This window comes from Lactobacillus sp. B4026, from assembly GCF_026535825.1.
In the GTDB taxonomy this organism is placed as follows: Bacteria; Bacillota; Bacilli; order Lactobacillales; family Lactobacillaceae; genus Lactobacillus; species Lactobacillus panisapium.
Genome location: NZ_JAFNPD010000002.1, coordinates 115,343 through 230,685 on the forward strand (window position 1 = coordinate 115,343; position 115,343 = coordinate 230,685).

Sequence of the window (115,343 nt, forward strand, 5' to 3'; positions counted from 1 at the left end):
TTTCCGGTGACTATCAGCCTGTTGCTCATAATTTTATTCGGGTTATGTTTGGCCCAGGCAATTCATATCGTGCTGGTACTATTGCTACTGTGGCTGATAAAACGGCCTATGGCTATGCTAAGCATTACGATGAAGAAAAAGAACTTAATTTAAGAAAAGCCGAGCTAGATCGGTTGGCCGCTGGCGTCAGTGGAGTAAAAAGAACGACGGGCCAGCACCCAGCGGGAATCGTCGTTGTTCCTGACGACATGGACATTTACGATTTCACGCCTGTTCAATATCCAGCTGATGATGTTGACGCTGCTTGGAAAACCACGCACTTTGACTTCCATTCAATTCATGATAATATCTTAAAATTTGATATTTTAGGACACGATGACCCGACGATGATCAGAATGCTGCAAGATTTGTCTGGAGTTGATCCACTGACTATTCCACCAGATGATCCAGGTGTCATGTCACTCTTCTCAAGTCCAAAAATATTAGGAGTAACTCCTGAACAAATTCAGTCAAAAACTGGAACGCTAGGGGTGCCAGAATTTGGAACTAGATTTGTTCGTGGAATGCTAGAAGAAACCAAGCCAACCACATTTTCTGAATTGTTACAGATTTCTGGACTTTCTCATGGTACTGATGTTTGGCTAGGCAACGCCGAAGAACTTATCAATGATGGAACTTGCAAGTTGAAAGATGTAATTGGGTGTCGGGATAACATCATGATGGACTTGATTCACTGGGGGGTAAAACCAGAGGTTGCATTTTCCACGATGGAATCTGTTCGTCATGGTCGTGGTATTAGTGATGATGACATGGCAGTTTTGAAGAAAAATGATAAAATACCTGACTGGTATATTGAATCTTGTCTAAAGATTAAATATATGTTCCCGAAGGCCCACGCGACTGCTTATATTCTAATGGCTTTGCGGATTGCTTGGTTTAAAGTATATTACCCTGAAATATACTACACTGCTTACTTTTCTGTGCGGGCTGACCTCTTCGACTTAGTAGCAATGAGTCATGGTAAAAATACTGTCAAAAAAGCAATGGCGGATATTCAAGAAAAGGGTAATGATGCCTCAGCAAAGGATAAAAGCTTATTAACTGTTTTAGAAATTGCAAATGAGTGTCTTGAGCGGGGAATTAAGATTAAAATGGTTGATATCAATAATTCGGAAGCAACTAATTTTAAGATTATTGATAAGCACACTATTTTGGCTCCGTTTAACGCTGTTCCCGGTCTAGGAAATAATGCCGCAAAGCAAATCGTGGCTGCTCGGACCGAGCAAGAATTTCTCTCCAAAGAAGACTTATCTAAGAGAGGAAAAGTTTCGCAAACAATTATGGATTATTTAGAAGAAAATGAAGTTTTGGAAGGGATGCCTGACCAAAATCAACTTTCACTCTTTTAAATTTTGCAGTATTAATATAATTATGGTATACTTCTTAAAGAAGTTCGAATAAATGATTCGGAGTGAGCAAGTTTTGCTCACTCTTTTTATTACGGAGGAAAGTACTTGGCGAAAGTTAAAGATTCTGTACTTGCAGAGATCAAACCAATCATTGAACAACGCAATGATGAATTTGTAGATATTGAATACGTAAAAGAAAAAGGTCAAAATTATTTAAGAATATATGTTGACCGCGAAAATGGAATTGATATGGACGAAATAGCTGGACTTAGCGAATTAATTTCCGCCAAGTTAGATGAAATCGAGCCTGATCCATTCCCTGATCCTTACGTTTTAGAATTATCTTCTCCTGGTATCGAACGACCTTTAAAATCTGAGAAGGATTGGCAAAAAGCACTGAATAATTACGTTCACGTTGGCCTTTACCAAAAAGTTCTCGGTGAAAAAGAATACGAAGGTACGTTAAAGTCATTTAATACTGATGAAATCGAATTAGAAGTAAAGATAAAAACAAGGCGGAAACAATTAACTATTCCCCGTAAGTTAATTGCAAATATACGTTTTGCAATTGAATTTTAGAAAGGCTGATTAAAACTTATGTCTAAAGAAATGCTAGAGGCGTTTGCTACTTTAGAAAAAACAAAGGGTATCAAACAAGATGTGATTGTTGAAGCTATCGAGGCAGCGCTTGTTGCGGCATATAAAAAGAATTATAATCAGGCAACCAATGTTGTTGTTGAATTTGATGAACGCCGAGGCGATTTCAAATTAATGACTGAGAAAGTTGTTGTTGAAGAAGTTCACGATGACAGACTGGAGATCAGTTTGAAAGATGCCTTAGCCATTAATAAAGCATACGAATTGGGCGATAAAATCAGATTTGAAGTTGCACCTAAGAACTTTGGTCGAATTGCTGCACAAACAGCTAAACAAGTTATTATGCAACATTTGCGGGAAGCTGAAAGAAACCATATCATTAACGAATATTCACAATATGAAGATGAATTGATTACGGGTACAGTTGAACGGCGCGACAACCGCTTTGTTTATGTTAAAATTGGTAATGTTGAAGCTGTTATGCCTAGAAACGACCAGATGCCTAACGAAACTTATAACCCTCAAGACCAAATTCGGGTACTTGTCACTCATGTTGGTTCTGATACCAAGGGCGCACAAATTACTGTTTCACGGACAGCCCCTGATATGGTTAAGCGTCTTTTTGAACAAGAAGTTCCTGAGATTTACGATGGGACAGTAGAAATTGTTTCGATTGCGCGTGAAGCGGGAGACAGAACTAAGATTGCCGTTAAGTCTAACGATCCAAACATTGATCCTGTTGGTACTTGTGTCGGTCAACGCGGTGCCCGAGTTCAAAACGTAGTTAATGAACTAGGTGGCGAGAATATTGACGTCGTTAAGTATGAAGAAGATCCGTCTGATTTTATTGCCAATGCATTGAACCCTGCAGAAGTTATTGCGGTTCAATTTGGCGATGAAGAAGATGAAAAAAGTGCATTGGTAATTGTTCCGGATTACCAGTTATCGCTTGCCATTGGTAAAAAGGGTCAGAATGTTCGTTTAGCTGCTCGGCTAACGGGCTACAAGATTGACATCAGGCCAGAATCAGAAGTTGAGTTTGTCGATGAAAGCTCAAACGAAGCCAATCAGGAAAATGAAGATGCCGCTTTAAACGATGTAGTAGATGAAGCCGCTGAAGATATTGCTGATTCCGTTTCAGCTGACGATGATTCTTCAGTTGATGATGAAGATGAGAATGCCGCTACTTCTACTCAAGAAGATGAAGAAACAGAGCAAGATGCTGAACTAACTTCTATTGAAAGTGAAGATACTGTCGACGAATAAGGCAGGGGGTGAACTCTTTTGAAAAAAAGAAAAATTCCGATGCGGAAAGATTTATTAACCAATACCATGCAACCGAAAAAAGAGTTAGTTCGGATTGTAATTGATAAGGAAAAAAACATTTCTGTTGATCCTACAGGGAAAAAGCCAGGACGTGGTGCATATGTATCGCTTGATCCTGATAAAATTGAGCAAGCAAAAGAAAAAGGAGTTCTTGAGCGAAGCTTAGGTGTTAAAATCGCCGCTTCATTTTATGAAGAATTATATTCCTATGTTGATCATCAAAAAGCAAGAAAAGAATTGTTTGGTGATGATTAAAGTTGCAAAATAGACAAAAGGCATTGAATTTGCTAGGGCTTGCTGAGCGAGCTGGTAAGCTTGTTTCCGGTTTGGAAATCGTATCAGTTGGCTTAAAGGCAAAAAAAGTTAAAATAGTAATTTTGGCTAATGATAGTCACGCGGATACAAGCGAAAAGCTTACTCGAATTGCTAAGCAAAATGATGTTACTGTCATTTCTGAATTCAGCAGTAGCGAGATATCGCATGCAATAGGTAAAAACCGTAAGGTATTGGGGATTACTGATACAGGTTTTTGCAAAGCGTTAATACAAAAGATAAATGAAGGAGTGTGATTTGATGGCTAAGAAAAGAATCTATGAAATTGCAAAAGATTTAGGCATCGATAATAAAGATGTGGTCAATAAGGCGAAAGACCTTGGCTTTGATGTAAAAAATCATATGTCATCACTAGAGGATTCACAAGTGAATCAGTTAAAGGGTAGTTTTCGTAACCCCGCTCCCGCCAAAAAGCAAGAAAAAGCTGCTAAAAAGAGTAGCAAGATTAAGATTTCTGTTACTTCCATCCGTAAAAATGAGAAAAACCATGAAGACGGTAAAAGTAATAAGAACAATCGGCACAATAATAATCACCGTTCAAACAACCGCAATCGCAAAGAGCAAGATCATTCACAGCAACGTTCTAACCGAGAACAATCCACAAGAACACAGAAACCCGCTGCACAAGATCTTTTGAAGCAATTAAAACAAAAACAGAGAGTTGAAGAGAGTACGCTGAATCGTCAAACTGAAAAGGCTCGTGAGTCTTATAAGAATAATACAAGTAAACCACAAGAAACTAAGGAAGAAACCAGTGCCAAGAAGCAAGAAGTTGTTAAAGTAAAGAAAGTTGAAACTTCTGCTCCTAAAGTGACCGGTCCTAAAATTATTAAGCCTTCGCCAGCTAGAATGAAGCAAAACCAAACTGCTACTTCAGAGCGGCCAAAGGCTATCGACAATAATTCTGTTCCAGAGCCTGCCAAAGAAGAAAAGCGTCGTGGTAATGGCCATAATTCACGTAATAATGGTAAACCAGGTCGCAAAGGAAAGAATCAAGCATTTGGCAATAACAACAATACTTATTCTAAGCACCAAGAGAAGCGTAAGCGCAAGAATAAGAAACGACAATATGAACAAATGCCGAAAAAGCAGCCAACTCAAAGAAAAGAGCGTCCATTACCAGAAACTTTAGTTTATGAAGTTGGGATGAATGCACAAGATTTGGGTAAAATTCTTCACCGTGAACCAGCAGAAATTGTTAAAAAGTTATTCATGCTTGGGGTAATGACTAATCAAAATCAATCTTTGGATAAGGACGCAATTGAACTAGTAGCGGCTGAATACGGAATTAATGCTGAAGAAAAAGTTCATGAGGACATGTCTGATATTGATAACTTATACAATAAGAGAATGGAAGCCTCTAAGGAATCTAAGCATCAGATTAAGCGTCCACCTGTAGTAACAATCATGGGTCACGTCGACCACGGAAAGACGACTTTACTTGATCGTTTACGTCATACTCATGTTACCGACCATGAAGCTGGCGGTATTACGCAAAAGATTGGTGCATATCAGGTCAGAATTGATAATCATTTGATTACCTTCTTGGATACTCCTGGACACGCGGCCTTTTCAAATATGCGTGAACGTGGTGCAGAGATTACTGATATTGTTGTTTTGGTCGTAGCTGCTGATGACGGTGTAATGCCACAAACAATTGAAGCGATTGATCATGCTAAAAGCGCTAAAGTTCCAATCATTGTTGCAATCAATAAAATGGATGCTCCAGGCGCCAACCCACAACATGTTACTGAGCAATTGATGAAGTATAATCTTATTCCAGAAGATTACGGTGGCGATACCATCTTTGTTAATATTTCTGCCAAAACTGGTGAAAATGTTGATGAATTATTGCAAATGATTTTACTTCAAGCTGATGTGATGGAATTAAAGGCTGATCCAAAACAAAAAGCTATCGGTACGGTTATTGAAGCTCGCTTGTCTCGTGGACGTGGTCCAGTTGCCGACTTGTTAGTTCAACAAGGTACTCTTCATACTGGTGATCCAATTGTTGTTGGTAACCGGTTTGGTCGTGTTCGGGTAATGACCAATGATCGTGGTCGGCAGGTTGAAAAGGCAACACCTTCAATGCCAGTTGAAATTACTGGTTTGAATGATGTTCCTGAATCAGCCGATAAGATCGTTGTCTTTGATGATGAAAAGACTGCTCGAAGTGTTGGTGAGCAAAGAGCTCAACAAGCATTACAACAATCACGTGAAAATGTTACTCATGTTACTCTTGATAATTTGTTTGACACAATGAAGAAAGAGAATATGAAGGAAGTCGATGTTGTCTTAAAGGCAGATGTTCAAGGTTCGACAGAAGCTTTGCAACAATCTCTAGAAAAGATTGAGGTAGAGGGCGTTCGCGTTAACATTATTCACGCAGGCGTAGGTGCCGTTAATGAATCTGATGTCACATTGGCTGGTGCTTCCAATGCCTTCATCATCGGCTTTAATGTTCGACCAACGGCAACTGCTAAGTCACAAGCTGAGGCTGATGGTGTCGATATTCGCTTATACAGTATTATTTACAAGGCGATTGATGATGTTAAGGCGGCTATGCAAGGAATGCTTGAGCCAACATACGAGGACAAGGTTGTCGGCAACTTAACAGTTCGTGAAACTTGGAAAGTTTCTAAAGTCGGAACTATTGCTGGTGCTTTTGTTGACTCGGGTTACATCACACGCGATTCTGATGTCAACTTAATTCGTGACGGTGTGGTCATTTATAACGGTAAAGTTGCTTCACTTAAGCGATTTAAGGATGATGCTAAAATTGTTAAGCAAGGTTTTGACTGTGGTTTGACAATTGAAGGCTATAATGACATTAAAATTGGTGATGAATTAGAAGCAGTTGAACAGCAAGAAGTTAAGCCTAACTAGTTTGACGGGGAGGAAAACATGAAACACAGAGTAGGTCGTGTTGAAGGAGAGATCCTCCGTGAATTAACCAAAATTCTGCGGAAAAATATTCGTGATCCACGCGTAAGCGATGTTACAATTACTGCAGTTGAATGTACTAATGATTTGTCGTATGCAACTGTTTACTACAGCATTCTTTCTGAAAATCCAAAAAAGGAAGAAGAAGCTGCTGCAGGACTTGAAAAAGCAAAGGGCATGATGCGTCATTTGCTTGGTCAAATTTTAACAGTTTATAAGGTGCCTGAATTAATTTTCAAGCGAGACAATTCAGTAAAATATGGTAGTAAAATTGATCGACTAATTGCTGAAGTTAAAAAGCAAGATGAAGATCGAAATAATTAACCAAAAAGCGCTGTTGGGCGCTTTTTTAGTGGGTAAGGTAAAATGATAAATGGAATTTTAGTGGTAGATAAAGACAAAGGCATGACCAGTGCTGACGTCGTCTACCATTTACGCAAAGCCCTTCATATTAGGAAAATCGGTCATGCTGGTACTTTGGATCCCGATGTAACTGGTGTTTTGCCAATAGCGATTGGTCAGGCTACCAAGTTAATTGAACTAATGCATACGCAAAATAAGAAATATGTGGGGACAGCTATTTTAGGCTATGCTACTGATAGCTATGATATAAGTGGTAAGGTTCTCAAAAGTCAGAAGTTGACTGATCCGATTGCAAAAGAAGAAATTGAACAGCAAATGCAAAAATTCGTTGGCCAAATTGAACAGGTACCACCAATTTATTCAGCTGTCCGGGTTAATGGTAAGCATTTATATGAATACGCTCGTGAGGGTATCGAAGTAGAACGGCCAAAAAGGCAAGTGCAAATTTTTGCCTATGATACTATGTCTGAACCGGTATTTGATTCAAAAACCAGTTTTCAAGAATTTGATTTTCAAATTGAATGTAGTAAAGGTACATATGTAAGATCCCTTGTTAATGACTTAGGCACCCGGCTCGGGGTTCCAGCCGTGATGAAAACATTACGCCGGACTGCAAGTTCTGGTTTTACCATTGATCAAGCGGTTAAACTTGATCAAATTATTGCTCATCCTGATGAAGTGACCAACTTTATTCAACCAATTGATGCCTTTTTTAAGGACTATGAAACTTGCGATTTAACTAGTGGTCAATGGCTAAAAGTAAAAAATGGCAATTCAATTCCTTTGAAAACGAATGCAAAAAAGGTTGCATTAAGGTACAATAATAGCGTTAAAGCAATCTATCAAAAGGATGATGCTGTTTATCGCCCTGATTTGATGCTGTTACAAAACGAATAGGTGAAATGAAGGTTATTTATCGTGCACATTATCCATTTAACTTACCCCATCGGCGAAAAGCTATTTCCAACTAATATTATCTTAGCGCTTGGTTTTTTTGATGGCGTCCATCTCGGACACCAACAGTTAATTAAAATTGCCAAAAAAAAGGCAGACGACAAGCACTTGCCCTTGGTTGTAATGACCTTTGACCGTCATCCTAAAGAGGTTTACCAAAATTCACAAGTTACCTATATAGATAATTTAGGTGAAAAAGCCTATAAAATGCAAAAACTTGGTGTCGACTATTTATTGGTCATGCATTTTAATGAGCAATTTTGCCAGTTAACTGCACAAGAATTTGTTGATAACATTGTCGTCAAACTGGGTGCTGACACGGTAGTGGCTGGCTTTGATTATACTTATGGTCCCAAAGATATTGCTAATATGAAAAATTTCCCTAAATTTGCTAGAGGCAGATTTGAAATAATTGATGTTCCGAAACAATCTTATGATGGTCAAAAGATTGGCTCGACGGAAATTAAAAAGGCAATTACTGCTGGTCAGATGGACTTAGCAAAAAAACTTTTGGGTGCGCCATATGTTATGTCTGGGACAGTAGGTCATGGTCTGCGTAATGGACATAAATTGGGCTTTCCTACAGCTAATCTAGTATGGGATACTAACAAAGTGGTGCCAAAGGTTGGCGTGTATGCAACCCGAACTAAAATTAAGGGTCAATGGTATGACTCAATGACTAGTGTTGGCTATAATGTAACTATTAATGATAATAAGAAGATTTTTATTGAATCTAATTTATTTGGGTTTAATGAAGAAGCTTATGACGAGGACATGGTTATAAAATGGTACAAGTATACACGTGGTGAGATTAAGTTTGCTAACTTGAACGAGCTAAAAATGCAGATGAAACAAGATGAAGCTGAAATAAAGGCTTATTTTGCCCAGAGAAACTAATAAATTCTTCCGGTTAATTAGAAAACTGCATTTTGTCATAAAAAAGTTTAGCACTCGACTTGACATTCTGCTAAAAACTAGTATCATAATAATTGTTAGCACCTGATAAGTATGAGTGCTAAAAGTGAGGGCGATTTTTATGTTGACCGAACGTCAAGAATTAATTTTAAAGACAATTATTAATGATTTTACGCAAACGCATGAACCGGTTGGATCTAAAACGGTCATGAATCAGTTGCCAATTAAAGTTTCTAGTGCAACTATTCGTAATGAAATGGCTGCTTTGGAAGACAAGGGATTACTTGAGAAAACACACCTTTCAAGTGGACGCGTACCGTCTACAGAAGGGTATCGGTATTACTTAGATAATTTACTTGAACCTCTTCAAATCCCGTCGTCTGTTTACCAGAAAATTGTTAGTCAATTAGATCAGCCTTTTCACCAAGTCAACGAGATTGTACAGGAAGCTGCCAAAATTCTTTCTGACTTGACTAATTACACTGCTTTTGCAGAGGGACCCGAAAATAGTGATTTAACTATCACTGGCTTTCGAATCGTACCGTTATTTAATCGCCAAATTATGGCAATCTTGGTAACTAGTGATGGTAACGTCCATAGCCAAGTTTACAGCTTACCTTATAATGTTCACGGTGATGAAGTAGAAAAAGCTGTGCGGATGATTAACGATGAACTCGTAGGAAAAGCTTTAAGTGAGATAACTCCTACCTTGCTTAATCAGACCTTGGGTAAAAAGCTAACGAGTAATCATGTAAGTGAACTAATTGATTTAGTTGAAGATGTTATTAACGATGCTGCTAGTGAGCAGATGTACGTTGATGGTCAAATCAACTTATTGAATAATAGTTCGTTTGATGATGTTTCTAGCTTGCGTTCACTATATGAATTGATTGATCACAATGATTTGATTTCTAATTTTGTTGATGACAAGACTAATTCAGATGGTGGTAAATATCCGGTACGTGTAAGTTTGGGTTCTGAATTGTCAAATGATTTGTTAAGAGATTATAGTCTGCTTACGGCAGAGTATAGCGTTGGCTCCCATGGCAAGGGCATAATTGCTTTACTTGGCCCGAATAATATGCCATATTCACAAGTTATTGGCCTTTTGGAATACTTTAGAAATGAATTGGCTAAGAAACTACTTGAATATTATGGTAGGTTTAAATAAAGGAGGTTAGCCGTGAGTAAGGAAAAATATGTTAGCGAAAAAGATTTGGCCAAAGATAAAAGTCAAACAGAAAAAGCTACAAAAGATGAAAAAAGCAAAGTAAATACTAAGGCTGACGAACACGAAGATCAAAAATCCGCAGAAAAAAAGCTTGCGGAAAATTTAGCCAAAGCTCAAGAAGAAAAGAAAGACTTGGAGGACAAATTCCTTCGTAGTCAAGCGGAAATGCAAAATATGCAAAATCGCTACAATAATGAGCGTGCACAATTAATCAAGTATGAATCACAATCTTTAGCAAAGGATGTTCTACCAGCAATGGATAACCTTGAACGTGCCTTGAATACTAAAGTAGATGATGAAGCTTCTAAACAACTTAAAAAGGGTGTCCAAATGACTTTGGATTCTTTGATTAAGGCGATGAAGGATCATGGTATCAGTGAAATTGAAGCTGAGGGAGCTAAATTTGATCCTAACTTACATCAAGCAGTACAAACTGTAGAAGCTGAAAATGATGAACAAAAAGATCACGTTGTTCAAGTTTTACAAAAAGGATATTCATATAAAGATCGTACACTAAGACCAGCAATGGTTGTTGTTGCACAATAATTGAAAGGAAGATTATTAATGTCAAAAGTTATCGGTATTGACCTCGGAACCACTAACTCAGCAGTAGCAGTTTTAGAGGGTAAAGAACCAAAGATTATTACTAACCCAGAAGGTAACCGTACCACTCCATCCGTTGTCGCATTTAAAGATGGTGAAATTCAAGTAGGTGAAGTTGCTAAGAGACAAGCAATCACTAACCCTAACACAATTTCATCAATTAAGCGTCATATGGGTGAGACTGATTACAAAGTAAAAATTGGCGATAAGTCTTATACTCCACAAGAAATTTCTGCCATGATTTTACAATACATCAAGAAGTTTTCTGAAGATTATTTAGGTGAAAAAGTTACGGAAGCAGTTATCACCGTACCTGCATACTTCAACGATGCACAACGTCAAGCTACTAAGGACGCTGGTAAGATTGCCGGTTTAGAAGTTAAACGGATCATCAATGAGCCTACTGCATCATCACTTGCTTACGGTCTTGATAAAGATGCCGAAGACGAGAAAGTATTAGTTTACGACCTTGGTGGTGGTACATTTGATGTTTCTGTATTGCAACTAGGTGACGGCGTCTTCCAAGTTCTTTCGACTAACGGTGATACTCACCTTGGTGGGGATGACTTTGATAATAAGATTATTGACTGGCTTATCAAGAACTTTAAAGATGAAAATGGCGTTGACCTTTCTAAAGACAAGATGGCTTTACAACGGTTAAAGGATGCTGCTGAAAAAGCTAAGAAAGATTTATCAGGTGTATCATCAACTCATATTTCTCTTCCGTTCATTTCTGCTGGTGAGTCTGGTCCTCTTCACCTTGAAGCTGACTTAACTCGTGCTAAGTTTGATGAATTGACTGCTGATTTAGTTGATCGTACCAAGATCCCATTTGATAATGCGTTGAAGGATGCCGATTTAACTGTTGGCGATATTGATAAAGTTATTTTAAACGGTGGTTCAACTCGTATACCTGCTGTTCAAGAAGCAGTTAAAAAGTGGGCTGGTAAGGAACCTGACCATTCAATCAACCCGGATGAAGCTGTAGCTTTAGGTGCTGCTATTCAAGGTGGGGTTATCTCTGGTGACGTTAAAGATGTCGTATTACTTGATGTTACACCACTTTCATTAGGGATTGAAACAATGGGTGGCGTCTTCACTAAATTAATTGAGAAGAACACCACAATTCCAACTTCAAAGAGCCAAATTTTCTCAACTGCAGCTGATAATCAACCAGCAGTAGATGTCCATGTTTTACAAGGTGAACGGCCAATGGCAGCTGATGACAAGACTTTGGGTCGCTTTGAGTTAACTGACATTCCTGCTGCTCCTCGTGGTGTACCACAAATCCAAGTTACATTTGACATCGATAAGAATGGTATCGTTAATGTATCTGCTAAGGATATGGGTACTGGAAAAGAACAAAAGATTACTATTAAGAGTTCTTCCGGCTTATCTGATGAAGAAATTCAAAAGATGCAAAAAGAAGCTGAAGAACATGCTGAAGAGGATAAAAAGAAGAAGGAAGAAGTCGATCTTCGCAATGAGGTTGACCAATTAATCTTCTCAACTGAAAAGACCTTAGATGAAGTCAAAGACAAGGTATCAGATGACGATACTAAGAAGGTTAAAGATGCACTTGAGGCTTTAAAGAAGGCACAAAAAGATAATAACTTGGATGAAATGAAGACCAAGAAGGATGAATTATCAAAAGTTGCTCAAGATTTAGCCGTAAAATTATACCAAGCTAACGGTGGAGCTCAAGGTGCCCAAGGTCAAGCTGGTCCGCAGGCAGGCCCACAAAACCCAGGTTCACAAGATGGCGGCTCTGATAATGGCTCTGCTGGCGATGGTGAATTTCATAAGGTAGACCCAGATAAATAAAGGGTTTATAATTGAATAAATTAGAAAAGAACTGCCGCATAAGTAGTTCTTTTCTTTTGTAAAGTAAGGAGCTTTTAGATGGCACAAGAAGATTACTATGATGTGCTAGGCGTTGATCGGAATGCCAGTGATAAAGAAATTAACTCTGCTTACCGTAAACTAGCTAAAAAGTATCATCCAGATATCAATCATGAACCTGGTGCAGAAGAAAAATATAAAAAAATTAACGAAGCATATGAAGTTTTACATGACCAGCAAAAGCGGGCACAATATGACCAATTTGGTTCTGCTGGCGTAAATGGTCAGGGCGGCTTTGGCGGTGGAGCCGGCCAAGGATATGGCGACTTCGGTGGCTTTGGCGATTTCGGCGATATTTTTAATGATTTCTTTGGTGGTGCTGGGGCTTCGTCACGTCATGTTGATCCGAAAGCACCAACTCGTGGAGAAGATCTTGATTATACGTTAACAATTGACTTTATGGATGCGATTAATGGCAAGAAAACACAAGTTTCTTATACTCGCAGTGAAACTTGTCCAACTTGCAAGGGTAACGGTGCTGAAAAGGGTACTCAACCTGTTACCTGTGACAAATGTGGTGGTACGGGAATAATGACCGTTAGCCAAAAGTCAATGATTGGTGTAATTCGGCGGCAAACTACCTGTGATAAATGTCATGGTCGGGGTGTCATCATTGAGCATCCATGTAAGACTTGTCATGGTAATGGCGTTGTAGACGGTAAAAATACCATTGAGGTTAATATTCCAGCCGGAATTGATAATGGTCAACAACTCCGTTATGAAGGTCAAGGTGAAGCAGGTAAAAATGGTGGACCTTATGGTGATTTGTACATAAGCTACCGAATTAAGCCATCTAAAGAATTTGAGCGTAGTGGGAACACAATTTATACTACCGTACCAATCTCATTTGCTCAGGCTACTCTTGGTGATGAAATTACGGTTAAGACGGTCCATGGTGATAAGAAGTTAAAGATACCAGCAGGAACACAACCGAATAAGAAATTCACTATCCGTGGTGAAGGTGTTCCTTACCTTCGCGGTAATGGCAATGGTGATCAGGTTACTACTATTCAAGTCCAGATTCCAAAAACGATCAACGAAAAGCAAAAGCAAGCTTTAGTGGACTTTGTTAAAGCTGGTGGCGGCTCAATCACTCCCCAAGAAAAAGGCTTTTTTGAAAGACTAAAAGAGAAATTGCAATAATAACAAAAAGACATTAAGTTCTGAACTTAATGTCTTTTTTGTGGGTAAAAATAATGTTTTACCAAAAATTTTATCCCTAACGGTGAATTTGCTATAATAATAAAGATAGAAAAAAGGGTGCAAATAACATATGGATATTAAAAAACTACAAGATTATCAAAAACATATTCGTAACTTTTCAATTGTAGCGCATATTGACCATGGTAAATCCACAATTGCCGATCGGATTTTAGAATTGACGGATACTGTTTCAGAACGCCAATTAAAAAACCAAATGCTTGATGACATGCCACTTGAGCGTCAGCGGGGAATTACCATTAAAATGAACTCTGTTGAAATAAAATATCATGCTCAGGATGGAGAAGATTACATTTTTCATCTAATCGATACACCAGGACACGTGGACTTTTCGTATGAAGTTTCTCGTTCGCTTGCAGCTTGCGAAGGAGCCTTGTTGGTTGTTGATGCGTCCCAAGGTGTTCAGGCTCAAACTTTGGCTAACACCTATTTGGCTATTGACGATGACCTTGAAATTCTACCAGTCATTAATAAAATTGATTTACCTTCAGCCAATCCTGACCAAGCAAAAGAAGAAATTACTGAGATGCTTGGAATTGATGCAAGCAATGCAGCCGAAGTATCTGGAAAAACTGGCCAAGGTATTGCCAATTTACTTGAACAAATAGTTCAAGATATTCCGGCACCAGATGGTTCTCTGACTAATCCACTTAAAGCGCTTATTTTCGATTCAAAATATGATGATTATCGTGGTGTAGTATTATCTGTGCGGATTAAAGAGGGAACGGTCAAGCCTGGTGATCACATCAAAATTATGAACACAGGTAAAGAATACGAGGTTACTGAAGTCGGTGTTTCGAGTCCTCACCCTGTGAAGAAGGATATTTTAATTGCGGGAGATGTCGGTTATTTAACCGCTAATATTAAATCTGTCCGTGAGACTCGAGTAGGTGATACAATCACTTCTGCTGAAAAGCCAACGGCTGAACCATTACCTGGTTATCGCCAGATTCCACCAATGGTATATTCAGGAATGTACCCAGTTGATAATTCTAAATATGATGATTTAAAAGAAGCATTACAAAAGCTGCAGTTAAATGATGCTGCGTTGGAATTTGAACCTGAAACTTCTACGGCATTGGGATTCGGTTTCCGTTGTGGTTTCTTAGGTCTTTTACATATGGACGTTGTCCAGGAGCGACTTGAGCAAGAATTTAACCTTGATTTAATTATGACTGCTCCTTCGGTTGATTATCATGCAATTATGAATGATGGTTCGACTAAGGTAATTGATAATCCATCTGATCTTCCTTCAGCCGGTGAATATAAAGAAGTTCAAGAGCCTTATGTCAAAGCCGAGGTCATGGTTCCAAATGACTTTGTCGGTCCGGTCATGGAACTGTGTCAGCGTAAACGCGGCGACTTTGTAACCATGGATTATCTAGATAAATACCGCGTTAACGTGATTTATAATATGCCGCTTGCGGAAATTATCTATGACTTTTTTGATGATTTGAAGTCGTCAACTAAAGGATATGCTTCACTTGATTATGAAATAACTGGGTATCGCGCTACTGATTTAGTTAAAATTGATATTTTGCTGAATAAACAAGTGATTGATGCATTGAGCTTTATTGCACATCGCGATGAAGCACAAAATCGTGCTAGACAAATGACTTCTTTATTGAAGAAGTTAATTCCGCGGCAAAACTTTGAAGTTGATATTCAAGGAGCGATTGGTGCAAAAATCATTTCTCGAGCTACAGTCAAGCCATACCGGAAGGATGTTACCTGGAAAATCCATACTGGTGACCCAGACCGCCGGGCTAAATTACTTGAAAAGCAAAAACGTGGTAAAAAACGGATGAAAGCAGTTGGTCGTGTTGAAGTACCACAAGATGCTTTCATGGCAGTTCTCCGTATGAACGATGATGATTTGAAATAACTTTTGTCAGGCGGTTAATTAAACTGCCTGATTTTCTTCTGATTGGAAAAAGGCTAATTATTTAAATGATAGATTGGAAACAGCGCTCTAGTAAAGAGTTAGCTCCCGAATTAATTGAAAAATATCAACTTAGTGAGATTGAGGCAAAATTACTTGCTCAGCGTAATCTTAATACTGATGAGCAGTTGGACTTTTGGTTTAATGCGACTGAAGAGGACTTAGCAGAGCCAACTTTAATGCATGACATGACTAAGTCTGTCGAAAGAATTAATCTGGCGATTGATAATGGTGAAAAAATAACTATTTATGGCGACTACGATGCAGATGGAATAACTGCAACTAGTATTATGATGGAAACTTTGACAATTCTGGGGGCAGATGTTCATTTTTATATTCCCGACCGTTTTCGGGATGGTTATGGCCCAAATATGGCAGCCTACCAGAAGATTGTTGCTGATGGTACCAAACTGATTATTACGGTTGACAATGGTATAACTGGTGTAAATGAAGTGGCTTATGCCAAAGAACACGGGGTTGATACAATTATTACCGATCACCATAAAATTCAGGAAGAAGTGCCGGATAGCTATGCCATCGTTCACTGTAATTATCCTGGACAGTCTTATCCTTTTGATGATTATTGCGGTGCAGGTGTTGCATACACTATTTGCCGTGAGTTAATGCAGGATTCAATGACTGAACTGCTAGATTTGGCGATGATTGGAACAATTGGTGATATGGTTAAGGTTTCCGGTGAAGGCCATATCATTGTTAAGCAGGGATTAAGGGTAATTAATCAGACCGAAAGACTCGGTTTGCGCTGTTTAATCAAAAATGCTGGACTTAGTTTTGGCCAAATTAATGAAACCGATATTGGCTTTAATATTGCACCACGTTTAAATGCCGTTGGACGGCTTGACAATGCCGAGTTAGCAGTTGATTTACTTTTGAGTGAAAGTGAAGAAGAAGCCCAAGAAATTGCCGATCGAGTTGAGAAATTAAATGATCAACGAAAGGAATTAACTGAACAAGTATTTAAGAGCTGTTTAGAGCAAATTAAAACTAACAGTTGGCAAACTAAAAAAACACTAGTTATTTATGATCCCAACTTTCATGAGGGTGTTCTTGGGTTAGTTGCCAACAAAATTGTGGAGCATGTTCGCAAGCCAACAATTGTCTTAACAAAGAATGATGCTGGCATTGTCAAAGGCTCGGGTAGATCGATTGCGGGTTTTAATCTCTTTGAAGCACTTGACCCCATGAAAAAAGAACTATTTCTAAAATTTGGTGGACATGATTTTGCTTGCGGTCTTTCGATGGAAGAAAGTAAAGTCGATGATTTACGACAGTCTTTTGAAAAAAGCTATCAAACACCGGCAAGCTCAATGACTGAATATTATGATTTTGAATTGCCATTTAGCGGGCTAAGTACAAAGACGATGGCTGAAATCAAAAGGGTTGGACCATTCGGGACAGATAATGAAGAACCAATATTTAGTATTAGCCACCCAGAAATATGCAGTTGTTTCTTCATGGGCAAAGACAAGAATCATATTAAACTAACAGTTGCAAAAGATAACACTAAGCTTGAAGTCGTTGGTTTTAATAAGAAGTACCTTACGAGAACCCTCTTGCCATATATCGATCAGCTCTTCATTCAATTAGGAGAAAATTGCTACCGCAAACAAGTTAAGCTGCAAGGAATAATGAAAGGAATAGTTTTTGCAGCTCCGCAATTAAGTGTGGCTCAAGATGTAGTCGACCTTCGGCAAGAAAAGTATGTTATGGGATTTGCGGATAAATATTTATTGTTTGATGAAAAAAATAAAGCAGTAGCAGCCAATCGTTATGATCTGGATCCGTCTAAGATTACTTTGGTCAATGAATATGATGATGAGGGTGAAGTAGCTGTATTTTTAGATGTGCCCCATAATCAAAATGAATTTGATTTGGCACTGAATAATCATTTTGGCCAGCTATATTTGCGTTTCTTACTAGATCAATTGCCAGTTGAAAATATTCCGGCTAAAAGTGCATTTGAACAAGTACTGAAGTATGTGTACCAACACCCGGGCTTGGCTGCAGAGGACTACCGGCAAGTAGCCCCATATCTAGGCTTGGATTATAACAGTATTTTATTTATTCTCCGCGTTTTCTTTGAACTAAAGTTTATCAAAATGGATCAAGATAAAATTTACGGCATCAAGAATCCACTCAAGCAGCCGCTTACGGCTTCAAAATATTTTAGTGCAACTCGTTCACAAATTAATTTTGTACAACAGCTTAGAAAAATGGCGAGTTCCAAGCTCTTAATGTACGTGAATGAGCAATTAAAACTACATTAACTTTTAGGGCTTTTAATGCTTTTAATTAGAAAGTCTGCTAGAATAGGAAGGTCAAAAGAAGCTTTAGAAAAGCAAATGAAGTTTTGGAGGTTTTTCTTCTTATGGCAAACATTTTTGAAAAACACATTGCAAGTGTTAAGGACTTTCCTAATGAAGGGATAGTATTTAGGGATATAACTCCTATCTTGCAAGATGGAAAGTTGTTTCAAGAAGCCACACATGAATTAGCAAATTATGCTAAGAAAAGAAGGGCGGACGTAATTGTTGGTCCTGAAGCTCGCGGTTTTATTGTTGGTTGTCCGGTGGCAACTGAATTAGGAATTGGTTTTATTCCCGCTAGAAAGCCTCATAAGCTTCCTCGAGAAGTTGAACGTGCTTCTTATGATTTAGAATATGGCTCAAATAGTCTCGAAATGCATAAGGATGCAATTAAACCAGGTCAACGTGTAGTTATCTGTGATGACCTACTTGCAACTGCTGGGACGCTTCGTGCATGCAAGCAGTTGATTGAAAATCTAGGTGGTGAACTTGTGGGGGCTGCCTTTTACGTTGAATTACCAGATTTAAAGGGAAGAGAGAAACTGCCAGATTTAGATGTTTTCTCACTTGTCCAATATCACGGTGCTTAACCCCATTATTAAAACCAATGCTTTTAGCATTGGTTTTTATTTTAAGTTGCTTATCTTTTATATGCTAATATGAGAATAGAGCCATTTAATTGCTAGATTCAGTAATTAAATGGCTTTTTAGTTTTGAATGAGAAGGCAAATTCTTCCGCTAATAAAATCGGGTACTAGGCTTATAGGTTTTTAGTGTAAAATTCAAACATATTTTTAATTTTTGGCATCATTGATATGTTGATATAACAGGCATTGTGACATAAATAAAGTGGATAAATTAAAAACTTTTTAGCTTTGCAAAATTTCTCCTAAATAGGAGTCAAAATTTTTTACAACTGCAACTTCAATATATATAATGGTGCGGTATTTCAAAAAAGGAGAATAAGAATTTTGCAATTAAGAAAAGCAACAATGGCCGACTTCGACCAAATCATAACTATTTTGAAAGACGGTGCTAATCAGTTAGCAGAACATGGTGTAGATCAATGGCAGGGTGATTATCCTTCGCATGATCAGATTAAGGAAGATATCAAGAATGGCTGGGCATATTTAGCTGTCTCAGATGATCATGAGACAGTTGGTGCAATTGCCATTGTGGATGGGCCTGACCATGTATATGATAATTTAAATGGTAAGTGGCTTTGCGATACAGATAATTATGTTGTTATTCACCGTGTTGCAATTAAATCTGAGCATGCTGGTAAGGGTTATGCGACTCAACTATTGAATTCCGTGATTAACAAGATTAGGCAAAGCGATAAGGTTGATTCGATTCGAATCGATACGCACGAAGATAATAAGGCTATGCAACATTTGATTAATAAAATGGGCTTTACTCAAGTTGGTAAGCTGCATGGTGCATACCGTCCAGACGAAACTTCCTATGTTTATGAGCTGAAGAAATAACTGTTTTTAAAAGGAAAAGATCTCTCTTTTGATCTTTTATTGTTTACAGCATTTATTTAGTGTTATAAAAATTATTTTTTACTCAAACCTTGAGGCTAACTAACCTGAAAGGGGGTGGTGCTATAGTCACCCAGTAAAGACTTTTTGTTTTAAAAATTGACATTCTTGTCAATAGCTCACTATTTTTTATTTATACTTTTTCACAAAAACACCTTAAAAGATATATAACATTGATATTCTTTAAGTAAAACCTGACCCAGAAAATAATTCTGGATCAGGCTTTTTTATTTGAATTCGGCTCTTACATCATTTGGTAATTCGTGAAATTTCTTTTTAAATTTATTATAAAAGAATGTTTTATTACTGATTCCTACTTGCTCGGTTATTTCCGAAATAGGCATTTTAGTTGATATTAGCATATTATAAGCATCAAGCAATCGCTGGTCTGTTAATGCTTCGGAAAAAGACAGGCCAGTAGATTTTTTAAATAGGCTCCCTAAATATGCGCGGTTATAACTAGACTCTTCAGCCAGTTTATTTAAATTGCAATCTCTCGGATTTTTAGTAATTTCCTTAAGCATGTATAAAACTAAGTTGGGAATTTGCTTTTGAATGGTGTCATCAGAATACAGATTGGTATTTCTGGATAAAAGAATAAGGAAAGACCGTAAGTAACTGTCAATCAACATTTTCGAGAACTTTTGTGGATGAAAGTATTCCTCAATAATTGCATCAGCTATCACCTGAACTGGTCCTTTTGTATGATAACTTTGATATATCAAATACTTGTTTAAATGGTCATCCGCTGGTAAAAATTTATAAATAATACTATTATATTGCCCTAATTTCTGAATGCTTGATAAAGAAAACTCAATGTTATTTCTAAAAATAATATTGATCATAATATCATTTGCACTGAGAGCTTCAATTGAGTGGGTTGTTCCCACATCTAAAATTAAGATATTGCCTTGATTTAATTGAATGTCTCTTTTTCCGATATGCTCGATAGCATGTCCAGCCAACATGTAGTTCATTTCAAGAAATGTGTGCGTGTGCGTTGGATATGCCGCAAACCGATTATGCTTGGAAATATAAATATTTTGATTTTTAAAAAAGTCTTCAGTAAAGACAGGTATTTTATAGACTGACTTCTTTTTCAAAATTGATTTTGTATCAAAATCAGAATGAAATTGCTGGTCTTGCAGCTGCTTTTTTTCAATATCACTTAACTTGTAAAACTCTGCTAGAATTGTAGAATCCATGAATACGCCCCCACAATAAGCTACTAGCAATATCAAATTTTTGCTATTCTAATTATATTTTATGATTAAATTTAAGCTCGACGGAAAATCTATCATTTTTAACCTTTTGTATACCTATCAATATGTTACATCAAGTCACAAATTTTGTCATTGTGACCCCTTACATTAGAGTGTATAAATATCAATATCAGGGTTAGGTATGCTAGTTGGCCAAAAAAGTAGGTTGCTAGCTGTCAAAATTCTTACATGTCAGTTTATGGCCATACTGGCAAATCTTGAGTTTATTTAAAGTCATGTTGATAATTAGATATTGGATAGGTGATATTAGTGTTTTTAATTAGTGAAGCAGCGTTTTTAATTTTTGCAGGAATTCTAGCGGGCATTGTCTCGGCCGTGGCTAGCATGGCGTCTTTAGTATCTTATCCTGCTTTGTTAATTGCTGGCTGCTCACCAGTTGCTGCCAATATTACAAATACAGCGGCACTGATTTTTACCGGTCCAGGAGTATTGCTTGCTTCAGCTAAAAAGATGAAGGGACATTGGCTAGAATTTGGCAAATATTGTTTGTTTCTCTTGTCTGGTGCTGTTATTGGTGGCCTGCTATTAATCGCATTTCCCGGTAAAGTCTTTGAAAAAGTTGTTCCTTTTTTAGTTTTATTCTCTTCACTAGGTTTAATGCTTTCAGGTGGTAAAAAAGCTAAAAAGAATAAACATAGGAGAAAAAGCAGGAAGGGAATAGTTGCTGCATATGTGGGTTTGTTTTTAGGTGGGATCTATTCAGGCTATTTTGGTGCAGCAGCGGGCGTTTTACATTTAATATGTATTAATTACTTATCTGACGATGAATTTTTTACCATAAATGCTATGAAAGACATTGTTGGCGCTATAGCCAATTTAGTTGCTCTGCTTGTTTTTATTTTTGGGGCTAGCGTTAATTGGAAAATGGCAATCTTGCTGGCAATAGGGCTTTTTATTGGCGGCTATCTTGGACAATATAGTATTAAGTTTTTATCGCTAAGATTGGTTGCTTGGATTACCTTCGGTTTTTCAATTATTCTAGCTAGTTGGCTATTTTATAGCGCTTATATAGTCTAAAAATGGGTTATTGGTGGTAGGTGCGAATCTTGTTAAATACTATTACTCATCTTTTACCAAATTTACGACCTATCAATATGTTACTAAATCTCCACTTCTATGTTATTGTAAGCGATTACAATAACAAGTATAAATATAGATGTAAGATATGAGTTAAGGATCCTTCTCAATAGCATAATTAGAAATAAGAGGCGTAAATTATGACAAGTAAAAGTAATAGCTCGACTTGGGCAGTGTCTCTGACTAACTTCCTTGATTCAGGAAGTATTGTTGCCGGAGCTAGCGGGCTAACACTTTGGACAAAATATTTGAAATTGAACAGTCTACAAGTAGGCTGGCTTGGAGCACTTAGCGCCAATGCCTTTGGTGCAGCAATTGGAGCATTAATTGGCGGGCACCTATCAGATAAATATGGTAGAAAAATTGTTTATACATATGATATGCTCGTTTACATGCTGGGAACGACTATTATTGCGTGTTCGGTCAATTTTCCAATGTTATTGACTGGTTTTTTAATTAATGGGATAGCTGTAGGTGCTGGTGTTCCAGCATCCTGGACCTACATCTCAGAAACTTCTGCTGATAACAATCGAGCAAAAAATATTGGTATCTCCCAATTTGTCTGGTCACTGGGACCAGTAGTTATTTTTGTTTGTGGTACATTACTTTCACCATTAGGTGTTAATGGTAACCGCATTTTGTTCTTGCTTTTAACAGTCATTGCTTTTATTGCCTGGCTTCTTCAAAAAAGACTGGACGAATCAGAACAATGGCTGGAGCAAAAGAAGCATGAACAAGAAAGTGGTGAAAAACCCCATCCATACAAGGACCTATTTTCAAATAACGTGAGTGTAAAATCAATTCTATTTTTAATCGGGGTTTACCTGTTCTGGAATTTAGTTTCTGGAGCAATGGGCTTCTTTATGCCGTATGTTTATGAAACAGTCGGTAATTTAAGCAATATGCAGGCAAACATTTTACAAGCATTATTATGGGCATTTACTGCTTTATCCGGTTACTTTGGTTTTGTACTTAACGGTGATAAATGGAATCATCGGGTATTCTTCTTTACTGGTGCGGCAATGGCCTTAATTTCCTGGATTATTTTAACTTATATCGGTATGGGCTGGCCGGCACTGATAACCTTTGTTGTTCTCTGGGGTATTTCTGCGGGAATAGGTGCTCAAGCCTGGTACGCTTTGTGGGCTACGGAATTGTTTCCGACTAAATATCGTGCAGGTGCTCAAGGCTTTATGTTCTTTGCTGTTCGTGGCAGTGCTGGCATCTGGTCAATCATTTTTCCGGCTATTCTTACCGGGATGGGATTTAAAGCAGCGGGTAGCTTAATGATTGTATTCCTAATCATTTCTTTAGCGATTGGAACTATTTGGACACCTGCTACTCGCGGAAAATCTTTGGATGAAATTACGAAAGAACGCTACGGTAGTGACGAAAGATAAGAAAAATTTCCTAAGCTAATCAATCAAATAAGAAATTAAGCATGGAGAATCTCACTGATTAGCTTTTAATAAACTTGATCTTGCTAGTTAACAATTCAACGAATAATTTTATAAATACTAAATCGCAAAAAAATTGTTAAAAAGTCAAACTAGGTAAAGGTTACATCTAAAAACTCAGAGATAGGACTAGGCAGACAGTTTGCTTAGTCCTATTTTTATTAGAAATGGAGGCTCATTCAAATGGCGCTTAAAGTAAGTAACCTAACATTAAAGTTCAACCACAAAACTATTTTTAAAAATATCAGTTTCTCTCTTAAAGATGGTTCAACTACTGCTTTAATTGGACCAAATGGGACAGGGAAAACGACGCTAATCAAAATCTTAATGGGAATGCTTCCCCCGACAAGTGGTAAATTTCAGTTTTCGTCGAATGTCAAACTAGGCTATACGCCACAGTTTAGAAACATTGACAAAGAATACCCACTTTCAATTCGCTCTTTTATTGCGTTAAATACCCCTTTTTTTAAAACAGCCAGGGTTAAAAATGCGCTTAACTGGCAAATAGAGCAAATGCATTTACAAGATATTCAGTCAGTTCGAATGGGGGAGGCTTCAGGCGGTCAGAAACAACGAGCATATCTGGCACAAACATTACTAGACCAACCAAATATGATTATTCTAGATGAAGCTACGGCCAGCCTAGATCCGGTCGCCAAAAATGAACTAATGGACTTAATTAAGCACTTAAATGAAAAATATCAAATGACAATTTTATTCGTATCACATGATATTCCCTTAACTAAAAAGTATATGAATAATTATCTCTACCTCAATGACGGTAAGATTACTCAGGGAAAAATGAAGGATTTTAAGGAGACTTTTGAATAATGTTTCAATATGATTTTATGCGCTACGCCTTCTTAGCTAGTACCTTCATTGCAATTACTTGTGGCGTTGTTGGGGTCTATGTAATTGCACGCAGTTATGCTTTTCTCGCTCATACATTGTCAGAAATTGGCTTTGCTGGTGCGGCTTTCGCCATTTATTTGGGGATTGCGCCATTATGGGGGATGCTGTTATTTACAGTTTTGGGCTCGCTATGTGTTGGTGAGTTATCAGTGCACAGTGAACAAAAGGAATCTTCAATTAGTGCTGTTTCGGCGCTTTTTGTCGGGCTAGGTGTTCTATTTTTAGCTATTTCTGGTTCTAATAGCAGTTATGCTACAAATATCTTATTTGGAAATATTATTGGTGTTGATAGGCAAGGCGTAACAGAATTAGTTCTTCTATCGCTGGTTGTTTTACTACTGATCTTATTATTCCAAAAAAATCTAAATTTTGATTCATTTGATCACATTGGTGCACTTGCTCATAATGTTCATACGAGCTTGGTCAATCTCGTTTTCTTGTTTGCACTGGCTATCTCGGTGGCCATCGGTTCACAAATAGTCGGTTCTTTATTGGTTTTTATCTTGCTTACGTTACCACCTGCAACTGCCTGCTATTTAGGAAAAACAATCCCAGCAATGATTATCATTTCCGTTTGCGTCGCCTTAGTTGGTGTGTGGTTGGGGCTCATCTTGGGTTTTATTACTAATTGGCCTGTGACCTTTTTTATTGCAACAATTGAGGTTATGCTTTATCTTTTGACTTATTTAATACATCTTGCTAAAAGAATCTAAGTGTTTTTTTAAAATAAGAGATATTGATTCAATGATAATTAATTAAACCAAAAAACTGGATCCCTAGATGAAGGGATCCAGCTTTAGCAGTATTGTAAAAGCTATCTATTTTTCATAATCGGCTGGTAGAACAAGTCAATTACGATTGCGGCAAGTAGTGCCACGATAAAGACTAACAGTAAATTCATCCAACTAATTTTAGTCATTGCAATTCCGAATATTGCCAAGATGATCGTTAAGATAATATCTCCTAATTGAGTTAGTCCAACCGCTTTAGAAGGATAGTCTTGCCAGAAATAGCGTTTTGTTCTGGTAATCATAATAATAAACATTGCACTTAAAACAAGGTAGACATAGACCATCGTTGAAATTGTTCCGTGGCTCCAACCATGAGTATTAAGGTAAGCAATAGCGATAATACCAACTATCGTCCAGCCAGAAGCTAGCGAAAAGGCTATTTTAGCTAATTTGGCCATGTTCCAATTTTCAGGCTGATAAGTAATATGTGTTCTGTCGGTTCCAATCATCATCGTCACCATATTATTCATGATGGTGTAAATGACCATTGCGTTTAGTGCCATTGGGATATAGTCAAAGAAAAGGTAGCCAAAGGTTAATAGCATTGTTAATTGAGCGGTTCTGGCTAATTTAGTTAATGACCAGGTAGTCATTCTTTGATAAACCCGGTGGCCAGCATCTAAAATTTTGACAATTGAAGTGAGACCATCGTTAAGTAAAACCATCTTACCAGAACGTTTAGCAACATCGGCTGCGTTTGATACAGCGATACCAACTTCTGCTTGACGCAGAGCAGGGGAGTCATTGACACCATCACCAGTCATACCGACAATATAGCCTTTTTGTTGGAAAAATTTCACCATTTTTAACTTATCTTCTGGTAAAACATCCGCAATACCGGCTAATTTGCTAGTATCAGTTTGATCATTGAAGTCGTGGATTGAAATAACTTCTCCTTTAAGGTCGACCTCGCGAGCTACAGCTTCGGCTGTTTTTTGGTTATCACCAGTTAACATAATTGGTAAAACGCCGCGCTTTTTCAATTCTGCCAATGCTTGTTTGGAATCAGACCGTACTTGATCTTGAAGAATAAAAACGCCAGCTAATTTGTCATCAATTAAAAGGGCTACCGAACGACCGGCGCCAAAGTCAATTTCCTTAATCTTGTCATTGGCAGCTTTGTCGATTAGGGACAGCTGCTTAAAAGAACCAAGTTTAACGTTATGGCCATCAATTTCGGCCATTGAATAACCTGTGCCAGATGTAAAGGGAGTAAAATTGTCGCTTGTCCTAATAGTTAAACCTAATTTAGAGACATAATCATCGATTGCATTGTCAATAATTTTTTTATTTCTTTGATCTGTAGCTGCAGAAGCAAGCTCTAAAACGGTTTTATCGTCTAGATTACTAAAATTAGTCCAGTTAGAGACAGCCGTTTTGTTTTCGGTAATTGTTCCCGTTTTATCAAGTAACAATAAGTTCAAATTGGCTGCGTCTTGAATTCCCGTTAAATCAGAAGTTAATACGCCTTCTTTACTCAGCCGAGTTGCTTCAAACGAGTTTGAGAGGGCAAAAGTGGATGGCATTGCCACAGGAATTGATGCAATAAACATCATAGCCAAGAATGGCAACATGTTAATTAAGTTATTCAAATCGCCACCCTTGAAGAAGGAGGCAATGACAATAACTAGTGTTAAGATACCATCTAATATACAAAGATAATAAATAATTTTAGTAAGTAATTGTTGTAAGTGACCGGGGGCAGCAGAATTATTGATCAGGTTAATTGTTTTACCAGAACGGGAATTAGCACCGGTGGCAGTTACGATAGCTAAACCGTTGCCCTCAATCACTGTTGTACCGGCAAAGCCAGTGTCGTCTTGCCCTTTTCTAACAGTTTTAGCTTCACCAGTAATTGAACTCTCGTCAAATGAAACTTGGCCACTAATAATTTTAACGTCAGCTGCTAAAACATCACCAGCCTGAATGCTGATTAAATCACCAGTGACTAAATACTTTGAATCAATATTTTGCCATTTACCATCACGCTCAACTGAAACTTTAGGTGTCAGTTTATGTGAAATATTGTTTAAAACGCGGCGGGATTGCTTTTTCTTAGAAGCACCATTCCATGCTGCAAACAAAAGCATTAACAAAACAAATAATGATTGAATCCATTTACCTAGAATACATTCTAGAATTAAGGCAGCTTCCAAAATCCAGGCTGACAAGTTCCATAGCTTAGATAAAAATTCTTTGAAAAAGTTAAATTGTGGTTCAGGAACTTCATTTAACCCATTTTGTTTGAGGAGCTTATCTGCTTGGGCTTGAGTCAAGCCACTATTTTTTTCAGACATAATTTTCCTTCCTTACCTTTATTAATTCATAGTCTAAATTAGCATAATTACACAGTTATTTCTAGCTAATAAGCTGAGGTAACGTTTCCAATTATTCTAAATAAATTTTGACTTTTTAAAGTTATTTTAAGATAAGGCAATTTGTATTTTAAAAGTAACCGCATACTATTAATCTATATCTAAAGTTATCTTTGTACTGGCTTTTAAAACTGATGAAAAGTTTTTTCCTATTTATTATTTTTTAAACGGTTTAGTGAATAAATACCATTGAGAAGGCAATAGTTTAGACCAGTTTTAATAGTTAACGAATGAGGAGAATAAATATGACAAGTAAAAAATTGAAGATTATCATTGTCACAGCAATTGTCCTTTTGCTGTGTGTGCCGTTTGTTTTTCATAATTCAATTTCCGATAGGTTCAATCCTTTGATTACGGAAACAATCAGCTATGCGGAGGTTCCGCAAAATACGCAAAAATATTATTCTGTCCAATCTTTCAATCCAAAAAATGGGAAATTACTACCTTATAAAATTAAGTACGTTGGCGGATATTCACCTAACGAAAAATACATTGCTATTGATCATAAGGGCCAATACGTGCGCTCAATTGAGTATATTAGTAAAAAAGAATTTTTGGCGGCCAAGAAAAAAGCTGAATAACAATAAAAAAGTCCTGCTGTTAAACTAACGCCATCAAAAGCTGTCTGCTATGGAATTTAGCTTAATAAGCCGGACTCTTTTTTTGCTAGGTTAAAATAGTCTAATGTCGGTTGGTTCTTTTTTGATATTAGCAATATTAGCAAAATGGTGTTCCCACTGATTAGTTTTGTGTTTAATTGCATCTTGCTTTAATAGGAAATTGAGCAAGATTAATTTATCAGGAGCATCCAAAAAGAGGTAACTTTGCGGAATCGCAATTGACGGTAATATTTGTCTTATTTTTGACAATGCAACTTTCTTTATTGAAGTAGTTGCAAGAATAGGGAGGATACAGCCCGTATTTTGGGGAAGGAAGTAATCATAAATCTCATTAAAATCATCATGTTGGATTTTCTGACCAATCTTTGCTAAGACTTGAGCATCGTCACGAATCGCTGGGGCGCAAGTCAAAAATAACTGAATGCCTCCCTGGGGACCAGTTGTGTAAACAAAGGCCTGAAATTTTTCCTTAAAAAATCTTTTGCGGTACTCAATAATTTTAGTTCCTTGTAAGATCTGGTTGACGTATTCTGGATGAATCGACATTAGTAGTGTTGGTAACTGGGGATCATAAAAATCACTTATTTTTTTCATAGATATTAACCATTAAAACTTTTATTTTTATAAATTATAACACTTGCAAAAACAAAATTGGGTACACAAAAAGCCTGCAACATTGCAGGCTTTTTATTGAATTAAAACTAATTAATCCTTGTCAACGCTGTCTGGGAATGTAGCTAAACGTTCACCTTCACCGAGTTCTTCTTCGATTTCAAGTAAACGGTTGTACTTTTCAACACGTTCTGAACGAGCTGGGGCACCAGTCTTAAGTTGACCACCGTTAACAGCAACGGCAAAGTCAGCGATGAATGTGTCACCAGTTTCACCTGAACGGTGAGAAATCATGGTGTTGTAACCATTCTTACGTGAAAGACGGATAGTTTCCAAAGTTTCAGTAACAGTACCGATTTGGTTCAATTTGATTAATGATGCGTTACCTGCACCTTCCTTGATAGCTTTAGTTAAAAGCTTAGGATTAGTACAAATGAAGTCATCTAACACAATTTGAATTCTGTCTTTATGGCTTTGAGTGAATTTGATCATACCATCAACATCGTTTTCATCGTATGGGTCTTCAATTGAAATCAATTCTGGGAACTCATCAAGCAACTTGTCGTAGTATTCTGCTAATTGTTCATCGTCAAATACCTTACCTTCGAAGTGGTACTTGCCGTCTTCTTTGTTGTAGAAGTATGAAGCAGCACAGTCACAAGCAATGGCAATGTCTTCACCAGGCTTGTAACCAGCTTTAACGATAGCATCGTGTAAAGCTTGTAAAGCTTCTTCAGAGTTCTTCATGTTAGGAGCGAAACCACCTTCGTCACCGAGGCCAGTTTCGTAACCCATGTCTTCAAGAACTTTCTTCAAAGTGTGGTAAGTGTTAACAATCTTTTCAAAACCATCACGGAATGAAGTCTTCTTAACTGGGGTAATCATGAATTCTTGTACATCAATACCGTTGTCTGCGTGCTCACCACCGTTAATAACGTTGTGGAAAGTTTGTGGCATTTCAAGGTCAGTACCGCCAAGGTATCTGTACAAAGGTTGGTGACTGTCTTTAGCAGCTGCATCAGCAGTAGCCATTGACACACCTAAAATGGCATTAGCACCAAGTTCAGCCTTGTTTGGTGTACCATCTAATTCGATCATAACACGGTCGATATTAGCTTGGTCGTGTGGGTCTAATCCCTTTAAAGCTTCAGCAATCTTAGTATTAACATTGTTAACTGCTTTAGAAACACCTTTACCACCAACACGGTCGCCGCCATCACGTAATTCAACTGCTTCGTTTTCACCAGTTGAAGCACCTGATGGAACTTCAGCCTTACCTACGACACCGTTTGAAAGAGTAACAAAAGCTTCTACAGTTGGGTTACCACGTGAATCATAGATTTCCAGTGCATGAACATTTTCAATGACTGATTTTAACATCTAAAAACCTCCTAAATAATAAATGCTGTACTAACGTCTAGTACATACATTAAGAGGAGCAAGGGCTCCATCTCTACAGAACAAATTTTAGCCTAACTTTGTGATTATGTAAACATTTGTAAACGATTTCTAGTGTTAAAAAAATTTAAAAAGATTTTGTCGCTTTTTTAAGTAATTTGCTTTATCATTTAGCTATACATTTTTAAGTTTGAATGGTTTATTTTCTATATAAGGATGCTTTTTTATGGAAGAAGTAAAATTAATAATTGATTCTGGCTCTAATGATCGTGCTAGTGAAAAGTTAACAGTTGTTCCTTTAACAGTTACAATTGCAGGTAAAGATTTCCTTGATAATGAAGATCTTGATATGGATGACTTTTTAAGTAGCATGGAAACAAACACAGAAGAAGGAAGAACCTCTTGTCCAAGCATTGATGAATGGCTCAAAGCTCTTGAAGGCAGTAAACGAGCTATTATGTTGACAATTACTAGTGGCTTAAGTGGAAGTTTCTCATCAGCTTACCAGGCAAAACAAATTTATGAAAAAGATAATCCGGGCAGCAAGGTAATCGTGGTTGACTCCCGAACAGCTGGCCCAGAAATTTCAATTATAAGGGAAGAAATTGAGCGTCTAGTTAATAGTAAAACAAGATTTGTAGACATCGAACAAAAAATTTCGCAATATAAAACGCACACTCATCTGCTGGTTATTTTGCAATCATTACATAATCTAGCGTTAAATGGTCGGGTCAATATTGCGGTGGCCAAGGTTGCCAAAATGTTAAATATTGACGTGGTAGGAACAGCCAGTAATGAAGGCAAGCTTGAGCCCATTTCAAAAGTGCGGGGAATGAAACGAGCATTTAAAGAAGTTCTAAAATTAATGGAAGAGCGCAAATACCGTGGTGGACGAATAATTATTGATCAGTGTCGAAATGAGAAGGACGCAGAAACTTTAAAGCAAAAGATCCTTTCTCTTTATCCGCAAGCTGATATTATTATTCGATCGATGCGCGGATTATGTTCCTTTTACGCTGAAGAGGGCAGTCTGATGATTGGCTTTGATGACCTTTAATTATTTTAGTTAAAAAATCGTATTGAACTGATACTTATAAATTACGAATTATTCATTATGAGATTAACTTTTTTGCAGAGTTAATCTCTTTTTTTTGCTGTTTCAGACTTGAATTACACGGTTTGCTGAAATCGATTACAATAAACTGTCAAATCATGTTTAAATCTACTTTTTAACGTGCTAAAATATCGTATGGGTAATAATTTACATTTTAATTCGTTATTTGTCTCTTAGGAAACGGATAATACTTTTTCGTGTATTTTTTTTGAATTTTGAAGGAATTATCTTATTCATTTTTTTGAGTGAGTAAACGGAGGAATTAGAATGGATTTAGTTAAAACAGTTATTGCCCTTATTCCCATAGTTTGGTTAGTCATATCTTTGGGTGTTTTTCATGTACGTGGAGACGTTGCATGTGCAATTGGATTTGTTGGCGCAATTGTGCTTAGCATTTTGGGTTTTAACTTTTCGTTTATAAATAGTATTACTGCTGGTATGGATGGCATTATGATGGCAATTTGGCCTATCATTTATGTAATCATATCGGCTCTTTTTATTTACAATATTAGTAAAAAATCAGGCGGACTTGATACTATCATGTCGATGCTTACTTCGATCACAAAAGATATGAGGATTTTGGTATTGATTCTTGCTTGGGGCTTAGGTGGCTTTTTAGAAGCAGTTGCAGGTTTTGGTACTTCGGTTGCTATTCCAGCAAGTATTTTAATTATTTTGGGAATGAACCCACTTAAAGCTGCAGTTGTGTGTCTAATTGCCAATACGGCTCCAACTGCTTTTGGTGCTGTAGGTTTACCAATTACAACTTTGGCAAAGGTTACGGGGCTTGGATCTACAGAATTATCTTATTTCGTAGCTATCCAATTGTTCTTTTTGATTATGATCATTCCGTTCGTTTTAGTACTGCTTACATCTGGGAAAGGCCTGAAATCTTTTAAAGGAAATGGCGTACTTTTCTCGACGTTTATGGCCGGTTTTACCTTTGCGGTTCCACAAATTTTCATTACTAAATATATGGGGCCAGAATTACCATCAATTGTAGGCGCGATTATTTGTATTTTGTCTTTAGTTTTCATCACTAGACTATATGCTAATAAAAGGCAAGAAGCAACACCACAGCCCGATACTAATACTGACACCGAAACCAAAACAACTGGAGATAAAATTAAAGCTTGGCTACCATTTATTTTGGTATTTGTCTTAATTATTTTTACCTCTTCACTGTTTCCATCAATCAAGGATGCTTTAGCTAATGTCAAAACAAGTTTTCACTTCTACAATGGCCTTGGTGCTAAACCAGTCGATATAGACTGGCTATCATCTCCCGGTACTCTGATTCTATTATCAAGTTTTATTGGTGGCGCAATTCAAGGGTTATCATTAAAGCAAATGTTTTCAGTGCTTTTTGACACGATTAAACAACTGACCAAAACTATTGTAACCGTTTGTGCCATTGTAGGTTTGTCAAAAGTAATGGGTTATAGTGGAATGATTGCTACAATCGCAATCAGCTTGGTTAAATTAACTGGACCTTTTTACCCGGTAATTTCGCCAATCATTGGTGTTCTAGGCATCTTTATTACTGGTAGTGATACTTCTGCCAACGTATTATTCGGAGCTTTGCAAGTACAGGCAGCTAACGCGTTGAGTGTTAACCCTTATTGGCTAGCAGCTGCTAATATGGCTGGTGCAACTGCTGGTAAAATGATTTCACCACAAAGTATTGCTATTGCAACTGGTGCCACTAAGCTTGAAGGTCAAGAAGGCGTACTTTTGAAAAAGGCTCTTCCATATTGTGTAATGTATACATTGGTACTGTGTGTGATTATTTTTGTACTTGGTAAGATACTCTACATGTTATAAAGAAGTTTAATGATATATTGACTTTATTTTGTATAACAGCTATCTGTTATTGCAAGTAAAGAAGGACTAATTTCATTTTGAAATTAGTCCTTTTTGCTTATAAAAACACTGCCTTAATAAAAGCAGTGACTACTTTGTTTTAGTTTAATTAGTTGAATTTCTTAGAGTAGAAAAATAAAAATATGTTGCGACAGGGTAAAGCATAAGACGGCTAAAGAAGTAGCACCGATGACATCAGATGGATAATGCGCTTTTAAACTAATCCTTGATATCACTACCATTATCCAAATGACGGCTAGTGTAATTATTAGGCCATTACCAAATTTTGTTCCAAAAAGTTCCCAAATAATTAAGACCATAATAGTAGTTCCTAAAACATGGCCACTAGGAAAGCTATAGCCGTCTTCAAGACTAGAGTGCATGAGTGGCCTCTTACGGTGCATCCATTTTTTTAATAGTAGCCCGCTTAAATCGGTAAAGCCAAGGGTAAATAAAACCCAAAGTGCGGCTAAATCCTTTTGCTCGTTAATTAAAAAACTAGCCAAAAAAATATCCCAAACTACTAAAAGTTTTGGGTCATTAATAAAAGCGATTATTTGCCAACTAAAACCATCATGTCGCCTAACTAATTTGTGGTGGAGCCAATGGTCAAATAGGTTAAATCGACGTGAATTTCTAATGTTAAAAATAAGTAGCACCAGTATTAGAGCGGACATAATTGCAATCCAGATATTTAAATACAAGATAAATCCCTACCTATCAAACTTTATTCGACTGTATTTTACCAGTTACTAAGGTTTCAATATACTTTAAAGGTCACTCTTGAGTAAAACTTAAGGAAATTGCTAATAATCAATGCTTTTGCTCGTCAACTTGCCATTGATTTAGTTAAAATGCCAAACAATTTACTTTTAAAAATTTTAGCGAACGAATTCTGCATAGCTTAATAAATCAAGTTCTAATGCATGTCTTAGAAACTTAGCTTGAAAAAATATTAGCTTTGATCATAAAATATTACAATCTTACAAGTCTAAATAGGAGAAATTAGAGGATGAAAAAACAAGGAAGTTTAACCATATTACTCGAATTTGTTTTTGTTTAGTTCTTAGAAAAATACGATCGATTCTTATAGTAGTTTGTAAATCAAATGGAGTTATTTCTTTTAATCTACTTGATTTAAGATGGATTTTAGAACTATCCAATACATAGAAGGAACAAAAATGAAGAAAGAAAACGGGATTATAGAAAGCCTAATTGATATCCATCATCATATTTCTAAATGGAAAAAAGAAAGTTTAGATCGATCAGGACTAAAAAATGCTTATTTAAAACTTGATTTTTGCTTATTGTACTGTATTTTAATGCTAGTGCAAGATTTAAATTTTAATTACGATGGTACTGAAGCTGCAAATGTTATGGGTCCACTTTTTGCTTTTGACGTAGTTGCAGAAATATGGACTGGTTTTTACTATCAACATGCTATCATTCAAAAAAATAAGTCTAATAATATTAGTAATTCAATGAAAAGCTGGATTCTAATTAATACTTTTATAAGAATGGGCTTAATTTCCACGACCATTATATTGTTAATTTGTACTTATACCAAAATGAAATTTCGTCTTCGACCGGTACTAATATTTTCAATAATAACTGGTTTAATAGGAGATGCACTTCAAATTTGTTTTTTAATGAAGATATGTCGAAAATCGCAACAAGAATGTTAATAGCAATTGTGTGTCATTGCTTAAATTTTCTTGCATCAAATGATGATTCACTTTTTAAAAAATTTATCAGGCGATTTCTGTACGGCATTATAAATCAAAGTCTAATGCCTGTCTTAGAAACTTAGCTTGAAAAAATATTAGCTTTGATCATAAAATATTACAATCTTACAAGTCTAAATAGGAGAAACTAGAGGATGAAAAAACAAGAAACAGTTCTCGAAGCGTTAAAAGATATTTTTCACCATATAAAAAAATGGGCAGATCCGGATCTTGCTTTAAAGAGAGGAGTTCTGTTACCAGTTGCAATTGTGTTTTTGTGTTTTCCTAATATATTATTTTTTCAAAAAAATGATTTTAAACGTGGCTTGGTAGCAATAATCCTTTTAATCACGGTTTTAATTGATCTTTTTGACTACCAGTATTTACTAAAAAAATGTATTAATAATGGTAAATTTACAACACAAATCGAACATTGTAGTTTAGTTATTTCTGGTTTAAGAGGAATGGTTTTCTTAATAGCGGTAATAGAATTAATCCAGTCTTTAGTCAAAATTAAGCTGAATTTGTGGTTAATAGCTTTGCTTAGTATCGTGGCAATTGCGTTAGGTGTAGTTTTCCAAAAAATATTTATTAGACATTGTTTTAAGTTTAAATAAACAATATGGTAATGCGAATTTTAACAGTCAGATAAATAAGGGACAGCTATAAACTTATGTTAGCAAAGCTTTAAACAAAATTAGTAGTTTTAAAAATCTAACTTAAATCTTGAAGCTTTTGGTAAAAATTAATCACAATTATTGATCCGTTGGTTATAGAAATAATTGTTATTAGTGCACCTAAAAGAATTCCCAAGTTATATGAAGGTGAATTTGAAAAAGAGTTAAATAAGTAGCTGTTGAATATTGTAATTACAGAGTTAAAAATTAAGAAGGCAAAACTAGAAACTAGTAATAAAATTAGTTTCTTTTTTTGCTTAAAGCGAGCCCAATCATTGAATAAAAACAAGTAAATAATAGAAAATGCAATATTGATAATTGATGGATAAAGAATAATAGTTTTAATACCAAAAAATCTCAAATAAGAAAGTAAAGTTAAGATCAACACTATTATGTATATCAATAAACTAATGTAATATTTTGTTTTACTATTTTTGATCTCAGTAATATCTTGATGAAGAAAGTCATCTAAAGTGATATTAAAAATCACACTCAGTCTGGATAAGGTTTCAAGATCTGGTGAACTACGATCATTTTCCCAGCTTGAAATTGTTTTTCTTGATACAAGTAATTTATTGGCTAGTTGTTCCTGAGTGAAACCTTGTTTAGTACGATAAAATTTGATTTGCTTACCTAATTCCATTCTAATGAGCCCTTTTTCTATATAATAATATTATTTAAACATTAATTCTTTTTCAAAACAATTTAATTTTGGAGTAGAGCTTTTTTCATTTGAAATTTAATTAGGTAGCGTTTACGCCGTTATAACGTCGTTTATTAGTTCCACATTTTTTTATTTTTAAATTAAAGCTTGATATGATGGCTTGTTTACCAATGTCTCATAAACTTAGCTTGAGTAAAGAAAGATTTTGGCTATAAAATAATATCATCATTATGAAAAAAATTAAAAATTAAAAAGGCGGTTTGATATGCTAAAAATTGAACATCTTAGTAAAAAGTATGGTGACAAGGTCGCACTAGATGATATTAGTTTTGTAGCTGAACCTAATAAAATTTTAGGTCTAATTGGTCAAAACGGTGCTGGTAAAACTACAACTTTTCATAGTATTTTGAACTTTATTAGCTATGACGGTAAAATTTCATGGAAAAATAAGGAGATAAATGAAGATTGCTTTGATCAGATCGGTTATTTACCTGAAGAGCGCAGTTTAATGCAAAAGTTGACGCTTCAAGAACAAATTGTTTATTATGCTCAACTTAAAGGGATGAAAAAGCAAGATGTGTTAAATAAAATCGATGCTTGGCTTGATCGCTTTGAAGTCAATGGAAATAAATCTGATAAAATAAAGACTTTATCAAAGGGCAATCAGCAAAAAGTTCAATTGATCTGTACTTTAATTCATCAACCAAAATTAATTATCTTGGACGAGCCATTTAGTGGGCTTGATCCAATTAATGCGGAATTACTAAAGACGGCAATTCTGGATGCCAAGAATAATGGAGCTATCATCATTTTTTCAAGTCATGATATGGCAAATGTTGAGGAAATTTGCGATTCACTTTTGATGCTTCGAAAAGGTCAGACTGTTTTAAAGGGTCCGGTTGAAGAAATTCGAAATTCGTTTTCTAAAAATGAAATTCTTGTCAAAACAGTTACACCACTAGCGGAACTAATTAAATTACCACATGTTCAAACTGTCGAGCCGAGGAAAAATAATCGCTATTTATTAAGAATAGATGACGAAAAAAACGGTCCTGCAGTCTTTGCAGCATTGACACAAGGTCAGTATATTGAAGAATATCAGCAGCAGGCACCAACTTTAGATGAAATTTTTCGGATGAAAGCGAGTGAAAAGAATGCGTAAATTTGCGATTGTTGCATGGCACACATTTTGTAAACAAGTAAAATCATGGTCTTTCGTGATGTTAATTTTAGGACCACTTTTAGTCGTAGCTGTTACATTTGGAACTGTTTATTTTCTTAGTAATAGTTTGGGGGCTACGGAAGACACTTATGCTGTTGTCAGCAATAACCCAAACGTAAGTAAACCTTTTGCAAAAGCTAATTCTAAAGATTACGTTGATGACACAATCAAGACGGTTTCAATTGCTAAAAAGAGCTTACAAAACGATGATATCGACGGTTATGTGGATATCGAAGTTAACAATGGTCGGATTCAAGCCGACTACTTTGGTACCAAGAAAATTGATTCAAGTTTCAAAAAGAGGTTAGTAAAATACCTGAAACAACTTCAAAATGAGCGTAGCAAGAAAGATTCTAAACTAAACTTATCTCAGTCTAATCTGGCTCCTGGACTAAGTGAACATTTGCAGAAAATGTCTGCTAGTCTTGGTGAAAATCCTTATCTTTCTTTATCGACTATATTTGTAATTATGTTTGTTATCGTTGGAATTTATACGAATATTGCCGCACAAGAAATTGCTGCTGATAAAGGAACTAAGGTAATTGAGATCATTTTTTCAAGTATTTCTGCCGTTAAATATTTTGCTGGAAAGATTACTGGTATTTTAGGGCTTGCAGTTTTCCAATTATTGATTTGGTTAATCATTGGAGCATCTGGGTTGGCAATAATCAGGCATATACCGCAATTCGCTTCTTTTATGGCGAAAACTAATTTATTAGCTTACGCTAAAGCCATTGTTCAAAGTCTTTTGGGTATTAGACTGGTATATCTTTTATTGGGAATAGTCCTTTTCACTGTTTTAGCTGCTTATTGTGGAGCAGTGGTCAAGCGGACTGAAGATACCTCAAAAGCTACACAACCTGTTAGTTACTTCTTATATTTAGTCCTGTTTATTGGAATAGCATTTAGTGATATCAGTGCACTAAAGAATCCCGGAATGATTGTTTTATCATTCATTCCTGGATTCTCATCATTCATCATGCCTCTACGCTTGATTACTAAAACGGCTACTAATTGGGAGAGTGCCATATCATTGCTTATTTTAATTGGATGCATTGTTTTCTTGGTATTTTCTGTTGGTAAATCATATAAACGTTTAATGTTACAAAATGATAATAGGCCAATTTGGCAAAAACTAAAGAAGTCATAGCTAAAATGGACAACAATTATAAAAACAATTTGAGTAAAATTGTAAAATTAATTTTGCAGTTTTGCCAATATCATGTATAATTATGATTGTTGTGGAGAGTTGGCAGAGTGGTAATGCACCGGACTCGAAATCCGGCGAACCAAGTTTTCCTTGGCGCGCAGGTTCAAATCCTGTACTCTCCTTTAAAATTAAGAAAAAAAGCTTGTAGCATATCTGCTTACAAGCTTTTTTAGTCTTTCTACACGGCAAACGCACGGCATAAAAATTCTATTTGTTTTCCACATATTTTTGATTTATGTCTGCTGACAAGATAAACACCCAACTAAAAAACTAGTTGGCTATTTCTTTTATATAAATTAACTGTATCAGCTAGCATTCTATCTGGGATGCCATATTGCTCAATAAATTGAATTGGCTCATCAAAACTGTCATATTGGTTTGAGGCATATTCAAAAATTAAACTTAGTGAGAAAAGATCTGCACGCCGTTCATTTGGCGTTAAAGGTGTACCACAATAATTGGATAAACCTGGTTCTCCAGCTAAAATATGACCAATTTCGTGACCAATTATGAAGGGTAATTCTTTTTTATTTTTCCAATTAATATTGATAATAATCAAGCGCTTGCTTTTGTCAGACAAAGAACTGTATTCTGGTTTGGTAAATATTTGTAAAACACCAATTTTGTGTTTAAAAGCATAACTATATAGCCAGGCAATCAAATTACTCACGTCGTTTACCTCTTTCAATATCTGAATCCATAAGATTTTTAATAATATTAAGATAATCATCAGGAATGGGTCTGCCACGATAGGATAATATTTCATCATTTTCAATATCAATCGCATGGCGATTCTTGGTATTGATAGGGGAGGGATCATCTGTATTACCAAGTAGATAATCGGTTGAAGTATGTAAAACATTAGCAACTTTTTGCAAGTTATTACTTGTTGGGGTTTGCTTTTTCCAGCGATAAATTGAATTAGTTCCTATACCAGCTAAATCATTTACTTTTGCTAGAGTTAAATGATGCTTTTTGGCTAATTTCTTTATTCTTTCAAATGTGCACATATCAAGGATCTCCCTATCCCTGACAAAAATATTAGCGAATTCACTATTATTATGTTGACTATTTAGCGAAAACGAGTAATAATATATTTGTCAATTAAATCACTTACGGTTTTAAGTAAATAAATGACACTGCAATTGTATGGGGATACTGTTCAATAGCATTTATTTACTATGCCTTCATATTAGCGTTTGCGCTAATATAAGTCAATCTTATTACGCGATTTAATGATGGAATTATTTACGTAGAATGGAGGAAGTGAAGAATATCGATAAATTATGGAGCTAGTAACCTGTAATTATAAAGTGAAGTAAAAGTTGAAAGGGTAGATTATCGCACACTATTAAAAGTTGAGCGAAAATTCTAAATATTAATGGGGTAACGCCAAAATGGTTAGCCCTTATTGAAGCAGGCCCTAATGAATACACATTAGGAATATTTTATTGAATATGAAGTGCAACCAAACAGTTCGACATTTTATAATAAGCAAATCTTGATACACGATTTCGATAGTCAATTGAAGTCGTGTATTTTAATTTGACTTGTAATTGTTGGCCTGCTAGACTACTTTGTCATATGTTTTTCGCGAACGTGCTCTTAAACATCGGCTTTAAGTTCATGTTTAAGTAATATCAACTTGAATGACCGCTCTTTAAAGTCTCTGGCTAGCCAATAACTTTCTTCAGGTCCAGCCCTATAATTTCGTTCCAAGTTGAAGCTTTTGCTTTAACTTACTTAAATAATTTTGCCATCGAAAAACGACCTCCAAAATTGTCCTAATTTTGGGGGTCGTACCACTTTTTTTTAAGTTCTTTGGTGTAATTTTTAAAATATATGTTTAATGACGACTTCAATTCTTTGGTTTTAAATGGTCTGCGTAAGTCCGAATGTTGTTTTGTACAAATTCCTGTGGTTGAATTTGAAAAAGCGAATCTGGAAAGGAATGTTGCATAATGGCTTGACCCAAGTTAAGAAGAATTAAATTATCAATTTCCACTTTCAAGTCAATGTCTTGGGCAATTTCGCCATTATTTTGCATTTGCGCAAATTTTTCTTCTAGAATATTTCTGATTAAATCAAGTAAGCTTTTAATTACTTTTTTTAGTTCAGGTAATTTCTGTGATTCACGAATACCGGTCAAAAATAACGCTAAGTGCTGTTCAATAAAACTTTGGTAGATTACAGAAAAATTCATGATATCTTTTTCAATGTCACCAACAAGCTGGTAATTATCCCCGACTGTTTGAATATCTTGACGATATTCGGCTACAAGTGGCTGCAAAATACTATACTTATCTTTAAAGTGTCTAAATAAGGTACTTTCATTAACTTGTGCGGCTTGAGCAATTTTTTTGGTAGTTGTTCCTTGATATCCATTTTGAATTAATAAACGTGAAAAAGCTGCCAAAATCCTTTGTTCAACATCACCAGCCATGTTGATCACCTGCCTTAACTTAATTCATCAAATTTTAACGTTGGTTGCTTGTGTCTTATTGTAACAATTATCATATTAACTAACAAGATTCCTACTAGGAGTAGCCAAAAGCCGATTTGTTGCTCCGAAGAAAATGTCCCTCCATAGAGGAAATTAAAGTCAGACTGAATCCCGTAGTATACCGGGGATATGTAATGAACAAGATTAAAGAAAGAATTCATTCCAATCAGTGGAATAATTCCGGCTCCTGAAACGACTTGGATCATTGTCAAAATTATATTAATCGGAGTTCCGATTTGTCCTAATAATAGAAGTGCTATTGTGTTGAAATTGTAATAAAGGAAAATTGCCAATGTATGGCCAAACATGATGTTCGAATAATTTGCCATGGATCCTGGTAAAATTTTAAGATCAATCGCACTCACAATTAAACTCGCTAAAAATGCTATTAGTAAATAAGTACATTCCAAATATGCAAATGACTTCCACCGGCCGATTTTAGACGCAAATTTAGCATATACACCATAAAGAAGTAGTGCTCCCATGAGCGTTCCTAAATTAAGTGTGATGTTGATAAAGAAAGGGGCTAGGGCATTGTTTAAACCCTTCGGAACAGAATTGCGGTGCTGAATAGTAAAAGAAGAAGTTTTACTCTGTTGTGCTAGTGCCTTTTGCTTGCTTTGAGAAATAATTTGCTGCTTTTGCTTCAAAGCCTTCTTTACTACTTGTTTTTGTCTTAAAGCAGTTTGCGTTTTTAGCTTTTTAATTAAAGCTGGCTGCATTTGTTTGGGTGCTTGAGCAATTGAGCGTCGAGCAGTATTTATTTCAATTTCTGCTTTTGCCCTTTGCTTATTTAGCTTTAATTGTAATTTAGCTAGCTGTGATTTTGCTATTTTAATTGTCTGACTTTGAACTTGTATTTTCTTGTCAATTTCTTGGCCCATTTTATTGGCTACCGCATTCAAAGAACTACTTACCGACATTTGGTTTGAATCATTAAGATAAAATTTTACTTTAACGTTTTTGCTTTGTAAAAGGTTGTGCTTGAAGTGTACTGGAATTGCTATCAGCAGATAACTCTTTCGCTGATCTAGACTCTGTTTTCCTTTTTTGAGATCAGAACTAATTTTTACATGTTTGAACGGAGCTTTAGCTTTAATATTTTCGGCCAGATCCTCGCTGTCAGGGTCTTGATTAATAATTTCGATGGGCAATTCTTTAATCTTGCTTGGCATGTTCTTATACCCTGAATCATATATCCAGAATACTAGTCCACCAAAAATAACGGTAATCAACAGTGCAATTACAGTACCATGACTGCTGATAAATTTTTTGAAATTCATATTTTTAACCTCACTTTTTATTTTGTGTTTGGTGTAGAATAGCATCTTTAATTTTTTAATGCAAGCAAGTACTTGCTTTTTATTGAACAAAATATTTTATTGGGAAAGCAAAAAAGGGTGAACTAGCTGGTTCAGCCCTTTTGCTTATAAATATTTTTTTCTTTAGCTTTTACATCAAAAAAATCTGAATATCCAAATAATTAAATTCAGTAAGCCATGACTAAAAATGACCATTTTAATGTCTTTAGTTATTAAATATATTAGAGAAAAACTTAGCCCACTTATAAATAATTGAAAAGTTGACCAAGAAAGCTCGTATCCATGTGCAAAAGCAAAAAGCAGACTAGTGAGAAGAATTGCTAGCCAAAGATTAAGCTTTTTAAAAATCCCGCCTTGTAAGCTACCTTGAAATAGCATTGATTCAAATATAGGACCCGATATAACCAAGGTGAAAAAAACAATCGCGCCTAGTTGAGTGTGAAGTAATCTAATTAAATCATTGTCGTTTGAACTTCCTAATTTTAAAACATTTCCAATTATCGATTCAATCAAAGTTGACAGTATTGTAAAACCGAAAGAAATCAGTAGATTTTTTATACTTAATTTGACTGACCAGATCGGCGTGCCGTTAACTTTTTTATAAAGCGGATAAACAGATACAAAACCAACTAGACAGCCAATTATCAGAACCAATACATGGTGACAAATATTGACATTGTTCCTTGTTTCATTGTCACATATTATGTATGCAAGTGTCGGAGACTCCATAAAAATAAAGGAGAACAGAAACCAGATGAAGAAACCAATGGCTTTTAATAAAGATAAAGTTATTTTTCCTAGTTGTTTCATAATGCCAGATGTTCCTTACTTATATTTAAAGATGCCTAAAAGTTCAGACAACTCGATTAAATCTTCGAAAAGATTTTTAAATATTGCTAATATTTCGACTAAACTCATAGCACAATGACTACTCACTTGAAATAGGTCAAATATTTCCTAGTTCTTGTTTGTAAAAACCACTTTTTTCCCAAGACATGGAACATATACCTAAATCAGACTAGCTGTCCAAAGAATGTGCTTTTAAAGTAATTACATTAAGACCTAGCTATAAAAATAAAGAGTGTCTACAAACGCTCTTTACTTTCAGTAGTAATCTATCTGACTAATTTATACCAGCCCTTAGCTTTCGGACATTGCCAGAAATACTTGCCGTGAGCTTTAAAATAGCCGTTAGCCCAACCCTTATGAGTTACCAGCCATTCGTAACTAGCAACATCACGAATATGAACTTTTTGACCTTTTCGCAGTGTTTTGGAAGCAACCGCATGGGTCTTATATAATGGATAAGCAATTTTCATTTTATAAATTTTGACTGGCTTAATTACTTTGACCTCGCGCGGCTTAAAGTAATATTCTTTCCAATATTTTGCCTGAACGTTTCGCCCAAAAACATTCAAGGATAACAAAACGCCAAAAATGACTAAAAATGACATTAGTAAAGATTTCCGTTTCATATAGACCTCCTAATTTAATTACTAATATTATCTTGTTATAAACAATAGTTTGCCGATATTTAATCTTAGTTGCAGTCAAACTAAAGCTATATTGATATATTTGCACTATTATCGAATTTAGACAAGAGCAGATTTATTACTCTTTTATCATTTAGCTAGTCCAAGATAAATTTTGATTTTATGTTCAATAAATTTAATATCTTCATTGAGTTGATCCTGTTCTTGATGCAATAAATCCAATTGTTCAAAAAGAAGGACCAACCTTTGGGGAATTGTTTCGTCACCCTGGTAACGCAATTTGGCGTATTCCTGCATTTTTTTAATACTCATGCCGGTTTTCTTCAGTCTAAGAATAAACTTGACCCAATTGATATCTTTATCTGTATATACACGACGGTTGTTTCTGTCGCGGCTTGAAAATATTAATCCTTGCTTTTCGTAATATCGCAGCGTATCAATCGACAGACCACATAATTTAGAAAATTGACCAATTGAATATTGCATAATATTTATCTCTTCTCATCTGTTTTTTAAGATAATAATTACATTCAACTTTTTTTGTGTCAACTTAAAAAAAGTGGTTGACGTGGAGTATACTCCAGCATTTATTCTATAGCAGTAATTTGAATTAGCGAAAAGGAGAATAACATGGCAGAAAATAATCGTTACGAAACTGGTTTAAAGAATTTAGCTAAAGTTGATCAAGAAGCTGGTCAAGCAGTTATCGATTCATTAGCAGGTTTACCAGAAGATGTTGGTAAATACATTATTGAATTCGCATTTGGCGATATTTATGATCGTGGTGTTTTAGACTTAAAGCAAAGAGAAATGATTACTATTACTAGTTTGCTTTCACAGGGCGATACTGCACCACAATTAAACGTTCACATCAATGGTGCTTTAAATGTTGGATTAACTAGAGAAGAAGTAATTGAGACTTTCATCCAAGCCATTCCTTATGTTGGCTTTCCTAAAGTTTTAAATGCTGTTAATGTAGCTAAACAAGTATTTAAAGACCGTGACGAACAAGGAAAGTAAATTTTTAATTATCAACTAAAAACTAGAACCAAAAAATATACAAGTAAAAAAATCACTTCATTATCAGAAGTGATTTTTCTTTTAGATAGTTCTTAAAACAAGATTTGTAAATAAATTAGTAATAATTATTAATAATAACGGCCTTTGCGATTACATTGGTTTCATTGGAGTAGATATGGGGATTGGTTGGATTAAAGAAGATGGTGTCATCTTTTTTCAACAGATTTTTCTGATTATTGACTGTAATCCATAATGTTCCGGCTATTACCATTACATATTCCTCGGAATTTGACGAATGCCCAACAGATTTATATTGTGAATGTGGATCTAGCTCCATTTGAAAAAGCTCAAAGCGGCGATGAACTGATTGGGGAAAATAATTAAAAATCCGGTAATGACCATCGGCGGAATGTTGCTGCAGAATTTTATTTTTTTGAATAATTGTTGGTTTATTAAGGTCAGAATCTTCTAAAAGAAGGGTATAGGGAATATTAAGTCCAGCACAAATCTTCCAGATTGTGTTGATTGTCGGATTAGTTGTTCCACCTTCTATTTGTGAGAGCATACTTTTACTAATACCCGCAGCTTCCGCTAGCTGACTAATATTTAGTCCGGCTTTAAGCCGGTAAAACTTAACGTTGTGGGCAATAATCTGATTAATTTCCAATTAACTTCTCCTTAAAAAGTAATTGACTTTATCTAAAGTTCGTCGTAAACTTTGTTAAATCTAATATATTGAACATAATTATTATATATTGAACGAAAGAGCATTGTAGCAAATTAAACTTGCTTTTGCTTAGGTTCAAATAATTTTTGCTAGTTAAACCTAGTTTACACTATTTTATGCAAATAGTTTTTAAGAAAAAGGGAAAGGTAGATGAGTAGATGGATAACTCTTTATCAAGACATGCCGCATTTGTTGAAACAATCCCAACAGTATTTGGCTATTTAGGAATTGCTGCTGCTTTTGGCATCATTGGCCGCGCGAGTGGATTTTCAATCTTAACAGTTTGCTTAATGTCCATTATTATTTATGCCGGATCCGCCCAGTTTACTACAGTAAGCATGCTTGCGGCAGGGAGCCCGATTTTGTCAATCATCCTAGCGACCTTTCTGATTAATTCCAGAATGATTTTAATGAGCACTACATTGGCACCATATTTTAAAAAAGATAGTGTAGGCAAGGGAATAGCCATCGGCACCTTGCTGACTGATGAAAGTTTTGCACTTGGGGTGAACAAATTAAACTATACAGGCGATCGGCTGACTTTTACCTGGCAGAATACGACTAATACTATTTCGTATTTGACTTGGGTAATTGCAACTGCTTTAGGTGCATTTCTCGGGGGCTTAATTACCAATCCGCAAAGATTGGGCTTAGATTTTGCCATTGTAGCAATGTTTATTGGTTTATTGTACCTACAGATAATTAGTGATAAAAAAATGAAACAAGCTTTACAGGTGACAGTAGTCTTGATAACAATGGCTTTAACTTACTTATGCATGATTATTTTACCTGAACAGTTAGTTATTCTTGTGGTGACAATTTTAGGGTGCATATTGGGGATGGTAGTGAAACATGTCTTTTTCTAACTACACAATGTTAACAATTATTGGCTGTGGAATTGCCACTTGGCTATCGCGAATTTTGCCATTTGTTTTATTAAAGAAATTTACTTTACCTAAAATAATAGTTGAATTTCTATCATTCGTACCAATTGTAATTATGGCATCTCTTTGGTTTAGTAGTTTATTTACGCCAAGTCTAGGACATCTTCCCAAAGTTAATGTGGATTATGTTTTGGCATCACTACCCACTTTTATTGTTGCCTTAATTAGTAAATCGTTACTGGTAATCGTTTTGGTGGGCGTAATTTCGTTGGCCTTATTACGTTTAATCTGAGCCACATTAGGAATACTTTTTACTCCTCTTGCATTGGTCTGCACTCCAAGGTTTATAATAAATGCAAAATTATTAAACATAGTTGATTGAGGAATACGCATGGAAACAGTTAAATTAAACAATGGAATTGAAATGCCGCTTTTAGGCTTTGGTGTTTTCCAAATTACTGACAATAAGGAGGCAGAAAAGGCTGTCTTGACAGCATTGGATGCAGGTTACAGGCTAATTGACACAGCTAGCTCATATGGAAACGAAGAAGCAGTAGGACGAGCATTAAGAAGAGCGGAATAACAAGATCAGATATTTTTGTTACTACTAAATTATGGGTCCAGGACACAGGATATGAAGCCACTAAAAGAGCAATCAATGAATCATTAAAAAAGTTGCAGTTAGATTATCTTGATTTATACTTAATTCATCAACCTTATGGTGATGTTTACGGCTCTTGGCGTGCAATGGAAGAAGCATATGAATCAGGGATGATTCGTGCAATTGGTGTATCGAATTTTGAGCCTGACCGAATTTGGGATTTGGCTTTGTATAATCGCGTACGACCAGCTGTTAATCAAATTGAGATTAATCCTTGGATGCAACAACAAGATGCTGTTAAATTCTTGCAAGGCAAAGCAATTCAGCCAGAAGCTTGGGCACCATTTGCTGAAGGGAAAAACCAGATTTTTAGTAACCCACTTCTACAAGAAATTGGATTGAGTAACCATAAATCGGTAGGACAGGTGATTTTAAGATGGCTAATTCAGAGAAAAATAGTTGTTATTCCAAAATCTGTTCATCGTGAGCGAATTGTGGAAAATAGTAATATTTTTGATTTTACTTTAACTGACCAAGAAATGGTCAAAATCAACAGATTAGATAAACGACAAAGCCAATTTTTTGATCATCGCGATCCGTCTGCGGTTGAACGTATTTATAATATGATTCGCTGATGTGAGGAGATTTTTTGAATATTAATGAAGTTAGTTCCCAGTTTAATTTATCAAAAGATACACTTCGCTATTGGGAAAAATGCGGTTTAATACCACCAGTTAGGCGGGACAATAACGGCTATCGTGAATATAGCGAATATGATCAAAATTGGATTTTTTACATTAAAGCTTTACGTCAAGCTGGTGTTTCGGTTAAAAGACTGCAAGAATTTGTGGCTAAATATCAGCAAAAGCAGCCACCTAAAGAGCGTAAAAAACTACTTGTGTCTCAGCTGAAAGAACTAAAAAAGCAAGCAATGAACTTACAAAAAGCGATTGATTACCTTGATTTTAAAGTCACACATTTTGATGATCAGCTGCTTACTTATGAAAATGAAAAATTGGCTTATGAAGGAAAAGCAAAAAAGGATTTACAAAATTAAGTTTCTTTCGTTATAATAATTAAAAAAATTTCGGTTGGAGTTCAAGACTTTCAAGAATTGTTCCTAGGTTTGGGTTGCCTAGGTAACTTCTTGGAAGTCTTTTTTGTGTGAAAGTTGAAGGAAAAATGGAACAAATAAAACTAGTAATTTTAATCTTATTATTCGCCCTAATCGGTGGGCAAATTAGCGTAAGGAGTAAGCTGCCTGCTGTGATTGGCCAATTAATTGCAGGTGTCATCCTTGGTCCGGCATTTTTAAATTGGGTCAGACCAACTTCACTAATTAAAAATTTAGCGGAAATTGGCGTTATCTTGCTGATGTTTTTAGCTGGCCTTGAAAGTGATTTGACTATTTTAAAAAAGCTTTGGTATCCCAGTTTGCTCGTGGCACTGATGGGGATGATTGTTCCAATAATTGTTGCTTATTTAACAGGATTATTATTTGCTTTTGCGCCAATTGATTGTCTTTATTTGGGATTAATTTTTGCGGCGACATCAGTCTCAATTTCTGTGGCGGTTTTACAGGAATTAGGTTGTCTTAGAAGTAAGGAAGGGATGACCATTCTCGGCGCGGCTGTAGTTGATGACATACTATCAATCTTGTTGTTAAGCATCGCAAGCAGTTTGTTTAACACGCAAAGGCCAGTAACTACAGCAAAATATGAATTAGCATGGCACATATTTTGTCAGATAGGCTATTTATTAGTATTAATCATTGGTAGTTTTTGGCTAGCACCAAGGTTGGTTAAATTGTGGACTAAGATTACTGTGCCGGCAGCTAACGTCCTTTTGTTATTAGTTATGATTTTAGTAGCATCTTTTGGTGCGGAATTTGTTGGCTTAAGCGATGTGATTGGTGCCTTTTTTGTCGGACTTGCTTTTAGCCAGTTAAATGAAAAAGCGAAACTGCAAGAAAATTTTACGACCATTGGTTATGGCTTTTTTATTCCGCTTTTTTTCATCAGTATTGGACTTGAGATGACGTTAACTGGAATCTGGCAAAATATTGGGTTATTTGTACTACTTTTAATTGGTGCAATTTTATCTAAATGGGGTGGTGCTGGTATTGGTGCTAAACTATCTGGTTTTTCCTTTTTGAGTTCAATTCAAATTGGGGCAGGAATGGTTTCGCGTGGTGAAATGGCCTTGATTGTTGCCCAGATTAGCAGGCAAAAGCACTTTTTAACTTCTACTACTTATTCATTAGTTGTGGGAGTCATTATCTTAACAACTTTGATTGCCCCATTTTTATTAAAGCTAGCTTTTACGGATAAGCAATAAGTTGTTCAAGTCAGAATAATTTTGGATTTACGAATTAAATGCTATGATAGAATTCGTGTTTGCGCACAAATAAAGAGATAGATAGGGCGGTATTAATGAAATTTCAACCTAATAATAATTTATTTAGTATTAAATGGTATGTAAGTCAAATGCGTGGTTGGAGCTTTAAAACTTATATGCTATTGATGCTAGGGATCGGCGTCATTATCGGTACGACAATTTCTTCACCAATTGATTTAATTGCGTTTGTGACGATGATTGCAGCTGTCATGGGCTTTACGTGTACGTTGGCTATTACTAATGCAAGACCGATTAACGGTGTATTAGGCTTATTGTCATCAATTATTTACATTATTGTTTCGATATATGCTAAAAATTATGCCAATGTTGTTTTGCAGGCAGCCTATATTTTTCTATTAGATTTGCCCGTGCTATTTTTACCAGCTTGGACAAAAGATGCAGAAAAACATATTAGGGGGCTCAATTTATCCAAGTGGGTTTATACAGTTTGCTTTTTTATCGTGGTAACGGGCCTGCTTTACTTAATGGACACAAAAATCTTTATTAGTCCAAGGCCATGGATTGATGCAATCGCCGGTGCAATTGGCATCACTGGCTCAGTCCTTTGCACGTTTCGTTTTCGGGAACAATACTACTTTTGGTCAATTCAAGGAATCTTTGCGATTATTCTGTGGGGTGTTACTGCTTTTCAAGGTGACGCAAATTTAACGTTATTTTTCACGTATATTCTATATTTAAGTAATGACCTGCTTGCTTTTACTGACAAGCACACTAGTTGGTTCCATTAAAAAAATAAAAGGTGAGATCCTCTAATTAGAAGATTTCACCTTTTATTTTTGCAAATGATCTTTGACAATTTTGATTAGTATCTTAGTAGCACCTTTACCAGCCTTGTCGTCGTAATATGATTGGTAGCGTTCATCACTTTCATAGCCGTTAACTATTCCTAAATGAATTTCAGTTGAGTAGTTTGGCATAATGACTTTCAGCCAATTTTGATGATCTGTGAAAATGGCATCACTCAATTTACTTTCTGTGCTAGGGTCTTTAACAACTTCTTGTAAATTGCGGACTAAATCCGCTTCAATTGTTTTCATTCGGTTAAAATTTTCATCTGAAAAATCTGCAGCACTTTTAGTCATTTCATTTCTCCTCATGCTTGTATACTTTTTACTATTTTACTATAGCATACTGCTAAATCAGGAAAAATAAATTTAGGGTTTTGACAAGCAGTTGCCTAGCTAATTTTTTGCTGTTTTATGTTAATTGGTCGAGTTAAAGGTAAAAGATATAAATAACGAGAATAAAGCTGTATAATAAAACTAGAGGTGCATTAATGATTATTTTTGTGTGGGCTGAGGATGAGAAACATCAAATTGGTCTAGATGGGCATTTACCTTGGTATTTACCTAAGGATTTGGAACATTTTAAAAAGTTAACAGTTGGTCATCCAATCGTTATGGGCCGTAAAACTTTTGCTAGCTTACCTAGACTGCTACCTAATAGACAACATATTGTTTTATCAAGTAGTTGCGAAGTGGCACACAAATTTGATCACAATAACCAAGTTGTCATATTATCTTCGTTAAATAAATTAAAGCATTGGCTTAAGTCACATCAAGATGAAAAGATTTTTGTTATCGGGGGTACATCGGTTTTCCAAGCATTGAAAAAGCAAGTAGATTATTTAGAAAAGACGGAAATAAAAGCTGTTTTTGCTGGTGACACGATTATGCCGACCATTGACTATTCGCAATTTGAGTTAATAAAAAAAGAGACTCATTTACCTGATGATCAAAATAAATATTCATATGAATTTTTAACTTATGCTAGAAAGGAGAAGTGAAATGAAGAAGATGATCATAAGCGTAATCGTTTTAGTGATCAGTATCCTGATCCTTGTTAATAGTATTATTCAAGCTGAAATGATCAATCCTAACTTATGGTGGCAAGTAATTGGCATGGCCATCATTACCTTTGTGGTCGCGCGTGATAATTGGGATCAATATCAGAATTTTCACAAGCATCAGCAAAAATAATTTTAAACGTGGTTGACAGAACTAAAACTAGGTGCTAAATTAATAAACAATTAAATAATTAATACATCTTGAAAAGCAGAGTAGTTATTTGCCAAGTTGATAAAGAGAGCTAACATTTTGGTGAGAGTTAGCAGACAAGGAATAATGAACATGGGCTTGAAATGATGACCGTTAGTGATATTTAGCTTTCGGCGGAGTTGCATCCGTTATTTGTGCAAGCTATTGATAGATAGCTATTGAGGTTTATTACGTGAGTAATAAACAAATTAAAGGTGGTATCGCGAAGCACTCGTCCTTATTTTTAGGGATGAGTGCTTTTTTTGTTGAACTTTGGAGGTTCTGTAATGTCGAAGAAGAAGACAAGAAATATTGTTATCGGCGTAATCGTCGCTTTAGTTGTGATTGTGATTGGGTGGTTTAGCTTTGGACCCAAACCTAATAATAGTCAAAAGGGTGGCAACCATGTGGTTACTGTGGGAATAGTTAGTGAAACTAAGCCAAAGGAAGATATTTGGAATCATGTTGCGGCTACTGCAAAAAAGAAATATGGTGTAACGGTTAAAGTGAAGAACTTTACCGATTACAACCAGCCAAACAAAGCCGTTAAAAATGGTGATATTGACTTAAATGCCTTTCAGCACTATGCCTTTTTGAAAGCGTGGAATAAAGCGAATAAGGGCGGCGTAGTGGCAATTGGCCGCACAGAAATTAATCCGATCAGATTATATTCCAAGAAATATCACAAACTGAGCGACTTACCAAAAGGTGCTTCAATTGCAGTTCCAAATGATGCCAGCAACGAATCCCGTGCACTTTTTGTTTTAAAAAATGCCGGTTTAATCGAACTGCGTAAAGGCAAGGAATTAGCTACTGTTGCTGACGTTGTGAAAAATCCTAAAAACCTAAAAATTAAAGAAATAAATGCTGATCAATGTGGTCGGGTAATTGACTCAGTTGATGCCGCAGTTGTTAATAATGACTTTGCTCGTCCCGCTGGTTTAGGTAAGAAACAAACAATCTTTGTTGAGCCGGTTAACAAGGATTCATTAAAATGGGTTAACATCATCTGTGCTCGTAAAGGTGAGGAGAAGAATAAAGATTACCTCGCCGTTGTGAAGGCCTACCAAACCGAAGAAACTAAGCGCTTAGACAAGAAATATTACGGTGACATGCAAAAAACTGCTTGGGACATCAAGTTTTAATTAGTTTTTAAGTGAATGGAGAAAATTTAATGGGTATTATTGAGTTGCAACATGTCAACGTTGATTTCGCTGATAAAAAAAGAAAAATAGTGCATGCAGTCCATGATGTCAGCCTAACCGTTGAAAAAGGTGATATTTACGGTATTGTTGGCTTTTCTGGGGCAGGTAAGTCAACCTTAGTTAGAACAATTAATTTATTACAAAAACCAACGGCTGGGAACATTAAAGTTAATGGCACAGATTTTGTCAAAGACGGTAAGCAGGTAATTTCTAACAAGAATCTGCAATTGGAGCGTAGAAAAATCGGAATGATTTTTCAAAGCTTTAACTTACTTAATGAAATTACCGTAGTTGAAAATGTTGCTTTCGCTTTAAAGCATTCTGGCTTAAAAGAAAAGGAAATAGAGGAAAAATCCCTAAAACTGTTAGAATTAGTTGATTTAAAGGAAAAGGCAGATTTTTACCCGGTTCAATTATCCGGTGGTCAGCAGCAAAGGGTTGCAATTGCACGTGCTTTAGCCAATGAACCAGATATTCTCATTTCGGATGAAGCTACTAGTGCACTTGACCCGCAAAATACCCAACAGATTTTAACCCTCCTAAAAAAATTAAAAGAAGAACTCAACCTTACAATTGTCTTGATTACACATGAGATGAGCGCAGTTAAAAAGATTTGTGACAAAGTTGCTTTAATGCAGCAAGGAAAAATCATTGAAAACGGTACGCTGCGTGATGTAGTCTTGCATCCGAAAAACAGCTTAACAAAGAGCTTTGTAGGCGGCTCACTAGAAGTAATTAACACATTAGAGTCGCTAAATTTAACTAAGCTAAATGATCATGAAGCAATTTACCAACTTATTTATAGTTTAGCTAACGTAACCAAATCAATTATTATTGACCTTTACCGTCAGATTGGTGTCGAAACTAGTATGCTTTATGGGAATGTTGAGTTACTAGACGATGAACCAATCGGTACGCTTTTAGTTTTGGTCAAGGGTGATAGTGATAAGCAGAAGCAGACTGTTGCCTTTTTAACCGAAGAAGGAGTAGCAGTAACTAGGTTGAATGAAAAGGGGAATTTGTATGATTAGTTGGTTTAGTAAAATTTTTCCAAATGTCGTGAACTTAGGCTGGGGCGGCGATACTGGCTGGGGAACTAGTATTTTTCAAACTTTATTTATGACTTTTTGGTCAGCAATCTTTGGTGGCATTTTAGGTATTCTCTTCGGGGTAATTCTAGTTTTAACCAAAGAGGGTGGAATTAGACAAAATAAGTTTTGGTTTAATATTTGTGATAAAATTGTTTCAATTTTTCGGGCAATTCCGTTTATCATTTTGTTAGCCTTCATTGCTCCGTTTACCCAATTAATAGTCGGAACGCAGATCGGTATGAATGCTGCACTGGTTCCGTTATCACTTGGAGTTTTTCCCTTCTATGCTCGTCAAGTTCAGGTGGCTTTAGAAAGTGTTGATCACGGAAAAATTGAAGCAGCGCAAAGCTTAGGGGCAACAACCTGGGATATCATTTTTAATGTCTACTTAAACGAAGCTCGTTCAGAATTGGCTCGAGTATCAACGGTGACAATCATTAGTTTAATCGGCTTAACCGCGATGGCTGGTGCTATCGGGTCCGGTGGCTTGGGTAATACAGCCATTTCTTATGGCTACCAGCGTTTCGATAACGATGTGACTTTTGTAGCCACAGTTCTAGTTATTATCTTAATCTTTATTGTACAAATTACCGGTGACTTTTTAGCTAAAAAATTGAACCACCAAAATAGGTAGAATAGGACAAAAAAAAAACAACAAGCAAATTTTGCTTGTTGTTTTTTTCGCTTGTAATTAAATTATTTAACAGCGTCTTTTAAAGCCTTGCCTGGTTTGAAAGCTGGCACTTTGGTTGCAGGAATGGTTAAGGTCTTACCAGTTTGTGGGTTTCTACCTTTTCTTTCAGCACGGTCACGAACTTCGAATGAACCAAAGCCGATAATTTGAACCTTTTCACCTTTAGCCAAGTTGTCCTTGATTGATTCGATTAAAGAATCAATCACTTTTTCTGCGTCTTTTTGCTTAAGACCAGTTTTTGCTGCAACTTCTTTGGTAAGTTCAGATTTATTAATTGAAGCCATATTTTCTTCTCTTTTCTATAAATTTTTTTAAGCAGGACTTATTTGCGATTAACTATACACAAATTACGTAATGCTTTGTGTCGCTTGATATTCGGCAACTTTTTATATTTTAGCACAGTTCTTGGCTCCATCAATAGAAAAAGGCTAAATATCGTATTTATTTTTGCTGCATTAAGATGCGGTTTGTCATTTGCTGATAGTTGAGATAGAGAGCTTTAAATCTCGAGTGTTTCTCTTTTTGCCAAGGTTTAGGCTTGCCACAAAAGTGTAAGATTGAAGTATTTTCCATAACCCACTCGATATTACAATCGCCAGTACTTCTAGCTAAATAAACTGAGTATGCGCGAGCATCATAGTTCCAAAGCGTTTCAGGTATTTTTAGAATATCTTCACCATAAAGGTAGTTGAGAATATCTTGATCCGGCAGAATAAGCGTATCATGATTTTTCTCAATTGCTGCCGTGATGTCTTCGATTTTGACTTTTTTACGCATTTCATCAAGATCCATTAACATGATGCCTGAATTAAAGTAGCCGGTGGTCGTGCCTAACCGAATATTGTTGATAGAACTCATAATATCGGTTAAGCCCTCATGAACAGCAGCAGCAAACATGTTGCCAGCTAGATCCAATTCCCACAGCTTTCTCAGTGAGTTGATTACTAGAATATCAGGATCAAGGTAGAGTACCCGATGCAAACTAGCTGGTAAAACTTGACCAGATAATAACCTAAAATACATTTCTTTTGGGTAATCATGTAAATTTAACAGTGAGTCAGGAAAAGTAATATTATTATTCATTGCCACGGTCTTGACCTGCATGCCAATTTGTTCACCGTATTTCGTTAGGTTACGAAGAGCAGAATCCGCAATATTATCATGAATTAACCAAATGCAAAAATTTTGCTCCATATTATTAAGTTTCATTGAATACATCATTACTTCAAGTGGCTTAATGTAGTTTTGGTCAATTGTAACTAAAATTTCAATTGTGTCGCTTTTTTTCTGCTTCATGTCAGCCTTCCTTAATTAAAAAATATTGTTCCCCTAAATAGTATAAAGCAAAACCGTTTTTAATTCCTTATAAGATATTGCAAGATAAGTTTAAACTAAAAATTTCTTATTAATATTCACGTGAATAATCCATTTAAGTTTTAACAGGAAAAATTTGGCATAAAGTAGTAAAATAGAAACAAATAGATATTTTAATGAGGTGTAAATATGAACAAAAAAACAATTTTAGGTTTAGTTGGTGCTGCTTCGTTATCACTTAGTTTAAGTGCAGCAGCTCCGGTATTGGCAGCAGAAACTAATCAACCTGTGCCAACCACTAACAGCGATTCTTCTAAGGGTACGTCTACAACAACCCCGACAACGCCAACAAGTGGTGATCAAACTAAGCCTACAACTGGCCAAGATACTGCTAAGACACCAACAAGTGGTGATCAAACCAAGCCTACAACTGGCCAAGACACTGCTAAGACACCAACAACTGGTGATCAAACTAAGCCAGCAGCCGGCAATGATACTTCTAAGAAGCCAAGTAAAAATACGGCAGATTCTTCTAAAGCATTATCATTAATGGGTAAGTATGCTAAATTAACGAGAAATTCATATGTTTATGATAAAGATGGTAAACGTGTGAAAAATTCCAAGTTAAAGAAGGGCACTATAATTCTTGTTTCCGGTCTTGCAAGTCCGAATGGCAAATCTTTAATTGGTTTTAACAATAAGAAGAATCAATATATTAGCGTTAGAAACGTTAAGTTGTTTAAGGCAGTCCAATATAAGGTAAAGAAGAAGTCTTACGTTTATAATAGTAAAGGCGTTCGCAAGGCTAACGTTTATGTTAAAAAAGGTAAGACTGTAATGGTCATTAGTGCCAAGAAGATTCACGGTAAAAAGTATGTTCAAATTACTGATAAATACTACATCAGATGGGAAAATTTGAATCATAAAAGTAGTAAAATTATAGCTCAATAATTAAATCAATTTAGGTCATCATTTTAAAAAGGAGATGCAGCTAATGTCTGATTCTGTTTTTAAAAGAGTAGCAATTAGGAAATACACTGATGAAAAAGTTGATCAAGAAGATATTACTAAGTTGATTGCAGCTTTTCAGGCGGCTCCGTGTGGAATGCACCAAGCAAAAGACATGCGGATGACTGTCGTGAAAGATACTTCTCTTCTTGAGCGAATTGAAACTTTAACCAAGAATGCTTGTTATGAGGCACCACTTCTTTTTGTTATTAACGTAAAGAAAGATAGTATGTTTGGTCAACGTGATGCTTCCGTAGCGGCTGAAAACATTATGATTGAAGCGGCAGATTTAAATTTAGGTTCAGTTTATTTAATGAATGCGGCAAGAATTCTCAATACTGATGACAAATTGCTAGCAGACTTAGGTATTTCTGATGATTACGAGGCAAGTGTCATTGTCGCATGTGGTCATGCAGCTGAACATCCGGATGATGATCGATCTAAACGATACCAAGTATTAATTAAATAAAGCGAAAACGAAGAGCAATCTTCGTTTTTTGTTTTCAGCAATAGTTTATGAAAGCGCTTATTGCTATAATTGATTTATAACTGATTTAACTAAAAAGGAGGCTTTTGGTAATGAAAAAGATTATTGATAATCCTAACGATGTCGTTGACGAAATGGTTAGCGGGATGAGCAAGGCATATCCGCAATATATTCGGCGAATACCGCAAACTGATGCATTGGTGCGTGCGAATGAAGCATCAATGACGGGCAAAGTAGGCTTAGTTAGTGGAGGTGGATCAGGTCATGAACCGACCCATGCAGGCTTTGTTGGAAAGGGAATGTTAAGTGCAGCTGTATGCGGACAAGTATTTACATCGCCTACACCAGATCAGATTTATGCCGCAATTAAAGCGGCTGACCATGGACAAGGTGTTTTTCTAATCATCAAAAATTATTCGGGCGATGTTATGAACTTTGAAATGGCAATGGATATGGCGGAGATGGAAGATATCAAAGTTAAATCTATTGTTGTCGATGACGATATTGCGGTTGAAAATAGCACCTATACGCAGGGTCGCCGCGGTGTTGCGGGAACAATTTTGATGCACAAAATTTTAGGTGCAGCTGCTCAAAATGGGGCCAGTCTAGCAGAAATTGAAGAACTGGCCAAGCAAGTTTTGCCAAATATTAAAACAATTGCTGTGGCTCTTTCTGCTGCTACCAATCCAGAAACGGGTAAACCAGGTTTTACGTTAAAAGATGATGAAATTGAGTATGGGGTTGGAATTCATTCAGAACCAGGCTATCGGGTTGAAAAGATTAAACCTGCTAATGAATTAGTAAAGGAATTGCTAGGAAAACTTGATAACGAACTAAAGTTAGATTCTGCTAAAAAGTATGCTGTGCTGGTGAATGGCATGGGGGCTACTCCGCTAATGGAGCAATACATTTTTACTAATGACTTATTCAACCAGCTGAATGAGAGAGGCCTTAAGCCTGTGTTTACCAAGGTTGGTAATTATATGACCTCTTTGGACATGGCCGGGATTTCACTTACTATGCTAGAAATTCAAGATGACAAATGGCTCGAGTATTTAAATACTCCGGTTGAAACTATTGCTTGGTAAATTAAGGAGAATAATTAAATGGAATTAACTGTCAATCAAACAATTGAGTGGATGACAAAGTTTGCTGCCAAAGTAGCTGCAAATAAGCAACTTTTAAGTGATCTTGATACGCCAATCGGAGATAGTGACCACGGATTTAATATGGATCGGGGTATGCAAGCGGTAGTTAAAAAACTTTCTACTACTCCTCCAGCTTCAGAGTCAGAGGCTCTAAAGGAGATTGCAATGACCTTAATTTCAACAGTTGGTGGCGCCTCTGGTCCTTTATATGGAACAGCTTTCTTGGAAATGGCTAAAAAAAGTGCTACTACAACAGATTTAGGCGAATTATTAGAAGCTGCGTTAAGTGGGATTGAAAAACGCGGTGGTGCACAACCAGGAGATAAAACTATGGTTGACGTCTGGGCACAACTAGTACCAAAAGTTAAAGAAGGCCAGTTAACCGAGTCTAGAATTACTGCTGCAGTTAAAAGTACCGCTCCAATGATTGCCAAAAAAGGTCGAGCATCATATTTGGGTGAACGTTCTAAAGGACATGTTGACCCGGGTTCACAATCAAGTGGCTACTTATTCACAGCGTTACTTGAAACGGAAGGATAATGATGACTTTAGGAATAACTATTGTTTCCCATGTGCCAGAAATAGCTGTCGGCATTGAAAAACTTATTAGGCAGGTGGCTAAAGATGTGCCGCTCACTCTTGCTGGCGGTACCAATGACAACGATATTGGTACCAGTATGGATAAAATTATTAAGGCTTTTAACGAAAATCAGGCAGATGAAATCTTAGCTTTTTATGATTTAGGCAGTGCCAAAATGAACCTAGACATGGCCGTAGAGTTTTCAGACAAAAAAGTTCATTTATATAACACTGCACTTATTGAAGGAACTTATACTGCCGCTAGTTTACTTCAAGCTAATGTCCCACTTAATGAAATAGAAAAACAATTACAGCCTTTAGTTGTTAAGCAATGATGTTAAGCCTTTATTCGCGCAATTTTGATATTTACAAAAGAGACAGAAAGTTATATATTTGTTCCCGGGAGTAATTTACTACTGATAATTATTTCACAAGACTACGATTGTAGCACAATAATCGAGGTAGGAGAGGGATATGAATAATAACTTTACAATGCAATTGGTTGGGGAGTTTCTAGGCACGGCGATGCTAGTTTTACTTGGTGATGGCGTGTGTGCCGGGACGAACCTAAACAAGTCTAAATCCAAAGGGAGTGGCTGGATAGTTGTTTCTTTTGGCTGGGGCTTTGCCGTTGCATTCAGCGTGTTCAGTGCACGATGGCTCTGTCCGGGCCATTATAATCCGGCAGTTACGTTGTCGATGGCAATTGCTCATAAATTGCCTTGGTCTGCAGTATTACCATATTTTGCAGTTCAAGTGTTAGGAGCGATTGTCGGGGCAGTTTTAGTTTGGCTAACCTATTATCCGCACTGGGCGGAAACTAAGGACGAAGAAGCAATTTTAACTTCTTTTGCAACAGCTCCAGCTATTAGAAATTATGTTTGGAACTTTTTTACTGAGTTAATTGCAACCTTTATCCTGGTTTATGGTTTGTTAGCCTTAACTAACGGTGATTTAGCCGATGGCTTAAACCCATTATTAGCTGGATTTTTAATTACTTCAGTTTGTTTATCACTTGGTGGACCTACTGGGGTTGCATTGAATCCTGCACGTGACTTTGGACCGCGGTTGGTTCATCAATTATTACCAATCGCCAATAAAGGCAATTCTGATTGGGCCTACAGTTGGATTCCAATCATTGCACCACTTGTAGGTGGTTCACTAGCAGCAGCATTATTTAATATTTTAGCTTAAAAAAAGAACTCATGACTGCAGCAAATCTTTAATTAGATTTAGCTGTATGGTCATGAGTTCTTTTTAGTCTACAAAATGTATTAATATATTTCTGATTAAGGCTTAAAGTGCCGCAAGATTTCAATACCTTTCTTTTGGTATTTGTTCGGCACAAAGCTTTTACGCATTGCGATTTGCATATAAGCGTATAATTTTTGACCTGGCTTTAAACGGATTACGTGAACGCCAGTTTCATCCTTAAGACTGCTTTCCATTGCCAAGGCAATGCCAACATTCCGTTTTACTAGGTCAATCATCGTTTGCATGGTTTGCGCAGTATAAATCACATTTGGTGAGAAGTTACCCAGTTTACCTACTTCTTCCAAACATTCTCTTGTTAGATAGCCCCGTGAACGGGCGACAAATTTGCGGTTGCGTAAATCAGAAGCACTAATCTCGTGAACATCTTTCCAAGGATCATCCAAACTAGTAATAATAACTAATTCAGTTCTCTTGAGGTTATGGACAAAATATTCAGGATCATTAATTGGCACCATCCAAGAGTAAATTGCTACGTCAACATCGCCATTAGTTAAATCTGAAAATGCATCAGCAGATCTTTCAATATTAGTGTCAATTAAATCGGTTAGTCCGGCTTGATAAAACTTCATAATAATATCAGCAATAAATGAATTGCCAGCCTCGCCAGAAAAAGCTAACCTTATTTTCTTATCACTAGCGTGTTTAACATCATAATTAATGCTGGAAATATCTTGTAATAGAATTTTAGCTTTTTCATAAAGAAGCTCCCCAGCATCTGTCAAAGTAATTTTGCTCTTTCTATTTTTTTGCAAAATAAGTGGATCATCGAATTTATCAGCCAGCCGTTTAATTGCCATTGAGATAGTTGGTTGGGTTACTTCGAATAGAGCAGCCGTTGCTGTATAATTACCCGTTTCTACTAATTTACAAAAGTATAGAAGATCTTTTTCGTTCATTTTTATCTCCTAATTAATTAAAAACTTTTATAATCTCATCTTTTTTGATTATATTAAACTTGAGAAGAAATTGCAATTATTCCTTACTTGACAATGCTTTTAGAATTTTTTGTATAGGAAAAATCTGCGCAAAATAAATTGGACTTAATTTTTCTTAAAGGATATATTTCATTAAGTATAAGTAATCTTTTAGGAAAGAGAAGGTAAGATAATGATCTACGATTCAACTCTTAAGTGGGACGCAATCTATGATGTAATCGTGGTTGGCTTCGGTGGAGCTGGTGCAGGTGCGGCGAGATTTGCCGCTGACCAAAAGGCAAAAGTTTTATTGATTGATTCTGCACCAGAAGGTCAAGAAGGTGGCAATACCCGCTATGCCGGTGGGGCCTTTGCCTGGAGCGATAATTTCGATGATTTGCGTGATTATTATAAACAAACTTACTATCCGTTTAAATACGATCCAAAAGCTTTAGATACTTTTGTAAATAATGTTTTACAAATGAAGGAATATTCACAAAAATATTTTGGAATTGATGCCCAATATACTGGTAGAAGGCCACAAGGTGAATATCCCGAATATGATCATGCGGCTACTATGCGTTCACAAACAATGACGGCTGGCATGTACAATGGTGGCTTTTGGAAATTACTTCGGAAGAAAGTATACGAGCGTTTAGATCAAATTGACGTTTGGTTTTCAAGTCCGGCAGAACATCTTATTCAGGATCCTGCTTCAAAAACAATTCTTGGCGTACAGATTAAACGCCATGGCATCGTGCAAAATGTCGCAGCTAAAAATGGTGTCGTATTGTCTTGTGGCGGTTTCGAAAATAATCAGGATATGGTACAGACTTTTCTCGGCCAAGGGTCATTAGCACCAATTGGTACTTTATACAATAAGGGTAAGGGTATTGATTTAGCTGTCGAAGCGGGTGCTCGGCTATGGCATATGTCTAATTATGATTCTCATGGCTTTTCATTAAATGAGGGTAAGCCAAGAGAGAAGTTTGCTTACATGATCAATTGGCAAAGCCTATTTAACGGCAGTATTTTTGTTGCTGGGGATGACGGAACGCGTTATTACCGAGAAGATGAAGAAGATCGCCACGGTTATAAGTATAACCATGGTAATTGGATTATGTTGCCAAATCAAAATCATCCTCACATAGTTATGGATCAAAAACAATATGATCAACTAGCAAATGATTCTTCAGACAAGGCAGAGCAAATTAAGCAGTTAATTTCATATGCAGTTAAAGCCGATTCGATCGAAGAGTTAGCTGAAAAAATTAGTGCTCCAAAATTAGCTGAAGCAGTTGCTGACTTTAATTTTCAAGTAACAGAAACAAAACGGGATATGGTGTTAAACCGCAAAATTGAAACAATGCGTGCTTTTGGCAATGGGCCTTATTATGCCATTGCGATTAGACATAATATTTTACATACTCATGGTGGCGCTCGCAGAAATGAAAAGTGCGAGGTACTTGATATGGAAAATAACGTCATTCCGCACTTATATGAAGCAGGGGAACTTGGCGACATCTTTGCAACAAAATACATTGGCGCAAACAGTATCGCAGACTTGTTAATTTCCGGTAAGATTGCTGGTGAAAATGCAGCTTGGCCAAAAAGAAAAATGGCAGAAGTAGATGTTGTTACGAATGCTTCGGAAAATCCGGACCTTAAGTCGGATGCGCACGCCACTTCAGCTGATTATGAAGCTGGTGCAAATCAAGGCATTGGTATTAGTGAAAACGGAATTAACGATGCTCCAATCGTTGTTCGCGTAACGCTAGATGATAATAAAATTGCTAAAATCGAAACTTTGCAGGAAAAAGAAACACCATCTTTAGGAGGCAAAGCAATACCGGTATTGACCAAAAAGATGCTCTCTGCACAGACAACGGATGTTGATGCAGTCAGTGGCGCCAGCACTACAAGTGCTGCCTTCAAGGAAGCAGTTAACGAAGCAATCAAAAATGCTAAGAAGCAGTAAAGAAGAAGAAAAATGAAAATTGATGCACAAACTAAGTGGGATGGAGAATATGATGTTTTAGTTTTAGGCTTTGGTGGAGCTGGAGCAACTGCTGCTCGTTTTGCCGCAGATAAAGGCTGTCGGGTGCTAATTGTAGATGCTGCCCCTTATGGTCACGAAGGCGGTAATACCCGCTATTCAGCTCAGCATGTGGCAATGGCACATAATAAAGAAAAAATAACTAATTATTATCAGCAATTGGCCGCACCATTCAATGTTGATAAGCCTACTTTAAATGCTTATTTGGACGGCTTTGTTCAAATGCCGAGTTACTTTAAAGAGTATCTGGGGATTGATCCGTTTATTTGGTCAAAAGACTATCAGCCAGGTGATCATTTGGCTAATAAAAAGAATTTGTGCGAGTATCCCGAATATAATGGTTCCGAAACCTTTGACTTTGCCTTGGTGCATAATCAGGATTTTGATGCTGGTTTATGGAAAATACTTCGCCAAGAAGTTCTCTCACGTAGTTCGCAAATTAATGTCTGGCTGAAGTCAAAGGCCGAGCATCTTTTGCAGGACCCTGAAAATGATGAAATTGTTGGAGCAGTAATTACTCGTAATCACAAGCACTATTTTATTCGCGCAAAAAAGGGTGTGGTGCTGGCAACTGGTGGTTTTGAAAATAATGCTCAGATGCAGCAAGACTATCTGCATGTTAGCAAGTTGACCCCATTGGGTACCTTATATAATCAAGGTGATGGCATTACAATGGCTGCTGAAGTTGGTGCTAAGATGTGGCATATGGGTAATTACGAGTCTCTTGGTATAGTACCTAGTTACGTAATTGCCGAAAAAGACAACGTTCGCGGAAGACAAATTAGTGGCTGGAAAAATGTTAAAGAAGGTTCCATTATTGCGGTTGCCGATGATGGGACACGTTTCATGCGTGAGGATGCCAAATTTAGGCATGGTCATATTTACCAACACGGTGATTATCTTTTGCCGCATGCATACGATAACGCATGGCTTGTCTTTGATCACAACCAGTACCAAAAGTTTCTGCAGGAAAAAGAAGAAGGAAGATTGAAGTACCAAGACTTTTTTGCCAAGGTCGTTAAGGCTGATACAGTTGAAGCTTTGGCTACCAAAATTAAAGTTCCTGGTAAAAATCTGGTAAATACAATTGCTAGATTTAATCAATTTGTGCAAAAAGGCCAAGATCTTGAATTTAATCGGGCCCCAGAAACAATGGCTCAATTCAACGACAATGATGCTTTTTATGCCGTCAAATTAGCTCCAGCAGTTTTAAATACTCAAGGAGGACCTCAACATAACGAATTTGCTCAAGTTCTAAATAATGACGGCAAAGTGATTAGACGTTTGTATAGTGCTGGTGAACTTGGTGGCATGTGTACCAATCGTTACCAAGGTGGTGGCAATTTAGCAGAGTGTTTGATTTTTGGTAAAATTGCTGGCGAAAAAGTTGCACAGTTACCAAGTTTAACGACAAAAGCAGCAAGTGTAGGCACTCTCCCGAACATAAATGACCTACTCGATGGCAATAACGAAAACCAAATTGTTTTGCAAAAGAATCAATATCTTGGTTCTTCTGAAGCAGGCATTGGGGGCAGAATTCTGGTCCGAGTAACTTATGAAGATCAAACAATTAAGAACATTGAAGTTTTGGAAAATCATGAGACTGAAGGTATTGGGGCTGTTGCGATCGCTCGTCTGCCACAAGAAATGGTGGAGCAAAACACAACTGCTGTTGATGCCATTTCAGGCGCTTCCACAACAACTCATGCTTTAAAAGAGGCTGTTAGTTCAGCTATTAAAAAGGCGAACGAATAATTTTCTAAGGAGAAAACAAAAATGTTAGATAAATTTGAATGGAAAAAATGGCTCTTGCCAGTGGGGATCGGCCTTATTCTTTGGCTAGTCACACCGATTAGACCAACAGCAATTAATGTCACAGCTTGGCACTTGTTCGCGATTTTTATTGCAACCATCGTTGCTTGTGTGACTAAGCCGTTACCAATGATGGCTACAACTATTATTGCTGTCGTAATTGCCACCTTAACCGGTATCTTCAAAATGGACGAAGTTACGGCGGGATTCGGTAATTCGACGGCCTGGATGGTTGCAATGTGCATGTTTATGGCAGCTGGCTTTATCAAATCTGGATTAGGTAAGAGAATTGCTTATTTCTTTGTTAAAACTTTTGGTAAAAGAACTTTAGGCTTAGCTTATGCATTATCCTTAGTTGAGACTGTTTTGGCAATTGGTATTCCAAGTAACAACGCGCGTGTTAATGGCATTATGTACCCGATTATTGATAACTTATCAAAAGAAATGGGTTCTGATCCTAAAAAGGGAACAGAACGGGACATGGGTTCTTTCCTGGTTTTCAATGAGTACGAAGTTAATATTGTCACTTCAACTATGTTTTTAACCGGCTTAGCTGGTAACATGGTAGCTCTTGGAATAGCAAAGACGCAAAACATTTCAATTTCATGGATGCAATGGTTTTTAGCAGCGATTGTTCCTGGTTTGATTTCATTATTAGTCGTTCCCTTTATTTTATATAAAATTTACCCACCGAAGATTAAGGAAACTCCTAATGCTCATGATTGGGCAGACGATAAATTGAAAAAACTTGGCAAAATGACGGCTGCCGAAAAGATCATGGGAATCGTTTTCTTACTCTCAGTTATTTTATGGTTAGTTGGACCAGAATTTGGAATTGATGCTACCCAGGTTAGTTTTATCGCCGTGGCTCTTTTACTTATTTGTGGTGTTATCAATGTTAAAGATATTCTTGGACAAAGCTTTGCTTGGAATATCTTAACTTGGTTGTCAATCATCATGTTGATGTCGCAAAAGCTAATGACGCTTGGCTTTTTCCCATGGTTTTCAAAGACTCTGGGAAGTGCACTGCACGGAATGAATTGGGTTTTAGTATTAGTAATTTTATATTTAGCTTACTTTTACCTACATTATTTATTCCCAAGTGTATCAACTCAAATTTCAGCTCTATATGCTGGCTTTTTATCAATAGCAATTGGTGCTGGAGTACCGCCAGTCATGGCCGCTTTAATGCTTGCATTAGATGGTTCACTATACCTGTCAACTTCGAGCTATTCTGCCGGTCCAGCGGCTCTATTATCTTCAACTGGTTATGTTTCCAATAAAGATTGGTGGAAACTCAGTGCCATCATTGGCGTTGTCTTGAACGTAATCTGGCTTGGCGGCGGACTTGTTTGGACAAAAGTAATTGGAATGTGGTAATTACAAAAAGATTCTCGGCCTTTTATATTAGGTTAGAATCTTTTTTTGTTGTTACCAATAGTTGTAACTCTTCTATACATAGTTTAAGATTAAAATTATCTAAATTAATAAAAAGAAGGTAAAAACATGACTTGGGCAGCAATTTCGACTTGGAGAATGTCCTTTAAGGGACTTAAAAAGGCCAGTAAATTATTACAAGAGCAGCAATCTGCCGGTGATGCAGTTGAACAACTAATTAATGATGTAGAATCTTTTCCCGATTACCACTCTGTTGGTTACGGCGGGCTACCCAATGAAGAGGGCGTGGTGCAGATGGATGCAGGTTACATGGATGGTGACACTTTTGCTCAAGGATCGGTAGCCGCAATTGAAAATGTCAAAAATGCAGTATCTGTTGCACGAAAATTAAGTGAGCGCAAAACGAATAGCTTTTTAGTTGGTCAAGGAGCTACTAAGTTTGCCATGCAAAATGGTTTTACCATGACAAATATGCTAACTAAAAAAGCAAAAACTCAGTGGGAAGATAGAATTCAAGCTGAAAAGCAGGAAAACTTAGTCCCTTATGATGGGCATGATACGGTTGGTGCGGTTACGCTTGATCAAAAAGGTTCGATGGCTGCGGCAACATCAACTTCCGGATTATTTATGAAAGAAAATGGGCGAATAGGTGACTCACCTTTATCGGGATCAGGCTTTTATGTCGATAGTTCTATTGGTGGAGCAGCTGCGACTGGTCTTGGCGAAGATATTATGAAGGGATGCTTGTCCTATGAAATTGTTAATAAAATGGGTGAGGGAAAAAGTCCGCAACAGGCTTGTGATGAGTCGCTTTACCCCTTTATTAATAAGCTAAAGGAAAAGTATGGTAGCGTAGGAGCAATATCACTTATTGCTTTGGATCAAAACGGTAATTTTGGCGTAGCTACTAACGTTCAATTTGCTTTTTGTGTAGCTGGCACTAATCAAACGCCAACAATATTTGTAGCTGAGCCGGGGGACAACAAAACTCATATTTTTCCATTTACACAAAAATGGCTCGAAAAATTTGAGGCTGAAACTCATATTCCATTAGATTAAGAAAGAGAAACAATCGTGATTAAAGAAGCATGTGTTGAAAATTTTGTGTCTGTCCCTAAGAATATTGCTGCAGGAGCCGGTAGAATTGAATTAAATAATAATTTACAGGCTGGGGGAACAACCCCTTCATTTGGTGTAATCAAAAAAACGGTTGACTATGCTCATGGTTTTCAGGTTCCAGTCGTTGTTATGATTAGGCCCAGAGGTGGCAATTTTGTTTACGATAGTATCGAACTGGATATGATGAAAAATGATATCCAAATTGCGGGCTTGTTAGGAGCAGATGCAGTGACATTTGGCTGCTTGACTAAGCAACATTTGCTTAATAAGGTCCAAATGGAAGAGTTAGTTTCGCTAGCTACAGCACTAGGACTTGACGTTGTAATGCATATGGCGTTTGATCATATAACAGAATCTGACCAAAAAAATGCAGTAACATCATTGATTAGTATGGGTGTTAAACGTATCTTGACGCACGGAGGAAATTTAGAAGAGCCGGTAGAAGCCAACTTTGATCATTTGAAAAAGATTATTGCTTGGGCGAATAACCAAATTGAAATTTTACCTGGCGGTGGAATTAATACTAGTAATGCATCTTTGGTTGCTGGTGAACTAAGAGTTAATCAATTGCATGGAACAAAGATTGTGTTGCCAAAATGATTATGATAGGCAGAATGAGTTGATTAATCTTATTTTTCAGATTTGAAGTTGACAAAAAATAATGTCTTGATTAAAATATTATTAATATTAAGAAAGCAATGAAAAGAAAAGTAACTTTGCACGTAGCGTTTTAGAGAGTTCTGTTGCTGAAAAAGAACCGTGATGGCAGAGTGAAAGTAACTTTGAGCTATATGGTGAATTAAAAGTAGCTAATATTGGGAACACCCATTATCGTGTTAGCGTATCGCATTATTGCCGTACGTGAAGTGACTTATTAACTTGGTTTTTTTTGACTAAGTTATTAGTAATTTAGGTGGTACCGTGTTAAAAGCACCCTTGATTAATTTCAAGGGTGCTTTTTTAGTTATAAAACCTAAGCTTACCTTTCTAAAATTACGCAGAAAGTGGTCTTTCATATGGAATATTGATACAAAGAATGTCGGAACCATCAGCGAGTATAAATTAAAGGAGATTTATTATGGAAAATTTAGAACAAGACTTAAATCGAGAGCCCTTAACCTGGAAGCAATATCTTGTTGTTGCCTCTTTGTTATTCGGACTTTTTTTCGGAGCAGGAAATTTAATTTTCCCCATTCATTTAGGTCAAATGGCGGGCGCAAACTGGGGAATGGCAACCTTTGGCTTTTTGGTCACAGCAGTTTTATTACCTTTATTAGCAGTTTTAGCTATTAGTGCCAGCCATGCAAAAGGTGTTTATGATATCGGTCTACCACTTGGGCCTAAATTTGCACTTGCTTTTATGGTTCTAATTCATTTAACTTTAGGACCATTATTTGCAACACCGCGAACAGCGAGTATTTCTTTTTCGGTTGGCCTAGCTCCAATCTTACCGCAAAAATACTCTCAAATTAGTCTATTACTTTTCTCTGCGGTCTTTTTTATATTAGCTTTTATTATTTCATATAAGCAATCATCAATATTAGAAAGTATCGGAAAAATATTAAACCCACTATTCTTAGTGTTGTTATTCTTTATTTTTTTATTGGCAGCAATTTCACCTATGGGGGCAGCTAAACAGCAAAGCGTTACTCCTGCTTATCAAACCATGCCATTTTTTAACGGTTTTTTGCAAGGCTATAACACGATGGATGCATTAGCTGGTTTAGCTTTTGGTTATACGATTGTTTCGGCAGTTAAACAACTTGGTAAAACCTCAGCTAAGAGTAACGCAAAAGTGACTGCTAAGGCTGGTGTATTGGCAACAAGTGCTATTGGAATTATTTATATTTGCTTAATTTGGCTCGGAGCAACGACACTTAATCATTTTAAAATCGCTCCAGAAGGAGGTACCACTTTTAACCAAATTGTTACTTACTATTTAGGAGACTTTGGCCATGCGTTGCTGGCGACCTTAGTAACATTGACCTGTTTAACAACAGCAGTTGGCTTATTAGCAGCCTTTGCGCAAGATTTTCACCGCAGTTTCAACAAAATTAGTTATCATACTTGGCTATTGATAATGACAGTGGCTTCTTTTATCACCGCTAATTTTGGGCTTGACACAATCATATCATGGTCAACACCAATGTTAATGTTCCTTTATCCAATTGCAATTGTTCTAATAATCTTGTCAATAACTGGCCCATTATTTAATCATGATGCAATAGTTTATTACTGGGCAGTCGGATTAACTTTCATTCCAGCTATTTTTGACATGATTGCCTCTTTTCCTCCTGTAGTAAGTCAGCAACCTTGGGCTCTGCAATTACAAGCTATTCAAACTCGTTTTCTACCTTTTGCCAAAATTGGCATGGACTGGGTAATTCCAACAATTATTGGCTTAGTAATCGGCTTTATCCATCATTTATATCAAAATGCTAAGCTCAAAAAGGCTTAAATTTTTTAATTAGCTGTTACTAAATTGTTGAGCCTCTTCTTTGACATCATTCACTTATCAAAGTAGATTAAAGTTAACTGAATGATATGGTTGATGTTTAAAGATGGGACTTGATTAATTTGAATAATATGAATATGAATGATAATAGTCATGGAATGAACCATGATTCATCAATGCATATGGATCATGGCCAGCAAATGAGCATGGGTGGTGGTGACATGATGATGCATGGCAATCACATGATGCACATGGGCAATTTAAAACAAAAATTTTGGATTTCCGTAATTCTTTCACTTCCTATTCTATTTTTAGCACCTGCAATGGGAGTCCATTTGCCATTTCAATTTTCGTTTCCTGGCTCCGAATGGGTTGTTGTTATTTTTGCTACTATTCTTTTTGTTTACGGTGGCGAGCCGTTTCTTAAGGGAGCGTACTACGAATTAAAGTCTAAAAAGCCAGAAATGATGACTTTAATCTCATTGGGAATTACGACTGCATATGTTTATAGTCTATATGCATTTATCCAAAACGATCTGCTGAATAGTAAAAATCACATAATGGATTTCTTTTGGGAATTAGCAACGTTGATTTTAATTATGTTACTTGGGCATTGGATTGAAATGACCTCGGTAATGAACGCAAGCAGTTCAGTTAATGATTTGGCCAAGTTGCTGCCGGATAAAGTTCATGTTCAACGAGACGGTCAAACTAGTGATGTTGCTATCAATGAAGTTCAAAAAGACGCAACGATTATTGTTAAGCCAGGTGAAAGTATTCCCCTTGATGGGATTATTTTGAATGGTACAAGTGATATTAATGAATCATTAGTTACGGGCGAATCGAATGATGTTACGCGTAAAAAAGACGATAAAGTAATCGGGGGTTCTGTTAATGGTTCAAATGCATTAACTATTAAGGTAACAAACTCTGCCAATTCCGGTTTTTTGGCTAATGTTAATAAACTTGTTCAATCTTCGCAGATGAATAAATCAAAGCTGCAAACCTTGGCTGACCAAGTTTCTGGTTGGCTTTTCTACGCAGCGCTAATTATTGGTATCATTGCGCTAATCGTGTGGACAAGCATCAATGGCATTGCCGATGGGCTAGAAAGAATGGTTACCGTTTTAGTAATTGCATGTCCTCATGCTTTAGGGCTAGCAATTCCATTGGTTAATGCTAAAAGCACTTCTATTGGTGCCAAAAATGGTTTATTAATTAGAAATCGAAATGTGATAAGTGTCAGCTCTAAGATTAACTATCTTTTAATGGATAAAACGGGCACACTGACAGAGGGTAAATTTCAAGTACGTAAGTGCGATTCTTTAAATGAATCAGTGTCTCCGATTGAAGCATTGAAATTAATTGCTTCGATTGAGCAAGATTCAACTCACCCAATCGCAAAAAGTATTTTGCAATACGCGCATGAAAAGCAGATTGAGTTGTTGCCGTTATCTGAGAGTAAAAATATTTCGGGTAAAGGTGTTTCGGGTGTTTTAAGTGGTAAAGAATATTTACTAGTAAATGAAAAAGCGGCCCGCGAAATCATAACTAATTTTCCGACTATTGATGTTGCCGATTATACTACTAGTTACCTGATTCAAGATAAAACTCTAATTGGTTATGTTGCTGTGGGTGACCAAGTTAAATCATCTGCAAGTTCGTTGATTAAGCAAATAAAACAATTAAATATTACCCCAGTAATGTTAACTGGTGATAATAAAAAAGTTGCTGACAGTATTGCTAAGAAACTCGGAATAACAGAAGTTTATTCAGAATTGATGCCTGAAGACAAACAAAAAATTGTTGCTAAATTACAAAGTGAAGGCAACAAAGTCATGATGGTTGGTGATGGAATCAATGATGCTCCAAGTTTGGCTAAAGCTGATATTGGGGTTGCAATTGGAGCAGGGACTGATGTAGCTGTTGATTCAGCCGATGTCGTTTTAGTAAACAGCGAACCAACAGATATTATTAGCTTTTTAAAACTGGCACAGAATACGCAAAAGAAAACTGTTCAAAATCTATGGTGGGGAGCAGGTTATAATATTATTGCACTACCACTAGCAGCAGGTATTTTGGCACCATGGGGCATTATTTTAGCACCGGCTGTCGGAGCAATTTTAATGTCCTTGTCGACAGTTATTGTAGCAATTAATGCTGAAACTCTTCATATTTAATAAATGAATTCAAAGCATCTCCTGTGTGGGGTGCTTTTTGTTTACAAAATATTGGTCGTGGGGTTGATTTCAAAAAATAAAACTTCTTTTTAAAAATTTAAAAAGATAGCCCTTTCTTTTGAAAAATATTGAAATAAAATTTAAGAACAGGTATGATGAGTATTGAAGTCGTAAATCGGCAATTTTTCAGATAAAATATAGTAAAAACCAAAAGGAGAACTAAAATGAGCGAAGAAGAATACCGTGTTGAAAGTGACACGATCGGTCCAGTTAAAATTCCTAAGGATGCGCTGTGGGGTCCGCAAACTGAAAGGAGCCGGAATAATTTTCCAAGCGGTGAATTAATGCCATTAGCAATTATTCGGGCCTTTCTTAACTTGAAAAAGGCAGCTGCTGAATCAAATGTCGAGGTTGGAGATGAACCTGAAGAAAAAGGAGCAGCCATTGAAGATGCGGTTGATCACTTACTTCAATTAAAAGACGAAGAATTACAAAAAGACTTTCCACTTCATGTTTTGCAAACTGGTTCAGGAACGCAAAGCAATATGAATGTTAATGAAGTTGTTGCTAATTTAGCTAATAAATTGCACCCAGGCTTGAATATTTTGCCTAACGATGATGTTAATCGTGGTCAATCTTCAAATGATACATATCCAACAGCAATGAATATTGTTGCCGTTGAAGCGCTTGATAAATTGGAGCCTGCAATTAAGCATTTAATTGAAAAACTCAAAGTTAAACAAGACAAGTATTGGAAGACGGTAAAAGTTGGTCGTACTCACTTGCAAGATGCTACGCCAATTACTTTTGGTCAAGAAGTTTCCGGCTATATCTCAGCTTTAAAGCATGATTTAGAATACATTCAAGAGCTTAAGCCAACATTGTATGAATTAGCAATAGGTGGAACTGCTGTTGGAACTGGCTTAAATGCTGCTCCTGGAATGACCGAAAAAATTGCAGCTAAATTGTCAAAAGTATATGGACATGAATTTAAGGTTAAAACGAATAAGTTTTGGGGTCTGGCACATCACTCAGGAATCGATGTTGTTCATGGCGCACTAAAGACATTAGCCGCTGATATGTTTAAGATTGCCCAAGATATTCGTTTCTTAGCTTCTGGTCCTAGAGCTGCTTACCATGAATTGAACATTCCTGCTAATGAACCAGGTTCATCAATCATGCCAGGTAAAGTAAACCCAACTCAGGCTGAAGCTGTAACAATGGCAGCCGCAAAAGTTTTCGGCAATGATACCACTATCACTTTTGCCGCGTCACAAGGTAATTTCGAAATGAATGTTTTCAAGACAGTTATGATTGCTGCATTTCTTGATTCTTGTGATATTTTAACTGGAACAATTGAGGGCTTTGCTGATAAGATGATTGATGGCTTAACTGTTAACTCAGAAAAGATGGATGAACTACTAGAAAATTCATTGATGACAGTTACTGCCTTGTCACCTCATATTGGTTACCATGCTGCCGCTAAAATTGCTCAAGCTGCTGACAAAGAAGGTACAACTTTGAAAGAAGCGGCTTTGAAGAGTGGTGAAGTTACAGAAGAGCAATACGATGAATGGATGGACTACATGGAAATGACTAATATTGATCGTACTGAACCTGAAAAATAATATTATAGGTATAGGAGAAGATTAGATTAATGGCTAAATTTGTCTTTACACCAAGCAAATGTTCCGAAATAAAAGATAGTTACGATGCAATAATCGTCGGTGCTGGTGGTGCCGGGTTAACAGCCGCAATTCAGGCAAATGAATTGGGCTTAAAAGTGGCTGTTTTTGAAAAAAATGCTGAACTAGGTGGAAACACTAATCGGGCTTCATCCGGTATGAATGCATCAGAAAGCTTGGTTCAAATTAACGAAGGAATTATTGATAACAAAGAAGATTTTTACCAAGAAACAATGCAAGGCGGAGGTCGATTAAATGACCCTGAATTGCTGCGTTACTTCGTGGATCATTCAGCTATTGCAATTGACTGGTTGAGTAATCATGGAATTGAATTAACCAATTTAACTATTACTGGTGGAATGAGTAAAAAGCGTGCCCACCGTCCTGCTTCAATGGCACCTGTCGGAAATTACCTTGTTACCGGTGCGTTAAAGCAAATCCAAAAAGAAAATATTCCCGTTTTTAACAATTCTAAGGTAATTAAGTTAGTTCAAGATGACAATAAGAATGTTACTGGTGTCGAACTTGAAACTGAAGCAGGGAACAAGACCGTTAGTGCCAAGGCAGTATTACTTGCCAGTGGTGGTTTTGGCTCATCAAAAGAATTGATTAAGAAATATCGACCAGACTTAGTCGACTTTAAAACAACTAATCAACCAGGTGCAACTGGTGACGGACTTAAGTTAGCTGATCAAATTGATGCTCAACTCGAACAAATGGACTTTATCCAGGTACATCCGACCGCTCAAACAGACACAGACCATGTTTACTTGATTGGTGAAGGACTTCGTGGTGAGGGAGCAATCTTAGTTAATAAGGCTGGTAAACGCTTTGTTAATGAAATGAATACCCGTAAAATTGTTTCTAATTCAATTAATGACTTGCACGAAAATGGGGCTTACCTCATTTTTGATCAGGGTATTCGTGACAATTTCACTGCCGTTGAATTTTATGATCACATCGGTTTAGTAAGCCACGGTGACACGTTAAGCGAAATTGCGGAAGCAAACGGTATTAATGGTCAGAACTTAGAAAATACGGTTAAGACTTGGAATGAAGCCGTTTCGTCAGGCAATGACCAAGAATTTAACCGGACAACTGGTATGGACCGTGCAATTGATCGCGGACCTTTCTTTGCTATCCACATTAATCCGGCTATTCACTACACTATGGGTGGTATTCACATTACACCTAAGACAGAAGTCTTAGATACTAATGGAAATGTCATCTCTGGCCTTTACGCAGCTGGCGAAGTTTCTGGTGGATTGCATGGTAATAACCGAATTGGTGGTAACTCAATTGCTGAAACAGTTATCTTTGGTCGCCAAGCAGGTATGCAAATGGCTGAATTTGTTCGTTCAGCAAAATAGTAATTAAATTTTAAAGTTTTAAAAGCACTTAGTAAACTGAGTGCTTTTTTGATTTTGCAAAAATACTTGTATTTTTTAAAATTGAAAAATAAAAATCACTTTTAAAATTTAAAAAAGTAAAAAATAATTTATTTCTTTAAAATATTGCAAAATCTTCGATTCACATATATAATGACAGATGAAAAGGATTTCATTTTTTTAGAGATTGGAAGGATTAAATTATGTCTAGAAAAGTTTTACTTGTTGGTGATGGAGCTGTTGGATCAACTTTTGCCAATGACCTACTGCAACATACAAATGTTGATGAACTAGTCATCACTGATGTTGTTAAAAAAAGGCCAATAGGCGATTCAATGGATCTTGAAGACATCATCCCATTTGCTGGTGAGTGTAATATTCATGCCGGCGAATATTCAGATGCCAAGGATGCTGATGTGGTAGTAATCACTGCAGGCGTTCCACGTAAACCCGGAGAAACTAGATTAGATTTAGTAAACAAAAATGTCAAAATCTTGAAGAGTATTATTCAACCAGTTGTAGATTCTGGCTTTGATGGAGTGTTTGTAGTTTCAGCAAACCCAGTTGATATTTTGACCACTTTAACTCAAAAATTATCTGGTTTTCCTAAGAATAAGGTCATTGGTACAGGTACTTCTCTTGACTCAGCTCGTTTACAAGTTGAACTTGCAAGAAAACTGAATGTACCTGTAGCTGAAGTAAATTCAATGGTTCTTGGCGAACATGGGGATACTTCATTTGAAAACTTTGATGAATCAGTTGTTGCTAAAAAAGCCTTAAAAGATTATGACGCAATTACTGCTGATGTCTTAAATGATATTGAAGCAGATATTCGCCAAAAGGGTGGCAAGATTATTGAAAACAAAGGTGCCACATTCTATGGCATCGCAATGATGCTGACTCAAATCGTTAGTGCCGTTCTGGATAATCGTGCAATTGTTTTGCCACTTTCAGCACCAATTAATGGTGAATACGGTATTAAGCATGACCTTTACCTAGGAACTCCTACAGCAATTGACGGAACTGGTATTAGTCATGTTATTGAAGCTAAATTATCTGATTCTGAAATTAAGAAAATGCTCAATTCTGCAGATAAGATGCAAGAAGTTCTTGCTGGAATTAGCTTAGATTAGTGAAGAAAAGAGATAAACATGCAAGTTGGTAAACGGATTTTCCTGAAAAGAGAACTTCCTGATAAAGAAATTGTTGAAGGCTATAAAGATTTGCCGACATCTAATATAGCGGACTGTATGAATCGCAGAGGGGCAATGGCTACTCGCATTAAGTTGATGTCTAGTCCTACAAAAGAGATGTGTGGCCCGGCATTTACAGTTCATAATCGTCCTGGTGATAACTTAACTATTTATGCGGCTTTAAAATACTGTCATGAAGGTGATGTCATTGTAATTGATAATGAGGGCGACAATACTAGGGCCGTTATCGGTGAAGTTATGATGACATGGCTTCGTGATCAAAGACACGTAGCTGGTGTTGTTGTAGATGGTCCGATGCGTGACATTGATAGCTTACGCAATTGGGATCTTCCCATTTATGCTGTAAGCACTTCGCCAAATGGTCCATATAAGGAAGGTCCAGGAGAAATTAATGTTCCAGTTTCTTGTGGTGAGGTCAGCGTAAATCCTGGTGATTTAATTGTTGGCGATGCTGATGGCGTGGTTAAAGTAGCTCGTGAAAAGACGACTGAATTACTTCCTAAAGTCCAGGCCTTTCACCAAGAAGATGATCGTAAAGCTGAGAGTTTTCATAATGGAACTGGAAATATTGACTGGCTTGATGAAGAACTGAAAAACAAGGATTATAAAATTATCGACGATATTTACCGCCCATAAATAAAAGAGGATAATTATGAAAACTTTAGAGAAAGTAAACTATAAAGGATTTGTTTTACCAGTAATAATTGGTATTGCTTTATGGTGTTTTACTCCAATTCGACCGTATGGCTTATCAGCACAAGCATGGGAAATGTTTGCAATATTTGTAGCTACCATTGTTGGCTGTATTACTAAACCCTTGCCAATTGGTGGTACCACATTAATTGGTTTGATTGTAACTGTTTTGGTTGGTTTAGCACCAATTCAAAATGAAGTAAATCCAAAAACCGGTGCAGTTAATGCCGGGATCCTGAGTGCTTTCAGTAACTCCGCTTCTTGGTTGATTGCAATGGCTTTTATCATGGCCTATGGTATTAGTAAAACCGGTTTAGGAAATAGAATCGCTTATTGGATGATTCGTCGTTTTGGTAAACGCTCGATTGGAATTGGCTATGCCATTACTGGTCTTGAATTGATTCTCGGAGCTTTAATTCCTTCTAATAGTGCACGTACAGGTGGGGTCGTATGGCCAGTCACAGAATCAATCTCAAAAGACTATGATTCTTTACCAAATGATCCATCTCGGAAAAAAATCGGTGCCTATCTAAGTTTTATTGCCTTTCATGCTAACGTCATTTCGACAGCTCTGTTTATTACAGGTGCTGCTCCTAATATGGTTGCTTCCCAAATGGCAATTCAAAAGGGCTATCAAATGAGCTGGATAAGCTGGTTTACTGCAGCAATTGTGCCAGCAATAATTGCAACAATTGTCATTCCATTAATCATTTATAAAATTTTCCCACCTGAGATTAAGGAAACTCCTAATGCTAAAAAATGGGCAGATGACCGTTTAGCAGATATGGGTCCTGTCACTAAGCCTGAAAAAATAATGTCTGCAGTCTTCTTGTTGGCGATTGTTTTATGGGTTTTATCAGGTATTTATAAAATTCCACAATTAGATTCAACTTTCGTTGCATTCTTAGCTGTTGGCCTACTTTTGTTAACTGGAGTTTTGACCATGCAGGATGCTTTGAAGCAAACTGGGGCTTGGAACATTTTAATCTGGCTATCAATTTTGGTATTTATGGCTAGCAAGCTAATCTCATTTGGTTTTATTGATTGGTTCTCAAAGACTATCCAATCTGGACTTCACGGAATTAGCTGGGAAATTGTTTTAGCAGTATTAGTAATTCTAATGTTCTACACCCACTACTTCTTTGCCAGTGGAACAGCTCATATGACAGCATTGTATCTACCATTTTTATCAGTAGCAGTCGCTACCGGAGCACCACTTGCCCTGTCAGCAATGCTTTTAGCATTCACTGGTGCAATTAACGCTTCAACTACACACTATGCCAACGGACCAGCTTCCATTTTAGCTACCACCGGTTATATCAAACAAAGCGAATGGTGGAAAATGAACTTTATCCTCGGTATCGTATATCTTTTGATTTTCGGGGTAATCGGTACTTTCTGGATGAAAATTATTGGCATGTGGTAAATGATTAGTCAAGCAGACTTTATAACTAATGATGGAGTAAGGATCCATTATTATGATACAAAAACTACGCAACCACCAATTCTTGCTATCCCAGGAATCGGTGGCTCTGCCGCATTATGGCAAAAGGCAATAGAGCTTTTTAGCTCAGATTATCGTTTTATTATTATCGATCCAAGAAACCAGGGCAGATCTGCGCGAACATTTAAAGGCCAAAGAATTAGTCGACATGCCGCTGATTTAAACCAGTTGATTGAAAAGCTAAATTTAGTTGATATTATTGGCATTGGCAATTCGATGGGTGCTGCGAATTTGTGGGCTTATATTTCACTTTATGGTGAAAAGCGCCTAAAGGCGATCGTGGATTTGGATCAACCTCCCAAAATGATAAAAGATAAAACTTGGCAATACGGATACCAAGACCTTACTTGGAATAATTATCCGAGCTATCTAAAGGCCGATTTTGGTACCGGGATGGCCACCCACGTTGACAATGCAATGTTTGCACTCGCAAAAAAGGAAGCTCAAAGTTTTCCATATCATCCTGAAGAAAACCTATTGTGTCGCATTAATCATGCTGAACAAGATTGGCGTGACGTGCTGATTGAATTAAAGAAGCCAATGCTAGTTTTGGCTGGTGAAAAGTCCCCCTTTTTTGACTATCACTTTGCTGAAGCAACAGCAAAATTAAATCCATTAATTAAGGCAAAAGTGATTCCTAACTGTGGGCACTTAATTCAGGCTGAACAACCAAATTTGATGTACAAAGAAATAATAAATTTCTTGCATAATTGAATGCAAAAGTTGATATTGAAGAGGAAGTTACTTAATGGATAAGATCGTAGATCTTTATTTAAAAACACCTGAGACTTACAAAAAATGGCAAAATTTTTTGCTTCATCATGGTCTATCAAATTTTAATTCCCGTGAAGTCAACGTGATTGATCATACTTTAGGTTTGATTAATGAAGACGGGGAATTAGTTGGTACTGGAAGTACAGCGAACAATGTCTTAAAGTACATCGCGGTTTCAAATGATGATGAAACAACTCCAGGTGCTCGTTTCAACCAGATAATTACTGCTTTGCAGCAATATCTCTTTAGTCAACAGATTTTTCATAGCTTTGTTTTCACCAAAGAAAAGTATTCTACAAGTTTTGCTCATTTAGGATTTCAAGAACTCGCTCATAATGAGTCAGCCGCTTTTTTAGAAAATGGGACGCCAGATATTAATGATTTTTTAGCACAAATTCCTCGGGTTAAAGACCAAGAAAAACTGCAAGTGGCAGCAATTGTCATGAATGCAAACCCTTTTACGCTTGGTCATCGTCAACTCGTTGAATTAGCAAGTAAAGAAAATGATTTGGTTTATGTTTTTGTTGTGGCTACAGATGCTTCGCTCTTTAAAACCAATGAAAGAATGCAGTTGGTAAAAGAGGGGACAAAGGATTTAAAAAATGTCCTTGTCGTCAGTGGTGGAGACTATATGGTTTCCCAGTCGACATTTCCAGCTTATTTCCTAAAATCGGCCGATGATTTAATTACTGTTCAGACTGAAATTGATGCCTTAGTTTTTAAAAACTATGTTGCTCCCGCTCTAACAATTAACAGAAGATATTTAGGAACAGAACCATTTTCGAGAACAACTAATTTCTATAATCAAAGCCTGATAAAGACTTTAAGTCCTGATATCGAAGTTAAAATTGTTGAACGTTTCCAAGCAGATAGTCAGGTAATAACAGCAACAAAAGTGCGGCAGCTAATTAAGCAAGACCACTTAGCAGAAATAAAACCTTTGGTTCCAGTTAGCACAATGCAATTTATTATTAACAACAAGCAAGATTTACAAATGCGAATAAAGAAAGGAATGAATATCAATGGAAATTAAGACAGTTGGTGTTGCAGGAACATTAGAGTCCTCAGACATCCAAATCATGATTTCAGAGGGCAACGAAGGAATTCAAATTGATTTAGACTCAGAAGTTATCAAGGCTTATGGTGATCAAATCAAAAAGGTAATTACTACGACCCTACAAAAATATGGCATTGAAAATGCAAAAGTAAAGGCCACCGATAAAGGAGCTCTTGATTGTGTAATCGCAGCGCGTACACTTGCCGCTGCCCAAAGAGCAACTGAGACCTCGGATAAACCAGAATTGGAGGTATTGCAATAAATGACTTATGTTAAAAACCGTTTGCGTCGAACTATGATGTTTGTACCAGGTAATAATCCTGCCATGGTTAAAGATGCTGGAATTTATGGTGCCGATTCAATTATGCTGGACCTAGAAGATGCTGTTTCTCTAACCGAAAAAGACGCTGCACGGATGCTTGTATATAATGCCATCAAAACTGTTGATTTCGGCGGAGCAGAAATAGTCGTTAGAATAAATGGCCAGGATACACCATTTTATGATGAAGACGTAAAAGCAATGGTTAAAGCTGGCGTTGATGTTATTCGGTTGCCAAAAACTGAATCTGCTGCAATGATTAAAAAATTGGTCAGTGATGTGGAAAAAGCTGAACAAGAATATGGCGTCGAGAAAGGTTCAATCGGTGTAATGGCAGCTATTGAAAGTGCTAAGGGAGTTCTAAATGCTCCTGAAATTGCCACTTCTACGCCGTTAATGATGGGCTTGGCCGTTTCTGGTGAAGACTATACTGCTGATATGCATACTCATCGTTATCCTGATGGTCGTGAACTCGAATTTGCTCGGAATATGGTTTTGCAAGCAGCTCGTGCAGCTGACGTTTACGCATTTGATACTGTCTTTTCGAATATGAATGATACGGAAGGCTTTTACCGCGAAACAAACTATATTTATGAACTAGGTTATGATGGAAAATCACTGGTTAATCCAAGACAAATTCCAATGGTTAACAAAGTCTTCAACCCAACCAAAGATGAAATTGAAAATGCTCAAGCAGTTCAAAATGCAATTCGCGAAGCTAAAGCTAAGGGCTCTGGTGTAATTTCAATGAATGGCAAGATGGTTGATAAACCTGTTGTTGAAAAGGCTAATCGCGTAATCGAAACAGCCAAAGCGTCAAACTTAATTGATGAGGAGGGCAATTACATTGGAGAATAAAGTAAAACGCAATTTACCGGACGATTTAATGACAAAAATGAGTTTAAAACCATTTGAGGGTGTTAATATCGGTAATCCTGACGTTCAAAGGGTGGCTCCTAAAGTTAGTGTAACCACTGGCGAAAACAAAGTAGTTGAATCTTTAGAAGAAGTTATTAAGAAAACACTCAAGGATGGGATGACTATTTCTTTCCACCATCATTTTAGAAACGGTGATTTTGCCTTCAACAAGGTAATGGATTTAATTATTAAACTCGGTTATAAGGACTTAACTTTAGCACCATCTTCTTTAACGGGCGTTATGAATGATAAAGTAATTGAGGCAATTAAAAAGGGTGTCATTACGAATATTACTTCTTCAGGTATGCGTGGCAGTCTTGGTGACTTTGTTTCTCATGGTGGCCTGAAAAATCCAGTTATTTTTCGCTCACATGGTAATCGTGCACGTTCAATTGAAGAAGGCGAAATTAAGATTGATGTTGCCTTTTTAGGTGTTCCTGTATCAGATCCAGCTGGAAATGCTAACGGGCAAGAAGGTGATGCAGTCTTTGGTTCATTAGGCTATGCTTTAGTTGACGCACAATACGCAGATAAAGTTGTTTTACTTACTGATAATATTGTTGACTATCCTAATACGCCTGCATCAATTAAACAAACTCAAGTTGACTATATAGTAAAAGTTGATCAAATTGGTGATGCCGATAAAATTGGTTCTGGCGCTACCCGTTTTACCAAGGATCCTAAGGAATTAAAAATTGCGCAGATGGTTAACCAAGTGATTGTTAATTCTCCATATTATAAGCAAGGTTTTTCATTCCAAACTGGTTCTGGTGGTGCCGCTCTTGCTGTAACTAGGTATTTACGGCAATCGATGCTTGATGATAATATTACAGCTTCATTTGCATTAGGTGGAATTACCAAGCCAACCACTGATTTACTCGAAGAGGGACTAGTTAACAAGGTAATGGATGTGCAGGACTTTGATAAGGGTGCTGCTGCATCAATGGCTAAAAATAAAAACCAACAAGAAATTGATGCTTCTTGGTACGCTGACCCACATAATAAGGGAGCGGTAGTAAATAATTTAGATGTTGCTATTCTGTCGGCCTTACAAATTGATACTGACTTCAACGTTAATGTAATGACTGGTTCGGATGGGGTAATTCGTGGTGCAATTGGTGGTCACCAAGATGCTGCCTCTGCCAAAATGACGATTATTACTGCGCCACTTGTACGTGGACGTAACGCAACGATTGTACCTTCGGTTGAAACTGTTGTTACTCCAAGTGACTCGATTGATGTTTTAGTTACTGAACGGGGAATTGCAATCAATCCAAAACGGCAAGATTTAATTGCTGCATTTAGCAAAGTACCAGAGCTTAAGATTGTTGATATTAAAGATTTGCAAAAGATGGCTGAAAAACAAGTAGGAACTCCAAAGCCATTAGAATATACTGATAGAACAGTAGCATTGATTCAATATCGTGATGGTACAATTATTGACACAATCAAAGAAGTAAAAGACTAATAGTCTAGCAATTTTTTGATAAATCATAAAAGCTTCAAAAGTTATGACTTTTGAAGCTTTTTATATTTAGCTAAATTAACCCCAACTGATTTAAGCTATAATTACTAAAGATTAGATCTCTATTTTTAGAGCAAAAACCTACCTCTGAACAAGTCGAAGTAGATTTCTAACTCTTATATTTAAAAAGGAGTTTTTTAAATGACTAAAACTATATTTGCATCTGGAACAAAACAATCAATAGAACAAGTTCTTGCGGACAAAGATCAACGCGTTAATTTACAGAAAAAACTTTTTCGAGAGTTTCCGCATAGTGTTTTACTGGACGTTAAGCTCAACATACCTGGGCCAATTAAAAATAATCAGTACCTAAAGCAGCTCTTCTTAACAGGTATAAAAACTTTGGAAGAGTCACTTAAGAAAGAACACTTATCCTTTAAATTAATGGAAAAGTGGGATAAGCCAACCGGATGCGAAAATTTTTATTTGGTGAATGGCAATAGTCGAGTCGTCAAAAAAACTGCAGTTGACTTTGAAAACCAATCACAATTAACGCGACTTTTCGACGCTGATGTTTTAGTTAAAAACCAACAGGCAGCACTATCACGCACTGACTTGGACATGCCCGCTCGTAAATGCTTTTTATGCGATCGTCCAGCTAAAGACTGTGCTCGCTCACGACGTCATTCGGTACAAGAATTGCAAGAATATATTAGTCGGATTTACTATCAGCAAGTTAAATAAAACTCTTGTTTTTACGTAGAACGCGTTCGGCAATACCGCTATTTGTGACCAAATGAGTAATTACGCCGCTTCGTAATGCTCCTAACAATGCATCTTCTTTAAAGCGATTTTTAACGACAACAAAACGAGTAGGTATTTTCATAATGTCCGCCATACTGATACCACAAATGTGTGAGTCAATTGGTTTATAAAAGTTACCGTTAATATCATATGGTCGACCGAAGATGACGCCCGCAATTTGCAGGCTATCAACATTTTTCAATAGATTCTCAGCATAGTAATCCATAAAGAATTGGTCAGATTCTAATGATTGAACCGTTCCAATGCTGGCAAAGAGCAAATCTATTTCAGAAAATTTCTTAGCAAAATATTCATAGTAAGGTTCAGTTTTAAGCTCTTTTACGACTTGCGGATTAATTGAATAAAGCGGGGCAGGAAAAGTTAAGCTCTTAGCATTAAATTTATCTGCAGCCTCTTGTGTTAACTGATTTTTTCGTCTACTGGTATTGACAGCTTGACCAACAAGCTGAATAAAAGTTAAATCATCCCTTGTTTCTTCAGTAAAATTATCAATAATATCCTTGAGAAGCGTACCCCAAGTTAAACCGATTAAATGGGCAGATTTAGTGTAGTTTTGAATTTGTTTTGCCGCGTAGTTGACAATTACTTCGTTGTCCTGATTTTTCGTTTCTAAATCTTCAAGAATATAAACTTCTTTGAGATTAAAAATACGCTGAAATTCATTTTCCAACTTTTGTGACCTTTTTGGGCTTTGAGAAATGCTGATTTTGACAATTCCTTTATCCTTAGCTTCTTCAATCGCTTTCGTGATTAAGTAGCGTGAAATGTTGTATTTATTAGATATATCAGCAATATTTAGTTGACTTAAAAAATAATCTTGTGCAATATTAGCTAATTGTTCATCTGTTAATAGTGTCATGTGGGTATCCCTTTTCTTTAATATTATTTTAAATTATATTACAAAAACGGCTCTTTATTCTATAAAAATATAAACAAAAATTTATTTAAAACAATAATTTTAAAAAGTTAATAAAATATATTTATTATTATTCAAAAAAACACCATAAATTGTAAACTTATTCAAGCAAATCACAAAAAGTACCATGGGTCACTAATTGCAAGTCATTTGGTTTTAAGTAGACGCTTCTTCCGACTTTTCCACTAGAAACCGCTATTTCAGTTTCTTTTTTCATGTCTTGGTCTAGGTAAATTGGAAAATGATGATTGAAGTAGATGCCAATTGGCGTGTTTGCTCCGTGAACATAACCAGTTGTTTTTTCAAGGTCCTTCAATGGTAGAAGTTCACATTTTTTATTACCAGAAGCTTTTGCTAGCTTTTTCATGCTTAAATGTTCGGTAACAGGAATGACTCCAACTAACACTCCAGTTTTATTACCAGAACAGACAAGTGTTTTGTAGACCAAATGTTCATTCTCGTTTAGAATAGAAGTATCCATTTGCGCAACGCCACCTGAGTCTTTGTGTGTAGCAAATTCAGCTTGATGATATGGAATTTTATTTCTATCTAAAATTTTTTCAACTAACGTTTTTTCAATTTTATTTTTCTTTTTCGCCATAATTATCACCTTTTTAATCATAGCATTGATAAAGAGAAATAAAAAAGGGAGTTTATTCATGAAATTATTAATTATTAAAATTGAGACTAGTCACGAAATAGAAGATGCACTCAGTGTATACAGCCAGGACGTCCTTCACTGCTTGGGAACAGAAACACGCAAGCGGTCTGATTTTGAACATGCCGGTTGGGAAAATGATTCTACCATTGTTAATCTGGAAGAAATCAAAGATCTTCCTCAAGACTTAGAATTTTATGCGTATTTTAGGGAAGATTCAGACCGCGATAAATTACTCGCAGATTTTCGCCAAAAGTTACAGGAATTGAAGGGATACGGACTTGATATTGGTCAAGCCAAAATTAGTGCATCTTATATCGAAGATAAAGACTGGAATACAGTATGGCAAAAATTTTATCACGTTATTAATTTTTCCAGGCACCTGGCAATTGTTCCAGAATGGGAAAATTACCAACCCCAGTTTTCTGATCAAAAACTAATTAATTTGGATCCAGGATTAGCTTTTGGTACTGGCGGCCATAAGACTACACAACTTGCTATGATGGGCTTAGAGCGAACACTGACTGCTCCTAAAAGCGTAATTGATGTTGGAACTGGATCAGGAATTTTGGCTATTGCCGCTTCACTTTTAGGAGCTAACAAGGTAATTGGCACCGATGTTTCTGACGAAGCTGTCACGGCAGCTCAAGAAAATGTTGCCTTAAATCATTTAGATAATATTCAGATTAAAAAAGCAAATTTATTAGAGAATATTGACGGTAAATTTGATATTATTGTTGCTAATATTTTAGCGGAAATTTTACTCGACTTGATACCTCAGCTAAATGATCATTTGCAAAAAGGCGGAAAAGTTATTTTCTCCGGAATCGATTATTTACAGTTAACAAAGGTAGAAAAAGCCCTAGATAATTATGACTTTAAGGTTGAATTAACGATGAAACAGGATCGTTGGGTAAGTTTAGTAATTGCGCGAAAAGAACAATAAAAAGAGTTATAATAGAAAATTAAGTTAAGTAAGGAAAAAGTGAATTGATTGATAAATTAAAACACATACCATTTATTAAAAAGTTAAATCAGTATCAAGCAATGCCTATTATCTGGTGGACAATATTGGTTTTATTATTACCATTTATTTTTAGCTTGTGCCGGATTCCAACCGTTTGGCGTGTTGGATTACTTTTTATCGTTTTTAACTGTCTGGTCAGTTACCACTTAGGAATATTGGTTAAAAAAATTGCCTTGAAATGGTATTGGCTGTTATTGCTGCCAGTTTGTTTTTGTTTAATCGTTTTAATCAAATATGCTAACTACAATTTATTATTTGGTTTAATTTATTTAATCTTTGAAATCTTTGGCTTAATGGATAGACAATTTTATAAATAAGAAGGGTCGGGTTCTATGTCAAAATATGCGGAAATGACGCATGATCAAGTAATTGACACCTGTAAAAAATACATGAATGATGAGCAAATTGCTTTTGTTGAAAAGGCATATGAATTTGCTGAAAATGCACATAAAGAGCAAAAACGCGCGTCTGGTCAGCCTTACATTGTGCATCCCACGCAAGTGGCAGGGACCTTGGCCACTCTTGGACTTGACCCAGATACAATAGCTGCCGGCTTTTTACATGATACAGTCGAAGATACGGAAGTAACTAATGACGATATTAAAAATATCTTTGGTAAAGATGTTGCTTTTATTGTTGATGGCGTTACTAAGCTAAATAAATATGAATACAAATCGCACCAAGAGTTCTTAGCTGAAAATCACCGTAAAATGCTCATAGCAATGGCTAAGGATATCCGCGTCATTATGGTCAAGTTAGCTGATAGATTGCATAACATGCACACACTAGAGCATTTACGGCCGGATAAACAACGACGTATTGCTTCAGAAACAATGGACATTTATGCTCCATTAGCTGATCGATTAGGTATCGGTACTATTAAGTGGGAACTGGAGGATCTCAGTTTTCATTATCTTAATCCGAAAGCTTATTACCGGATCGTGAACTTAATGAGCTTAAAAAGAAGCGAACGGGAAAAATATATTCAAGATGCAATTAATACATTAAAAGAAAGTTTAGATGGTTTAGGAATTACTTATGATATTCATGGTCGACCTAAGCATATCTATTCCATTTATAAAAAAATGGTTAATAAGCATAAGGATTTTAATGAAATCTACGATCTCTTAGCGGTTAGGGTAATTGTTAAGACTGTCAAGGATTGTTATGCAGTTTTAGGTGCCGTCCATACTAAGTGGAAGCCGATGCCCGGGAGATTTAAAGATTATATTGCCGTTCCTAAAGTAAACGGGTATCAATCACTTCACACTACAATTATTGGTCCCGGTGGCCGTCCACTTGAAATTCAAATTAGAACAGAACAAATGCATGAAGTGGCGGAATACGGTGTAGCTGCTCACTGGGCATATAAGCGCGGCAATTTCTCTGGAGTTGAGCAAACTTCCTCCAACGAAAAACTTGACATGGTGCGAGAAATTCTTGAATTAAAGGATGAAACACAGGACGCTGGCGAGTTTATGAAGAGCGTCAAAAGTGAGATCTTCTCTGACCGTGTTTACGTGTTTACGCCAAAAGGTGAGGTCTACGAACTGCCCAAGGGCTCAGTAACCTTAGACTTTGCCTACGAGATTCATACTCAAGTAGGAAGTCACGCAGTTGGCGCTAAAGTGAATGGCAAATTAGTGCCACTAGACTACAAGTTAAAAAATGGTGATGTCATTGATATTATGACGCAATCCAATGCTAGTCCATCGCGGGACTGGGTGGACATGGTCAAAACTTCACGCGCTCGGAATAAAATCAGGCGCTATTTTAGGAACTTAGACCGAGAGCATAGCATTGAGCAAGGTGAGCAGATGATCGCGGATAATTTACGCGAGCAAAATTTCTCACCTAAGGAATTTATGGACAAAGACCATATCGAGCAACTATTGCAACAATTAAATTATCATACAGCAGATGAAATGTTTGCATCAGTTGGTTTTGGTGATCTTTCAGCTATCAGCGTGGTTAATCGCTTGACTGCCGACATTCGTCATGAAGATGAAAAGAAGCGTCAAAAGCAGCTTGAAGAAGAAATTTTAAATTCAGGCCAAAAGGCAGTTTCTGAAACAAATAATAGTAATTCCTCGGCTATGAAAATCAAGCATAAGAATGGTGTGATGATTCAAGGCATCAGCGACTTAATGCTGCATTTAGCCAAATGCTGTAATCCGGTTCCTGGTGATAAGATTGTCGGTTACGTTACAAAGGGCCGTGGGGTTACAATTCACCGTAGCGATTGTCGTAATATTGTTCATAATGATGCCAGTCAGGGACGCTTAATTGAAGTAGAATGGGAAAATGTTGAAGAAAATAGCGCACAAGCCTTTAACGCTAATATTGAGGTTTTTGGCTATAATCGCAGTCGTCTATTAAGCGATGTTTTAACTAAATTAAACTCACTAACGCCCAATATTAACAATCTTTCAGGTAAAGTTAATGACGAAAATATTGCTCATATTTATGCAACAGTTGCTGTCAATAATTCTGGTCAACTTGATAGTATTTTAACCAAGTTACGTGATATTCCTGATGTATATGAAACTAGAAGGGCTGATAATTAATGCGAGTAGTAATTCAAAGAGTAAATTATGCTAACGTTAAAATTGCAAACGAAAATGTCGGCGAGATCAAAAAGGGCCTTCTATTATTAGTTGGCTTAAAAGAAGGCGACGATAGCCAAACGGTGAAAAAAGCTGCTTCTAAGATAGCTAAAATGCGGATTTTCGAAGATCAAGACGGAAAGACTAATTTGGCAATTAAAGATGTTGGCGGCAAAATCTTGAGTGTTAGTCAATTCACTTTACTTGCCGATACTAAGAAAGGTAATCGTCCTAGCTTTATTCAGGCAATGAGACCACCAAAGTCGGATGAGTTATGGCAGGCTTTTAATCATGAACTTGAAAATAATGGCTTGGATGTTGCTACTGGCAAATTTGGTGCCGACATGCAAGTTACTTTAGAAAATGATGGACCTTTTACGATTGTACTTGACTTATAAAAAATTTAAGCTGAAATAACAGTACAGGTTGACTTTTTAAGGTTAAAACTATAAGCTAAAAAAAGAAATTATCAATGACAAAGACTGAAGATTAGCACTTTTTATTAACAGAGAACGTTCATCTTGCTGAAAGAACGGATAAAAAGCTAAACTGTGACCCCTTTACCAGATAATAACCGCATCGCGAGCGTTATTCGCAGCAGGCAAAAGGTGGTACCGTGCTAATTCAGAGCGCCCTTGATTTTATTCAAGGGCGTCTTTTTATTAAAAAGGATGATTAAATGAGAGTTCAAAAACCTAAGGGAACAGTTGATATTCTCCCTGATCAATCAGGGTCTTGGGAAAAAGTAGAACAAATTTTACGTGATTTCTTCAAAAGAGCAAATTACCGTGAAATTAGAACCCCTAGTTTTGAAAACTATGAAGTATTTTCACGTTCTAGCGGTGAAACGTCTGATGTAGTTGAAAAAGAAATGTATGATTTTAATGATAAGGGTGGCAGACATATTGCTCTAAGACCTGAAGGAACTGCGGGTGTGGTTCGTGCATATGTTGAAGATAAATTATATGCACCCGAAATGGTCAAGCCACTCAATGTTTATTATCTTGAATCAACATTCCGTTATGAACGGCCACAAGCGGGCCGCCAACGTGAATTTCACCAAATTGGAATTGAAAGTTTTGGTTCCAAAAATCCATTGGCTGATGTTGAAACAATTGTTTTGGCTCATGATTTACTGGCAGAACTTGGGGTTAAAAATTACGAATTACACATTAATACCTTGGGTAATGCTCAGGTTCGAAAAGATTATCATGATGCATTAGTTAACTACTTTAGACCATTAAAAGAGCAATTATCGGATGATTCTAAGCGTCGTTTGGAAAAGAATCCATTGCGGATTTTAGACTCTAAAGATGAACAAGATAAACAATTTTTACCAAATGCCCCTAAAATAATTGATTATCTTAATGATGATGCAAGAAAGAATTTTGACCAAATTACCCAAATGCTTGATCAGCTCGGCATTTCATATACAATCGATAATGATTTGGTTCGCGGGTTAGACTATTATTCAGGAATTATCTTTGAATTCATGGTTGAAGATCCTAGTTTATGGGAATCTGCTACTACAATCTTAGGTGGGGGCCGCTACGATAATCTAGTTGAAGAATTTGATGGTCCGGCAACTCCAGCTGTAGGATTTGGTATTGGTGAAGAGCGTTTGATGCTAGTTTTACAAAAGCAGAATCCAACTCTTTTTGCCGACCAAGGAATCGACTTTTTCATTACCAATATTGGTGACGGAACGGAAATTAAAGCGGTTGAAATAGCGCGCTCTTTACGTAATCAAGGATTTAAGGCCCAATATGATGTTGACCAAAAGAAACTTAAGGCACAGTTTAAAAAGGCCGACCGTGTGCACGCCAAGTTTGTAATCACGTTAGGTGCCAAGGAACTTGCTAACGGAATTTTGAATGTTAAACGATTAAGTGATGGTAAAACATTAGAATTAAACTTGACCGATGTCGACAATATCAAAGAAGTCATAAAGAAATTAAAGGATTAAACAAAATGGAAAAAAGAACGAATTACTGTGGCAACATTACTGCCGAATATATTGATCAAGAGGTTAACCTATATGGTTGGGTTCAACGTGTTCGTAACTTGGGAAACCTAGTTTTTATTGATCTGCGCGATCGTGAAGGCATTGTCCAAGTTGTGATTAACCATGATTCAGGAAAAGAATTGATGGCAATTGCTGATTCACTGGGTAATGAATACGTTATTCAAGTAAAAGGCAAGGTTGTTAAGCGTTCAAGTGTTAACCCCGAAATGAAGACTGGTGAAGTTGAAGTTGACGCTAGCGAAATTAATATTTTAAATAAGTCACAAAACCCTCCATTTGAAATTAAAGACAATATTGAGGTTGGGGAGCAGACTCGGCTGAAATACCGTTATCTGGATTTGCGTCGGCCTAATTTGCAAAAAGCAATAATTTTGCGGTCTAAAATTTTGCAAGCTACTCATGAGTATTTTGACGAAAATGGCTTTATTAATATTGAGACACCAGTTTTAGGTAAATCCTCACCTGAGGGAGCTCGTGACTATCTAGTACCTTCACGTATTTACCCTGGCAGTTTTTATGCTTTACCGCAATCACCACAATTGTTCAAACAATTATTGATGGGAGCAGGCTTTGATAAGTATTATCAATTAGCAAGATGTTTCAGAGACGAGGATTTGCGTGGAGATCGTCAACCCGAATTTACGCAAATTGATATGGAAACATCTTTCACTGATGAACAGCAAGTACAAGACTATACTGAAGGACTTCTTAAAAAGATTATGAAGGATGTAATGGGCATTGACTTGAAGACGCCGATTGCACGAATTTCTTGGACAGATTCAATGAATAATTACGGAACAGATAAGCCTGATACCCGTTTTGAAATGCTTATTCATGATTTAAGTCCTATTTTCAAGGATAGCGACTTTAAAGTTTTCTCAGGTGCAATTGCTGATGGTGGTTTTGTAAAGGGAATTGCTGTTAAGGATGGTGCTAAGGCATATTCACGCAAGCAAATTGAAAAGAAGCAAGAATATATCAAACGTTTCCATGCAAAAGGTCTTGCCTGGGCTAAATATGAAAATAATGAATTTTCAGGTCCAGTTGCACGCTTTTTAACTACTACAAACCAAGAACAACTTATTAATGAGTTCCAACTCGAAGGTGGCGAGTTATTAGTCTTTGTGGCTGATAAATGGAAAGTTTGTTGTGACTCACTTGACCATTTACGGCGTGAATTTGCTAAGGAAACTGGAATTATTCCTAAACATGAATTTGATTTTGTTTGGGTAGTTGATTGGCCACTATTTGAATACGATGAAGGTATTGGTAGATGGATTGCTGCTCACCACCCATTTACGATGCCCGATGATGAGGGAATTAAGCTACTTGATACTGATCCACATAAAGCGCATGCTCGCAGCTATGATATCGTTATGAATGGTGATGAACTTGGTGGCGGCTCAATCCGTATTCATAAACGTTCAATTCAAGAAAAAATGTTCAAAGCTTTAGGATTTACCAAGAAACGTGCCTATGAACAATTCGGCTACTTACTCGAAGCTTTAGATATGGGATTCCCTCCACATGCAGGTTTGGCGATTGGCTTAGATCGGTTTGCAATGCTTTTAGCAGAAAAAGACAATATTCGAGATGTACTGGCCTTTCCAAAGAATGCCAATGCTTCCGAGCCAATGATGCATGCTCCAGCTCCAGTAGCCGATCAGCAATTAGCTGATTTAGGAATTGAAGTTGAGGAACAATACCAAGAAAGTGTAGCGAAAACTGACGCCAACTTGCAAGAGCAGGCCGTTAAGGATTATGCTGCCCATTCAACTTGGGAAGAAGATTAAATAAAAAAGATGGAGCAAAAAGCTTCATCTTTTTATTTTTTAGAAAACATTGTAATTTTAATTGAGGAAAAATTATGTCGCAGAAATATCATCGTGCCTTTGGCTGTTATGGAATAATTGGTAATTCAAATGAATTAGTTGTTATCAGAAAAAATGCCGGACCTTACATTAATCGCTATGACTTACCAGGAGGCAGCTTAGAAGATGGGGAAGAATTAGCTAAAGCCGTTGTTCGTGAAGTTAAGGAAGAAACTGGGCTTGAGGCTCTTCATTTTGACCAAATCGGAGTCACTTCCTTTAGGTATCCGTGGGATTATCAGGAGTGGCATTATAACCAGCATATTTGCGTGTTTTATCGGATTACGTCCTTTACAGGAAAACTGCAGCAAAGCGTAGAGCAATTTGCTGGGCAAGATTCACTTGGCGCAGTCAAAGTTCCTCTGGCTAAAATTAATATTCAAAATTCTTCGCCACTTGTTTTAAAGGCAAAAGAATATTTACTTAGACCAAATGAATTTAGTTTACAGGATCAAACTTATACTGATTGGCAAATACTGCAAAAACCGCTATTTTAATAAAAAGGGCAGCTAGTAAAACTAGCCGCCCTTTTTTTGGTTATTATTTACTTAAATTATTTAAGAAATCTAATGCTGCATCATAATTAGGTTCATTAGTCATTTCATGAATTAGTTCTTGGTAAAGAACTTTGTTGTCAGCATCAACGATCCAAATACTTCTTGCATCAATTCCAGCAGATTCAACAAAAAGTCCCATCTTCTCACCGAAGTCATGACTTTCATCTGATAAAAGTTCCATGTTCTCAACATCTTCGGCTGCACACCAATCTTTTTGTTCAGCTGGCGTGTTTGTTGAAACAGTGTAGAAATTAATGTTTTGATACTTGTCAACTTCACCATTGAAGCGTTTAGTAGAAATGCTGCAAACGCTAGTGTTGATATTAGGCACAACACTAATCAAAGTAGGTTGGTTGATTAGCTCACTCATTTTAACAATTGTACCATCAGCTTTTTTAACTTCAAATTCTGGTAAATTAGCGCCGACAACAGGTGGTTGACCATTAGTTGTTAAAGGTTCATTTTTCATTGTAATTTTCATTCTTTTTAACCCTTTTCTGATATAAAATAACAATAATACCTTTCTAGTTTAAACTAGAAAGCCTTTAAACCCCAAACGATACGCACTTTAATTATTTAAAGTATCTTTGACGTATTCACTGATCCTAGAAACAGCTAATTTTAGATTTTCATCTGAAGAGGCATAAGAAAGACGAACAAAGCCTTGTCCACCTTTACCAAAGTAGCTTCCTGGAACAACACCAACTTTAGCTTTAACAGCTAAATCTTTAGCAAAAGCAACATCATCTTGGCCAAATTTGTCTGGTATTTGCGCAAAAACATAAAAAGCACCTTCAGGAGTAGCCATTTTGAACCCATTTTTCTCAAGTCCGGTTTGAACAATATGCAATCTTCTTTCATAAATTGCCCGAGCTTCTACATAATCTTGCTCGCCATTTTCTAACGCTTCAGCTGCTCCAATTTGAACATTATCGGTTACGGAAGTAATCATAAACGAATTTACTTTAATAATTGTTTTCATAATTTCGCTAGGAGCGGCAATGTAGCCAATTCGCCAACCTGTCATGGCAAAGTTCTTTGATAGACCCGATAACAAAATAGTCCGTTCAGGAATAATTTGTGCTAAGGAATAATGCTTTTTATGGCCATATATTAACTCTGCGTAAATTTCATCACTTAAAGCGAATAAGTTATAGTCACAAATGACTTCAGCTAAAGCTGTTAGTTCTTCTTTAGAATAAACACGACCAGTAGGATTGGACGGATCCGTCATAATGATGGCCTTGGCACCTTTGCCCTCATTTTCCAACGTGTCACGCAACATTTCTGGAGAAAGAATAAAATTATTAGCGGAAGTATCGACTTGAACTGCAATTCCACCAGCCATTTCAATAATGCCAAAATAAACGCCCCATACGGGAGTAGGGACAATAATTTTATCACCCGGATTAATAATCGACATTATTGAAACATTTAGTGCTTCTGAAACACCAACAGTCGCACAGATTTCCCCTTTTGGATCGTAGGAAACACCTAAACTATCATTTAAATATTTGCTAACCGCATTTAAATATTCTTCTTTTCCTGCTTCTGGTGCGTAATGAGAATCATCCCGGGCAATATCATTCATTGCTGCTTTCTTAATATGTTCCGGGGTTTTTAAATCAGGTTCACCGACAGTAAGCTTGATGATTCCTGGAATTTGCGAGATATCTTGGCTAAATGCACGAATTTCGGATTTTGGTAATTTACTAATTTTCTGATTAATCGTTTTAGATAAACTTTTTGCTAAAGTTGGCATAAAAAAAACCTTTCTAGAATTTTTGTACAGGTACAATTATAACCCAGTATTTGCTTGGCGGATATTTAAATTAATGTTAATTTATTGAGCTCTTGATGAGGTTATTAAAAGAAACTTTGGTATAGTTAAGTAAAGAAGGTGAAAATATGGACGAAACAAAGAAAAACGCAAGGTTAAAAGATTTAACCAAAGATCAATATGAAGTTACGCAGCATGCTGCTACCGACTATCCTTTTAAAGGTAAATATGATGATTTTTACCAAAAGGGGATATACGTTGATATTGTGTCAGGTGAGCCACTATTTTCAAGTGAGGATAAATACGACGCGGGTTGTGGCTGGCCTAGTTTTACCAAGCCAATTGAAAAACTGGTATATCATCGTGATCAGTCAATGGGCATGGAAAGGACCGAAGTTAAAAGTCCTGATGCCGATTCTCATCTAGGACATGTTTTTAATGATGGACCAGCCGATCAAGGCGGATTAAGATATTGCATTAATTCGTCGGCTTTAGATTTTATTCCTTATGACCAACTTGATGAAAAGGGTTATGGCGAATTTAAAAAAATCTTTAAATAATAAAAATTATGTAAAATAAAAGCACACCTCAAACGAGGTGTGCTTTTTGGTTAGACAATTTCCTGCTCTTTAAAACTGCCATATACGCGTTCAACTTCGGTAACACTCATGAAAGCGTATGGATCACTCTTTTTGACGATTTGTAAAATATCATACATATCGTAACGATCGATAACAGTTATTAAAACCTTTTTTTCGCTGTGACTGTATGCACCTTCAACATCATGAAAAATGGTAATCCCACGATGCATTTTTTCTTGAATGCCATCAATGATTGCTTGTGGTTGATCCGTCACAATAGTAACTTGCAATTTTTGGTGCTGCGTATAGATTGCATCAATCACGCGCCCATTAATAAAAATGGTTAAAGCTGAATAGAGTGCTCGATTCCATCCAAAAGCAAAACCAGCAGCGGCAATAATAACTAGGTTAATTAAAATGCTGACTTTACCATAGCTTGCACCAGTTTTTCTTCTGATAACAATACCAATAATATCCAAGCCACCAGTTGAAATACCGTTTTTTAAAGCAAAGCCGGTTCCTAAGCCGTTAATCATGCCACCAAATATTGCACAAACTAACGGGTCAACGTGCATGTTAACGGGTTGAATGACGTGCATCATAATTGAGCCCAAAATAACGGTAACCACAGTGAAGAAGGTAAATTTATGCCCGATTTTAAACCATGCCAATAATAGAATAGGAAGATTTAAGGCAAAGTACATTTCAGAAGTAGAAAGCGTAACCGGTAAAAACCGCTCACTTAACGTATTAATCAATTGAGCAAAACCGGTAATTCCAGATGAATACATATGCCCAGGTCCCCAAAAAAAGTTAAGGGCAACGGCAACTGTTAAAGAATAAAAAAATGAGGCGGAAATCTTTGATAACAAACTATAACGCCGATTAAATTTATCGAGTTGATCCATTTATATTTTTCCTTTTTGCAAAATAGGTGTGAGTAAATTTTCTAGCTCTGCATTATACCAAAAAAGCAATCAGTCGTTAAACTGATTGCCTTTGGATTCAAATAAATTGCTTTAAAATACAATATCAAAACAAAAGTATCAATATTATATAAGATTTTTAAATATAAAAAGATAATAATAAAACATAATACATGGTTAAGATAACTTGTCAACATAGAGTTATCTCAACCACAATAATATTAACATTAAACTAAACAAAATAACAAGTGTTTTGGCAATAAAATTAATTGTTTTGCCAATGTTTTTTGATAAATTCTTCGCGACCACCAGATTCTTCTAATTGATATCTTAACGGGTTCTTTTTATAAAAATCTTGATGATAATCTTCAGCAGGGTAGAAAGGCTTTGCTGGCTCAATTGCTGTAACAATTGGAGCACCAAATCTACCGCTATTTTGTAATTCTTGTTTGGATTTTTCAGCAGCAGCTTTTTGACTTGAAGAATTATAAAAAATTACTGGACGATAATTAGCCCCGCGATCCTGAAATTGACCAGAGGCATCGGTTGGATCCGTTACTTGCCAATAGTAGTCTAATAGCTTTTCATAAGGCATTACTTGGGGATCAAAAGTAATTTCAACAGCTTCTGTGTGTCCAGTCGTTCCACTGACTACTTGTTCATAGGTTGGATTTTCTACTGTGCCACCTGTGTAACCAGAAACCACTTTTTTAATTCCAGGTAAAGAATCAAATGGCTTAACCATACACCAAAAACATCCACCTGCAAAAATTGCAGTATCTAAATTTGACTTATCAGAATTTATTTCTGTCATCTTTTGTCCACCTTCTCGTAAAATTTAACACATATAACTAAGTGCTTTAAAGTAAGTCTAATTCAGACCTGAGATAACTGCAATTAATCGAACTCTTCCAAGGTTATCTGCTAGATAATATAATTACTAATCTTCAATCCCTAAATGTTTTAAAATTAGTGCTGCCGTTTCTTCAATTGAGCGGTGAGCCACGTTAATGACATAGCATCCCAACTTATCATATAGCTTTTTAGCAGAATCAAGCTCAGCTTTGATAGCATCGGTATTCGAATAAGTAGTATCTGGGTTTAATCCGTATGAAATCATTCGTTGGCGCCGAATTTCATTTAAAACCGACAGGTCATTAGTTAAACCAATTATTTTCTTAGGATCAACTTTATATATTTCCTTTGGAATATGCGTGTCGGGAACTAGAGGCAAGTTTGCGACTTTTAAGTTCTTGTTAGCTAAAAACAATGATAATGGGGTTTTAGAGGTTCGTGAGACTCCTAGTAAGACCACATCAGCTTCAAGAAAGCCTTTTGGATCTTTGCCATCATCGTACATTACTGCAAATTCCATCGCCGAAATGCGGTCAAAATATTTTTGATTCATTTTATGCTGGGCACCAATTTTCATTTGTGGTCGCAAACCGGTAGTTTTTTGAATTGCTTCCATTGCAGGGGAGAGAACGTCAACGCTCTCAATATGATGCTCACGCACGAACCGTATTACTGGAATTTGCATTTCATCCTTAGCCAAACTGTAGATAATAATTAAATTAGGGTAATTTTCTACCTCTTGGAAAGTTTCCTCTAATTTTTCTTTATTAATTATAAATGGGTAACGCCGATAATTAATTTGTGCATCGGGAAACTGTGCAGCTGCAGCAACAGCATTGTTAAAAGCAGTATCACCAGCCGAATCCGAAATAATTACTATGTTAACTTCTTTTTTTGGTGTTTCTTCAACCATTATTAGCTCCTTTTTTTCTCTAATTATACAATTTAAGCACCCTCATTAACAGATTTGAAATAAAAAATAGTCTGACGCACAAATTTTTTTGAAAAATATTGTACGTATGTATTGACCGATTAATATGGTTTGATATAATTTATATAAATGCATGACGGTTACGTCAAGAAATGGAAGGAGGGATCACATATGGCCAAGACAGTCGTTCACGAAAACGAGTCTATTGATGATGCTCTTCGTCGTTTTAAACGTTCCGTTTCAAGAAGTGGTACTTTGCAAGAATATCGTAAGCGCGAATTCTATGAAAAACCTAGTGTCCGCAGAAAGCTGAAATCAGAAGCAGCTCGGAAGCGTAGACATTATTAATGGATTTGAAAAGACACCTATCAATTGTGGTAGGTGTCTTTTTTAACATTAGTTATTTTTTTGCCAATCTAGTCCAGGAATTTGGTATAATTTATCTAGGTTTTAATTAGAAAGAGGGAGTTACTTTGAGTTTATCTGAACAAATAATGTCTGATATGAAAGAAGCAATGAAGGCACGTAATAAAGTGAAACTTAACACTGTGCGAATGATTAAGTCTGCTTTAATGAATGAAAAGATTAAAGTAGGACATGAATTGAATTCCGATGAGGAACTAACCGTTCTTAACCGCGAAAAAAAACAGCGTGAAGAATCAATTGCCGAATTTGCCAAAGCTAATCGTGATGACTTAGCTGATGAAACTAAAAAAGAACTGGCTGTTGTTGAGAGTTACTTGCCAAAGCAGCTCTCCGATGATGAATTAAGCGAAATAGTTACTTCAACAATTAAAGAAGTTGGTGCTACTGGAAAAGCAGATTTTGGTAAAGTAATGAAAGCAGTGATGCCAAAAATCAAGGGTAGAGCCGATGGTAAAGCAGCTTCTGACGCGGTACGCAGCCAGCTTGGTTAATTAAGAAAAGGAGCATGGATATTTGGTTCAAACCACTTTTATTCCAAAAAATCCAGAAAACATTCAAAAGCTTGTTGGGGTTAATGATAGCAACTTAACTCTTTTAGCCGAAGGCTATGATGTTAATGTTACGGATACTGGCAATGAAATTATTATTGAAGGTGCTAATGAAGACGCTAATACTAAGAAAGTATTGGCTGTTTTAAAGGCACTTGATAATGTTGTCAGTGCCAATATTAATATCGGAGCTCCCGATGTCGTCAGTGCGATGAAAATGGCTGACAAAGGAACAACAGAGTATTTTCCTGACCTGTATAAAAAGATTTTAATTCGTGATGCTAAAGGCAAACCGATTAGAGTCAAAAATATGGGACAAAAGAAGTACGTTGAAGCAATCGCCAAAAATGATGTTGTATTTGGTATCGGACCTGCTGGTACTGGTAAAACGTTTTTGGCTGTTGTTTGTGCAATAGCAGCTTTTAAAAAAGGTGAGGTTTCCAGGATAGTTCTTACTAGGCCTGCTGTCGAAGCTGGCGAGTCACTGGGATTTTTGCCTGGCGATTTAAAAGAAAAAGTTGATCCGTATTTGCGACCAATCTATGATTCTCTATATTCCATATTGGGAACAAACACAACTGATCATTTGATGGAGCGCGGAGTAATTGAAGTTGCCCCCTTAGCCTATATGCGAGGACGGACTCTGGATGATGCTTTTGTAATTCTAGATGAAGCACAAAACACCACCGATGCGCAGATGAAAATGTTTCTAACTCGGTTAGGCTTTAATTCCAAAATGATAGTTAATGGTGATATGACCCAGGTAGATTTACCTGGACGTCAACGTAGCGGATTAATTGACGCGCAACACATTTTGAAGGGAATTGAACAGATTAAATTTATTCAGTTTTCCGCTAATGATGTTGTTCGTCACCCGGTAGTAGCCAAAATTATCAATGCTTATGAAAAGGAAGATGAACGAAATTAATGACACCAATCGAAATCACTTACAATGATGAAGTCGGTTTTTTAAAAAATAACGACCAAAATTGGCAAGATTGGATTGCTAAACTGCTTTTACTTGCTAAAAATGAAATTGGCAAGAAAAATAATTTGGAAATGAGCATTAATTTCGTTGACGAAGAACGTAGTCAAAAAATTAATGCCGAGTATCGTGAAAAAGATCGGCCAACGGATGTCATTTCTTTTGCAATTGAAGATGGCGATGACATGCTTGATTTTGCTGCCTTTGCAGCTGATCCAACTTTTCAAGAGGATATTGGCGATTTATTTATGTGTCCAAGTGTCATAAAGCGTCATAGTGAAGAATATGGTACTGGTTGGGAACGTGAATTTGGCTACACACTAGTCCATGGCTTTTTACATTTAAACGGCTACGATCATATTGATCCAAAAGAGGCTAAAGAAATGTTTGGGATTCAAGGTAAAGTTTTGGAAGACTATGGTTTACCGCTTTATCCTGATCAATTAGATAAAGGCAGAGGAAAATAATGTCTGAAGAAAAGAAAAATAAATCTGGTTTTGTTGCGTTACTTGGTCGTCCCAATATTGGTAAATCGACTTTAATGAATTTTTTAGTTGGACAAAAAGTAGCAATTACTTCTAATAAGCCGCAAACTACGCGAAATAAAATATCCGGCATATATACCACCAACGATATGCAAGTTGTTTTTGTCGATACGCCTGGAATTTTTAAGCCTCATGTTGAGTTAGATGATTACATGGATAAAGCCAGTGTCTCTAGTTTAAATGAGGTCGATTTAATTTTATTTATGGTTGAACCTGAAAAAATGGGTAAGGGTGACCAGTACATTATCGAATTGTTGAAAAAGGTTACGGTACCAGTATTTTTAGTGATTAACAAGGTCGATCAGGTTAACCCTAATGAATTATTGCCGATCATTGATGACTATCGTCAATTAGGAATTTTCAAGGAATACCTGCCGATTTCTGCTACGCAAGGTATTGGTATTACGGATTTAAATAAAGTTCTTTATGACTATTTGCCAGAAGGTCCTGCGTATTATGATCCTGATCAAATTACTGATCGCCCAGAATACTTTATGGTGGCAGAGTTGATCCGAGAGCAAATCTTGCAGCTTACTGCTGAAGAAGTACCTCATGCTGCGGCTGTTTGGGTTGAACAGATGAATAAGCATGAAAATAATAAACTCCAAATTGAAGCAACTATTTACGTCGAAAAAAGCGGCCAAAAAGGAATTATTATTGGTAAAAATGGCAGTATGCTTAAGAAGATTGGTATTAATTCACGTAAGCAAATTGAAGACTTACTCGGTGAAAAGGTAAACTTACATCTTTGGGTAAAAGTTCAACGTAACTGGCGCTCTGATCCAAGATTTTTGAAACAAATTGGGTATAACACCAAGGATTTAACTTAAAATGGCGCGCGAACTGAAAGAAGTTCAAGGAATTATTTTTAAACGACAAAAATTCCATGAAGCTGATTTACTAGCTAAAATCGTGACGCAAAAAAATGGCATTATTACGATGATTGCTCGCGGAGCGTTGAGGCCAAAATCAAAATTAGGGGCAAGTCTGCTTAATTTTTCATATGGTACTTACGTCATCTATTCTTCTGGTCAAGGATTAAGTAACTTACGGACGTATAAGAATGTTAAGCAATTTGATGGCATTTTTAATGATTTAACCAAAAATGCTTATGCTTCATTTATTTTAGATTTAGCCGACCACGCTTTTATTGAATACCAAAACATTGGTAAATATTACGATTTGCTTTTTTATGCTCTTCAAAAAATTGATGCTGGAACAGACCCTGAAATGATTACTCAGATGGTGCAAATGCAGCTATTAGCCGCTTATGGAGTTGCACCAGAACTGCGGCACTGTGTAATTTGCGGCAAGGAGCAAGGTGAATTCGATTATTCAATTAAACAGGGTGGCATCTTATGCAGTCAGCACTTTTACGTAGATTCTGCCCGTCTTCATTTATTACCGAAAGAAACTGCCGTTTTGCGTACAATTGCTCTTTTACCTTTTGAGCGTTTGGGAACAGTAAAAATTAATTCTGCTACCAAGAAAGCTACCCGTAAAGCAATCGACCGCATTTACCAAGAAACGATTGACCTTAATTTAAAAACGAAAAAATTCCTTGATGAGTTGAATTTATCCATGTAAAGCTTTAGGTTAAATTGTTATTATGGTAAAATATTAGTGTGTTTTGACAAAGATGAGGATCAGAGAAAGTACCAGTAAAGCGAGTGTCGGACGGTGCAAGGACATCTGGGAAAAGGCACCTCTAGTCAATCTAATTAAGAGCAGGGAATAATTATTAATTTTCCTGAATTAGGGTGGAACCGCGATTTAATCGTCCCTATGCAAGTTTTGCATAGGCTTTTTTTATGGCCTAATGCAGGGAGGAACAGACATGGCAAAGAAAAAACTGACAATTCAAAATATGATTTTTAAACTTGAAGAATTTTGGTCTTCAAAGGGCTGTATGGTTATGCCATCATACGATGTTGAAAAAGGGGCAGGAACGATGAGCCCGTATACATTCTTACGAGCTGTGGGACCAGAACCTTGGGCTGCTTGTTACGTTGAGCCTTCAAGACGCCCAGCTGATGGCCGTTATGGAGATAATCCCAATCGGCTTTTCCAACACCACCAATTTCAAGTGGTCATTAAACCTGCTCCAACCGATATTCAGCAATATTATCTTGATAGCTTAAAAGTTTTAGGCATTAATCCGCTTGAACACGATATCAGGTTTGTCGAGGATAACTGGGAGAATCCATCAATGGGTTGTGCCGGTGTCGGTTGGGAAGTTTGGCTAGACGGAATGGAAGTAAGCCAATTTACTTATTTCCAAACGGTCGGTGAACTTGACGTAAAACCAACGATGAGTGAAATCACTTATGGTGTTGAACGATTAGCTTCCTATATTCAAGACGTTAACTCTGTTTTTGACTTGGAATGGGGTAACGGAGTTTACTATCGTGATATCTTTAAAGAAGCCGAGTATGAAAATTCAAAATATGCCTTTGAAGAATCTAATCAAGAAGATTTATTGAAATTCTTTGATGTCTACGAAAGAACTGCTAAAGAACTAATTGGGTTAAACCTAGTTCAACCAGCTTACGACTACATCTTGAAATGTTCACACACCTTTAACTTACTTGATGCACGCGGAGCAGTTTCTGTTACTGAACGTGCTGGCTATTTGGCAAGAATTAGAAGTATGGCACATGAAATAGCTACTTGCTTTGTAGAAGAGCGTGAAAAGAGAGGCTTTCCTTTGTTAAAGAATGCAGAAGATAAGAATGCGGGGCTTGAAGATGACTAAAGATTATTTATTTGAAATCGGTACTGAGGAAATGCCTGCGCACGTTGTTTCGCGTAGCGTTAAGCAACTTGCCGAAAGAACCGAAAAATTCTTAAAAGAAAATGGTTTAAAATTCAAAAACGTTAAAACTTTTTCTACTCCTCGTCGACTCACAATCTTAGTTGAAGAATTAGCTGAAAAGCAAGATGATATCGATGAGATAAAAAAAGGGCCAGCCAAAAAGATTGCTCTGGATAAAGACAAAAATTGGACAAAAGCAGCTGAAGGTTTTGCGCGTGGCCAAGGAATGTCAACTGACGATATCTACTTCGAAGAACTTAAGGGAACCGAGTATGCATACGTTCACGTTCAAAAAGAAGGTAAAAAAGCAGCTGATATCCTCTTAGGCATGAGCGACATTATCAAAGCAATGACCTTCCCGACAAAAATGCGGTGGGATTCACACGACTTTGAATTTGTTCGTCCAATTCACTGGTTAGTTTCCTTATTTGGTAGCGATGTTATTCCTGTAAAAATTTTAGATATTACAGCTGGTCGTAAAACAGAGGGGCACCGCTTCTTGGGCGACTCGGTGGTGCTTGCAAACACTGCTGATTATGAGGATGCTTTGAAAGATCAATTTGTAATCGTTGATGCAAAAAAGCGTAAAGAAATGATTGTTGATCAAATGAATCAGCTGGTTAAAGAAAATAATTGGCAAATCAAAATGGACCAAAATCTGTTAGAAGAGGTTACAAATTTAGTTGAATATCCAACTGTTTTTGCCGGTTCATTTGACAAAAAATATTTAGAAATGCCACAAGAAGTCTTAATTACTTCAATGAAAGATAATCAGCGCTATTTTGAAGTTTATGATCAAGACAGTCATTTAATCAACCACTTTATTTCTGTCAGAAATGGTAATAAAGACTACTTAGAAAATGTTGTTTCTGGTAATGAAAAAGTGTTGGTTGCTCGTTTAGATGATGCCCAATTCTTTTATGATGAAGACCGTAAATACCCGTTGAGTCATTTTGTAAATAAATTAAAGAACGTTTCTTTCCATGATAAGATTGGCTCAATGGCAGAAAAAACTGTCCGGGTTCGGATCATCGGTGATTTGCTTGCTAAACGGTGGAAGTTAGACGAACAAACGATTAAGGATTTTGATCGGGCAAGTGAACTGTATAAATTTGACTTAGTAACCCAAATGGTTGGTGAATTTGCTGAACTTCAGGGAATTATGGGGATGCATTACGCTAAACTTGCTGGTGAAAAAGATGATGTTGCCGTTGCAATCAAGGAACATTACATGCCGACAACTTCCGAAGGTGAATTACCTGAAACTACAGTTGGCTCCTTATTGTCAGTTGCAGATAAGCTTGATACCATCATCACCTTTTTTGCCGTTGGCATGATTCCAAGTTCTTCAAATGATCCATATGCTCTTCGTCGTTATGCTTACGGTATCGTACGAATTTTGTTGAAGCAAAAATGGTCTCTGCCATTTAAAGAAGTTTTACCTGAAATTGTTAGTGCTCTTGACGGTAAGACACCAGCTAAATTACCAAAAACAGCTGAACAAGACGAAGAAATTGCAGCCTTTATCCGTGATCGAATTAAGCAATATTTGCAGAGAAATAACTTTAAGTACGACATTATTGATGCAGTTCTTGCTTCCAGCCAACAAGATCCAATTCAGATCTTAGCAGCTGCTAATGTTTTGCAACTACACCATGATGATGATAAATTTAAACCAGTGGTTGAAAGTCTAATCAGAATTAAGAATATTCTGAAAAAAGCCAAATACAAGGGTAAGAATGTAGTTAATCCCGATTTATTTGCTAATGAGAGCGAGCAAGAATTATATGCTGGCGTTAATGCACTAAAAGATATTTCTAACTTAACTGATTTGTATGACGGTTTTGTTAAATTACAACCAGTTATTGACCGCTACTTCGAGACTAATATGATTTTAGATAAAAACGAAGAAATTAAAAATAACCGGTTAAACCAATTAAGTGCAGTTGCTGAATTAGCCGATAACTTGGGTGATTTGAGTAAATTAGTAATTAAATAAATAGTTTAAAAAAGCGGGTGAAAAAATGGCTGGCTTAATACCTGAGGAAACCATTGCCAAAGTTCGCGATAATGTTAATATCGTTAACGTGATTAGCCAGTATGTTTCTCTTGAAAAGAAAGGGAAAGATTATGTCGGACTATGTCCTTTTCATGAAGAAAAAACGCCTTCTTTTACCGTTAATGAGGGAAAGCAATTTTTTAAGTGCTTTGGTTGTGGCAAAGGTGGCAATGTTTTTACCTTTTTAATGGAAAAGGAAAACCTGACTTTTCCTGAAAGTGTTCAAAAGGTAGCTGAGATTGCTCATATTGATGTTGGTGAGTTTACCAACAAAACACCAAAATATTCCAACATTTTAATTAAAATAAATGAGGAAGCAGCGGATTTTTATCATCGCGTTTTGTTGTCAACCAATGCAGGTAAACGGGGATTAGATTATGCCCATCAACGTGGACTGACTGAAGAAATTATTGATCATTTTCGGATTGGGTATGCACCAAAGCAAAATAATCTGCTCTTAACTTACCTTCGAGGACATGATTACCAAGATCAGGATTTAATTGCGAGTGGCTTATTTGTTCAGGCACAAAGTGGGGAACTATTCGACCGTTTTCGTGACCGCTTAATGTTTACCTTAACAAATGAGGGCGACTATGCAGTTGGTTTTTCTGGTAGAAGGCTGTCTAATGATAAAACCGAAGCCAAGTACATGAATAGTCCAGAAACAAAGGTTTTTGAAAAATCAAACGTACTTTTTCATTTTGCTGAAGCCAAAAAAGCAGCAAGAACTGAAGGACATTTAGTATTATACGAAGGATACATGGATGTAATTGCTGCCTATCAAGCTGGTGTTAAATCAGGGATTGCTTCTATGGGGACAAGCCTAACCGAGCAGCAGGTTTACATGCTTAAGCGTATTACCAAAAACATTATCATCAATTACGATGGTGATGATCCTGGAGTTCATGCTGAAGAACGTGCTACTAAGCTATTTGAAAAAGCAGGTGGTTTTAATCTCGGAGTCGTCGTTCTTCCCGAAAAGTTGGATCCAGATGAGTATGTCAAAAAATACGGTGTAGAAAAATATCGTGACGAAATCAAAGGCGCTTTAACGCCAACCGATTTTTACTTAAAGCGGCTGGCTAAAAAATATAATTTGAGTAACGATCGCGAAAAATTATTATATTTAGACGAAGCGGTTCGAGAGATTGCACAATTATCTAATCCAGTTGAACAAGACCTCTATTTAGAAAAAATTGCACGGCAGCAACGAGTCTCGCTTGATTCTTTAAAAGTAAATTTGGTTAAATATCGCCGGCAGTTTAATGCCGCTCAACAACATAAAGGTAATCAAAGTATGGTGAGCGCTGAACAGGATGCGCCACCTGAAATAGTAGCTGATACTTCACCGGCTAATGATCCGGTACAAACGAGACTTTTATATTTATTTATTCATTCAGAACACGCTCGTGATTACTTACTGGAAAATAAGTTTTTATTTCCAGATCAAAATTACCAAAAATTAGCGGAATTATGGTTAAATTTTAGTGAAACCCAAGAAAAACCGACAGTGAATAGTTTTTTAAATTTTATTCCTAGTCAACTTCAAGGTATAATAGTAAATGCTGAAATGACAGACATGCCCCAGGATTTTTCTGATCGTGAACTTAGTGAACAAATTCATGCACTGCAAATGCGGCAAGTAAATGATCAGCTGCATGATTTGATGAATAATCTTCAGGATGCCAAGCGCAAAATGGACTCTGATGAAATTATTACAATCACACAAAAGATTTTACAATTAAAAAGAATCCAGGGTTAAAGGGGGGCTTACAGTGGTAGAAAAGAAAAGCACTAGCAAAAATGAACAACCATCTTTAGATAAAGTCGTTAGAGATGTTGTTAAAGCTGTAAAAAAGGAAAAATCAATTACAGAAAATGAGTTTGTTGATCGTCTAGTTAAGCCCTATAAACTGCAGGGCAAAGCAGTGGATCAATTAGTTCAAGAATTCGAAGACAACGGCATTAGCATTGTAGACGATAAAGGTGAACCATCTAAACTAGCTCTGAAAAAGCAAAAGGATGTTGAAAAAGCTGAACTGAAGGATATGTCTGCACCATCTAGTGTTAGAATGAATGATCCGGTTCGGATGTATTTAAAGGAAATCGGTCGTGTTCCGCTTTTAAATGCCGATCAAGAAATTGCTTTGGCCAAAAGAATTGAAAAAGGCGATGAAGAGGCAAAACAAGAATTGGCTGAAGCTAACCTTCGGTTAGTTGTTTCAATCGCTAAGCGCTATGTTGGTCGTGGAATGTCTTTTCTTGACTTAATTCAAGAAGGTAACATGGGGTTGATGAAGGCCGTCGATAAGTTTGATTATAGCCTTGGGTTCAAATTTTCAACCTATGCTACTTGGTGGATTAGGCAGGCAATTACTCGTGCGATTGCTGATCAAGCTAGAACTATCAGAATTCCTGTTCATATGGTTGAAACCATCAATAAACTGATTAGAATTCAAAGACAACTACTTCAAGACTTAGGACGTGAACCGACTCCTGAAGAAATTGGTGCAGAAATGGATATGCCGACGAGTAAAGTGCGTGATATCCTAAAGATTGCCCAAGAACCAGTTTCTCTTGAAACTCCTATTGGTGAAGAAGACGATTCTCATTTAGGTGATTTCATCAAGGATAAAGATGCCACTAGTCCTGAGCAGCATGCTTCGTATGAAATGCTGAAAGAACAACTTGAAGAGGTCTTGGACACTTTGACTGATCGTGAAGAAAATGTTTTACGATTACGTTTTGGTCTTGATGATGGTCGGACTAGAACTTTAGAAGAAGTTGGTAAAGTCTTTGGTGTAACCAGGGAACGAATTAGGCAGATTGAAGCAAAGGCTTTGCGGAAATTACGTCATCCAAGTCGTTCTAACCAATTACGCGACTTCTTGGACTAAGACTGATTAATTTAATGTGTTAAAGTGATATTTTTTCTTAACAAGGAAATATCACTTTTTTGTTTACCAGAATATTTGATTCTCCTTGATTTAAATAAAAAATTTTATCAAGTAAAAATAGGGGGGAGGACTGTATAAAAAATGTGAAATTAGAATTAATTTCACCAGTTCATAATATAGGAGTATTTAACTGGCCATTAAAGACTATTGCTACTCATGACAGACACTTTGCTAAAAATGTAGTTGGTCATTTTTACAAAATAGCCTGTTTGTCGCTTACAGATAACCATGAATGATACTATGCTTTTAATCTAATGCTAATCACAAAAAAACACTAGTAAATACCAGCTAGTGTTTTTTTATTAGTATCAAAGAAAAATAGTTGCCTTGCGAGGTTGGGGAATAACTTTAAAAGAGTTGATCACGTGCTCCATCTAAAAGATGTTCATCGATTTTATCATCAAAATAAACAAGTAAATCGCGATCAAAATTATAGGCTAACTGCGTATTAAGTAACTCCTGTTTTGTCATCCAGGTTAAATCACCTTCGTCTGATGCTTTTACTTGTCCTTTAAACTTAGTTGCAGTATAAAAAAAGACAATATAACGATGGTCGTTGTCATCATAAAACTGTTTTAAACCACAAAGCCGTGGATTTTCAATTGTCAAATTTGTCTCTTCTTTGACTTCCCGCACAACGGAGTCATAGAACGATTCGTGATCCTCAACATGCCCACCAGGAAAAGTTAATCCGGGCCAATTAGGATCATTTCGATTTAAAACCAAAATCTTCTTATCTTTTACAATCATGCACATATTAGTCAAAGTGACCGGCTCGGTTCTGTCCATTAATTTTCCTTTCAAATTTGTCCTAAAATCTTATTTATTAAAGGGATGGAACGGAAATGCTCTTCCGTTAAGCTTAATGTTAAATTCTTGCTTAGTGATGTTAATTTCAATTTTGGGTTTATCTGCTAGGCTGCTAGCGTCAGGCTGAGCTGTATTCTCCCAACTTCTGGATAATTCATCAAAGTTGCTGACACAGCGATAATCAGTTTTAAATAAATCGGGATTGGTAATTTGTTTAGCAGTTTTAACATTCACTGACGTCGACTCATTTTCAGAATCAGCAAGGAAGGCTTCAGTGACCTGCTTAAGAGCTTTACTTAATGCAGCTGGATCATTGATATTTTTATACGAAGCATTATCAACGCTTGCAACATGAATTAATCCAGCAGAATTAGTTGAGTCGCTATTTGCAGTCTCGGAACTTCCGCAAACAGTTTTCTTTTCACTATTTTCATTTGCTTTCAGTTGTGAATCTAAAACATCGGGGTCAGTTTTATTCATCTGAAAATATCCTCTCACTCTTCTAAGTACGATATTTTAATTATAAAACTTTTATACCCCAAAAATACAGAGGTTTCTGGTTATTTTACCCAAAGTCAGAAAAGATTATGCTAAAATTTTTATACAAAGAAAGTAGGAAGAAAAGTGAATTTACGATTAAATAGTTTGGCAGCAATGGTGGATGAAGGCGTTCGAATTGCTGATATTGGAACTGATCATGCTTATTTACCAATTGAACTCATTAAAAGTGGCAAAATATCCTATGCAATTGCCAGCGATATAGCAAAGGGACCGCTGGATAACGCTAAAAAAGATGTTCAAGAAGCAGGTTTAGCAGATCAAATAGATATTCGCTTAGGTGCAGGATTATCAACGGTCTCTGAGCGTGATCAAATTGATACGGTGATTATTGCCGGTATGGGTGGAAAATTAATCACTCAAATCTTAGATGATGCCTGGCAGAATAAGTTGCAGTTTAAGACATTGGTACTTGAACCAAATGTTGGCGAATGTGGCGTACGTAAATGGTTGACTGAACATTCATATGTAATCAAAGCTGAACAAATTGTGGCAGAAGCCGGTCATACTTACGAGTTAATTAAGGCGGTTAAGTCGCAAACAAAGAGTAATTTGTCTACGGCAGAATTGTATTTTGGACCATTCCTATTACGGGAAAAAAATGATATTTTTAAGCAAAAATGGCTCGGACAACTAAAGTATCACCAGTCCTTATTAACTAACCTTAATAAGGCGAAAAATAAAGATTTAGTCCATATCAAGCAAGTTGAACATGAAATAAAGATGATTGAAGGAGTATTAAATGACTAAAGTTGCAGATATCGTGGCAGTTTTACAGCAGTATTTTCCTGAGAAAATTGCCAGTAAAGGTGATCCAGTAGGAATTCAGATTGGTTCATTAAATCAAGAAGTTAATTGCGTCATGACTACATTGGATGTGCGCCCGCAAGTAGTTGACGAAGCGATTGCCAACAAAGTTGACTTGATTGTCAGTCATCATCCCTTAATGTTTCGTCCTGCACCCAACTTAAATTATGCTGATCCCCAAAATGAAATGTATGCCAAAATAATCACCAATAACATAACTGTTTATTCCATTCACACCAATTCTGATAAAGCTGAGAATGGTTCAAGCGACTGGCAGGCCGAAGAATTGGGTTTACAAAATGTCGAACCATTCTGTCTTGATGACGATGGCATTGCGATTGGCCGAAAGGGTAATCTGCCTGAACCAATGAGTGCTTATGATTTTGCTTACTATGTCAAAGATAAGATGAAAATTAAAATGGCCCGCTTGATTTGTGCTAATAATGAACAAAAAATTTCTAGTGTCAGTTTTATTTGTGGTGATGGTGGCAAGTACTGGCACCGTGCGGTAGAAGAGAATATCGATGCCTTTATTACTGGTGATGTTTATTACCATACTGGCCATGATATTATTTCTTCCGGATTGACAGTTGTTGACCCTGGGCACTATACAGAAAAATTATTTAAAGATAAAATGTATGAAAAGTTAATTAAATGGAATGAGGTTAATCAGTGGCAAATTAAGATTAAGAAATCTGTCGTGTCCACTAACCCATTTCAGGATTTGTTTTAAAAGGAGATTTTATGGAATACCCAAATTTATTACCGCGATTTTTAAAGTATGTCAAAGTGAATTCACGCTCTGATGAACACTCAGATCGTTTTCCCTCAACTGAACGCGAGGAAAAGTTCCAAAAGGAAGTTGTGCAAAAGGACCTCGAAGAATTAGGTTTATCAGATGTTCATTACAACCAGGACTCCGGTTGTGTTATTGCTGAAATTCCAGCAAATGTTGATTATAATGTCCCAGTTATGGGCTTTTTGGCACACTGTGATACAGCTGATTTTAATGCTGAAAACGTTAAACCTCAAATCCATGAAAACTATGATGGTAAGTCAAAAATTCAACTAGGGGATTCTGAATTTTACTTGGATCCAGCAGTTTTTCCAAACCTAAAAAAATACCAAGGCAAAACCTTAATCACAACTTCTGGTGACACGTTGCTTGGTGGAGACGATAAATGTGGGGTAGCTGAAGTTGTTACTCTGGCTGAATACTTGCTTAACCATCCTGAAATTAAGCACGGTAAAATTCGGTTAGCCTTTACACCAGATGAAGAAATTGGAACCGGTGCACCTCATTTTGACGTCAAAGAATTTGGTGCTGATTTTGGTTATACGCTTGATGGTGCCGCACCTGGTAAATTAGATTGGGGAACATTTTCAGCTGCCACATTTACGCTTGATATTCAAGGAGTGAATGTTCACCCATCAGTTGCTAAAAACCAAATGATTAGCGCAATTCAAGTTGCAATTGATTTTCAAAATCAATTGCCTAGTGACGAAGTACCAGAAAAGACAGATAAAAGACAAGGTTTCTATCATCTAACCGACTTCCAAGGAACGGTTGACAATGCTCACTTAGAGTATATTATTCGTGACTTTGAACGTGATGGGCTTGAAAAGCGCAAGAACTTAGTCAAAAAAATCGTAAATGAGATGAATGAAAAATTTGGTAAAGAGCGCATTAAGCTGACCATGAGAGATCAATACTACAACATGGCTGACGAATTAGAAAAACACATGGATGTTGTTAACTTGGCGCGTGATGCATATCGTGCTGTAGGTTTGAACCAAATTGACGAAGATCCAATTAGAGGTGGTACAGATGGCTGCCAATTGACATACATGGGTCTTCCTTGTCCAAACTTATTCTCAGGACAAGAAAACATGCATGGTCGTTTTGAATACACTGTACTTGAATCAATGTATCAAGCAGTGGACGTTATGGTAAAAATGGCTGAAATGAATGCTACAAATAATAAGTAGTGAAACAAAAATGACGTTAAAGTTGCTTTGTTAAAAATCAGCTTAAACATTAAAAAGCTTGTTATACTAAAGAAAAGCGTATTTCTACTATAATTGAAAAATTATGCACATCTAGTATAAAGTAAAAAAATAGCTCATAAAATCATTGCTATAGATGGTTTTATGGGCTTTTTTTCTTTCTTGGGACTAAAAGTGATAAGTCGTGGAACAGTTAAAAATGTCTAAAAATTTGCTTGCAGTCTAACTTCTTCCTGCTAAAACAATTGGTAATAAAGAGGTCAGAATAGTAACAATGAAATATTTATCATAATAAAATAAAAAAGATTGCACAATAAGCGAAACTGCGATAATATTACGGTGTATTAGAAATGTAATACAGCTTAAAAGGATGGTGGACTTGTGGAATTCAAGGATAACATTCCCATTTATTTGCAAATTAAGCAGTACCTTTATCGGCAAATCGTTACGGGAAAATTAAAATCAGGAGAAAAAATACCTTCTGTAAGAGAATTAGCTGTCCAACTAACTGTAAACGTCAACACAGTTCAACGGGCACTGCAACAAATGAATGTAGAAGGTATTTTATATACGAAACGTGGTGAAGGAAACTTTGTTACGGAAGATACCAATTTGCTTGATAAGACCAAGCAGGATTTAATTAATGAAGAACTAGATAAATTTGTTCAAAGCATGCATGCTTTAGGCGTTTCTGATGATCAAATTAGTACTTTTTTAACCGAATATTTAAAAAAGGAGCAATAACTATGAGCATTAGCTTGCACGACAAAAAAGTAAGAAAATTTCGTCTAGTAGATGATTGGCCGCTTTATTTACAGGTCAAACAATACATTGAGTGGCAAATTTATTACGGTAAATTGGCTGCTGGCCAGAAACTACCTGGAAGTCGTAATCTGGCAGCTGAGTTGACGGTTAATTCGCATATCGTTCAGCGGGTGTTAACCGAATTATTGCACGAGCAAATCTTAGTTAACAAGGCTGATGACTATTTTGTAACGGATAATAACGAAAGAATCTCGGAGCTTAAACAAGATTTGCTTAATAATGCAGTAAAGGACTTCATTGGGGGTCTAAATAAGCAAGGCGTTGATAATAATCAAATCAATTCAGCCTTTAGGCGGATTCTAAAGCTAGGAGTTTAAGTAATGGCTAACCTTTTAGAAATTAAAAATCTAAGTTATAAGAAAAATCAGAAAAAAATTTTGCAAGATGTGAATTTAACCTTGCAGTCAGGAAAAATAGTTGCTCTTTTAGGAAAAAACGGTGCAGGGAAGACCACTTTAATGCGGATAATTGCAGGAATTGCCAAAAATTATACTGGTACTGTTACCGTCAGTGATTTTTCAGACCTCACTGAGCGTAAAGCTCATTTATCTTTTAGTGATCGTCTTTCTGGCTTTCGGGAATCAAGCAAAATAAAGCAACTAGGTGAGTTTTACCAGGAGCTTTATGCTGATTTTGATAATAAACAATTTGAGCAACTAGTAAAATTTATGAAATTAGATCCTGATCTTCGCTTAGCGCAAATGTCTAAAGGGATGCGCGAAAAGCTAATCATTGCTTTATCTTTTTCACGTAAGACTGATCTATACCTTTTGGATGAACCGTTCTCTGGTATTGACGCGATGGCACGTAAGAAGATAATTAAATCAATTATTCTGTGGAAAGATGAGAAGTCAACAATCTTAATCTCCGACCATTTTGTTAATGAAATTGCTTCTATCCTTGATGAGGTCGTTGTTATTAAAGACAAGACAATTTATGCGCATAAGTCTACCGAGAAAATCAGGGAAAGCAATGAAAGTATCGAAGACTTTTACGAAAATATTTATGAAGATGAGGAGGATTAGATGTTTCAGCGGTTATTTTCAGTCTTTTTCAAGAATAAAATGAAGCAAGGCT

115 protein-coding genes, 1 tRNA gene, 1 pseudogene and 2 other annotated features (2 of these 119 running past the window's edge) are annotated in these 115,343 nt (G+C 36.5%); of the genes and pseudogenes, 90 read left to right on the forward strand and 27 right to left on the reverse strand.

Features of this window, described 5'->3' with window-relative positions:
• The 17 genes from J3U69_RS02440 to J3U69_RS02520 form a co-directional block, all read left to right on the forward strand.
• A protein-coding gene (locus J3U69_RS02440) for a PolC-type DNA polymerase III (RefSeq protein ID WP_267412920.1) crosses the window boundary here: on the forward strand, nt 1–1,409 show its 3' end. Its footprint begins 2,902 nt before the window's first position; 1,409 of the gene's 4,311 nt are visible here — the last part of the coding sequence; its start codon lies off the left edge, out of view; its stop codon occupies nt 1,407–1,409.
• A gap of 105 nt (nt 1,410–1,514) precedes the next feature.
• Nucleotides 1,515–1,988 carry a ribosome maturation factor RimP gene (rimP, locus tag J3U69_RS02445; RefSeq protein WP_220232053.1) on the forward strand — a complete coding sequence of 158 codons (474 nt, stop codon included), beginning with the start codon at nt 1,515–1,517 and terminating at the stop codon, nt 1,986–1,988.
• An 18-nt stretch (nt 1,989–2,006) separates the two neighbouring features.
• Complete coding sequence (gene nusA, locus J3U69_RS02450; RefSeq protein ID WP_267412921.1) at nt 2,007–3,272, forward strand: transcription termination factor NusA; 1,266 nt, start codon at nt 2,007–2,009, stop codon at nt 3,270–3,272.
• An 18-nt stretch (nt 3,273–3,290) separates the two neighbouring features.
• A complete protein-coding gene (rnpM, locus tag J3U69_RS02455) occupies nt 3,291–3,587 on the forward strand; it encodes an RNase P modulator RnpM (RefSeq protein WP_103751751.1) in 297 nt (98 codons plus the stop codon).
• 2 nt (nt 3,588–3,589) lie between these two features.
• The gene (locus tag J3U69_RS02460) at nt 3,590–3,901 is read left to right on the forward strand and encodes a ribosomal L7Ae/L30e/S12e/Gadd45 family protein (RefSeq protein ID WP_220219769.1); all 312 of its coding nucleotides are present in this window, start codon (nt 3,590–3,592) and stop codon (nt 3,899–3,901) included.
• Nucleotides 3,902–3,905: 4 nt separating this feature from the next.
• The gene (infB, locus tag J3U69_RS02465; protein ID WP_220219768.1) at nt 3,906–6,551 is read left to right on the forward strand and encodes a translation initiation factor IF-2; all 2,646 of its coding nucleotides are present in this window, start codon (nt 3,906–3,908) and stop codon (nt 6,549–6,551) included.
• Nucleotides 6,552–6,569: 18 nt separating this feature from the next.
• Nucleotides 6,570–6,932, forward strand: coding sequence for a ribosome-binding factor A (locus J3U69_RS02470; RefSeq protein WP_103751748.1), 363 nt, complete (start codon nt 6,570–6,572; stop codon nt 6,930–6,932).
• A gap of 42 nt (nt 6,933–6,974) precedes the next feature.
• Complete coding sequence (truB, locus tag J3U69_RS02475; protein WP_267412922.1) at nt 6,975–7,868, forward strand: tRNA pseudouridine(55) synthase TruB; 894 nt, start codon at nt 6,975–6,977, stop codon at nt 7,866–7,868.
• A 21-nt stretch (nt 7,869–7,889) separates the two neighbouring features.
• Nucleotides 7,890–8,822: a riboflavin biosynthesis protein RibF gene (gene ribF, locus J3U69_RS02480; RefSeq protein ID WP_267412923.1), complete on the forward strand. Its 933-nt coding sequence runs from the start codon at nt 7,890–7,892 to the stop codon at nt 8,820–8,822.
• 139 nt (nt 8,823–8,961) lie between these two features.
• Nucleotides 8,962–10,011: a heat-inducible transcriptional repressor HrcA gene (hrcA, locus tag J3U69_RS02485; protein WP_103751745.1), complete on the forward strand. Its 1,050-nt coding sequence runs from the start codon at nt 8,962–8,964 to the stop codon at nt 10,009–10,011.
• 12 nt (nt 10,012–10,023) lie between these two features.
• Nucleotides 10,024–10,617: a nucleotide exchange factor GrpE gene (gene grpE / locus J3U69_RS02490; protein WP_267412924.1), complete on the forward strand. Its 594-nt coding sequence runs from the start codon at nt 10,024–10,026 to the stop codon at nt 10,615–10,617.
• An 18-nt stretch (nt 10,618–10,635) separates the two neighbouring features.
• A complete protein-coding gene (gene dnaK, locus J3U69_RS02495; RefSeq protein ID WP_103751743.1) occupies nt 10,636–12,498 on the forward strand; it encodes a molecular chaperone DnaK in 1,863 nt (620 codons plus the stop codon).
• Between the two features lie 78 nt (nt 12,499–12,576).
• Nucleotides 12,577–13,719, forward strand: a complete 1,143-nt coding sequence (dnaJ, locus tag J3U69_RS02500; RefSeq protein WP_220232047.1) for a molecular chaperone DnaJ — start codon at nt 12,577–12,579, stop codon at nt 13,717–13,719.
• A gap of 130 nt (nt 13,720–13,849) precedes the next feature.
• The gene (lepA, locus tag J3U69_RS02505) at nt 13,850–15,682 is read left to right on the forward strand and encodes a translation elongation factor 4 (protein ID WP_220219760.1); all 1,833 of its coding nucleotides are present in this window, start codon (nt 13,850–13,852) and stop codon (nt 15,680–15,682) included.
• Between the two features lie 68 nt (nt 15,683–15,750).
• Nucleotides 15,751–18,027: a single-stranded-DNA-specific exonuclease RecJ gene (recJ, locus tag J3U69_RS02510; RefSeq protein WP_267413024.1), complete on the forward strand. Its 2,277-nt coding sequence runs from the start codon at nt 15,751–15,753 to the stop codon at nt 18,025–18,027.
• Nucleotides 18,028–18,128: 101 nt separating this feature from the next.
• Complete coding sequence (locus J3U69_RS02515; protein WP_103751740.1) at nt 18,129–18,656, forward strand: adenine phosphoribosyltransferase; 528 nt, start codon at nt 18,129–18,131, stop codon at nt 18,654–18,656.
• A gap of 381 nt (nt 18,657–19,037) precedes the next feature.
• Entirely contained in the window at nt 19,038–19,553 is a 516-nt protein-coding gene (locus tag J3U69_RS02520; protein ID WP_220219758.1) for a GNAT family N-acetyltransferase, read from the forward strand.
• A 284-nt stretch (nt 19,554–19,837) separates the two neighbouring features.
• Here J3U69_RS02520 and J3U69_RS02525 read toward each other — a convergent pair whose 3' ends face one another.
• Nucleotides 19,838–20,815: a helix-turn-helix domain-containing protein gene (locus tag J3U69_RS02525; protein ID WP_267412925.1), complete on the reverse strand. Its 978-nt coding sequence runs from the start codon at nt 20,813–20,815 to the stop codon at nt 19,838–19,840.
• Nucleotides 20,816–21,142: 327 nt separating this feature from the next.
• Here J3U69_RS02525 and J3U69_RS02530 point away from each other — a divergent pair, with 327 nt between their 5' ends.
• From J3U69_RS02530 to J3U69_RS02545, 4 genes are all read left to right on the forward strand, one after another.
• A complete protein-coding gene (locus tag J3U69_RS02530; protein ID WP_267412926.1) occupies nt 21,143–21,910 on the forward strand; it encodes a sulfite exporter TauE/SafE family protein in 768 nt (255 codons plus the stop codon).
• Between the two features lie 200 nt (nt 21,911–22,110).
• Nucleotides 22,111–23,370 carry an MFS transporter gene (locus tag J3U69_RS02535; RefSeq protein ID WP_267412928.1) on the forward strand — a complete coding sequence of 420 codons (1,260 nt, stop codon included), beginning with the start codon at nt 22,111–22,113 and terminating at the stop codon, nt 23,368–23,370.
• Nucleotides 23,371–23,610: 240 nt separating this feature from the next.
• Complete coding sequence (locus tag J3U69_RS02540) at nt 23,611–24,258, forward strand: metal ABC transporter ATP-binding protein (RefSeq protein WP_267412930.1); 648 nt, start codon at nt 23,611–23,613, stop codon at nt 24,256–24,258.
• Nucleotides 24,258–25,052, forward strand: a complete 795-nt coding sequence (locus J3U69_RS02545; RefSeq protein WP_267412931.1) for a metal ABC transporter permease — start codon at nt 24,258–24,260, stop codon at nt 25,050–25,052. The genes J3U69_RS02540 and J3U69_RS02545 overlap by 1 nt, the downstream gene beginning before the upstream one ends.
• Nucleotides 25,053–25,153: 101 nt before the next feature.
• Here J3U69_RS02545 and J3U69_RS02550 read toward each other — a convergent pair whose 3' ends face one another.
• Nucleotides 25,154–27,427 carry an HAD-IC family P-type ATPase gene (locus J3U69_RS02550; RefSeq protein ID WP_267412933.1) on the reverse strand — a complete coding sequence of 758 codons (2,274 nt, stop codon included), beginning with the start codon at nt 27,425–27,427 and terminating at the stop codon, nt 25,154–25,156.
• 323 nt (nt 27,428–27,750) lie between these two features.
• Here J3U69_RS02550 and J3U69_RS02555 point away from each other — a divergent pair, with 323 nt between their 5' ends.
• Entirely contained in the window at nt 27,751–28,086 is a 336-nt protein-coding gene (locus J3U69_RS02555; RefSeq protein ID WP_258566264.1) for a YxeA family protein, read from the forward strand.
• Nucleotides 28,087–28,176: 90 nt separating this feature from the next.
• On the opposite strand, the gene J3U69_RS02560 is transcribed toward J3U69_RS02555, so the two are convergent.
• On the reverse strand, nt 28,177–28,719 hold the full coding sequence (locus J3U69_RS02560) for a hypothetical protein (RefSeq protein WP_267412935.1): 543 nt from the start codon (nt 28,717–28,719) through the stop codon (nt 28,177–28,179).
• A gap of 111 nt (nt 28,720–28,830) precedes the next feature.
• Nucleotides 28,831–30,117 carry a phosphopyruvate hydratase gene (gene eno, locus J3U69_RS02565; protein ID WP_103751734.1) on the reverse strand — a complete coding sequence of 429 codons (1,287 nt, stop codon included), beginning with the start codon at nt 30,115–30,117 and terminating at the stop codon, nt 28,831–28,833.
• A gap of 244 nt (nt 30,118–30,361) precedes the next feature.
• On the opposite strand from eno, the gene J3U69_RS02570 reads away from it, so the two are divergent.
• Both J3U69_RS02570 and J3U69_RS02575 read left to right on the forward strand, forming a co-directional pair.
• Entirely contained in the window at nt 30,362–31,192 is an 831-nt protein-coding gene (locus tag J3U69_RS02570; protein WP_267412937.1) for a DegV family protein, read from the forward strand.
• Between the two features lie 324 nt (nt 31,193–31,516).
• Nucleotides 31,517–33,073: an L-lactate permease gene (locus tag J3U69_RS02575; protein WP_267412938.1), complete on the forward strand. Its 1,557-nt coding sequence runs from the start codon at nt 31,517–31,519 to the stop codon at nt 33,071–33,073.
• A gap of 161 nt (nt 33,074–33,234) precedes the next feature.
• Here J3U69_RS02575 and J3U69_RS02580 read toward each other — a convergent pair whose 3' ends face one another.
• On the reverse strand, nt 33,235–33,789 hold the full coding sequence (locus tag J3U69_RS02580) for a phosphatase PAP2 family protein (protein ID WP_103751938.1): 555 nt from the start codon (nt 33,787–33,789) through the stop codon (nt 33,235–33,237).
• A 504-nt stretch (nt 33,790–34,293) separates the two neighbouring features.
• On the opposite strand from J3U69_RS02580, the gene J3U69_RS02585 reads away from it, so the two are divergent.
• Both J3U69_RS02585 and J3U69_RS02590 read left to right on the forward strand, forming a co-directional pair.
• The gene (locus tag J3U69_RS02585) at nt 34,294–34,797 is read left to right on the forward strand and encodes a hypothetical protein (protein WP_220232035.1); all 504 of its coding nucleotides are present in this window, start codon (nt 34,294–34,296) and stop codon (nt 34,795–34,797) included.
• A 194-nt stretch (nt 34,798–34,991) separates the two neighbouring features.
• Nucleotides 34,992–35,453, forward strand: coding sequence for a hypothetical protein (locus J3U69_RS02590; RefSeq protein ID WP_220219747.1), 462 nt, complete (start codon nt 34,992–34,994; stop codon nt 35,451–35,453).
• Between the two features lie 97 nt (nt 35,454–35,550).
• Here the strand turns inward: J3U69_RS02590 and J3U69_RS02595 are convergent, their stop codons facing one another.
• The gene (locus tag J3U69_RS02595; RefSeq protein ID WP_220219746.1) at nt 35,551–36,156 is read right to left on the reverse strand and encodes a helix-turn-helix domain-containing protein; all 606 of its coding nucleotides are present in this window, start codon (nt 36,154–36,156) and stop codon (nt 35,551–35,553) included.
• Nucleotides 36,157–36,442: 286 nt separating this feature from the next.
• Here J3U69_RS02595 and J3U69_RS02600 point away from each other — a divergent pair, with 286 nt between their 5' ends.
• From J3U69_RS02600 to J3U69_RS02610, 3 genes are all read left to right on the forward strand, one after another.
• Nucleotides 36,443–37,339, forward strand: a complete 897-nt coding sequence (locus J3U69_RS02600; protein ID WP_267412940.1) for an ABC transporter ATP-binding protein — start codon at nt 36,443–36,445, stop codon at nt 37,337–37,339.
• Nucleotides 37,332–38,549: an ABC transporter permease gene (locus J3U69_RS02605; protein ID WP_267412941.1), complete on the forward strand. Its 1,218-nt coding sequence runs from the start codon at nt 37,332–37,334 to the stop codon at nt 38,547–38,549. Before J3U69_RS02600 ends, J3U69_RS02605 begins: the two co-directional genes overlap by 8 nt.
• A gap of 93 nt (nt 38,550–38,642) precedes the next feature.
• Nucleotides 38,643–38,731: transfer RNA gene (locus J3U69_RS02610), tRNA-Ser, on the forward strand.
• A gap of 140 nt (nt 38,732–38,871) precedes the next feature.
• On the opposite strand, the gene J3U69_RS02615 is transcribed toward J3U69_RS02610, so the two are convergent.
• The 7 genes from J3U69_RS02615 to J3U69_RS02645 form a co-directional block, all read right to left on the reverse strand.
• Nucleotides 38,872–39,279, reverse strand: a complete 408-nt coding sequence (locus tag J3U69_RS02615; RefSeq protein WP_220219743.1) for an ImmA/IrrE family metallo-endopeptidase — start codon at nt 39,277–39,279, stop codon at nt 38,872–38,874.
• On the reverse strand, nt 39,272–39,619 hold the full coding sequence (locus J3U69_RS02620) for a helix-turn-helix domain-containing protein (RefSeq protein ID WP_103751723.1): 348 nt from the start codon (nt 39,617–39,619) through the stop codon (nt 39,272–39,274). Before J3U69_RS02620 ends, J3U69_RS02615 begins: the two co-directional genes overlap by 8 nt.
• An 848-nt stretch (nt 39,620–40,467) precedes the next feature.
• A complete protein-coding gene (locus J3U69_RS02625) occupies nt 40,468–41,052 on the reverse strand; it encodes a TetR/AcrR family transcriptional regulator (RefSeq protein ID WP_267412942.1) in 585 nt (194 codons plus the stop codon).
• A gap of 14 nt (nt 41,053–41,066) precedes the next feature.
• Nucleotides 41,067–42,395 (reverse strand): ABC transporter permease, encoded by a 1,329-nt coding sequence (locus tag J3U69_RS02630; protein WP_267412943.1) that lies wholly within the window; start codon nt 42,393–42,395, stop codon nt 41,067–41,069.
• A gap of 174 nt (nt 42,396–42,569) precedes the next feature.
• The gene (locus tag J3U69_RS02635; protein ID WP_267412944.1) at nt 42,570–43,244 is read right to left on the reverse strand and encodes a CPBP family intramembrane glutamic endopeptidase; all 675 of its coding nucleotides are present in this window, start codon (nt 43,242–43,244) and stop codon (nt 42,570–42,572) included.
• Between the two features lie 305 nt (nt 43,245–43,549).
• A complete protein-coding gene (locus J3U69_RS02640; protein ID WP_103751719.1) occupies nt 43,550–43,909 on the reverse strand; it encodes a hypothetical protein in 360 nt (119 codons plus the stop codon).
• Between the two features lie 147 nt (nt 43,910–44,056).
• Nucleotides 44,057–44,413, reverse strand: a complete 357-nt coding sequence (locus tag J3U69_RS02645; protein WP_220219738.1) for a MerR family transcriptional regulator — start codon at nt 44,411–44,413, stop codon at nt 44,057–44,059.
• A gap of 144 nt (nt 44,414–44,557) precedes the next feature.
• Here J3U69_RS02645 and J3U69_RS02650 point away from each other — a divergent pair, with 144 nt between their 5' ends.
• Nucleotides 44,558–44,947 (forward strand): carboxymuconolactone decarboxylase family protein, encoded by a 390-nt coding sequence (locus tag J3U69_RS02650; RefSeq protein WP_103751717.1) that lies wholly within the window; start codon nt 44,558–44,560, stop codon nt 44,945–44,947.
• Nucleotides 44,948–45,062: 115 nt separating this feature from the next.
• Here the strand turns inward: J3U69_RS02650 and J3U69_RS02655 are convergent, their stop codons facing one another.
• Entirely contained in the window at nt 45,063–45,614 is a 552-nt protein-coding gene (locus tag J3U69_RS02655; RefSeq protein WP_267412945.1) for a helix-turn-helix domain-containing protein, read from the reverse strand.
• Between the two features lie 218 nt (nt 45,615–45,832).
• On the opposite strand from J3U69_RS02655, the gene J3U69_RS02660 reads away from it, so the two are divergent.
• The 6 genes and pseudogenes from J3U69_RS02660 to pnuC all read left to right on the forward strand — a co-directional run bounded on the left by J3U69_RS02660 (nt 45,833) and on the right by pnuC (nt 50,305).
• Nucleotides 45,833–46,540, forward strand: a complete 708-nt coding sequence (locus tag J3U69_RS02660) for an AzlC family ABC transporter permease (RefSeq protein ID WP_267412946.1) — start codon at nt 45,833–45,835, stop codon at nt 46,538–46,540.
• Complete coding sequence (locus tag J3U69_RS02665; RefSeq protein ID WP_220219735.1) at nt 46,527–46,850, forward strand: AzlD domain-containing protein; 324 nt, start codon at nt 46,527–46,529, stop codon at nt 46,848–46,850. Before J3U69_RS02660 ends, J3U69_RS02665 begins: the two co-directional genes overlap by 14 nt.
• A gap of 99 nt (nt 46,851–46,949) precedes the next feature.
• Nucleotides 46,950–47,794 (forward strand): annotated as a pseudogene (locus tag J3U69_RS02670) (aldo/keto reductase).
• Between the two features lie 14 nt (nt 47,795–47,808).
• Entirely contained in the window at nt 47,809–48,216 is a 408-nt protein-coding gene (locus J3U69_RS02675) for a MerR family transcriptional regulator (RefSeq protein ID WP_220234580.1), read from the forward strand.
• A gap of 125 nt (nt 48,217–48,341) precedes the next feature.
• Nucleotides 48,342–49,496 (forward strand): cation:proton antiporter, encoded by a 1,155-nt coding sequence (locus J3U69_RS02680; protein ID WP_267412947.1) that lies wholly within the window; start codon nt 48,342–48,344, stop codon nt 49,494–49,496.
• Nucleotides 49,497–49,591: 95 nt separating this feature from the next.
• Nucleotides 49,592–50,305, forward strand: coding sequence for a nicotinamide riboside transporter PnuC (gene pnuC, locus J3U69_RS02685; protein WP_220268035.1), 714 nt, complete (start codon nt 49,592–49,594; stop codon nt 50,303–50,305).
• Between the two features lie 42 nt (nt 50,306–50,347).
• Here pnuC and J3U69_RS02690 read toward each other — a convergent pair whose 3' ends face one another.
• Nucleotides 50,348–50,659: a TipAS antibiotic-recognition domain-containing protein gene (locus J3U69_RS02690; RefSeq protein WP_220219730.1), complete on the reverse strand. Its 312-nt coding sequence runs from the start codon at nt 50,657–50,659 to the stop codon at nt 50,348–50,350.
• Nucleotides 50,660–50,853: 194 nt separating this feature from the next.
• Here J3U69_RS02690 and J3U69_RS02695 point away from each other — a divergent pair, with 194 nt between their 5' ends.
• The 5 genes from J3U69_RS02695 to J3U69_RS02715 all read left to right on the forward strand — a co-directional run bounded on the left by J3U69_RS02695 (nt 50,854) and on the right by J3U69_RS02715 (nt 54,543).
• Nucleotides 50,854–51,363, forward strand: coding sequence for a dihydrofolate reductase (locus tag J3U69_RS02695; protein ID WP_267412948.1), 510 nt, complete (start codon nt 50,854–50,856; stop codon nt 51,361–51,363).
• A 1-nt stretch (nt 51,364) separates the two neighbouring features.
• On the forward strand, nt 51,365–51,556 hold the full coding sequence (locus tag J3U69_RS02700) for a hypothetical protein (RefSeq protein WP_127326205.1): 192 nt from the start codon (nt 51,365–51,367) through the stop codon (nt 51,554–51,556).
• A gap of 59 nt (nt 51,557–51,615) precedes the next feature.
• Nucleotides 51,616–51,856, forward strand: a binding site (T-box leader).
• Nucleotides 51,857–51,900: 44 nt separating this feature from the next.
• Complete coding sequence (locus J3U69_RS02705) at nt 51,901–52,758, forward strand: MetQ/NlpA family ABC transporter substrate-binding protein (RefSeq protein ID WP_267412949.1); 858 nt, start codon at nt 51,901–51,903, stop codon at nt 52,756–52,758.
• 29 nt (nt 52,759–52,787) lie between these two features.
• The gene (locus J3U69_RS02710; protein ID WP_267412950.1) at nt 52,788–53,849 is read left to right on the forward strand and encodes a methionine ABC transporter ATP-binding protein; all 1,062 of its coding nucleotides are present in this window, start codon (nt 52,788–52,790) and stop codon (nt 53,847–53,849) included.
• Nucleotides 53,842–54,543, forward strand: a complete 702-nt coding sequence (locus J3U69_RS02715; RefSeq protein WP_103751706.1) for a methionine ABC transporter permease — start codon at nt 53,842–53,844, stop codon at nt 54,541–54,543. Before J3U69_RS02710 ends, J3U69_RS02715 begins: the two co-directional genes overlap by 8 nt.
• 62 nt (nt 54,544–54,605) lie before the next feature.
• Here J3U69_RS02715 and J3U69_RS02720 read toward each other — a convergent pair whose 3' ends face one another.
• Together J3U69_RS02720 and J3U69_RS02725 are read right to left on the reverse strand one after the other, a co-directional pair.
• Nucleotides 54,606–54,887, reverse strand: coding sequence for an HU family DNA-binding protein (locus J3U69_RS02720; protein WP_220219726.1), 282 nt, complete (start codon nt 54,885–54,887; stop codon nt 54,606–54,608).
• Nucleotides 54,888–55,044: 157 nt separating this feature from the next.
• Nucleotides 55,045–55,899, reverse strand: coding sequence for a glycosyltransferase family 8 protein (locus J3U69_RS02725; protein WP_267412951.1), 855 nt, complete (start codon nt 55,897–55,899; stop codon nt 55,045–55,047).
• Between the two features lie 207 nt (nt 55,900–56,106).
• Between J3U69_RS02725 and J3U69_RS02730 the strand changes: the two genes are divergently transcribed.
• From J3U69_RS02730 to J3U69_RS02755, 6 genes are all read left to right on the forward strand, one after another.
• Nucleotides 56,107–56,868: an SLAP domain-containing protein gene (locus J3U69_RS02730; protein ID WP_267412952.1), complete on the forward strand. Its 762-nt coding sequence runs from the start codon at nt 56,107–56,109 to the stop codon at nt 56,866–56,868.
• Nucleotides 56,869–56,911: 43 nt separating this feature from the next.
• Nucleotides 56,912–57,394 carry a nitroreductase family protein gene (locus J3U69_RS02735; protein WP_220219723.1) on the forward strand — a complete coding sequence of 161 codons (483 nt, stop codon included), beginning with the start codon at nt 56,912–56,914 and terminating at the stop codon, nt 57,392–57,394.
• Nucleotides 57,395–57,504: 110 nt separating this feature from the next.
• Nucleotides 57,505–58,500 carry a dihydroxyacetone kinase subunit DhaK gene (dhaK, locus tag J3U69_RS02740; RefSeq protein ID WP_267412953.1) on the forward strand — a complete coding sequence of 332 codons (996 nt, stop codon included), beginning with the start codon at nt 57,505–57,507 and terminating at the stop codon, nt 58,498–58,500.
• A gap of 18 nt (nt 58,501–58,518) precedes the next feature.
• A complete protein-coding gene (dhaL, locus tag J3U69_RS02745; RefSeq protein WP_267412954.1) occupies nt 58,519–59,100 on the forward strand; it encodes a dihydroxyacetone kinase subunit DhaL in 582 nt (193 codons plus the stop codon).
• 2 nt (nt 59,101–59,102) lie between these two features.
• Complete coding sequence (dhaM, locus tag J3U69_RS02750) at nt 59,103–59,474, forward strand: dihydroxyacetone kinase phosphoryl donor subunit DhaM (protein WP_267412955.1); 372 nt, start codon at nt 59,103–59,105, stop codon at nt 59,472–59,474.
• 139 nt (nt 59,475–59,613) lie between these two features.
• Nucleotides 59,614–60,333 carry an MIP/aquaporin family protein gene (locus tag J3U69_RS02755; RefSeq protein ID WP_220232018.1) on the forward strand — a complete coding sequence of 240 codons (720 nt, stop codon included), beginning with the start codon at nt 59,614–59,616 and terminating at the stop codon, nt 60,331–60,333.
• Between the two features lie 95 nt (nt 60,334–60,428).
• Here J3U69_RS02755 and J3U69_RS02760 read toward each other — a convergent pair whose 3' ends face one another.
• A complete protein-coding gene (locus tag J3U69_RS02760; protein ID WP_220219718.1) occupies nt 60,429–61,310 on the reverse strand; it encodes a LysR family transcriptional regulator in 882 nt (293 codons plus the stop codon).
• Between the two features lie 211 nt (nt 61,311–61,521).
• Here J3U69_RS02760 and J3U69_RS02765 point away from each other — a divergent pair, with 211 nt between their 5' ends.
• The 18 genes from J3U69_RS02765 to citX all read left to right on the forward strand — a co-directional run bounded on the left by J3U69_RS02765 (nt 61,522) and on the right by citX (nt 84,109).
• Nucleotides 61,522–63,306 carry an FAD-binding protein gene (locus J3U69_RS02765; RefSeq protein WP_220219717.1) on the forward strand — a complete coding sequence of 595 codons (1,785 nt, stop codon included), beginning with the start codon at nt 61,522–61,524 and terminating at the stop codon, nt 63,304–63,306.
• Nucleotides 63,307–63,318: 12 nt separating this feature from the next.
• Complete coding sequence (locus tag J3U69_RS02770; RefSeq protein ID WP_267412956.1) at nt 63,319–65,139, forward strand: FAD-binding protein; 1,821 nt, start codon at nt 63,319–63,321, stop codon at nt 65,137–65,139.
• A gap of 21 nt (nt 65,140–65,160) precedes the next feature.
• The gene (locus J3U69_RS02775) at nt 65,161–66,576 is read left to right on the forward strand and encodes a DASS family sodium-coupled anion symporter (RefSeq protein WP_103751694.1); all 1,416 of its coding nucleotides are present in this window, start codon (nt 65,161–65,163) and stop codon (nt 66,574–66,576) included.
• Between the two features lie 126 nt (nt 66,577–66,702).
• Nucleotides 66,703–67,653 (forward strand): N(4)-(beta-N-acetylglucosaminyl)-L-asparaginase, encoded by a 951-nt coding sequence (locus J3U69_RS02780; protein WP_267412957.1) that lies wholly within the window; start codon nt 66,703–66,705, stop codon nt 67,651–67,653.
• 15 nt (nt 67,654–67,668) lie between these two features.
• Entirely contained in the window at nt 67,669–68,313 is a 645-nt protein-coding gene (locus J3U69_RS02785) for a copper homeostasis protein CutC (RefSeq protein WP_267409495.1), read from the forward strand.
• Nucleotides 68,314–68,402: 89 nt separating this feature from the next.
• Nucleotides 68,403–68,654 (forward strand) — a binding site (T-box leader).
• 137 nt (nt 68,655–68,791) lie between these two features.
• On the forward strand, nt 68,792–70,171 hold the full coding sequence (gene brnQ, locus J3U69_RS02790) for a branched-chain amino acid transport system II carrier protein (protein WP_103751690.1): 1,380 nt from the start codon (nt 68,792–68,794) through the stop codon (nt 70,169–70,171).
• A gap of 128 nt (nt 70,172–70,299) precedes the next feature.
• On the forward strand, nt 70,300–72,348 hold the full coding sequence (locus J3U69_RS02795; protein ID WP_220234566.1) for a copper-translocating P-type ATPase: 2,049 nt from the start codon (nt 70,300–70,302) through the stop codon (nt 72,346–72,348).
• Nucleotides 72,349–72,572: 224 nt separating this feature from the next.
• On the forward strand, nt 72,573–73,976 hold the full coding sequence (locus J3U69_RS02800; RefSeq protein ID WP_103751688.1) for a class II fumarate hydratase: 1,404 nt from the start codon (nt 72,573–72,575) through the stop codon (nt 73,974–73,976).
• A gap of 29 nt (nt 73,977–74,005) precedes the next feature.
• Entirely contained in the window at nt 74,006–75,403 is a 1,398-nt protein-coding gene (locus tag J3U69_RS02805) for a flavocytochrome c (protein WP_267412958.1), read from the forward strand.
• Nucleotides 75,404–75,624: 221 nt separating this feature from the next.
• On the forward strand, nt 75,625–76,554 hold the full coding sequence (locus J3U69_RS02810; RefSeq protein ID WP_220219711.1) for an L-lactate dehydrogenase: 930 nt from the start codon (nt 75,625–75,627) through the stop codon (nt 76,552–76,554).
• 18 nt (nt 76,555–76,572) lie between these two features.
• Nucleotides 76,573–77,271 carry a methyltransferase gene (locus J3U69_RS02815; RefSeq protein ID WP_103751685.1) on the forward strand — a complete coding sequence of 233 codons (699 nt, stop codon included), beginning with the start codon at nt 76,573–76,575 and terminating at the stop codon, nt 77,269–77,271.
• A gap of 16 nt (nt 77,272–77,287) precedes the next feature.
• Nucleotides 77,288–78,754 (forward strand): DASS family sodium-coupled anion symporter, encoded by a 1,467-nt coding sequence (locus tag J3U69_RS02820; protein WP_103751684.1) that lies wholly within the window; start codon nt 77,288–77,290, stop codon nt 78,752–78,754.
• Nucleotides 78,755–79,546 (forward strand): alpha/beta fold hydrolase, encoded by a 792-nt coding sequence (locus J3U69_RS02825; protein WP_267412959.1) that lies wholly within the window; start codon nt 78,755–78,757, stop codon nt 79,544–79,546.
• 34 nt (nt 79,547–79,580) lie between these two features.
• Nucleotides 79,581–80,639, forward strand: coding sequence for a [citrate (pro-3S)-lyase] ligase (citC, locus tag J3U69_RS02830; RefSeq protein ID WP_103751682.1), 1,059 nt, complete (start codon nt 79,581–79,583; stop codon nt 80,637–80,639).
• Nucleotides 80,629–80,925: a citrate lyase acyl carrier protein gene (gene citD, locus J3U69_RS02835; protein WP_103751681.1), complete on the forward strand. Its 297-nt coding sequence runs from the start codon at nt 80,629–80,631 to the stop codon at nt 80,923–80,925. Before citC ends, citD begins: the two co-directional genes overlap by 11 nt.
• A complete protein-coding gene (gene citE / locus J3U69_RS02840) occupies nt 80,926–81,840 on the forward strand; it encodes a citrate (pro-3S)-lyase subunit beta (RefSeq protein WP_103751680.1) in 915 nt (304 codons plus the stop codon).
• Nucleotides 81,830–83,368: a citrate lyase subunit alpha gene (citF, locus tag J3U69_RS02845; RefSeq protein ID WP_103751679.1), complete on the forward strand. Its 1,539-nt coding sequence runs from the start codon at nt 81,830–81,832 to the stop codon at nt 83,366–83,368. The genes citE and citF overlap by 11 nt, the downstream gene beginning before the upstream one ends.
• Nucleotides 83,369–83,566: 198 nt before the next feature.
• Nucleotides 83,567–84,109, forward strand: coding sequence for a citrate lyase holo-[acyl-carrier protein] synthase (gene citX / locus J3U69_RS02850; protein ID WP_267409487.1), 543 nt, complete (start codon nt 83,567–83,569; stop codon nt 84,107–84,109).
• Here citX and J3U69_RS02855 read toward each other — a convergent pair.
• Together J3U69_RS02855 and ybaK are read right to left on the reverse strand one after the other, a co-directional pair.
• Entirely contained in the window at nt 84,102–85,049 is a 948-nt protein-coding gene (locus J3U69_RS02855; protein ID WP_103751677.1) for a sugar-binding transcriptional regulator, read from the reverse strand. The genes citX and J3U69_RS02855 overlap by 8 nt on opposite strands.
• Nucleotides 85,050–85,206: 157 nt before the next feature.
• Complete coding sequence (ybaK, locus tag J3U69_RS02860) at nt 85,207–85,707, reverse strand: Cys-tRNA(Pro) deacylase (RefSeq protein ID WP_220219706.1); 501 nt, start codon at nt 85,705–85,707, stop codon at nt 85,207–85,209.
• Nucleotides 85,708–85,765: 58 nt separating this feature from the next.
• Here ybaK and prmA point away from each other — a divergent pair, with 58 nt between their 5' ends.
• The 7 genes from prmA to J3U69_RS02895 all read left to right on the forward strand — a co-directional run bounded on the left by prmA (nt 85,766) and on the right by J3U69_RS02895 (nt 93,791).
• On the forward strand, nt 85,766–86,710 hold the full coding sequence (prmA, locus tag J3U69_RS02865; protein WP_220232005.1) for a 50S ribosomal protein L11 methyltransferase: 945 nt from the start codon (nt 85,766–85,768) through the stop codon (nt 86,708–86,710).
• A gap of 44 nt (nt 86,711–86,754) precedes the next feature.
• A complete protein-coding gene (locus J3U69_RS02870; RefSeq protein WP_220232004.1) occupies nt 86,755–87,108 on the forward strand; it encodes a hypothetical protein in 354 nt (117 codons plus the stop codon).
• A gap of 15 nt (nt 87,109–87,123) precedes the next feature.
• A complete protein-coding gene (locus J3U69_RS02875) occupies nt 87,124–89,358 on the forward strand; it encodes a RelA/SpoT family protein (RefSeq protein WP_220219703.1) in 2,235 nt (744 codons plus the stop codon).
• On the forward strand, nt 89,358–89,795 hold the full coding sequence (gene dtd, locus J3U69_RS02880; protein ID WP_220219702.1) for a D-aminoacyl-tRNA deacylase: 438 nt from the start codon (nt 89,358–89,360) through the stop codon (nt 89,793–89,795). Before J3U69_RS02875 ends, dtd begins: the two co-directional genes overlap by 1 nt.
• 281 nt (nt 89,796–90,076) lie before the next feature.
• Complete coding sequence (gene hisS, locus J3U69_RS02885; RefSeq protein ID WP_267412961.1) at nt 90,077–91,363, forward strand: histidine--tRNA ligase; 1,287 nt, start codon at nt 90,077–90,079, stop codon at nt 91,361–91,363.
• 5 nt (nt 91,364–91,368) lie between these two features.
• Nucleotides 91,369–93,216, forward strand: coding sequence for an aspartate--tRNA ligase (gene aspS / locus J3U69_RS02890; RefSeq protein ID WP_267412963.1), 1,848 nt, complete (start codon nt 91,369–91,371; stop codon nt 93,214–93,216).
• Between the two features lie 74 nt (nt 93,217–93,290).
• Nucleotides 93,291–93,791, forward strand: coding sequence for an NUDIX hydrolase (locus J3U69_RS02895; RefSeq protein WP_103751669.1), 501 nt, complete (start codon nt 93,291–93,293; stop codon nt 93,789–93,791).
• A 43-nt stretch (nt 93,792–93,834) separates the two neighbouring features.
• On the opposite strand, the gene tpx is transcribed toward J3U69_RS02895, so the two are convergent.
• Nucleotides 93,835–94,332 (reverse strand): thiol peroxidase, encoded by a 498-nt coding sequence (tpx, locus tag J3U69_RS02900; protein WP_267412965.1) that lies wholly within the window; start codon nt 94,330–94,332, stop codon nt 93,835–93,837.
• Nucleotides 94,333–94,419: 87 nt separating this feature from the next.
• The gene (locus J3U69_RS02905) at nt 94,420–95,613 is read right to left on the reverse strand and encodes an aminotransferase class I/II-fold pyridoxal phosphate-dependent enzyme (protein WP_267412966.1); all 1,194 of its coding nucleotides are present in this window, start codon (nt 95,611–95,613) and stop codon (nt 94,420–94,422) included.
• A 146-nt stretch (nt 95,614–95,759) separates the two neighbouring features.
• On the opposite strand from J3U69_RS02905, the gene msrB reads away from it, so the two are divergent.
• The gene (gene msrB, locus J3U69_RS02910; protein ID WP_103751666.1) at nt 95,760–96,191 is read left to right on the forward strand and encodes a peptide-methionine (R)-S-oxide reductase MsrB; all 432 of its coding nucleotides are present in this window, start codon (nt 95,760–95,762) and stop codon (nt 96,189–96,191) included.
• A 50-nt stretch (nt 96,192–96,241) separates the two neighbouring features.
• On the opposite strand, the gene J3U69_RS02915 is transcribed toward msrB, so the two are convergent.
• From J3U69_RS02915 to J3U69_RS02925, 3 genes are all read right to left on the reverse strand, one after another.
• Nucleotides 96,242–97,120, reverse strand: a complete 879-nt coding sequence (locus J3U69_RS02915) for a YitT family protein (RefSeq protein WP_103751665.1) — start codon at nt 97,118–97,120, stop codon at nt 96,242–96,244.
• A 283-nt stretch (nt 97,121–97,403) separates the two neighbouring features.
• Nucleotides 97,404–97,952 carry a peptide-methionine (S)-S-oxide reductase MsrA gene (msrA, locus tag J3U69_RS02920; RefSeq protein ID WP_220219697.1) on the reverse strand — a complete coding sequence of 183 codons (549 nt, stop codon included), beginning with the start codon at nt 97,950–97,952 and terminating at the stop codon, nt 97,404–97,406.
• 126 nt (nt 97,953–98,078) lie between these two features.
• Nucleotides 98,079–98,906, reverse strand: coding sequence for a pyruvate, water dikinase regulatory protein (locus J3U69_RS02925; RefSeq protein WP_220234560.1), 828 nt, complete (start codon nt 98,904–98,906; stop codon nt 98,079–98,081).
• 189 nt (nt 98,907–99,095) lie between these two features.
• Here J3U69_RS02925 and rpsU point away from each other — a divergent pair, with 189 nt between their 5' ends.
• The 10 genes from rpsU to rpoD all read left to right on the forward strand — a co-directional run bounded on the left by rpsU (nt 99,096) and on the right by rpoD (nt 109,199).
• Nucleotides 99,096–99,272 (forward strand): 30S ribosomal protein S21, encoded by a 177-nt coding sequence (gene rpsU / locus J3U69_RS02930; RefSeq protein ID WP_009560161.1) that lies wholly within the window; start codon nt 99,096–99,098, stop codon nt 99,270–99,272.
• Between the two features lie 125 nt (nt 99,273–99,397).
• Nucleotides 99,398–99,841, forward strand: a complete 444-nt coding sequence (locus tag J3U69_RS02935; protein WP_267412969.1) for a GatB/YqeY domain-containing protein — start codon at nt 99,398–99,400, stop codon at nt 99,839–99,841.
• Between the two features lie 22 nt (nt 99,842–99,863).
• On the forward strand, nt 99,864–100,826 hold the full coding sequence (locus J3U69_RS02940; protein ID WP_267412971.1) for a PhoH family protein: 963 nt from the start codon (nt 99,864–99,866) through the stop codon (nt 100,824–100,826).
• Nucleotides 100,826–101,350: an rRNA maturation RNase YbeY gene (ybeY, locus tag J3U69_RS02945; RefSeq protein WP_267412973.1), complete on the forward strand. Its 525-nt coding sequence runs from the start codon at nt 100,826–100,828 to the stop codon at nt 101,348–101,350. The genes J3U69_RS02940 and ybeY overlap by 1 nt, the downstream gene beginning before the upstream one ends.
• Nucleotides 101,350–102,258, forward strand: a complete 909-nt coding sequence (gene era, locus J3U69_RS02950) for a GTPase Era (RefSeq protein WP_267412975.1) — start codon at nt 101,350–101,352, stop codon at nt 102,256–102,258. Before ybeY ends, era begins: the two co-directional genes overlap by 1 nt.
• A 1-nt stretch (nt 102,259) precedes the next feature.
• Nucleotides 102,260–103,015, forward strand: coding sequence for a DNA repair protein RecO (recO, locus tag J3U69_RS02955; RefSeq protein ID WP_103751658.1), 756 nt, complete (start codon nt 102,260–102,262; stop codon nt 103,013–103,015).
• Nucleotides 103,016–103,265: 250 nt separating this feature from the next.
• A complete protein-coding gene (glyQ, locus tag J3U69_RS02960; RefSeq protein ID WP_220219692.1) occupies nt 103,266–104,183 on the forward strand; it encodes a glycine--tRNA ligase subunit alpha in 918 nt (305 codons plus the stop codon).
• The gene (gene glyS, locus J3U69_RS02965; protein WP_267412978.1) at nt 104,176–106,242 is read left to right on the forward strand and encodes a glycine--tRNA ligase subunit beta; all 2,067 of its coding nucleotides are present in this window, start codon (nt 104,176–104,178) and stop codon (nt 106,240–106,242) included. Before glyQ ends, glyS begins: the two co-directional genes overlap by 8 nt.
• Before the next feature lie 25 nt (nt 106,243–106,267).
• Nucleotides 106,268–108,064, forward strand: a complete 1,797-nt coding sequence (gene dnaG, locus J3U69_RS02970) for a DNA primase (RefSeq protein WP_267412980.1) — start codon at nt 106,268–106,270, stop codon at nt 108,062–108,064.
• 13 nt (nt 108,065–108,077) lie between these two features.
• Nucleotides 108,078–109,199, forward strand: a complete 1,122-nt coding sequence (gene rpoD, locus J3U69_RS02975; RefSeq protein ID WP_220219689.1) for an RNA polymerase sigma factor RpoD — start codon at nt 108,078–108,080, stop codon at nt 109,197–109,199.
• 408 nt (nt 109,200–109,607) lie between these two features.
• On the opposite strand, the gene J3U69_RS02980 is transcribed toward rpoD, so the two are convergent.
• Complete coding sequence (locus tag J3U69_RS02980; protein ID WP_220219688.1) at nt 109,608–110,048, reverse strand: 8-oxo-dGTP diphosphatase; 441 nt, start codon at nt 110,046–110,048, stop codon at nt 109,608–109,610.
• A 30-nt stretch (nt 110,049–110,078) separates the two neighbouring features.
• Nucleotides 110,079–110,549: a hypothetical protein gene (locus J3U69_RS02985; protein WP_267412981.1), complete on the reverse strand. Its 471-nt coding sequence runs from the start codon at nt 110,547–110,549 to the stop codon at nt 110,079–110,081.
• 144 nt (nt 110,550–110,693) lie between these two features.
• Between J3U69_RS02985 and J3U69_RS02990 the strand changes: the two genes are divergently transcribed.
• The 7 genes from J3U69_RS02990 to J3U69_RS03020 form a co-directional block, all read left to right on the forward strand.
• Nucleotides 110,694–111,377, forward strand: a complete 684-nt coding sequence (locus J3U69_RS02990; protein ID WP_267412983.1) for a tRNA (adenine(22)-N(1))-methyltransferase — start codon at nt 110,694–110,696, stop codon at nt 111,375–111,377.
• On the forward strand, nt 111,370–112,167 hold the full coding sequence (locus J3U69_RS02995) for a Nif3-like dinuclear metal center hexameric protein (RefSeq protein WP_267412984.1): 798 nt from the start codon (nt 111,370–111,372) through the stop codon (nt 112,165–112,167). Before J3U69_RS02990 ends, J3U69_RS02995 begins: the two co-directional genes overlap by 8 nt.
• Before the next feature lie 11 nt (nt 112,168–112,178).
• Nucleotides 112,179–113,423, forward strand: coding sequence for a peptidase T (gene pepT, locus J3U69_RS03000; protein WP_267412985.1), 1,245 nt, complete (start codon nt 112,179–112,181; stop codon nt 113,421–113,423).
• A gap of 399 nt (nt 113,424–113,822) precedes the next feature.
• Complete coding sequence (locus J3U69_RS03005; RefSeq protein WP_103751649.1) at nt 113,823–114,185, forward strand: GntR family transcriptional regulator; 363 nt, start codon at nt 113,823–113,825, stop codon at nt 114,183–114,185.
• A gap of 2 nt (nt 114,186–114,187) precedes the next feature.
• The gene (locus J3U69_RS03010) at nt 114,188–114,583 is read left to right on the forward strand and encodes a GntR family transcriptional regulator (protein WP_220219684.1); all 396 of its coding nucleotides are present in this window, start codon (nt 114,188–114,190) and stop codon (nt 114,581–114,583) included.
• A gap of 3 nt (nt 114,584–114,586) precedes the next feature.
• Nucleotides 114,587–115,291 carry an ATP-binding cassette domain-containing protein gene (locus J3U69_RS03015; protein ID WP_220219683.1) on the forward strand — a complete coding sequence of 235 codons (705 nt, stop codon included), beginning with the start codon at nt 114,587–114,589 and terminating at the stop codon, nt 115,289–115,291.
• Nucleotides 115,292–115,343, forward strand: partial view of a hypothetical protein gene (locus J3U69_RS03020; RefSeq protein WP_267412987.1) — the start only. The gene runs 788 nt beyond the window's last position; 52 of the gene's 840 nt are visible here — the first part of the coding sequence; its start codon is at nt 115,292–115,294; its stop codon lies off the right edge, out of view.

Bases quoted from the DNA above. Each gene is read 5' to 3' on its own strand.
- J3U69_RS02755 (WP_220232018.1), top strand. From the start codon at position 59,614: ATGAATAATAACTTTACAATGCAATTGGTTGGGGAGTTTCTAGGCACG.
- J3U69_RS02715 (WP_103751706.1), top strand. From the start codon at position 53,842: ATGATTAGTTGGTTTAGTAAAATTTTTCCAAATGTCGTGAACTTAGGC.
- J3U69_RS02980 (WP_220219688.1), bottom strand. From the start codon at position 110,048: ATGGACAGAACCGAGCCGGTCACTTTGACTAATATGTGCATGATTGTA.
- J3U69_RS02700 (WP_127326205.1), top strand. From the start codon at position 51,365: ATGAAGAAGATGATCATAAGCGTAATCGTTTTAGTGATCAGTATCCTG.
- J3U69_RS02915 (WP_103751665.1), bottom strand. From the start codon at position 97,120: ATGGATCAACTCGATAAATTTAATCGGCGTTATAGTTTGTTATCAAAG.
- J3U69_RS02570 (WP_267412937.1), top strand. From the start codon at position 30,362: ATGGAAGAAGTAAAATTAATAATTGATTCTGGCTCTAATGATCGTGCT.
- J3U69_RS02620 (WP_103751723.1), bottom strand. From the start codon at position 39,619: ATGTGCACATTTGAAAGAATAAAGAAATTAGCCAAAAAGCATCATTTA.
- infB (WP_220219768.1), top strand. From the start codon at position 3,906: ATGGCTAAGAAAAGAATCTATGAAATTGCAAAAGATTTAGGCATCGAT.
- J3U69_RS02805 (WP_267412958.1), top strand. From the start codon at position 74,006: ATGGCTAAATTTGTCTTTACACCAAGCAAATGTTCCGAAATAAAAGAT.
- glyS (WP_267412978.1), top strand. From the start codon at position 104,176: ATGACTAAAGATTATTTATTTGAAATCGGTACTGAGGAAATGCCTGCG.
- glyQ (WP_220219692.1), top strand. From the start codon at position 103,266: ATGGCAAAGAAAAAACTGACAATTCAAAATATGATTTTTAAACTTGAA.
- J3U69_RS02515 (WP_103751740.1), top strand. From the start codon at position 18,129: ATGGCAAACATTTTTGAAAAACACATTGCAAGTGTTAAGGACTTTCCT.
- J3U69_RS02905 (WP_267412966.1), bottom strand. From the start codon at position 95,613: ATGCCAACTTTAGCAAAAAGTTTATCTAAAACGATTAATCAGAAAATT.
- J3U69_RS02925 (WP_220234560.1), bottom strand. From the start codon at position 98,906: ATGGTTGAAGAAACACCAAAAAAAGAAGTTAACATAGTAATTATTTCG.
- J3U69_RS02635 (WP_267412944.1), bottom strand. From the start codon at position 43,244: ATGAAACAACTAGGAAAAATAACTTTATCTTTATTAAAAGCCATTGGT.
- J3U69_RS02770 (WP_267412956.1), top strand. From the start codon at position 63,319: ATGAAAATTGATGCACAAACTAAGTGGGATGGAGAATATGATGTTTTA.
- era (WP_267412975.1), top strand. From the start codon at position 101,350: ATGTCTGAAGAAAAGAAAAATAAATCTGGTTTTGTTGCGTTACTTGGT.
- msrA (WP_220219697.1), bottom strand. From the start codon at position 97,952: ATGACAGAAATAAATTCTGATAAGTCAAATTTAGATACTGCAATTTTT.
- J3U69_RS02765 (WP_220219717.1), top strand. From the start codon at position 61,522: ATGATCTACGATTCAACTCTTAAGTGGGACGCAATCTATGATGTAATC.
- ybaK (WP_220219706.1), bottom strand. From the start codon at position 85,707: ATGGCGAAAAAGAAAAATAAAATTGAAAAAACGTTAGTTGAAAAAATT.
- prmA (WP_220232005.1), top strand. From the start codon at position 85,766: ATGAAATTATTAATTATTAAAATTGAGACTAGTCACGAAATAGAAGAT.
- J3U69_RS02625 (WP_267412942.1), bottom strand. From the start codon at position 41,052: ATGGCTGGTGATGTTGAACAAAGGATTTTGGCAGCTTTTTCACGTTTA.
- eno (WP_103751734.1), bottom strand. From the start codon at position 30,117: ATGTTAAAATCAGTCATTGAAAATGTTCATGCACTGGAAATCTATGAT.
- J3U69_RS02540 (WP_267412930.1), top strand. From the start codon at position 23,611: ATGGCGCTTAAAGTAAGTAACCTAACATTAAAGTTCAACCACAAAACT.
- J3U69_RS02735 (WP_220219723.1), top strand. From the start codon at position 56,912: ATGTCTGATTCTGTTTTTAAAAGAGTAGCAATTAGGAAATACACTGAT.
- J3U69_RS02605 (WP_267412941.1), top strand. From the start codon at position 37,332: ATGCGTAAATTTGCGATTGTTGCATGGCACACATTTTGTAAACAAGTA.
- J3U69_RS02645 (WP_220219738.1), bottom strand. From the start codon at position 44,413: ATGCAATATTCAATTGGTCAATTTTCTAAATTATGTGGTCTGTCGATT.
- pepT (WP_267412985.1), top strand. From the start codon at position 112,179: ATGGAATACCCAAATTTATTACCGCGATTTTTAAAGTATGTCAAAGTG.
- citX (WP_267409487.1), top strand. From the start codon at position 83,567: ATGACTAAAACTATATTTGCATCTGGAACAAAACAATCAATAGAACAA.
- dhaK (WP_267412953.1), top strand. From the start codon at position 57,505: ATGAAAAAGATTATTGATAATCCTAACGATGTCGTTGACGAAATGGTT.
- J3U69_RS02545 (WP_267412931.1), top strand. From the start codon at position 24,258: ATGTTTCAATATGATTTTATGCGCTACGCCTTCTTAGCTAGTACCTTC.
- J3U69_RS02775 (WP_103751694.1), top strand. From the start codon at position 65,161: ATGTTAGATAAATTTGAATGGAAAAAATGGCTCTTGCCAGTGGGGATC.
- J3U69_RS02995 (WP_267412984.1), top strand. From the start codon at position 111,370: ATGACTAAAGTTGCAGATATCGTGGCAGTTTTACAGCAGTATTTTCCT.
- citE (WP_103751680.1), top strand. From the start codon at position 80,926: ATGACTTATGTTAAAAACCGTTTGCGTCGAACTATGATGTTTGTACCA.
- J3U69_RS02820 (WP_103751684.1), top strand. From the start codon at position 77,288: ATGAAAACTTTAGAGAAAGTAAACTATAAAGGATTTGTTTTACCAGTA.
- J3U69_RS02690 (WP_220219730.1), bottom strand. From the start codon at position 50,659: ATGACTAAAAGTGCTGCAGATTTTTCAGATGAAAATTTTAACCGAATG.
- dhaM (WP_267412955.1), top strand. From the start codon at position 59,103: ATGACTTTAGGAATAACTATTGTTTCCCATGTGCCAGAAATAGCTGTC.
- J3U69_RS02985 (WP_267412981.1), bottom strand. From the start codon at position 110,549: ATGAATAAAACTGACCCCGATGTTTTAGATTCACAACTGAAAGCAAAT.
- J3U69_RS02555 (WP_258566264.1), top strand. From the start codon at position 27,751: ATGACAAGTAAAAAATTGAAGATTATCATTGTCACAGCAATTGTCCTT.
- J3U69_RS03015 (WP_220219683.1), top strand. From the start codon at position 114,587: ATGGCTAACCTTTTAGAAATTAAAAATCTAAGTTATAAGAAAAATCAG.
- citD (WP_103751681.1), top strand. From the start codon at position 80,629: ATGGAAATTAAGACAGTTGGTGTTGCAGGAACATTAGAGTCCTCAGAC.
- hrcA (WP_103751745.1), top strand. From the start codon at position 8,962: ATGTTGACCGAACGTCAAGAATTAATTTTAAAGACAATTATTAATGAT.
- J3U69_RS02725 (WP_267412951.1), bottom strand. From the start codon at position 55,899: ATGAAGCAGAAAAAAAGCGACACAATTGAAATTTTAGTTACAATTGAC.
- truB (WP_267412922.1), top strand. From the start codon at position 6,975: ATGATAAATGGAATTTTAGTGGTAGATAAAGACAAAGGCATGACCAGT.
- J3U69_RS02730 (WP_267412952.1), top strand. From the start codon at position 56,107: ATGAACAAAAAAACAATTTTAGGTTTAGTTGGTGCTGCTTCGTTATCA.
- J3U69_RS02665 (WP_220219735.1), top strand. From the start codon at position 46,527: ATGTCTTTTTCTAACTACACAATGTTAACAATTATTGGCTGTGGAATT.
- J3U69_RS02630 (WP_267412943.1), bottom strand. From the start codon at position 42,395: ATGAATTTCAAAAAATTTATCAGCAGTCATGGTACTGTAATTGCACTG.
- J3U69_RS02760 (WP_220219718.1), bottom strand. From the start codon at position 61,310: ATGAACGAAAAAGATCTTCTATACTTTTGTAAATTAGTAGAAACGGGT.
- J3U69_RS02800 (WP_103751688.1), top strand. From the start codon at position 72,573: ATGAGCGAAGAAGAATACCGTGTTGAAAGTGACACGATCGGTCCAGTT.
- J3U69_RS02780 (WP_267412957.1), top strand. From the start codon at position 66,703: ATGACTTGGGCAGCAATTTCGACTTGGAGAATGTCCTTTAAGGGACTT.
- J3U69_RS02650 (WP_103751717.1), top strand. From the start codon at position 44,558: ATGGCAGAAAATAATCGTTACGAAACTGGTTTAAAGAATTTAGCTAAA.
- aspS (WP_267412963.1), top strand. From the start codon at position 91,369: ATGGAAAAAAGAACGAATTACTGTGGCAACATTACTGCCGAATATATT.
- tpx (WP_267412965.1), bottom strand. From the start codon at position 94,332: ATGAAAATTACAATGAAAAATGAACCTTTAACAACTAATGGTCAACCA.
- J3U69_RS03010 (WP_220219684.1), top strand. From the start codon at position 114,188: ATGAGCATTAGCTTGCACGACAAAAAAGTAAGAAAATTTCGTCTAGTA.
- J3U69_RS02595 (WP_220219746.1), bottom strand. From the start codon at position 36,156: ATGGAATTAGGTAAGCAAATCAAATTTTATCGTACTAAACAAGGTTTC.
- rpsU (WP_009560161.1), top strand. From the start codon at position 99,096: ATGGCCAAGACAGTCGTTCACGAAAACGAGTCTATTGATGATGCTCTT.
- nusA (WP_267412921.1), top strand. From the start codon at position 2,007: ATGTCTAAAGAAATGCTAGAGGCGTTTGCTACTTTAGAAAAAACAAAG.
- J3U69_RS02470 (WP_103751748.1), top strand. From the start codon at position 6,570: ATGAAACACAGAGTAGGTCGTGTTGAAGGAGAGATCCTCCGTGAATTA.
- dnaG (WP_267412980.1), top strand. From the start codon at position 106,268: ATGGCTGGCTTAATACCTGAGGAAACCATTGCCAAAGTTCGCGATAAT.
- dnaJ (WP_220232047.1), top strand. From the start codon at position 12,577: ATGGCACAAGAAGATTACTATGATGTGCTAGGCGTTGATCGGAATGCC.
- J3U69_RS02535 (WP_267412928.1), top strand. From the start codon at position 22,111: ATGACAAGTAAAAGTAATAGCTCGACTTGGGCAGTGTCTCTGACTAAC.
- msrB (WP_103751666.1), top strand. From the start codon at position 95,760: ATGGACGAAACAAAGAAAAACGCAAGGTTAAAAGATTTAACCAAAGAT.
- J3U69_RS02695 (WP_267412948.1), top strand. From the start codon at position 50,854: ATGATTATTTTTGTGTGGGCTGAGGATGAGAAACATCAAATTGGTCTA.
- dtd (WP_220219702.1), top strand. From the start codon at position 89,358: ATGCGAGTAGTAATTCAAAGAGTAAATTATGCTAACGTTAAAATTGCA.
- J3U69_RS02585 (WP_220232035.1), top strand. From the start codon at position 34,294: ATGAAGAAAGAAAACGGGATTATAGAAAGCCTAATTGATATCCATCAT.
- J3U69_RS02580 (WP_103751938.1), bottom strand. From the start codon at position 33,789: ATGTCCGCTCTAATACTGGTGCTACTTATTTTTAACATTAGAAATTCA.
- J3U69_RS02810 (WP_220219711.1), top strand. From the start codon at position 75,625: ATGTCTAGAAAAGTTTTACTTGTTGGTGATGGAGCTGTTGGATCAACT.
- J3U69_RS02720 (WP_220219726.1), bottom strand. From the start codon at position 54,887: ATGGCTTCAATTAATAAATCTGAACTTACCAAAGAAGTTGCAGCAAAA.
- J3U69_RS02550 (WP_267412933.1), bottom strand. From the start codon at position 27,427: ATGTCTGAAAAAAATAGTGGCTTGACTCAAGCCCAAGCAGATAAGCTC.
- pnuC (WP_220268035.1), top strand. From the start codon at position 49,592: ATGAAATTTCAACCTAATAATAATTTATTTAGTATTAAATGGTATGTA.
- J3U69_RS02575 (WP_267412938.1), top strand. From the start codon at position 31,517: ATGGATTTAGTTAAAACAGTTATTGCCCTTATTCCCATAGTTTGGTTA.
- J3U69_RS02525 (WP_267412925.1), bottom strand. From the start codon at position 20,815: ATGGATTCTACAATTCTAGCAGAGTTTTACAAGTTAAGTGATATTGAA.
- hisS (WP_267412961.1), top strand. From the start codon at position 90,077: ATGAGAGTTCAAAAACCTAAGGGAACAGTTGATATTCTCCCTGATCAA.
- J3U69_RS02640 (WP_103751719.1), bottom strand. From the start codon at position 43,909: ATGAAACGGAAATCTTTACTAATGTCATTTTTAGTCATTTTTGGCGTT.
- citC (WP_103751682.1), top strand. From the start codon at position 79,581: ATGGATAAGATCGTAGATCTTTATTTAAAAACACCTGAGACTTACAAA.
- J3U69_RS02825 (WP_267412959.1), top strand. From the start codon at position 78,755: ATGATTAGTCAAGCAGACTTTATAACTAATGATGGAGTAAGGATCCAT.
- lepA (WP_220219760.1), top strand. From the start codon at position 13,850: ATGGATATTAAAAAACTACAAGATTATCAAAAACATATTCGTAACTTT.
- J3U69_RS02875 (WP_220219703.1), top strand. From the start codon at position 87,124: ATGTCAAAATATGCGGAAATGACGCATGATCAAGTAATTGACACCTGT.
- J3U69_RS02855 (WP_103751677.1), bottom strand. From the start codon at position 85,049: ATGACACTATTAACAGATGAACAATTAGCTAATATTGCACAAGATTAT.
- ybeY (WP_267412973.1), top strand. From the start codon at position 100,826: ATGACACCAATCGAAATCACTTACAATGATGAAGTCGGTTTTTTAAAA.
- recO (WP_103751658.1), top strand. From the start codon at position 102,260: ATGGCGCGCGAACTGAAAGAAGTTCAAGGAATTATTTTTAAACGACAA.
- J3U69_RS02895 (WP_103751669.1), top strand. From the start codon at position 93,291: ATGTCGCAGAAATATCATCGTGCCTTTGGCTGTTATGGAATAATTGGT.
- J3U69_RS02795 (WP_220234566.1), top strand. From the start codon at position 70,300: ATGAATATGAATGATAATAGTCATGGAATGAACCATGATTCATCAATG.
- brnQ (WP_103751690.1), top strand. From the start codon at position 68,792: ATGGAAAATTTAGAACAAGACTTAAATCGAGAGCCCTTAACCTGGAAG.
- dnaK (WP_103751743.1), top strand. From the start codon at position 10,636: ATGTCAAAAGTTATCGGTATTGACCTCGGAACCACTAACTCAGCAGTA.
- J3U69_RS02660 (WP_267412946.1), top strand. From the start codon at position 45,833: ATGGATAACTCTTTATCAAGACATGCCGCATTTGTTGAAACAATCCCA.
- dhaL (WP_267412954.1), top strand. From the start codon at position 58,519: ATGGAATTAACTGTCAATCAAACAATTGAGTGGATGACAAAGTTTGCT.
- J3U69_RS02705 (WP_267412949.1), top strand. From the start codon at position 51,901: ATGTCGAAGAAGAAGACAAGAAATATTGTTATCGGCGTAATCGTCGCT.
- J3U69_RS02600 (WP_267412940.1), top strand. From the start codon at position 36,443: ATGCTAAAAATTGAACATCTTAGTAAAAAGTATGGTGACAAGGTCGCA.
- J3U69_RS02590 (WP_220219747.1), top strand. From the start codon at position 34,992: ATGAAAAAACAAGAAACAGTTCTCGAAGCGTTAAAAGATATTTTTCAC.
- J3U69_RS02815 (WP_103751685.1), top strand. From the start codon at position 76,573: ATGCAAGTTGGTAAACGGATTTTCCTGAAAAGAGAACTTCCTGATAAA.
- J3U69_RS02680 (WP_267412947.1), top strand. From the start codon at position 48,342: ATGGAACAAATAAAACTAGTAATTTTAATCTTATTATTCGCCCTAATC.
- J3U69_RS02560 (WP_267412935.1), bottom strand. From the start codon at position 28,719: ATGAAAAAAATAAGTGATTTTTATGATCCCCAGTTACCAACACTACTA.
- J3U69_RS02710 (WP_267412950.1), top strand. From the start codon at position 52,788: ATGGGTATTATTGAGTTGCAACATGTCAACGTTGATTTCGCTGATAAA.